The sequence below is a fragment of the Flavobacterium nackdongense genome, from assembly GCF_004355225.1.
In the GTDB taxonomy this organism is placed as follows: domain Bacteria; phylum Bacteroidota; class Bacteroidia; order Flavobacteriales; family Flavobacteriaceae; genus Flavobacterium; species Flavobacterium nackdongense.
Genome location: NZ_CP037933.1, coordinates 3,458,019 through 3,573,361, shown reverse-complemented (window position 1 = coordinate 3,573,361; position 115,343 = coordinate 3,458,019). Strand labels below are relative to the sequence as shown.

General features: G+C 36.3%; 94 protein-coding genes (2 of these 94 cut by a window edge). 51 read left to right on the top strand and 43 right to left on the bottom strand.

Annotated elements, in window-relative coordinates:
* Window positions 1-423, top strand: partial view of a glutamine synthetase beta-grasp domain-containing protein gene (locus E1750_RS15340; protein WP_133277616.1) — the 3' end only. It extends 591 nt beyond the left edge of the window; 423 of the gene's 1,014 nt are visible here — the last part of the coding sequence; its start codon lies off the left edge, out of view; it ends in the stop codon at window positions 421-423.
* A 128-nt stretch (window positions 424-551) separates the two neighbouring features.
* Window positions 552-1,517, top strand: a complete 966-nt coding sequence (locus E1750_RS15335) for a TerC family protein (protein ID WP_133277615.1) — start codon at window positions 552-554, stop codon at window positions 1,515-1,517.
* Between the two features lie 53 nt (window positions 1,518-1,570).
* Here the strand turns inward: E1750_RS15335 and E1750_RS15330 are convergent, their stop codons facing one another.
* On the bottom strand, window positions 1,571-2,083 hold the full coding sequence (locus tag E1750_RS15330; protein ID WP_133277614.1) for a hypothetical protein: 513 nt from the start codon (window positions 2,081-2,083) through the stop codon (window positions 1,571-1,573).
* Window positions 2,084-2,187: 104 nt separating this feature from the next.
* Here E1750_RS15330 and E1750_RS15325 point away from each other — a divergent pair, with 104 nt between their 5' ends.
* Complete coding sequence (locus E1750_RS15325; RefSeq protein WP_133277613.1) at window positions 2,188-2,757, top strand: DUF1543 domain-containing protein; 570 nt, start codon at window positions 2,188-2,190, stop codon at window positions 2,755-2,757.
* Window positions 2,758-2,948: 191 nt separating this feature from the next.
* On the opposite strand, the gene E1750_RS15320 is transcribed toward E1750_RS15325, so the two are convergent.
* Window positions 2,949-6,419 carry a methylmalonyl-CoA mutase family protein gene (locus tag E1750_RS15320; protein ID WP_133277612.1) on the bottom strand — a complete coding sequence of 1,157 codons (3,471 nt, stop codon included), beginning with the start codon at window positions 6,417-6,419 and terminating at the stop codon, window positions 2,949-2,951.
* A gap of 307 nt (window positions 6,420-6,726) precedes the next feature.
* Between E1750_RS15320 and purU the strand changes: the two genes are divergently transcribed.
* Window positions 6,727-7,581, top strand: a complete 855-nt coding sequence (gene purU, locus E1750_RS15315; protein ID WP_133277611.1) for a formyltetrahydrofolate deformylase — start codon at window positions 6,727-6,729, stop codon at window positions 7,579-7,581.
* A 431-nt stretch (window positions 7,582-8,012) separates the two neighbouring features.
* On the opposite strand, the gene E1750_RS15310 is transcribed toward purU, so the two are convergent.
* From E1750_RS15310 to prfA, 3 genes are all read right to left on the bottom strand, one after another.
* A complete protein-coding gene (locus E1750_RS15310; RefSeq protein ID WP_133277610.1) occupies window positions 8,013-8,798 on the bottom strand; it encodes an alpha/beta fold hydrolase in 786 nt (261 codons plus the stop codon).
* Between the two features lie 123 nt (window positions 8,799-8,921).
* A complete protein-coding gene (gene pyrF / locus E1750_RS15305; RefSeq protein WP_133277609.1) occupies window positions 8,922-9,734 on the bottom strand; it encodes an orotidine-5'-phosphate decarboxylase in 813 nt (270 codons plus the stop codon).
* Between the two features lie 297 nt (window positions 9,735-10,031).
* Window positions 10,032-11,108, bottom strand: a complete 1,077-nt coding sequence (gene prfA / locus E1750_RS15300; protein WP_133277608.1) for a peptide chain release factor 1 — start codon at window positions 11,106-11,108, stop codon at window positions 10,032-10,034.
* 598 nt (window positions 11,109-11,706) lie between these two features.
* On the opposite strand from prfA, the gene E1750_RS15295 reads away from it, so the two are divergent.
* The 3 genes from E1750_RS15295 (at window position 11,707) to E1750_RS15285 (ending at window position 14,057) form a co-directional block, all read left to right on the top strand.
* Window positions 11,707-12,921 carry a TlpA family protein disulfide reductase gene (locus tag E1750_RS15295; protein ID WP_133277607.1) on the top strand — a complete coding sequence of 405 codons (1,215 nt, stop codon included), beginning with the start codon at window positions 11,707-11,709 and terminating at the stop codon, window positions 12,919-12,921.
* Window positions 12,922-13,008: 87 nt separating this feature from the next.
* Complete coding sequence (locus E1750_RS15290) at window positions 13,009-13,545, top strand: hypothetical protein (protein WP_133277606.1); 537 nt, start codon at window positions 13,009-13,011, stop codon at window positions 13,543-13,545.
* An 83-nt stretch (window positions 13,546-13,628) separates the two neighbouring features.
* Window positions 13,629-14,057 carry a hypothetical protein gene (locus E1750_RS15285; RefSeq protein WP_133277605.1) on the top strand — a complete coding sequence of 143 codons (429 nt, stop codon included), beginning with the start codon at window positions 13,629-13,631 and terminating at the stop codon, window positions 14,055-14,057.
* A gap of 189 nt (window positions 14,058-14,246) precedes the next feature.
* Here E1750_RS15285 and E1750_RS15280 read toward each other — a convergent pair whose 3' ends face one another.
* Window positions 14,247-14,963, bottom strand: a complete 717-nt coding sequence (locus tag E1750_RS15280; RefSeq protein WP_133277604.1) for a DsbA family oxidoreductase — start codon at window positions 14,961-14,963, stop codon at window positions 14,247-14,249.
* 298 nt (window positions 14,964-15,261) lie between these two features.
* Between E1750_RS15280 and E1750_RS15275 the strand changes: the two genes are divergently transcribed.
* Window positions 15,262-15,585 carry a hypothetical protein gene (locus E1750_RS15275; protein WP_133277603.1) on the top strand — a complete coding sequence of 108 codons (324 nt, stop codon included), beginning with the start codon at window positions 15,262-15,264 and terminating at the stop codon, window positions 15,583-15,585.
* A 173-nt stretch (window positions 15,586-15,758) separates the two neighbouring features.
* Here E1750_RS15275 and E1750_RS15270 read toward each other — a convergent pair whose 3' ends face one another.
* On the bottom strand, window positions 15,759-16,949 hold the full coding sequence (locus tag E1750_RS15270) for an ATP-binding protein (RefSeq protein WP_133277602.1): 1,191 nt from the start codon (window positions 16,947-16,949) through the stop codon (window positions 15,759-15,761).
* 388 nt (window positions 16,950-17,337) lie between these two features.
* Between E1750_RS15270 and E1750_RS15265 the strand changes: the two genes are divergently transcribed.
* From E1750_RS15265 to E1750_RS15235, 7 genes are all read left to right on the top strand, one after another.
* Window positions 17,338-19,629, top strand: a complete 2,292-nt coding sequence (locus tag E1750_RS15265) for a type IA DNA topoisomerase (RefSeq protein ID WP_133277601.1) — start codon at window positions 17,338-17,340, stop codon at window positions 19,627-19,629.
* A gap of 135 nt (window positions 19,630-19,764) precedes the next feature.
* Window positions 19,765-20,238, top strand: a complete 474-nt coding sequence (locus E1750_RS15260; RefSeq protein ID WP_133277600.1) for a DUF6265 family protein — start codon at window positions 19,765-19,767, stop codon at window positions 20,236-20,238.
* 398 nt (window positions 20,239-20,636) lie between these two features.
* Window positions 20,637-22,157 (top strand): ankyrin repeat domain-containing protein, encoded by a 1,521-nt coding sequence (locus E1750_RS15255; RefSeq protein ID WP_133277599.1) that lies wholly within the window; start codon window positions 20,637-20,639, stop codon window positions 22,155-22,157.
* 4 nt (window positions 22,158-22,161) lie between these two features.
* On the top strand, window positions 22,162-22,644 hold the full coding sequence (locus E1750_RS15250; protein WP_133277598.1) for a DUF2271 domain-containing protein: 483 nt from the start codon (window positions 22,162-22,164) through the stop codon (window positions 22,642-22,644).
* Between the two features lie 136 nt (window positions 22,645-22,780).
* Complete coding sequence (locus E1750_RS15245) at window positions 22,781-24,958, top strand: PepSY domain-containing protein (protein ID WP_133277597.1); 2,178 nt, start codon at window positions 22,781-22,783, stop codon at window positions 24,956-24,958.
* A 99-nt stretch (window positions 24,959-25,057) separates the two neighbouring features.
* The gene (locus E1750_RS15240) at window positions 25,058-26,053 is read left to right on the top strand and encodes an FAD:protein FMN transferase (protein WP_133277596.1); all 996 of its coding nucleotides are present in this window, start codon (window positions 25,058-25,060) and stop codon (window positions 26,051-26,053) included.
* Between the two features lie 369 nt (window positions 26,054-26,422).
* Window positions 26,423-28,690 (top strand): TonB-dependent siderophore receptor, encoded by a 2,268-nt coding sequence (locus E1750_RS15235; protein ID WP_133277595.1) that lies wholly within the window; start codon window positions 26,423-26,425, stop codon window positions 28,688-28,690.
* Window positions 28,691-29,574: 884 nt separating this feature from the next.
* Here the strand turns inward: E1750_RS15235 and E1750_RS15230 are convergent.
* From E1750_RS15230 to E1750_RS15220, 3 genes are all read right to left on the bottom strand, one after another.
* Window positions 29,575-29,808 carry a hypothetical protein gene (locus E1750_RS15230; protein WP_133277594.1) on the bottom strand — a complete coding sequence of 78 codons (234 nt, stop codon included), beginning with the start codon at window positions 29,806-29,808 and terminating at the stop codon, window positions 29,575-29,577.
* A gap of 20 nt (window positions 29,809-29,828) precedes the next feature.
* Window positions 29,829-32,117 (bottom strand): T9SS sorting signal type C domain-containing protein, encoded by a 2,289-nt coding sequence (locus E1750_RS15225; RefSeq protein WP_133277593.1) that lies wholly within the window; start codon window positions 32,115-32,117, stop codon window positions 29,829-29,831.
* A gap of 438 nt (window positions 32,118-32,555) precedes the next feature.
* The gene (locus E1750_RS15220) at window positions 32,556-35,189 is read right to left on the bottom strand and encodes a valine--tRNA ligase (RefSeq protein ID WP_133277592.1); all 2,634 of its coding nucleotides are present in this window, start codon (window positions 35,187-35,189) and stop codon (window positions 32,556-32,558) included.
* Window positions 35,190-35,351: 162 nt separating this feature from the next.
* On the opposite strand from E1750_RS15220, the gene E1750_RS15215 reads away from it, so the two are divergent.
* Both E1750_RS15215 and E1750_RS15210 read left to right on the top strand, forming a co-directional pair.
* Complete coding sequence (locus tag E1750_RS15215) at window positions 35,352-35,741, top strand: DUF1573 domain-containing protein (RefSeq protein ID WP_133277591.1); 390 nt, start codon at window positions 35,352-35,354, stop codon at window positions 35,739-35,741.
* Between the two features lie 29 nt (window positions 35,742-35,770).
* Window positions 35,771-36,085, top strand: a complete 315-nt coding sequence (locus E1750_RS15210) for a hypothetical protein (RefSeq protein WP_133277590.1) — start codon at window positions 35,771-35,773, stop codon at window positions 36,083-36,085.
* 65 nt (window positions 36,086-36,150) lie between these two features.
* On the opposite strand, the gene E1750_RS15205 is transcribed toward E1750_RS15210, so the two are convergent.
* On the bottom strand, window positions 36,151-37,482 hold the full coding sequence (locus E1750_RS15205) for an aspartyl protease family protein (protein ID WP_133277589.1): 1,332 nt from the start codon (window positions 37,480-37,482) through the stop codon (window positions 36,151-36,153).
* 123 nt (window positions 37,483-37,605) lie between these two features.
* Between E1750_RS15205 and E1750_RS15200 the strand changes: the two genes are divergently transcribed.
* From E1750_RS15200 to lgt, 5 genes are all read left to right on the top strand, one after another.
* The gene (locus tag E1750_RS15200) at window positions 37,606-38,802 is read left to right on the top strand and encodes a pyridoxal phosphate-dependent aminotransferase (RefSeq protein ID WP_133277588.1); all 1,197 of its coding nucleotides are present in this window, start codon (window positions 37,606-37,608) and stop codon (window positions 38,800-38,802) included.
* 132 nt (window positions 38,803-38,934) lie between these two features.
* Window positions 38,935-39,606, top strand: a complete 672-nt coding sequence (gene folE, locus E1750_RS15195) for a GTP cyclohydrolase I FolE (RefSeq protein ID WP_133277587.1) — start codon at window positions 38,935-38,937, stop codon at window positions 39,604-39,606.
* Between the two features lie 110 nt (window positions 39,607-39,716).
* Window positions 39,717-41,201, top strand: coding sequence for a cysteine--tRNA ligase (gene cysS, locus E1750_RS15190; RefSeq protein ID WP_133277586.1), 1,485 nt, complete (start codon window positions 39,717-39,719; stop codon window positions 41,199-41,201).
* 101 nt (window positions 41,202-41,302) lie between these two features.
* Window positions 41,303-41,560, top strand: a complete 258-nt coding sequence (gene yidD / locus E1750_RS15185) for a membrane protein insertion efficiency factor YidD (RefSeq protein WP_133277585.1) — start codon at window positions 41,303-41,305, stop codon at window positions 41,558-41,560.
* 44 nt (window positions 41,561-41,604) lie between these two features.
* Window positions 41,605-42,558 carry a prolipoprotein diacylglyceryl transferase gene (gene lgt / locus E1750_RS15180; protein WP_133277584.1) on the top strand — a complete coding sequence of 318 codons (954 nt, stop codon included), beginning with the start codon at window positions 41,605-41,607 and terminating at the stop codon, window positions 42,556-42,558.
* 59 nt (window positions 42,559-42,617) lie between these two features.
* Here the strand turns inward: lgt and E1750_RS15175 are convergent, their stop codons facing one another.
* The 10 genes from E1750_RS15175 to E1750_RS15130 all read right to left on the bottom strand — a co-directional run bounded on the left by E1750_RS15175 (window position 42,618) and on the right by E1750_RS15130 (window position 61,598).
* The gene (locus E1750_RS15175; RefSeq protein WP_133277583.1) at window positions 42,618-44,201 is read right to left on the bottom strand and encodes a T9SS type B sorting domain-containing protein; all 1,584 of its coding nucleotides are present in this window, start codon (window positions 44,199-44,201) and stop codon (window positions 42,618-42,620) included.
* 191 nt (window positions 44,202-44,392) lie between these two features.
* A complete protein-coding gene (gene secDF, locus E1750_RS15170; RefSeq protein WP_133277582.1) occupies window positions 44,393-47,356 on the bottom strand; it encodes a protein translocase subunit SecDF in 2,964 nt (987 codons plus the stop codon).
* Window positions 47,357-47,578: 222 nt separating this feature from the next.
* Window positions 47,579-48,514, bottom strand: a complete 936-nt coding sequence (gene mdh, locus E1750_RS15165) for a malate dehydrogenase (RefSeq protein WP_133277581.1) — start codon at window positions 48,512-48,514, stop codon at window positions 47,579-47,581.
* A gap of 112 nt (window positions 48,515-48,626) precedes the next feature.
* Window positions 48,627-50,570 (bottom strand): DNA topoisomerase (ATP-hydrolyzing) subunit B, encoded by a 1,944-nt coding sequence (gene gyrB / locus E1750_RS15160; protein WP_133277580.1) that lies wholly within the window; start codon window positions 50,568-50,570, stop codon window positions 48,627-48,629.
* 359 nt (window positions 50,571-50,929) lie between these two features.
* A complete protein-coding gene (gene gatB/aspS, locus E1750_RS15155) occupies window positions 50,930-54,262 on the bottom strand; it encodes a bifunctional amidotransferase subunit GatB/aspartate--tRNA ligase AspS (protein WP_133277579.1) in 3,333 nt (1,110 codons plus the stop codon).
* Window positions 54,262-55,659 (bottom strand): amidase, encoded by a 1,398-nt coding sequence (locus E1750_RS15150; RefSeq protein WP_133277578.1) that lies wholly within the window; start codon window positions 55,657-55,659, stop codon window positions 54,262-54,264. Before E1750_RS15150 ends, gatB/aspS begins: the two co-directional genes overlap by 1 nt.
* 2 nt (window positions 55,660-55,661) lie before the next feature.
* Complete coding sequence (locus E1750_RS15145; protein WP_176582358.1) at window positions 55,662-55,931, bottom strand: Asp-tRNA(Asn)/Glu-tRNA(Gln) amidotransferase subunit GatC; 270 nt, start codon at window positions 55,929-55,931, stop codon at window positions 55,662-55,664.
* 175 nt (window positions 55,932-56,106) lie between these two features.
* Entirely contained in the window at window positions 56,107-56,556 is a 450-nt protein-coding gene (locus tag E1750_RS15140; protein ID WP_133277577.1) for a hypothetical protein, read from the bottom strand.
* Window positions 56,557-56,663: 107 nt separating this feature from the next.
* The gene (locus E1750_RS15135) at window positions 56,664-58,493 is read right to left on the bottom strand and encodes a porin family protein (RefSeq protein ID WP_227873905.1); all 1,830 of its coding nucleotides are present in this window, start codon (window positions 58,491-58,493) and stop codon (window positions 56,664-56,666) included.
* Between the two features lie 90 nt (window positions 58,494-58,583).
* Window positions 58,584-61,598, bottom strand: a complete 3,015-nt coding sequence (locus E1750_RS15130; protein ID WP_133277576.1) for a tetratricopeptide repeat protein — start codon at window positions 61,596-61,598, stop codon at window positions 58,584-58,586.
* A 205-nt stretch (window positions 61,599-61,803) separates the two neighbouring features.
* Between E1750_RS15130 and E1750_RS15125 the strand changes: the two genes are divergently transcribed.
* The 3 genes from E1750_RS15125 to E1750_RS15115 are packed head-to-tail and all read left to right on the top strand — an operon-like array spanning window position 61,804 to window position 64,297.
* Complete coding sequence (locus E1750_RS15125; protein WP_133277575.1) at window positions 61,804-62,487, top strand: cell division ATP-binding protein FtsE; 684 nt, start codon at window positions 61,804-61,806, stop codon at window positions 62,485-62,487.
* Window positions 62,487-63,365 (top strand): glycosyltransferase family 2 protein, encoded by an 879-nt coding sequence (locus E1750_RS15120; RefSeq protein WP_133277574.1) that lies wholly within the window; start codon window positions 62,487-62,489, stop codon window positions 63,363-63,365. The genes E1750_RS15125 and E1750_RS15120 overlap by 1 nt, the downstream gene beginning before the upstream one ends.
* A 5-nt stretch (window positions 63,366-63,370) precedes the next feature.
* Entirely contained in the window at window positions 63,371-64,297 is a 927-nt protein-coding gene (locus E1750_RS15115; RefSeq protein WP_133277573.1) for a glycosyltransferase family 2 protein, read from the top strand.
* Here the strand turns inward: E1750_RS15115 and E1750_RS15110 are convergent.
* Together E1750_RS15110 and E1750_RS15105 are read right to left on the bottom strand one after the other, a co-directional pair.
* Window positions 64,268-64,687, bottom strand: coding sequence for a sugar 3,4-ketoisomerase (locus E1750_RS15110; protein WP_133277572.1), 420 nt, complete (start codon window positions 64,685-64,687; stop codon window positions 64,268-64,270). The two genes, E1750_RS15115 and E1750_RS15110, sit on opposite strands and share 30 nt — an antisense overlap.
* On the bottom strand, window positions 64,680-65,546 hold the full coding sequence (locus E1750_RS15105; RefSeq protein WP_133277571.1) for a glycosyltransferase family 2 protein: 867 nt from the start codon (window positions 65,544-65,546) through the stop codon (window positions 64,680-64,682). Before E1750_RS15105 ends, E1750_RS15110 begins: the two co-directional genes overlap by 8 nt.
* 23 nt (window positions 65,547-65,569) lie before the next feature.
* On the opposite strand from E1750_RS15105, the gene E1750_RS15100 reads away from it, so the two are divergent.
* The gene (locus E1750_RS15100) at window positions 65,570-66,724 is read left to right on the top strand and encodes a glycosyltransferase family protein (RefSeq protein WP_133277570.1); all 1,155 of its coding nucleotides are present in this window, start codon (window positions 65,570-65,572) and stop codon (window positions 66,722-66,724) included.
* On the opposite strand, the gene E1750_RS15095 is transcribed toward E1750_RS15100, so the two are convergent.
* The 4 genes from E1750_RS15095 to E1750_RS15080 are packed head-to-tail and all read right to left on the bottom strand — an operon-like array spanning window position 66,721 to window position 70,730.
* Window positions 66,721-67,995: an O-antigen translocase gene (locus E1750_RS15095; RefSeq protein WP_133277569.1), complete on the bottom strand. Its 1,275-nt coding sequence runs from the start codon at window positions 67,993-67,995 to the stop codon at window positions 66,721-66,723. The genes E1750_RS15100 and E1750_RS15095 overlap by 4 nt on opposite strands.
* A 1-nt stretch (window position 67,996) precedes the next feature.
* A complete protein-coding gene (locus tag E1750_RS15090) occupies window positions 67,997-69,118 on the bottom strand; it encodes a DegT/DnrJ/EryC1/StrS family aminotransferase (protein ID WP_133277568.1) in 1,122 nt (373 codons plus the stop codon).
* Window positions 69,115-70,092 carry a GNAT family N-acetyltransferase gene (locus E1750_RS15085; RefSeq protein ID WP_133277567.1) on the bottom strand — a complete coding sequence of 326 codons (978 nt, stop codon included), beginning with the start codon at window positions 70,090-70,092 and terminating at the stop codon, window positions 69,115-69,117. Before E1750_RS15085 ends, E1750_RS15090 begins: the two co-directional genes overlap by 4 nt.
* A 35-nt stretch (window positions 70,093-70,127) precedes the next feature.
* On the bottom strand, window positions 70,128-70,730 hold the full coding sequence (locus E1750_RS15080) for a trimeric intracellular cation channel family protein (RefSeq protein WP_133278161.1): 603 nt from the start codon (window positions 70,728-70,730) through the stop codon (window positions 70,128-70,130).
* A 167-nt stretch (window positions 70,731-70,897) separates the two neighbouring features.
* Between E1750_RS15080 and E1750_RS15075 the strand changes: the two genes are divergently transcribed.
* The 7 genes from E1750_RS15075 (at window position 70,898) to meaB (ending at window position 79,302) form a co-directional block, all read left to right on the top strand.
* Window positions 70,898-71,683 (top strand): TrmH family RNA methyltransferase, encoded by a 786-nt coding sequence (locus E1750_RS15075; RefSeq protein WP_133277566.1) that lies wholly within the window; start codon window positions 70,898-70,900, stop codon window positions 71,681-71,683.
* Between the two features lie 72 nt (window positions 71,684-71,755).
* On the top strand, window positions 71,756-73,306 hold the full coding sequence (locus tag E1750_RS15070) for a serine hydrolase (RefSeq protein ID WP_133277565.1): 1,551 nt from the start codon (window positions 71,756-71,758) through the stop codon (window positions 73,304-73,306).
* 79 nt (window positions 73,307-73,385) lie between these two features.
* Window positions 73,386-75,605: a RelA/SpoT family protein gene (locus E1750_RS15065; protein ID WP_133277564.1), complete on the top strand. Its 2,220-nt coding sequence runs from the start codon at window positions 73,386-73,388 to the stop codon at window positions 75,603-75,605.
* A gap of 96 nt (window positions 75,606-75,701) precedes the next feature.
* Window positions 75,702-76,157, top strand: coding sequence for a Fur family transcriptional regulator (locus E1750_RS15060; protein ID WP_133277563.1), 456 nt, complete (start codon window positions 75,702-75,704; stop codon window positions 76,155-76,157).
* A gap of 32 nt (window positions 76,158-76,189) precedes the next feature.
* Window positions 76,190-77,461: an adenylosuccinate synthase gene (locus E1750_RS15055; RefSeq protein ID WP_133277562.1), complete on the top strand. Its 1,272-nt coding sequence runs from the start codon at window positions 76,190-76,192 to the stop codon at window positions 77,459-77,461.
* Window positions 77,462-77,511: 50 nt separating this feature from the next.
* Window positions 77,512-78,093, top strand: a complete 582-nt coding sequence (nudK, locus tag E1750_RS15050; protein ID WP_133277561.1) for a GDP-mannose pyrophosphatase NudK — start codon at window positions 77,512-77,514, stop codon at window positions 78,091-78,093.
* A 108-nt stretch (window positions 78,094-78,201) separates the two neighbouring features.
* Complete coding sequence (gene meaB / locus E1750_RS15045; protein WP_133277560.1) at window positions 78,202-79,302, top strand: methylmalonyl Co-A mutase-associated GTPase MeaB; 1,101 nt, start codon at window positions 78,202-78,204, stop codon at window positions 79,300-79,302.
* On the opposite strand, the gene E1750_RS15040 is transcribed toward meaB, so the two are convergent.
* Complete coding sequence (locus E1750_RS15040) at window positions 79,284-80,225, bottom strand: NAD-dependent epimerase/dehydratase family protein (protein ID WP_133277559.1); 942 nt, start codon at window positions 80,223-80,225, stop codon at window positions 79,284-79,286. The genes meaB and E1750_RS15040 overlap by 19 nt on opposite strands.
* A 130-nt stretch (window positions 80,226-80,355) precedes the next feature.
* On the opposite strand from E1750_RS15040, the gene E1750_RS15035 reads away from it, so the two are divergent.
* The 3 genes from E1750_RS15035 to E1750_RS15025 are packed head-to-tail and all read left to right on the top strand — an operon-like array spanning window position 80,356 to window position 83,316.
* Complete coding sequence (locus E1750_RS15035; protein WP_133277558.1) at window positions 80,356-81,069, top strand: glycosyltransferase family 2 protein; 714 nt, start codon at window positions 80,356-80,358, stop codon at window positions 81,067-81,069.
* Entirely contained in the window at window positions 81,069-81,701 is a 633-nt protein-coding gene (locus E1750_RS15030; RefSeq protein ID WP_133277557.1) for a lipid-A-disaccharide synthase N-terminal domain-containing protein, read from the top strand. Before E1750_RS15035 ends, E1750_RS15030 begins: the two co-directional genes overlap by 1 nt.
* Window positions 81,682-83,316 carry an ArnT family glycosyltransferase gene (locus tag E1750_RS15025; protein ID WP_133277556.1) on the top strand — a complete coding sequence of 545 codons (1,635 nt, stop codon included), beginning with the start codon at window positions 81,682-81,684 and terminating at the stop codon, window positions 83,314-83,316. The genes E1750_RS15030 and E1750_RS15025 overlap by 20 nt, the downstream gene beginning before the upstream one ends.
* On the opposite strand, the gene E1750_RS15020 is transcribed toward E1750_RS15025, so the two are convergent.
* The 3 genes from E1750_RS15020 to E1750_RS15010 all read right to left on the bottom strand — a co-directional run bounded on the left by E1750_RS15020 (window position 83,317) and on the right by E1750_RS15010 (window position 85,994).
* Complete coding sequence (locus E1750_RS15020; RefSeq protein ID WP_073370084.1) at window positions 83,317-83,547, bottom strand: hypothetical protein; 231 nt, start codon at window positions 83,545-83,547, stop codon at window positions 83,317-83,319. It abuts the gene before it with no gap.
* Between the two features lie 80 nt (window positions 83,548-83,627).
* Window positions 83,628-84,536: a prohibitin family protein gene (locus E1750_RS15015; RefSeq protein ID WP_133277555.1), complete on the bottom strand. Its 909-nt coding sequence runs from the start codon at window positions 84,534-84,536 to the stop codon at window positions 83,628-83,630.
* Window positions 84,537-84,611: 75 nt separating this feature from the next.
* On the bottom strand, window positions 84,612-85,994 hold the full coding sequence (locus E1750_RS15010; RefSeq protein ID WP_133277554.1) for an MATE family efflux transporter: 1,383 nt from the start codon (window positions 85,992-85,994) through the stop codon (window positions 84,612-84,614).
* 124 nt (window positions 85,995-86,118) lie between these two features.
* Here E1750_RS15010 and E1750_RS15005 point away from each other — a divergent pair, with 124 nt between their 5' ends.
* Entirely contained in the window at window positions 86,119-86,943 is an 825-nt protein-coding gene (locus E1750_RS15005) for a DUF6929 family protein (protein ID WP_133277553.1), read from the top strand.
* Window positions 86,944-87,024: 81 nt separating this feature from the next.
* On the opposite strand, the gene mtaB is transcribed toward E1750_RS15005, so the two are convergent.
* From mtaB to E1750_RS14990, 3 genes are all read right to left on the bottom strand, one after another.
* Window positions 87,025-88,344 (bottom strand): tRNA (N(6)-L-threonylcarbamoyladenosine(37)-C(2))-methylthiotransferase MtaB, encoded by a 1,320-nt coding sequence (gene mtaB / locus E1750_RS15000; RefSeq protein WP_133277552.1) that lies wholly within the window; start codon window positions 88,342-88,344, stop codon window positions 87,025-87,027.
* Between the two features lie 169 nt (window positions 88,345-88,513).
* Window positions 88,514-89,689: a GlmU family protein gene (locus tag E1750_RS14995; protein ID WP_133277551.1), complete on the bottom strand. Its 1,176-nt coding sequence runs from the start codon at window positions 89,687-89,689 to the stop codon at window positions 88,514-88,516.
* Between the two features lie 159 nt (window positions 89,690-89,848).
* Window positions 89,849-90,100, bottom strand: coding sequence for a type B 50S ribosomal protein L31 (locus tag E1750_RS14990; RefSeq protein ID WP_133277550.1), 252 nt, complete (start codon window positions 90,098-90,100; stop codon window positions 89,849-89,851).
* A gap of 246 nt (window positions 90,101-90,346) precedes the next feature.
* Between E1750_RS14990 and E1750_RS14985 the strand changes: the two genes are divergently transcribed.
* The 6 genes from E1750_RS14985 (at window position 90,347) to E1750_RS14960 (ending at window position 97,243) form a co-directional block, all read left to right on the top strand.
* Window positions 90,347-90,874, top strand: coding sequence for a DUF4199 domain-containing protein (locus tag E1750_RS14985; protein WP_133277549.1), 528 nt, complete (start codon window positions 90,347-90,349; stop codon window positions 90,872-90,874).
* Between the two features lie 8 nt (window positions 90,875-90,882).
* Window positions 90,883-91,836, top strand: coding sequence for a glycosyltransferase family 2 protein (locus E1750_RS14980; RefSeq protein ID WP_133277548.1), 954 nt, complete (start codon window positions 90,883-90,885; stop codon window positions 91,834-91,836).
* Window positions 91,837-91,910: 74 nt separating this feature from the next.
* Window positions 91,911-93,638 carry a phospho-sugar mutase gene (locus E1750_RS14975; protein WP_133277547.1) on the top strand — a complete coding sequence of 576 codons (1,728 nt, stop codon included), beginning with the start codon at window positions 91,911-91,913 and terminating at the stop codon, window positions 93,636-93,638.
* Window positions 93,638-94,672 carry a PDDEXK nuclease domain-containing protein gene (locus E1750_RS14970; RefSeq protein ID WP_133277546.1) on the top strand — a complete coding sequence of 345 codons (1,035 nt, stop codon included), beginning with the start codon at window positions 93,638-93,640 and terminating at the stop codon, window positions 94,670-94,672. Before E1750_RS14975 ends, E1750_RS14970 begins: the two co-directional genes overlap by 1 nt.
* On the top strand, window positions 94,673-96,502 hold the full coding sequence (locus E1750_RS14965) for an ABC transporter ATP-binding protein (protein ID WP_133277545.1): 1,830 nt from the start codon (window positions 94,673-94,675) through the stop codon (window positions 96,500-96,502).
* 39 nt (window positions 96,503-96,541) lie between these two features.
* The gene (locus tag E1750_RS14960; protein ID WP_133277544.1) at window positions 96,542-97,243 is read left to right on the top strand and encodes a hypothetical protein; all 702 of its coding nucleotides are present in this window, start codon (window positions 96,542-96,544) and stop codon (window positions 97,241-97,243) included.
* A gap of 2 nt (window positions 97,244-97,245) precedes the next feature.
* Here E1750_RS14960 and E1750_RS14955 read toward each other — a convergent pair whose 3' ends face one another.
* Both E1750_RS14955 and E1750_RS14950 read right to left on the bottom strand, forming a co-directional pair.
* Window positions 97,246-99,711: a TonB-dependent receptor gene (locus E1750_RS14955; RefSeq protein ID WP_133277543.1), complete on the bottom strand. Its 2,466-nt coding sequence runs from the start codon at window positions 99,709-99,711 to the stop codon at window positions 97,246-97,248.
* 11 nt (window positions 99,712-99,722) lie between these two features.
* The gene (locus E1750_RS14950; RefSeq protein ID WP_133277542.1) at window positions 99,723-101,417 is read right to left on the bottom strand and encodes a M23 family metallopeptidase; all 1,695 of its coding nucleotides are present in this window, start codon (window positions 101,415-101,417) and stop codon (window positions 99,723-99,725) included.
* Window positions 101,418-101,597: 180 nt separating this feature from the next.
* Here E1750_RS14950 and E1750_RS14945 point away from each other — a divergent pair, with 180 nt between their 5' ends.
* The 3 genes from E1750_RS14945 to rny all read left to right on the top strand — a co-directional run bounded on the left by E1750_RS14945 (window position 101,598) and on the right by rny (window position 103,963).
* Window positions 101,598-101,888: a hypothetical protein gene (locus E1750_RS14945; RefSeq protein ID WP_133277541.1), complete on the top strand. Its 291-nt coding sequence runs from the start codon at window positions 101,598-101,600 to the stop codon at window positions 101,886-101,888.
* 8 nt (window positions 101,889-101,896) lie between these two features.
* A complete protein-coding gene (locus E1750_RS14940; RefSeq protein ID WP_133277540.1) occupies window positions 101,897-102,190 on the top strand; it encodes a cell division protein ZapA in 294 nt (97 codons plus the stop codon).
* Window positions 102,191-102,400: 210 nt separating this feature from the next.
* Window positions 102,401-103,963: a ribonuclease Y gene (rny, locus tag E1750_RS14930; RefSeq protein WP_133277539.1), complete on the top strand. Its 1,563-nt coding sequence runs from the start codon at window positions 102,401-102,403 to the stop codon at window positions 103,961-103,963.
* 80 nt (window positions 103,964-104,043) lie between these two features.
* Here the strand turns inward: rny and xerD are convergent, their stop codons facing one another.
* The 3 genes from xerD to E1750_RS14915 form a co-directional block, all read right to left on the bottom strand.
* On the bottom strand, window positions 104,044-104,940 hold the full coding sequence (gene xerD, locus E1750_RS14925; protein ID WP_133277538.1) for a site-specific tyrosine recombinase XerD: 897 nt from the start codon (window positions 104,938-104,940) through the stop codon (window positions 104,044-104,046).
* 72 nt (window positions 104,941-105,012) lie between these two features.
* The gene (locus E1750_RS14920; protein WP_165698063.1) at window positions 105,013-105,624 is read right to left on the bottom strand and encodes a hypothetical protein; all 612 of its coding nucleotides are present in this window, start codon (window positions 105,622-105,624) and stop codon (window positions 105,013-105,015) included.
* Window positions 105,625-105,770: 146 nt separating this feature from the next.
* Window positions 105,771-106,361 (bottom strand): outer membrane beta-barrel protein, encoded by a 591-nt coding sequence (locus tag E1750_RS14915; protein ID WP_133277536.1) that lies wholly within the window; start codon window positions 106,359-106,361, stop codon window positions 105,771-105,773.
* 259 nt (window positions 106,362-106,620) lie between these two features.
* Here E1750_RS14915 and E1750_RS14910 point away from each other — a divergent pair, with 259 nt between their 5' ends.
* The 3 genes from E1750_RS14910 (at window position 106,621) to E1750_RS14900 (ending at window position 110,237) form a co-directional block, all read left to right on the top strand.
* Entirely contained in the window at window positions 106,621-107,163 is a 543-nt protein-coding gene (locus tag E1750_RS14910) for a porin family protein (protein ID WP_133277535.1), read from the top strand.
* Between the two features lie 73 nt (window positions 107,164-107,236).
* The gene (gene aroQ / locus E1750_RS14905) at window positions 107,237-107,650 is read left to right on the top strand and encodes a type II 3-dehydroquinate dehydratase (protein WP_133277534.1); all 414 of its coding nucleotides are present in this window, start codon (window positions 107,237-107,239) and stop codon (window positions 107,648-107,650) included.
* Between the two features lie 100 nt (window positions 107,651-107,750).
* A complete protein-coding gene (locus tag E1750_RS14900) occupies window positions 107,751-110,237 on the top strand; it encodes a DUF5686 and carboxypeptidase regulatory-like domain-containing protein (RefSeq protein WP_133277533.1) in 2,487 nt (828 codons plus the stop codon).
* Between the two features lie 14 nt (window positions 110,238-110,251).
* On the opposite strand, the gene E1750_RS14895 is transcribed toward E1750_RS14900, so the two are convergent.
* The 4 genes from E1750_RS14895 to E1750_RS14880 form a co-directional block, all read right to left on the bottom strand.
* A complete protein-coding gene (locus E1750_RS14895; RefSeq protein ID WP_133277532.1) occupies window positions 110,252-111,124 on the bottom strand; it encodes a cation diffusion facilitator family transporter in 873 nt (290 codons plus the stop codon).
* Window positions 111,125-111,194: 70 nt separating this feature from the next.
* Window positions 111,195-112,505, bottom strand: a complete 1,311-nt coding sequence (gene murA / locus E1750_RS14890; protein WP_133277531.1) for a UDP-N-acetylglucosamine 1-carboxyvinyltransferase — start codon at window positions 112,503-112,505, stop codon at window positions 111,195-111,197.
* 86 nt (window positions 112,506-112,591) lie between these two features.
* Window positions 112,592-113,317: a DUF4290 domain-containing protein gene (locus E1750_RS14885; protein ID WP_133277530.1), complete on the bottom strand. Its 726-nt coding sequence runs from the start codon at window positions 113,315-113,317 to the stop codon at window positions 112,592-112,594.
* Window positions 113,318-113,319: 2 nt separating this feature from the next.
* A complete protein-coding gene (locus E1750_RS14880; RefSeq protein ID WP_133277529.1) occupies window positions 113,320-113,616 on the bottom strand; it encodes a DUF493 family protein in 297 nt (98 codons plus the stop codon).
* Between the two features lie 214 nt (window positions 113,617-113,830).
* On the opposite strand from E1750_RS14880, the gene E1750_RS14875 reads away from it, so the two are divergent.
* Window positions 113,831-114,364, top strand: coding sequence for an AAA family ATPase (locus E1750_RS14875; protein ID WP_133277528.1), 534 nt, complete (start codon window positions 113,831-113,833; stop codon window positions 114,362-114,364).
* 82 nt (window positions 114,365-114,446) lie between these two features.
* A protein-coding gene (locus E1750_RS14870; RefSeq protein WP_133277527.1) for a RecQ family ATP-dependent DNA helicase crosses the window boundary here: on the top strand, window positions 114,447-115,343 show its start. The gene runs 996 nt beyond the window's last position; the window shows 897 of its 1,893 coding nt (coding positions 1-897); the start codon lies at window positions 114,447-114,449; the stop codon falls past the right edge of the window.

Genomic DNA, 115,343 nt, shown 5'->3' with positions numbered 1-115,343 from the left:
CGTTATATGTTGGATCGTTTGACTGAAAAATATGGTTACTATATCGAATACCACCCAAAACCACTTGGTGACACCGATTGGAATGGTTCAGGTATGCACGCCAACTTCTCCAACGAGGTTTTAAGAACTTGTGGTGACAAAGCGGTATATGACAAAATTTGTGAAGCTTTCCGTCCAGTAACTGAAGAACACATTGCAGTTTATGGAGCTTACAACGAACAACGTTTGACTGGTAAACACGAAACAGCATCAATCCACGATTTCTCTTATGGAGTTTCTGATAGAGGATGTTCTATTCGTATTCCTTTATACACTGTTAAAAATGGTTGGAAAGGATATTTAGAAGACAGAAGACCGGCATCGAATGGTGATCCATACAAAATTGCCGCAAGAATCATCAAAACTGTAAAATCAGCTTTGTAATTCTAATTTAATAAGAACATCAAAAGTGCTTTCAGAAATGAAGGCACTTTTTTTATGCATTAAAAATTAAAAATCCTATTTTTATATCATCTTCAAAAGTTATATTTGTACTCTAAACATAACCGTATATGATAGTTTGGATTTTATTTATAAGCGCAATCTTAGTATTTCTGGCGCTGGATTTGGGCGTTTTCAATAAAACACCTCACATCATTAATACCAAAGAAGCAAGCAAATGGACTGCTATTTGGGTAACTATCTCCTTTTTATTTTCTGGTGTGGTTTATTGGCTTTACGCCAACAATTATGTCGCCAATCCCGATGCACTGAAACCAACAGTAGCTTCGATGAAATTCATCACAGGTTATTTGATTGAGTTATCGCTAAGTGTAGACAACATTTTTGTGATAGCCATTATTTTCTCATCGTTCAGAATTCCGCAAAAATACCAACATCGCGTATTGTTTTGGGGAATATTAGGTGCGATTGTTTTCAGAGGATTGATGATATTCTTTGGAGTGATGCTCATCAATAAATTCACTTGGACCACCTATCTTTTCGGACTATTTTTGATTTACACCGCGATCAAAATGTTGTTCGCCAAGGACGATGATAAATTTGAACCTAAAAAATCACTGATTTATAAAACATTACGCAAAGTGATTCCGGTATCTGCTCATATCGATGGTGAACATTTTTTTGTAAAAAAAAGACATCTTACTGCCGCAACGCCCTTATTTGTCGCGTTAATTATTATCGAAGTGATGGACGTCTTGTTTGCCGTAGATAGTGTTCCAGCGATTTTGGCAATCACTTCCGATCCGTTTTTAGTGTTCAGTTCCAATATTTTCGCCATTTTAGGCTTGCGTTCTATGTATTTCTTTTTGGCTAATATGCTCGAAAGATTTAGCTATTTGGAATACAGTTTGATTGCTATTTTATCCTTTGTTGGATTAAAAATGCTATTTCATGACTTCATCGAAGTCCCCGAATGGGCTTCATTAGGTTTCATCGCGCTATCACTTGCTATAGGTATAGTTGTGTCCTTGAGATTGAGTGAGGAAACAACTTCAGTTTCTAAAAAAAATACTTAAAACACGAAAAGGAAATCTTGCGATTTCCTTTTCGTGTTTTAAAACCAATTCATCTAGAAATTAATCTTCTGAATATCGTTTTCTTTAAAATTCAAAGCCGACATTACTTCAGCATAATTACTAACATTCAAGGTCGAAGAAAAACTTCCAGGCAGGATAACAATTCTAAAAGTTTGATTGTTCAAATACTGTGGAGTTAATGATAAATTATAGGTTCCTCCGGCAAAAATGGTAAAATCTTCTTTACTGAAATCGAAATCATAATCCAATTCTCCTTGAGGAACATACAATGTCCTAGGAATCAGTTGCCAAATAGGCGTACTCGAATTGATTGTTCCAGACAATCTATAAATTAAAATCACATCGGAATCATAAATAGCTGGAGTTAGCTTTTGGTATATATTATACCCATCTGTCGCATTGTATGAGAAATTGATATTTTTAAGTTCAAATACTTCGGCTATTAAACCATCTTGACCTGGAGGACCTGGAGGACCTTCTGGCCCTGTACATCCTTGAAAAGCAAACATTCCGATAACGGCTAAAAGTGTAATTAATTTTTTCATGATTTCTTGTTTTTAATGGGTTCGTTGTGATTATTCCAAAAATCAAACCAAAATACATTTTTTTATTTAAATTTAATGAAAATATATTGAATTATATTTGTAGTATGAGCAAGGAACTTAAATTATACATGGTCATTTTGGGCTGCAAACCCGAAGGGCGATATACAGAACAGCACGATGTTTTTTTTGGAATTGGCAAAAACTTAAAAGATTTGGTACCACAAATTAAAGCGTTTTGGCCGGAAGCCAAGGGGAAAATCCACATTGATGCTTGGCGCGAAGTGAAGATCGTGGATAATTATTCGATTGAAATTGTTTCTAAAAAACTTGTGATAGAACCCGTATTAGAAAATTTATTTTTTATTAATCTTGGCGGATACAAAGAAAATGAATTTGAAGAATACCACTATAAAATTTTAACTGTGGCAAAAAATTTAAGCGTTGCCTCCAAAAATGCTAAAGCAACCACTTTCTATAAACATTGCGGTTTCAAAGGGGCCACATCACACATTGACGATAAATATGGAATCGATGTGGATGATATTTATAATGTGTCTGATATTTTATCAAAACAATACAAAGAATTGTACTCTTTGAAACTATCGCCGATTGAATCAACAGAAGCGGATGTATTGCACATTGGATACTTAAAACTAGATAAAATCCATTTTTAAATCTTGTAAAATCAGATTTTTTTTAAAATAAGTAATTCGCCAATTTTCTATTATGCAAAAAGTAGTTCCTATCAATTTTGAACCAAAAATAGACCCCGATTTTCATCGGGATGAATTGTTCCCTAAGCTCCCGCTAAAAAGCGGGATAAACGATTCACACCGTTTTTGCTACGCAAAAAGGGGTTCTCTGCTTACATATTTCTTCGATACTGACCACCAACTTCAAATAGTGCAGTAGTGATTTGCCCTAACGAACAAACCTTGGTGGCTTCCATTAAATGTTCAAATATATTTTCGTTTTGAATGGCAGCTTCTTTCAGTTTTTTCAAATTCAAATCGACAGCTTCTCGATGGGTTTTATGCAAATTATCCAACATGGTAATTTGATATTTTTTCTCCATTTCGGTGGCACGAATCACTTCGGCCGGAATAATCGTCGGAGAACCCTTAGAACTCAAGAACGTATTCACTCCAATTATGGGGAACTCGCCGGTGTGTTTCAGCGTTTCATAATACAAACTCTCTTCTTGGATTTTGCTTCTTTGGTACATGGTCTCCATCGCACCCAAAACGCCACCCCGTTCGGTAATTCGGTCAAATTCCAGCAAAACGGCCTCTTCTACCAAGTCGGTCAACTCTTCTATAATAAAGGAACCTTGAATTGGATTTTCGTTTTTGGTCAGTCCTAATTCCTTATTAATAATCAACTGAATCGCCATCGCACGACGCACACTTTCCTCTGTTGGAGTAGTAATAGCCTCGTCATAGGCATTGGTGTGCAAGGAATTGCAGTTATCATAAATAGCATACAAAGCCTGCAAAGTAGTTCGAATATCATTAAAATCGATTTCCTGAGCATGCAGCGAGCGACCCGAAGTCTGAATGTGGTATTTCAACATTTGGGCTCTTTCGTTGGCTCCATATTTGTATTTCAAAGCTTTCGCCCAAATTTTACGGGCTACACGACCAATTACCGCATATTCTGGATCAATTCCGTTGGAGAAAAAGAACGATAAATTGGGCCCAAAATCATTGATGTTCATTCCACGACTCAAATAATATTCTACATATGTAAAACCATTAGAAAGTGTGAATGCCAATTGCGAAATTGGGTTGGCGCCTGCTTCGGCAATATGATAACCCGAAATGGAAACCGAATAAAAGTTTTGCACCTTTTTCGAAATGAAATATTCCTGCACGTCGCCCATCAATCGCAAAGCAAATTCTGTCGAAAATATGCAAGTGTTTTGTGCTTGATCTTCTTTGAGAATATCCGCCTGAACTGTTCCTCGAACATTCGAAAGGGTTTTGGCTTTGATCTCATTATAAATAGCCAAAGGCAAAACTTGGTCTCCCGTCACGCCCAAAAGCAACAACCCTAGAGCCTCCCCAACCCCTCCGAAGGAGGGGCTTTTAGGAATTTCTCCTTGGTATTTTGGTCGTCTTAAGCCTTTAGATTCATATATCTCAGTTAATTTTGAATCAACTAAATGCTCTAACTTATTTTCGATAATGTATTTTTCGCATTGTTGATCGATAGCTGCATTCATAAAAAAGCCCAAAAGCATCGGTGCCGGTCCATTGATAGTCATACTCACCGAAGTCATGGCATCGACTAAATCGAAACCAGAATACAACTTTTTTGCATCGTCCAAACAACATATAGAAACTCCGGCATTGCCAATTTTCCCGTAAATATCAGGGCGAATGTGAGGGTCATTTCCGTATAAAGTGACGCTATCAAAAGCCGTGGAAAGGCGTTTGGCAGGTAAACCGGCACTCACATAATGAAAGCGTTTATTAGTTCTTTCGGGACCTCCTTCTCCAGCAAACATACGTGACGGATCTTCTCCTTCTCTTTTAAAAGGATACAAACCAGCTGTATAAGGAAATTCTCCCGGTACGTTTTCCTGTAAATTCCAACGTAAAATATCACCCCAAGCTTGGTACTTTGGCAAAGCAATTTTCGGAATTTGGGTATGCGAAAGCGATTGGGTGTGCGTTTCAATTTTAATTTCTTTGTTTCGAACCTTAAAAGTATAAAATGGTTCTTTGTACGATTTGATTTTCTCGTTCCAAGTCAGGATGATTTCCCAATTATAGGAATCCAAATCCATTTTCAACTTGTCGAATTGATTGAGTAATAAATTGATAAAAATTTTATTTTCGGTAGCACCGGCTTTCTCCAATTCCAAAACTGTTGGTAAAACTGAATCTTCATTAATTCCCGCTTTGTTCAATTCAGGGGTTTTTCCCGAAACAGATTCGATCGTTTTGAAAATACCATATAATTTCTGAGCTACTTCCACTTGTGTCAATGCCGTAGCATCATATTTTCGATTATTCTCAGCAATTTCAGATAAATAACGGGTTCGGTGTGGCGGAATCACGAATATTTTCTCGCTCATTTCATTCGAAATCACAAAAGAAGATTTCAAATCGGAATCTGTTTTCTCTTGAATTATGTTCATTACCGCCTTGTACAAGGTATTCATCCCAGGATCATTGAATTGCGAAGCGATGGTTCCGAAAACAGGTAAGGTATCTAAATCTGCATCCCACATATTATGGTTGCGTTGGTATTGTTTTTTCACATCGCGTAAAGCATCGAGTGAACCTCGTTTGTCGAATTTATTGATAGCAACCAGATCAGCAAAATCGAGCATATCGATTTTTTCCAATTGGGTTGCGGCACCAAATTCTGGCGTCATCACATAAAGAGAAACATCGGAATGCTCTGTGATTTCGGTATCGGATTGTCCAATACCGGAAGTTTCAAGAATGATAAGATCGTATTTTGCTGCTTTGATGACCTGAATCGCATCGGCAACGTATTTGGACAAAGCCAAATTCGATTGTCGAGTGGCCAAAGAACGCATATAAACTCTGGGATTATTGATGGCATTCATCCGAATTCTATCGCCAAGTAATGCACCTCCTGTTTTCCTTTTGGAGGGATCTACTGAAATGATTCCAATGGTTTTTTCAGGGAAGTCCATCAGAAAACGACGCACTAATTCATCGACCAAAGAAGATTTTCCTGCGCCACCGGTTCCGGTAATTCCTAGAACAGCCCCCCCCGCCCCCGAAGGGGGAGCAGCGAATAACTGGTGAAATTGTTCTTGATTATTTTCGGCCAAAGAAATTAATCTTGCAATTGTATTAACTTCTCTATTTCGTAATCGAATTTCAATATCAGGAACTCCCCCTTCGGGGCTTTGGGGGCAAAAATCGGATTGCTTTACCAAATCATCGATCATTCCCTGCAAACCCATTGCTCGACCATCGTCTGGCGAATAAATTCTGGTAATTCCGTAGGCATGTAAGGCTTCGATTTCAGATTGCAGAATGACTCCACCTCCGCCACCAAAAATTTTGATATGAGAGGCTCCTTTTTCGCACAGTAAATCACGCATGTATTTGAAATATTCATTGTGACCGCCTTGATAGGAAGTCAAAGCAATAGCATTGGCATCTTCCTGAATAGCAGTATTTACCACTTCCTGTACACTGCGGTCGTGACCTAAATGTATGACCTCGACTCCTGTTGACTGTATAATTCTTCGCATAATATTGATCGCCGCATCGTGGCCATCGAACAACGAGGCAGCAGTTACAATTCGAACTTTATTTTCAGGAATATACCGTTTTAAACTTTCCATTATTATGAATATGATAATTTATCGTTGCAATTTACGGAATTTTTTAAGCAATATGCATTGAAAATTAGAATAACTATAAAATGCAAAAACTTACTATTAATTCTAAAAAAATAAGTTTAGTTTTGATGAAAAATAGTGTAAAACGGATTGCCTAGCCCTGATGGAAATGGAAAGCCCGGAACGATAAAAACTTGATTTTCTTGGCCTAAAAAAGAGACCGCAGGAAGCTCTTTTTAGGCCTTAGAAAAACAGTTTTTATAGTGAGGACTTGCAATGGACAGCAGGATGAGCTTCAAAATAAAATAGTATGCAAAAAATTACCATTCTCATTCATTGCAAAGACCAAAAAGGGATTATTGCCGCAGTGACTGATTTTATTGTGCGCGTGGAGGGAAACATCACTTATATTGATCAACATGTTGATTTTGAGCAAAATGTGTTTTTTATGCGTTTGGAATGCGAATTGACCAACCCCAACTCGAATTTGACTGCCATAAAAAACGTTTTTGAACAAACTATTGCAACAGATTTCAATATGGCTTGGGAGATTCATCCGAAAGAACAAAAATTGAAAATGGCCTTGTTTGTGTCGAAATACGACCATTGTTTGTTTGATATTTTGGGGCGTTATAGTGCGGGTGAATTCAATGTTGAAATCCCGCTAATCATCAGCAATCATTGGGACTTAAGGTCGGTTGCTAATCGGTTTGACATTCCGTTTTATTGCGTACCCTTTACCAAAGACAATAAGGAAGAAGGCGAAAAACAACACTTGGAATTGCTCAAAAAATATGCAATAGATTTTATTGTTTTGGCGCGCTATATGCAAATTATCACTCCAAAATTGATTTCGATTTACGAACATAAAATCATCAATATTCATCACTCTTTTTTACCGGCTTTTCCTGGGGCGAAACCCTATCATTCGGCCTTTAATAGGGGCGTAAAAATTATTGGCGCCACGAGCCATTATGTGACCGAAGAATTGGATGAAGGTCCTATTATTGAGCAGGACATTACCCGGGTTTCGCACATCAATTCGGTCGAGGATTTTATTATGAAAGGACGAGATTTGGAACGCATTGTTTTGGCCAGAGCGATAAAACTGCACGCAGAGCGAAAAACGATGGTTTTTGACAATAAAACGGTTGTTTTCTCGTGAGCGTTAAAAAGTTAACGAAACTGCAACAAAGTAATAACAGAGTTTTAACAGCACAAAATCGAAAACTGTCGCATCTTTGCAGAGTAATAAACTGGTTATTTATTATTTTGGTTTTTGGTTAGTTAAAGATTGCCTCACATTTTGTGGGGCATTTTTTTTTTGAAGTAAAAGCAAGTACATAACTTACAGTAACCAAATTTCAAAAAATCACACTCTATTCGCAACAAATCACTAATTACCAACATTATACTTGTCTCTTTTTCGGAAATGTTAAATAAAATTCAAAAAATTAACGTAACTCCAACAAACAAATAACATTCGTTTAACAGCAAAAAATCGGAAACTGTCGCATCTTTGCAGAGTAATAAACTGGTTATTTATTATTTTGGTTTTGGTTAGTTAAAGAATGTCTCGCTAGCGCGGGACATTTTTTATTGGGCTAAATTGATAAAAGATAGGCTTGCATTGTTGAAAATGGCCGGCTGCTCTACATTCACCACGTGGCCGCACTGCTGAATCACGAATAATTTCGAAGATTTATAATGCTTTTCGACCACTTGTCGAACCGAAGGTAAAAACATATAATCTTCTTCGCCCATTACATAAAGCGTAGGTATATTCAATTCTACTTGACGAAAACACTTCAACACGGGATTGATTTCGGCGGTAAGTTTGAACCATTTGATAAATTCTTTTTGGTACAACTTCTTGGCTTCATTGATGAAAAGCAAACGCGACTGTTTGTGGCTCTTTCGAGGCATAATCACAAAGGCAAAAAACTTATACAACACTAAATAAGGTAATACATACTTGAACGTATTGCCCACTTTCATAAGGATTTGAGAGCGAAAATTCATTTTCAAGATAGCTCCTCCCAGAATCATACTTTGCACACGTTCGGGATGCATTTCGGCCAATTGTCGAATGAGAATCGTACCTAGAGAAATCCCCACAAAATGTGATTTTTCGATTTTGAGATGGTCGATAACCTCCAGAACATCATTGGCGATAGCTTCGAAAGTGTATTTTTGTTTAAAAGCTTTCTTTATTTGGGAATTCGAATTACCGTGGCCTCTTAAATCCAATAACAACACATTATACTGACTCTTGAAATCCCGAATTTGCTTGAACCATATAGACGAACTACCGCCAGCTCCGTGGACAAAAGTCACCCACTGATCGCTGTTTTGGTTTGTATATGTGATGTAGTTTATCATACGATTTTTGAATGATGATTAACGATTTTTGATTTTAGATTTTTGTGATAATTAATATGAGTATGTCCTTTTTTTAGGATTTTACCTATCAGAAATCAAAAATCGTTAATCGAAAATCAGCAATCATTTTAAAATTTCTTCCATCTCTTCCTGCATTTTCAAAGCTTCTTCCCTAGCCTTTTCGGCAAAATCAGTTCCTTTGGAAGCGTAAATAATCGCTCTCGACGAGTTGATTAGTAAACCAACATTAGCATTCATTCCATATTTGCACACTTCCGAAAGGCTTCCTCCTTGGGCGCCAACACCGGGAACCAACAAGAAACTATCGGGAACAATTTTTCGGATTTCAGTAAAATATTCCGCTTTAGTGGCTCCAACAACATACATTAAGTTTTCTGAATTCTTCCAAGTTTTTGAGGTTTCCAAAACCTGTTTGTACAATTCTTTCCCATCCACAGTCAAGGTCTGAAAATCAAAAGCGCCTTCATTAGAAGTCAAAGCCAACATAATCGTGTGCTTGTTTTCGAAAGCTAGAAAAGGTTCCACCGAATCTTTCCCCATATAAGGAGCAACAGTCACGCTGTCAAAATTCAAATCTTCGAAGAAAGCCTTGGCATACATCGAAGAAGTATTCCCAATATCACCCCGTTTCGCATCGGCAATCGTGAAGATTTCAGGATAGTTTTCGTTGATATAATGAATGGTTTTTTGCAAAGATTGCCAACCCTTAATCCCATAAGCCTCATAAAAAGCGGTATTGGGTTTATACGAAACCGCCAAATCGTGTGTGGCATCAATAATCGCTTTGTTGAATTCGAAAATTGGGTCTTCGAGTTCCAATAAATGCTGCGGAATTTTATTCAAATCAACGTCCAATCCAACGCAAAGGAAGGATTTTTTGATTTTGATTTGGTCTGTAAGTTGTTGCGTTGTCAAAACGGTGTGTTGTTTGTGGTTTATTGTTGGGCAAAGTTAGTTTAAAGTTTTTGAACCACAAAGCCACGACGAATGCACTAAGTACACAAATAAAAAATGCCAACCTTACAAGATTGACATTTCTTGATACATTCACTTTGAATGCAACTAAATTTTTATTTTTAAACGCATAGAAACATAGTTTTTATACAATTTAAAAAAGGCATTTCACTTAAATATAGTAAATCATAGCTATGATAACCCAAGAATTGGGCTATCCCTTTCTTTTTTTCTATGTTTCTATGCGTTTAATTTATTTTAAAAAACTTCACTCGCTTCTTTCAGTTTTTCCATATTGTTCACCAATTGCAATTCGTCAACAATTTTCTGGATATCACCATTCATAATATTTCCTAAATCGTACAATGTCAATCCCACTCTGTGATCGGTTACACGACCTTGAGCGTAATTATACGTTCTAATTTTAGCCGAACGGTCACCTGAACTCACTTGCGAAGTACGTTTGGTCGCATCTTCCGCTTGTTTTTTGGCCAATTCCATTTCGTATAAACGAGAACGCAAAACGATTAAAGCTTTATCTTTATTCTTATGTTGCGATTTCTGATCCTGACATTGCGCCACCAATCCAGTTGGAATGTGCGTCAAACGAACCGCCGATTTCGTAGTATTTACCGATTGTCCACCAGGTCCTGACGAACAGAAGAAATCCACACGAACATCGTTCATATCAATTTGCACATCAAATTCCTCCGCTTCCGGAAGCACCATAACCGTTGCTGCCGAGGTGTGAACACGTCCCTGAGTTTCCGTTTGTGGTACCCGTTGCACACGGTGAACACCCGCTTCAAACTTCAAAGTACCGTAAACATCTTCGCCAGTCACTTCAAAAATTATCTCTTTGAAACCGCCCGAAGTGCCTTCGTTCATATCCACAACCGAAGTTCTCCAACCCATTCCTTCGCAATATTTGGTGTACATACGGAACAAATCTCCTGCAAAAATACTCGCTTCATCCCCACCCGTTCCGGCACGAATTTCGACCATTACGTTTTTGGCATCTTCAGGGTCTTTCGGAATCAACATAAATTTGATTTCGTCCTCTAGTTCTGGCAAACGTTCTTTGGCTTCTTCGAGTTGCATCTTGGCCATTTCGGTCATATCAGGATCACTACCATCCGCAATGATTTCGTTGGCTTCATCGATATTGGCCAAAACCAAAATGTATTCTTCTCTTTTCTCCACCAAAGCTTTGATGCTTTTATACTCTTGGTTCAGTAGCACATAACGCTTTTGATCGGCAATCACATCGGGTTGAATAATCAAATCCGAAATCTCGTCGAAACGCTGCTTTACATATTGAAGTCTATCTAACATATTCTTGTCCCTTTATTTTGGAGTGCAAATTTAGTGAAAAGATTGCAGATTGCAGATTTTAGATTTCAGATTTTTTTCAGGAGCTTAATCCTGCTGTCCGCTATATCTTTTTCTGGCAGAAAAAGCCAGAAAAAGGATGCCGCTACCATCAGGGCTAGGGGCAGTCGTTGAACAATTCGCTATTTCTTTCCATCGAAATAACTCTTTCCCTTTCTCCGTCACTTCGAGTGTTTTTTAATAGTAATGCGACAGCTTTACTATTCAAAATTGTATCGAGAAGCCTAAAAGAACTTGCATTCCCTCTGAAACTAAAAAAAAATAACAAAAAAAACACTCTTTTACGGTTTTCCGTAAAATTACTGATTCAAAAGGAGTTAGTTTTGGAAAAGATTTAAAAAATTAATAGCAATTAGTCAGTATTTTCGTTTAAAATCTTTATATTTGAAAGACAAAAAACGTAATAAAGTTTAGCCAATCAACGCATTTCGGATACATTTATGAAGATTTACTACTTAAATATACTAGTTAGTGGCTATGCTTATGGACAGTGCTAACTTTGCACATTATACAAAAAACAATAGATAAAAATAAAACGACAATGAAAAATAATTTGCTCACCATAGGACTACTTTTGTTGTGTATTGCTTCTTTCGGACAAGATGCAAAAGTGATTTTGAAACAATCATACGAAAAATGCCAATCTGTTCAGAACGGCTACTACGAAATGACAACTTACAGGAAGCGCATAAGTGAAAAGGATACCACAAAGAGTTCCTTTAACTTATCCTTCAAAAAGTTGAAGAACGATTCTCTTTGCTCTTCTGCTTTTCATTGTAAATCATTTTCGGATGACGCTACATTAAATGAAGCGATGTATACAGGTGATGATTTTGTACAAACAACTTCTAAGGACAGCACAGCAACAATAATGTCAAAATCTTTGTGGGCAAATGAATTTAAATCATTTGCTGATAATTACTTATTAGATTCACCGCTGTCAAGCAAAAAAAGTTATCCGTTACAACATGACTCCGACTTTATTGACAACAAACATGTTTTTAAATTTATTGGTGAAGAAAACTTGAACGGTGCTTTATGTTATCACATTCAAGTAAATAAGATTCCTGAAAACGACAGTACAGTGGCAATGAAAACTTTGCGACAGGAGTACCACTATTGGATTAAGAAAGACGATTTGATTCCTATTCAACATTCTATTGCTTATGACTTAAAAATGGAAAACGATACTATGTATCAATATGAAAAAGATGTTCTAAACAAATACGAAATAAACAACTTGAAAGACGAAAATATTCTGACACTAAATTCTATTCCGACTTTTTACAAGTTGAAAAATTATGTTCCAATCAAAAAACCTGTCCATTTTCTTTTGCCAACAGATACAATTGCACCGAACTGGGAATTACTTTCTTTAACTGATGAAAAAGTAAGTTTGAAAAGTTTAAAAGGACAACTTGTGTTGATTGACTTCTTCTTCAAAGCATGTTACCCTTGTATGCTAGCACTTCCAGGTTTGCAAGCATTAAGCGAAAAATATAAGAGCAAGGGACTTCGAGTTATCGGCATTGACCCAATCGATAAAAAGAAAGATGAAGTTGAAGTATTTCTTTCTAAACGAAGAATTAAATATACAGTTTTTTTAAGTGGAGAAGATACAGCAAAAGATTATCAAGTTTCGAGTTATCCAGCAATGTATTTAATTGACAAGGCAGGAAAATTAATTTTCACTCAAGATGGTTACGAAAAAGGGTTTGAGGACACACTTGAGGAAATCATAAAAAAGAATCTATGAATAAACTGACCTCAAACTTCGCCACAACTGGCGCCAACTGGCGCTCGTTTGCAACGAGTGCCTGCTAACACTTTAAAGTAATTTCATATGAAGAAAATTTTATTTATTCTTATCCTTATTATGGCATTAAGTTGCAATAATGATGAAACGGAAACCCAAACGAATAAGACAGCCTTGAGTTTAGTAACTGGAGTTAATTTCAGAGAAACAGGAGACCCAAATGAAATACCACGACAACTTGGAAACCCAAACGTTTTAGTAAATAACAAGTTATTCCTTTATCCTGATCCGGCCATAGAAACAGTCTACATCTCAGCACAAGAAAATGTTACAGATGTATGGTTAGTGCCCGCAAATCCGGAAAAAATTCATCAAGAAGTAAATTTTAACTCTATTCTGAATACAAATTTGTACAGCGAACAATCAATTATCTCATCCTCAAATTTATCTCTAAGCGGACAATCTTCTAAGAGTATTGGTATAAATATTGGAAACCTTCCAAAAGGATATTATAAAGTATTCGTGAAAATAGGTGGCGAAATTTATTGGGATAATTTATATAAATATGAAAATCAAGGAAATAACGAAGAGCAGTTCAACGCCATATCTAATTTTTGGAAATAAAATAGTTCCCCCCCGCTAGCGCGAGCGTCCCGCTCGTGAACACTAACTAGATTAAAGCATAAATCCATTAAACAACATAACTCATGAAACTAAAATCTACTCTTTTTTGTATTTTAACGATTTCACTTGGCTTTTACAATTGTTCAAGTACTCATCCAAAAACCACAGCAGTAGCAACAATGGGACAACCCGAGTTTGCAGACAACGGAAAAACGATTGACAGCATAAAAAAAGCATATCATTGCGAAAGTATCAATTATGAAAATTGGGACAACAAAAAAGAAACCGACTCCTGCTTGACTGTTTGCCTAATAAACAGCACTAAAGTACCAGTAATGACAAATCCAGACAGCCGAGAATTAATAGAAATCGCTGCATCAATAAAAAAAGCATTGGCAAAACCACAAAATTACAAATCGTATTATATCATTTTTATCAAAAAAAACGTGTTTATGGGCGAAGAATCTAAAGCTCATACTCTAGGGCAGGAAATACGAACTAAAGATTTATAATCTCGATTGCTCGGATATCCACAATCGCTAGCGCAGAATTACTTCGTCAGTTCGCAAAAGCTCGGGTGCATTCTGGGCCCACAAACGAGAGCAGACATAACCTACCGCTGCAACACAAAATAACACGAACGCAGCGACTGATGAAGTAAATTCGACTAAGTCAATCATTTCGTTTGGTTGCCTATTTACTCAATCACACCCATTGATATCACAACTGTTATCGGTGGAGGTGTTCAATAGCGTCACTTTTGTGTCAAATTGTCCTTCTTGCCACACTTTTTCCAAAGTTTGTAAAAAAGCCGTTGTGGGTTGTGCACCGGAAATGGCGTATTTATTGTCGAAAACAAAAAAAGGAACGCCCCGAACGCCAATTGCATTTGCTTCTTGAATGTCTTGTTTTACGTCTTCGCTGTAGGTGTTGGAATGCAAAACTTGGGCTACAGCATCAGCTTCGAGCCCTACCGCAATTCCCAATTCACTCAAAGTAGTCAAACTATTTAAATCTTTGCCGTCTGTTAGATAGGACTTGAACAGCAATTCTTCCAATTCGTTGGCGAGATCATTTTTTTTGGCTAAATGCAACAATCGGTGGGCGTTGTGGGAATTAGCCAAAACAGCTTTCTCAAAATGAAAATCCAGCCCAACTCCCTTCGCATTCTGTGCCATATTATCTACCATAGTTTGCGCCCAATCCGTATCTTTTTGATACTTTTCGGCTAAGTGTTCAATTAAATTATCATCCGCAGATGGAATGAAACTAGCATCCAACTCAAAGCTTTTCCATTCAATAGCAACAGCTTCTTTATGTTCGAACTGGCTTAATGCTTCTTCAATCCTTCTTTTTCCTATATAACAAAACGGACACATAATGTCCGACCAAATCTGTATTTTCAATTTATTTCCCATCTTGCGATTCCTTTTTTGGCATTACCACTTAATTTTGTGCTGCAAAAGTAATCAAATTGGTTTTGGGCTGTTTTTATTTTAGTTTTTTATTGGGAAACTCGATCGCTCGTATATCCACAATCGCTAGCGCAGAATTACTTCGTCAGTTCGCAAAAGCTCGGGTGCATTCTGTGCCCACAAACTAGGGCAGACATAACATAACACAATGGCTATAGAAAATATTTTTTGTAGCTATTGTGCATTTATAAACATAAATTATCAATCTTTGTAAGCATTCCATCCAACACAACCAAACCATATGATCCTTTCCGTCACTAAAATCGAGTTAGATTCTTATTCAAAGCTGATTGCTTTTTTTAAGTTTAATAGTCAAATCATAAAAGAACTACAGCAATCCAATTGCAAAAAACACAAGGTAACAGGCAGTTGGAATTTGAAAGTTTGGTACACCATGACTTTGTGGGAAAACGAGAATGAAATTGACGCGTTTTATCGCAACGGCACCCATTTGGAAGCGATGAAACAATCCAAAAAATTTTCATCTAAAATCCAATCCCAACGAATTCAAAAGGAAGATGTATTGCCTTGGAAAGAAGCTAAAAAAATGTTTGGGAACTACTAATCTCCAACGGTGCAGTAAAGCCAGCCCCACAAATTCTCTCGACTTTGAGGTAGTGAATTTAGGTTTTCAACCGATTTGTTTTTAAATCCTTTTATGTCAGTCTTAGACTGATACACACATCCTCAAAGTCAGAGACTTTGCGGAGCGAAGGTGGTAAAACAAATCATTCCAGACTAATACATAAACCCAAACAGCCAAACTGGAATAATAGTCCCATAGCCTATTTCTATCATATCCTTGGCAATGTATGAATCAGGTATGTCGATAATTTGTTTTCTGGTTTTGTTTTTGCCTCCTATTTCGAAGGTATATTTTTTATTGACCAAAAAATCGGCTTGAAGAGACAAATTAATTTCGTGTAAATCTTTGAATTGGTTTAGGAAAAACGTTTCCCTTACATTCCCAATATTGATATTCTCTTTTGCCAAAGCATACATCAAATTGGTATTGTTCAAAAACAATTTTTCGGGTTTTGTCAAAACGCCAATTCCTGAGGTGTCTTTGTATAATTCGTTTACTAATCCCGCACGGTCTAGAATTTTTATAGCCTGAATCAAGGTGTTTCTAGAAACGCCCACTTTTTCGCTCAGCTTGGTAATGTTGGGCGTAAATGGGGCACTCGTTGCAACAGTTATCAATAATTTTTTCAATTTGACCAAGGTTTCGTAATTCAAATCTTCGACCGCATTAATATCTATTTCGATGATTAAATTTATAGTGTTGCGTAATTTTTGAGGATAATCATTCTCACTTTCTTTGAAATACGGGTATGCTCCCATTTGCAAATATCTTGCAAAAAGCGGCAAGGGCTTCATCTCTTCCAGCATTTTTGAAGCTATTTCGTTGTGATTATTCAAAATTTCTTCTAAAGAAAAAACGGGAAATTTTTTATTGGTATCTAACTCAATAAACTCCCTAAAAGACAACTCTTTTAAGGTATAAGAAACCGCTCTTCGACTCAAATCCGATTCGGCTTTGTAAATTTCGAGCATTGAAGAAGAAGTAAAAACAATGTTTAAAGTGGGGAAATTGTCATAAATTAATTTGATCTCTCTGGACCAATTGGGGTATTTATGCACTTCGTCCAACAATAAATGAGTGCCACCAAATTTCACAAACAGCTTTGCCAAATCATATAATTTATTTTCAAAAAAATAAATATGATCCAAACTTACATAAAGCGTACTTTTTAGCGGTAATTTTCTTTTTGCAATTTGCAACAACAAAGTGGTTTTTCCTGAACCTCTAGCTCCTTTTACGGCAATCAATCGATTATTCAAATCCATTTTATCAATCAAATACCGTTGAAATTTCAAGGATACAAAAGTTATTTTTTCTTGAAATTCTAAAATAAGATCTTCCATAATGTTGTTTTTAAACAGCAAATATACTTAAAATTGTTAAACATAAACAACAATTTTATATATTTTTTGTTGTGTTTGAACAACACTTATTTAAATTATCTAAAAATTTAGCAGTCAATGAGAATAGACAAAGTAATATACGGCATTTTCTCTTTCGTTATTATGAAAACAAAACGTAATCTTTAGCCCTGATGGAAGCGGCATCCTTTTGTGGCGGGGTTCGACACAAAAGATACAGCGTACAGCAGGACGATTAGTTCTTGAAAAAACCAATGATTCTGCTCCTGAAAAAACTTCGAATTGCCAAGCCGTTCATAACTCCGCTACATTTCATTTCGATACCAATTTCTAAATTACTACTTTGCAGCTTTAAAATGAGTAGTAAAAAATGAAGGTCTGTATTGCCGAAAAACCAAGTGTCGCCCGCGAAATCGCATCCGTTTTGGGTGCCAATACCAAGCACGATGGCTATTTTGAAGGCAATGGCTATCAGGTAACTTACACTTTTGGGCATTTGTGCACCTTGAAAGAACCCAACGATTACAAACCCCATTGGAAAAGTTGGGACCTCAACAACCTACCGATGCTTCCTGAGAAATTCGAAACCAAGGTGGTCGATAATTCGGGTGTTCAGAAGCAGTTCAAAATCATAAAAAGCTTGTTCGACAAAGCCGATTTGGTCATCAACTGCGGGGATGCGGGGCAAGAAGGAGAACTCATTCAGCGCTGGGTGATGAACGAGGCCCAATACAAAGGCGAAGTTAAACGCTTGTGGATTTCGTCCCTAACCACCGAAGCTATCAAGGAAGGTTTTCAGAATTTGAAACCGGCTGCCAACTACGATAATTTATTCTACGCTGGATTTTCTAGAGCCATTGGCGACTGGTTATTGGGTATGAATGCCACCCGATTGTACACCGTAAAACACGGCGGATACAAACAAGTTTTGTCTATCGGACGCGTGCAAACACCAACATTGGCAATGGTTGTGGATCGCTTTAAAGAAATCGAAAACTTCAAACCGCAACCCTATTGGGAATTGCAAACCTTGTATCGAGAAACGCTTTTCAGCTATGAAGAAGGACGCTTTTTGAATAAGGAAGACGGCGAAGTTTTGGCCAACAAAGTCAAGGAAAGTGAATTCGAAATTGTTTCGATTGACAAAAAGAACGGCAATGAGTTTGCTCCAAAACTCTTCGATTTAACGGGTTTGCAAGTCTATTGCAATACCAAATTTGGTTTTACAGCAGATGAAACCTTAAAGATTGTCCAAACTTTGTACGAACAAAAAGTAGTGACGTATCCTAGAGTGGACACTACTTTCTTACCGAATGATATTTATCCAAAAGTGCCAGGAATTCTGAAAAACTTGACGAATTATGCTGGGTTGACGCAACCGCTTTTGGAAAAAAAGATAAAAAAATCACCTAAGGTTTTCAACGATAAAAAAGTAACCGATCACCACGCGATTATTCCAACAGGCGTTCAAAGCAATTTGCAATACAATCAGCAGCAAGTCTATGATATTATTACACGCCGTTTTATTGCCGTGTTTTATGACGATTGTTTGGTTGCCAATACAACCGTAATGGGGAAAGCTGCCGAAGTCCTATTCAAAACCACCGGCAAAGAAATCTTAAAAAAAGGCTTTCGCGTTGTTTTTGAAGACCCGAATGCCAAAGAAAAAGAAGCTGATGTTTTGCCGAGTTTTGTAGTTGGCGAAAAAGGCCCACACCAGCCTTCATTCTTGGAAAAAGAAACCAAACCGCCCAATCAGTTTACGGAAGCAACGTTGCTACGCGCTATGGAAACCGCAGGAAAACAAATCGATGACGAGGACCTCCGTGAATTGATGAAAGAAAACGGAATTGGACGACCATCAACTCGGGCGAATATTATTGAAACGCTTTTTAGACGCCAATATATTGTTCGAAACAAAAAACAGGTTTTGCCCACACCAACAGGAATTCAGTTGATTGATACGATTCAGAATGAATTAGTGAAATCGGCAGAATTGACGGGTTCTTGGGAAAAGCAGTTAAAAGATATTGAAAAAGGAACGTTTACCGCAGGTGCTTTCATCAAGAATATGAAACTGATGGTCGAGGAGTTGGTCTATGAAGTGCGAAGAGAAACAAGAGGTGCCAATATTTCGCACGCAGGAAGTGTTCAAAAACAAGAGGACGTAGTCGAGAAAAATAAAGCAGCAGGAATTCTGGCCGAAGTCTGTCCGAAATGTAAAAAAGCAACGCTTATCAAAGGAAAATCGGCTTACGGCTGCGGCGATTACAAAGCCGGTTGTCGATTTGTATTACCCTACACTTTTGCCGACAAAAAAATATCCGAGAACCAATACTTGCGCTTACTCCAAAAAGGCTCGACCGTAAACTTAAAAGACTTCAAAACCGAAGCTGGAACTGTGGAAGGTTTGCTTCGGTTTGACGAAAATTTCGAACTCCAACTGGAAGCGAAAAAAACAGCCGTGAAACCAAAGCCAGATACATTGGCTTGCCCAAAATGCAAGAAAGGAACAATCCTCAAAGGAAACACCGCTTATCGTTGCAGCGACTACAAATTGGGTTGCGATTTTAAAGTCCCGTTTGATGTGGTTCGCGCTAAACTAAAAGATCAAAAAGCAACGAAAGAATTGGTTTATGCTATTTTGAAGGACGGTATTTAAAAAAGCAAACACGAATTACACGAATTTGCACAAATTTATTTGATTTCAAAATTTGCCTCGTCAATTCGATCTCGCACGGGTCACGGTTTTTTTTCCTATTTTTGAAAACTCATTAACTCCTAATAAATTCTAATTATGAAAAATGTAATACTTGCTCTCCTTGTAATCTTAACGTTCGCTTCTTGCCAAAAATCAAAGGAAGTTTCTAAAATTGTAGGCAACGATTGGTTGTTAGGAAAATGGGAAAACAAATCGGACAATGGCAATTTATTAGAAACTTGGAAAAAACTAAACGACAGCGTCTTCATTGGCGAAAGCTACTATATAAGAGAGAAAGACACCTTGCATTCCGAAAAAATGGAGTTGCAACAAAAAGGCGAAAACCTTATTTACATTTCGACGATAAAAGGTCAAAACAATGACCAAGCTATAACTTTCAAACGCAATATCGAAATCGAAAAGCAATTGGTTTTTGAGAATCCGAAACAGGATTATCCACGAAAAATTGTTTACAAACCCATTGCCAAAGACCGACTATTCATTGAGGTTTCCGGAATTCAACAAGACAAACCAAGTTCCGTTCGTTATTCGATGAAGAAAACGGAATAACTATATTTTTTTTGTACTAAATGGTTTCTTTTCTTTAAACCTTGTTTGCTTTATTTCATCTAAAAACAAGTTTTTCAAAAGTATTAATACAAATCTAAATCGAATGCATTAAAAAAAGATAGCAGCATCCACCCAAGGCAAACGACAGCCTAGAGTCTCAAAACAAGGACTATTTCAGAATTAATTACTTAAATCAAAACTGAAAAAAGGCAAGAAATCAAGCTTTATGAAGGTAAATTATGGAGTCGTTCCAATAAAGAATTCAAAAAAAAATTAATACCTAAACAGCGATTTTACGCCACTTATTATTGCTCATTTATAAAATAGTTTTACATTTGCATTATTTTTATTTAATCTAAATAAGCATTATTAAACTTTATCCTTTTCAATTGTACCCTATGAAAAAAAATATTTCAATCTACTTTGCTTTAGTCGCGACTCTATTGGCCAGTGCACAGCAAAAAAACAGTCTTTTGGAACAGTCTTTTTGGAAAACTTCTCCAGATGTAACGGCTGTTCAAGCTGAAATAGCAAAAGGCAACAATCCATCCGCATCGACCGCCAATGCCTTTGATGCTGTAGTGATGGCGATCAACAGCGATGCGCCTGCAGCCACCATAAAATTCTTGATCGAACAACCCGGCAATGAAGTTTCAAAATCGACACACGACAACCGAATATATTTACACTGGGCTTCCAATAAAGGAAATGTGGAAATCGTGGAATACTTGATTGCCAAAGGTTCCGATCTTAATTTAGAAGACAGCAAAGGCGAAACACCATTGACATTTGCAGCCGTTGGCGGTCAAAATAATACAGCACTTTACGAGGCTTTCTTCAAAGCGGGAATCGATCCCAAAAAAAAATACCGAGACGGCCAAACTCTTTTGCTTATGGCAATTCCTTTCGACAAAACATTGACACTTTCGAGCTATTTCGTTTCCAAGGGAATGTCGCTAAAAGAGGTTGATACTGATGGAAATACAGCCTTAAATTATGCTGCCAAATCAGGTAACATTTCACTTTTGAAATCATTATTGGATAAAGGAGTAAAATTTACAGACCAAGCACTCCTATTTGCAGCTCAAGGTTCTCGAAGAGAGTCAACCAGCCTTGAAACGTACCAATACTTGGTAGAAGATTTAAAAATCAAACCAACCGCCACGAGCAAATCGGGTGAAACTGTCCTTCATTTGCTGGCAAGCAAGCCCAAGCAAACCGAAATCATTAATTACTTTTTGGCGAAAGATGTAGCAGTAAACAAAGTCGATAATGAGGGAAATACAGTTTTGATGGTTGCCGCTTCGGCTCGAGATAATGAGGCCTTAGAACTGCTGTTGCCCATCGTCAAAAACGTCAATATTCAAAACAACAAAGGAGAATCGGCATTGACAATGGCTATCAAATCAGGAACTCCAGAAGCGGCAAGCGTTCTTTTGAACAAAGGTGCCGATCCGAAGGTTTTGGATAAAGAAGGAAACAATTTAGGTTATTATTTGGTACAATCTTATCGTCCGCAGACGGGCGGAATGGGTGGTCGAAATCCAGAATCGTCTAATGCGCCAAAACAAGATCCTTTTGCTGCAAAAACAATATTGCTTCAAGACAAAGGCTTCAATTTAACAGCGCCACAAAAGGACGGCAATACTTTATATCATTTTGCTGTAATCAAAAATGATATGACTTTATTGACCAAATTAGCGGATTTAAACATCGATATCAATGCCAAAAATAAAGACGGATTGACCGCTTTGCACAAAGCCGCGATGATTTCTAAAGATGATCTTATCTTGAAATACCTTATTTCCATCGGTGCCAAAAAAGAAATCAAAACCGATTTTGACGAAAGTCCTTATGCCCTGGCAAAAGAGAATGAAACTTTAACCAAAAAGAAAACCGATTTAGAATTTTTAAAATAATAAAATGAATTCAATATTTAAAATAGCGCTAACAACATCAATAATCTGCTTACTATCTTTTCAAGCCAAGGCGCAAAGCAGTAAATACAAATGTATGCTCCAAATGTCGAACTATGTTGGCGAAGGCGCCTATGTGGCCGTTTCGCTGCTTAATGCAAAAGGCGAATACGAAAAAACCCTTTACGTGATGGGCGAAGACAAAAAATGGTACAAAACCATCAAAGAATGGCACAAATTTCAATCTAAAAAGCAAGAAAATATCAGTGCCAAGACAGGAGCCTCGGTTACTGGCGGAGACCGCAGCATCACCACCATTGAAATTGAAGATGCCAAAATCAACAAAGGATATAAATTGCGTTTTGAATCCTCGGTCGAAGATCAAAAATATTATGCAAATGATATCGAAATCCCCTTGACAACAGAGGGTCTTGCGGCAAAAACCGAAGGTAAAGGCTATATTCGTTACGTAAGATTGAATAAAATCTAAATACTAAATCTTCTGACGCAGATTTCCACAGATTACAGATAATTGCTTTCGGTTTTACCCCTAGAATTACAAAAAAAATCTGTGTCAATCTGTGTCAACATTTTAAGCAAACCTATTATTAAAACACAATTCATCGATGACTCTCTCTTTTTGGCGGTACGCTCATTTGACTTTGGCCCTTTTTTCTGCTGTATTTTTGATATTGGCATCTGTAACGGGCGTCATTCTAGCCGTCGATGCCATTCAGGAAAAAATGCCTTCCTATCGAGTAGAAAATTTCGACTCCATCACACTTGAAAAAACCCTGCCAATACTTCGTAAAACCTATCCAGAAATAACTGAATTGAGCATCGATCACAACCAATTTGTACGCTTGCAAGGGATAGATCAAGAAGACAATGATATCAATGCCTACATCGACCCAAGAACAGGGAAAGTATTGGGAGAACCCATCAAAAAAAGCGAGTTTATACAATGGACTACCGCACTGCATCGCTCCTTATTCCTCAAAGAAACGGGACGTTTTATGGTGGGTTTTATTTCCTTTTTGTTGGCACTGATTTCCATTTCTGGTTTTGCGCTAGTACTGCAAAGACAACGAAGCATTCGCAGTTTGTTTGCAAAAATTGTAAAAGAAAATTTCGCACAATATTACCATATTTTCTTGGGTAGAGTATCACTGATTCCGATTCTAATTATTGCTCTTTCGGGAACTTATTTGACTTTGGAAAAATTCAATTTTTTCCTCGAAAAAACCGAAGTTGTGGAAAAAACCACAATTTCAAAAAAAGAAGAAGTATCCTTTTTTAAAAACACCCTTTTGGCAGATGTCCAGAAAATTGAATTTCCTTTTTCGGATGATGCCGAAGATTATTACATCATCAAACTGAAAGACCGAGAAATTGAAGTCAACCAAATTAGCGGTGCTGTAATTAGTGAAGCTCCAACTGCAATGACTGCGCAATTATCGGATTTGAGTTTGGATTTGCACACCGGTCGAACCAGTATTTTATGGGCGATCAATTTAGTAATAGCGAGTTTAAATAGTCTGTTTTTTATCTATTCGGGCTTTGCAATGACCTTGAAACGAAGAGCGAGTCGCATCAAAAACAAGTACAAAGCCGAGGAAAGCCAATTCATCTTATTGGTTGGTTCCGAAAATGGAAGTTCCTTGCGATTTGCGAATGCGATTCACAAACAATTATTGGCTCAGGGCCAAAAAGTTTTCTTTGCAGAATTGAATAAATATTCGGTTTACCCAAAAGCGGAACACCTCATCATTTTCACTTCCACCCACGGATTGGGAGATTCTCCATCAAATGCCACCGAATTTGTTTCGCTGCTCAATCAAACCCAACAAAAGCAAAAAATCAAAGTTTCGGTCGTTGGTTTTGGTTCAAAATCCTACCCAGATTTTTGTGGTTTTGCTTATGAAATTGATGCTGAACTAGCCAAACAAAATTGGGCAGAACGTTTAGTGGAAATACATACCATCAATGACAAATCGGCGCAGGAATTTGTAGATTGGGCAAAAATATGGAGCGCCAAAACGGGCATTCCGCTTTCCACAACTCCATCGGTTTACAATCACATTCCAAAAGGGCTGACAAAATTGGTGGTTTTGAAGAAAACTGCCGTTTCCGATACGGAACAGACCTTTTTGCTAACACTTCGGGCTGGGCTGAATGCCAAATGTAGTTCGGGTGATTTATTGGCCATTTATCCCGCAAACGACAATCGCGAACGCCTCTACTCCATCGGAAATTATTCTGGCAACATTCAACTTGTTGTAAAATTGCATCCTCACGGATTGGGTTCCGGCTATTTGAATTCACTTAAAGTTGGTGCGATAATCAAGGCACAAATCATAAAAAATCCAGCTTTTCATTTTCCGAAAAAGGCATCGAAAGTAGCGCTAATTTCAAATGGAACTGGAATTGCACCCTTTCTTGGAATGTTGGAACAAAATAAGAAAAAAACGGAAACACATTTGTATTGTGGCTTTCGAAATGAAACCGAAAGGGTTGTTGGCTATAAAAAATTTGCCAACGAAATGATAGAAAAGCAACAACTGCAATGTTTTCATTTGGCTTTGTCCCGTGAGGCAAACCCAATTCACGTAATGGATTTGATCCAACGAGATGCCGATTTTTTTGAAGATTTACTAAAACAAGGTGGCGTTGTGATGATTTGCGGTTCATTGGCAATGCAAAAGGACGTGGAATCTGTACTGGAGCAACTGTGCCTTGGCAGAACAACTTTCACTATTTCAGATTACAAAGCCAACGGGCAAATATTGACGGATTGTTATTAAATCCTTAGTGCAGGAGATGAAGCCGAAACAGGATTAAAGAATATCTTTTTATTGTCGATTTTCCTGAAAAGTCTATTTCAAGCCTTATAAAAAAATGTTATGTCAGCGAAACAACTGTTCCTTCTTTTAATCCTTTGCTACTTCAGCAGTCATAGCCAAGTCTTGCGCAAAAGAACTACTTTATTGATGGGCGGTCGTTTCGACATTAGTATCGTAGCCAAAGATTCACTTTCTGCTGAACAGAATATAGCTGTGGTCATTGCCGAAATTAGTCGAATCGAAAACTTAATTTCCGACTGGAAACCCAGTTCACAAATATCGGAAGTGAACCAAAATGCAGGCATTCGTCCTGTGAAAGTGGATCGGGAAGTTTTTGTATTAACACAAAGAGCCATTCGTTTTTCTGAAATTACCAATGGTGCTTTTGACATCAGCTTTGCTGCAATGGACAAAATCTGGAAATTCGACGGCTCGATGACCGAAATGCCTTCGGCGGAAGCCATTACAAAATCAGTAGAAAAAGTGGGGTATAAAAACATTGTTTTGGACAGCCTGCAATCGACCATTTTCCTAAAATTAAAAGGAATGAAAATTGGGTTCGGTGCATTAGGCGAAGGTTATGCCACCGACAAATGCCGAGCAATGATGATGGACAAAGGCATCCAAGCCGGAATTATAAACGGTTCGGGCGATATGAGCACTTGGGGCGAACAACCCGATGGAAAACCTTGGAAGATTGGCATCACCAATCCATTTGATACCGAAAAAATCGTTGCCGTTGTTCCTATAAATAAAGGAGCTGTAACCACTTCCGGAAGCTATGAAAAATTCGTGGTTTTCGATGGCAAACGCTATTCGCACATTATCAATCCGGCAACAGGTATGCCAGCAACTGGACTTTGTAGCGTTACGGTTATTGGTCCCAATGCTGAAACTGCAAACGGTTTGAGTACGTCTATAATGGTTTTAGGAAAAACGGCAGGATTGCTTTTACTCGATCAATTCGTTGATTATAGTTGCATTCTGATTACCGATGATGGGAAAACCGTGAAATCGAAAAACTTTCGAAACAAAAAATTTAAGACCAAACTTTAGTTCCCAATTCCTTTTCTATTAGCTAGGAAACAATCCACTATTTTCTTGTAAACCATTGCAAAATGTTCCTAGTTTTTCAAATTCAAGTTCAGCAGCCACATCACCCATAGAAAAATCACACCTCTTACAAAAATAAACACAATTTTTTTTTAAATCTTGCTTGCCAAAAGGTCATTAAAAACGGTGCAAGTCTAGAAAAGAGAAGAAATAAAACATCAAACCAACCCATTTTCTGCTGTAAAAAACTAACAAACAAATAGTTAAAAAAATATTAAAATATTATTCATAATTAGTCTAAATAAACTTTGTAGAACCAAAAATGGTTTTTATATTTGCATTATTATTTTTAATAAGTCTAAATAAAGAATCATGAAACGTTTAATACCCGCTAGTTTACTGTTACTAATTTGCAGTGCTACGTATTCCCAAAACACGCCATCGATGGCAGAATCTGCAGAGGCTGACAAGGCTATTTTCGAAAGCTTTGACACCATAAAAAACAAAAAAGGGGAGATTTTGAAAGAAGTAGTTGTAACTCAAAACAAACTCCCAAAACCTGTTACTGCATTACGTTCTGGATTAAAACCAATGGATGTTCCGCAAAGTATTCAAGTAATTGGTGCCGAGATCATCGAACAACAACAAGCCATTCGATTGAGTGAAGTTGTAAAAAACACCAACGGAGTTTATGTAAGTTCGGCACGAGGTGGAGCGACTGAATCTTTTTTTTCAAGAGGGTATGATCTTTCTGCCAATAATATGTTTAAAAATGGTTTCCGCTATAATTCTGGATCCATTCCCGAAGTTACTGGACTAGAAAAAGTGGAATTTCTAAAAGGAGGATCCGCTTTATTATTTGGTAATGTGGCGCCCGGAGGTATTCTAAATTTAGTAACTAAAACACCATCTTTCAAACAAGGAGGTGAAGTAACAATGCAAGTGGGAAGTTATGCTTATTATAAACCAACCCTAGATTTTTATGGCCCTTTGAATAAATTCATCGCCTATAGAATCAATGGATCATACGAAAATTCAGAAAGCTTTAGAGATGTTGTCAAAAACGAACGCATCTATTTTAATCCTTCATTGCTATTGAATGCCACAAAAAAGACACAAATAACCCTGCAAGGAGATTATTTAAAAGCCGATTGGACACCTGATTTTGGTACTGGTTCCATTGGTAAAGAAATTGCAGATGTCCCAAGAAACAGCTATTTTGGTGCCCTTTGGTCTACCGGACAAACAATTTCCACCAGTGCATCGGCCTTAGTCAATCACGACTTCAACAAAAAATGGAAGTTAAACTTCAATGCTTCTTATCAGACTTATAATCGAGAATCTTTCGGCACAGAACGCATTCAACCCAATGACGAAAAAAACGAAACCGTTTATGGGGACACGAATAGACCTTTAGGGAAAAATAAAAATTTAGAGCAAATTGCAGGCAATCAATTGAGCTTACAAGGCTGTTTTAAAACAGGAACTATCAAACATCAAGTATTTACAGGACTAGACTGGGAAAATTCATTCGCAACAGCTTACACCTTTACTTTTGCAGAAAAAGCCATTTCAATAAATAATGATGGAAAATATGCAAGCAATTATTATGATAAAATAAACCTCTTTTCTTTTGATCCTACAAATCAAAGAAATGATATCCCAAAAAACATAACAAACACCCAAATTGTTTATACCAACACAAATCGTTTTGGAGTTTTTGCACAAGATTTAATCTCATTCACAGAGAAAATAAAACTTTTAGCCGGACTACGTTGGTCTTGGCAAGAATCACAGGCCGACACTGAAAATTTAGTAAAAAACACGATCACTGAAGGGGCAAAACGATTGGATAATGCATTTTCACCCAAAGTTGGACTGGTGTATCAGCCTGCAAAAGATATGTCGTTATTTGCTAGTTATTCGAATTCATTTACGCCAAACACGGGAACTACAGTGGACTTACAACCCATCAAACCTTCGATTATTGACCAATACGAAGCGGGAATCAAAAAAGATTTTTGGAGAGGAATATTGAGTACTAATATCACCGTGTATCAAATTACCAACAGCAATTTAGCTCAAACAGCTGAATTCAGAGCGGATGGTTCGGTCAACACCGATACAACGATTAAAACATTGAGCGGTGAAACCAAAAGTAAAGGAGTCGAAGTAGATGTAACCGCCAATCCTATCGAGGGCCTAAATATTATTGCAGGATATAGCTATAACGATATGCGATTTACCCAAACCACAGGAGCGAAAGGAAGTTTTATTGAAGGAGACCGCTTGGTAAGAACCCCAGCGCATACCGCCAACTTGAGCTTTTTCTATACCATCCCTTCCGGTCCATTGAAAGGCGTATCGATCGGGTCGATCGGGAATTATATAGGAGACCGATTAGGGGGCTGGAACAACCAATACGATCCAACTAAACCCAATGGCATTTGGGATCGCGAAATTCCTTTGGAAGGTTATACTACAATAGACGCCTCTCTTGGGTACACTTGGCACGACATTTCTATACTTTGCAAAGTATCTAATATTACTAATGAACTGAACTATACGGTACACGAAAATTACAGCATAAATCCTATTGCACCTCGTCAGGTAATGACTAGTTTACGATACAAATTTTAATAAAAGATTTAATGGTATGGAGTATGCAAATCCATAAATAGCGTTCATCCGTAGTAATACCCATTATAATCCCAATCCTGATATTTTCAGTATTGGGATTATACTTTTACTGATAACACTCATTGCACCAACCTTGAAAAATTCAGAGCTAGCCGACTTTGATATGCTTAATTTATAAATTGTAAAAACAAAAGTAGTAATAACATATTTTTTTGTTCCTAGTAGGATTTAAAATAGAGGCAAATTTAAAACAAAGTACATCGAAATAAATTTTGTTTGAAAAATTAGTGGAGCAAATACTTATTCTAATAGTTTTTATTTAATTGCAAAAGTGAAGCTTCCTAAATTAAAATTTCTACATAAAAACCAGTCAATCCAAAAACCTATGCCATGACACGACAACCAATAGTTAACTAGTGGTCAAATGTTTACGTTATCAAAAAGCCATCGTTAATCCAAGGTTTTAAGAAGAAATCTCTTTTAAACATAATCAACCCCGATTCTTCGGTAATCTTCCTCGCTTAACTTTAGTAATCATAAAAAAAGAGCTTTAGGAGGATTTTTTTGTACTATTTTACTTTTGCATTGTGAATATATGAATAGCGAGATGAAGCGTAGAACATCTTGAAGTCCAACAAAAAACAGCAATGCCAAAAGTACTTGATTTTGAACAAGACGGCTGACGGTAACTTTGATAAATAACGATAAATACAAACGCTAAATGAATGCAACTGCAATGGATTTCTATGGCAGTATCTGATTTTAAAATTCGTTGGCTGCAATACAAGCATACACAATGCAGAGAGATAAATAAAAAAAAACGAATAAAAAACCCTGTCCGAAACGAACAGGGTTTATGACCTAATTATAGTTTTCGATTTATATTAGATAGCCTTTTCTTCTTTTTGATTGGTTTTTACTTTGTACAATACATAAGACAAACCCACTAAAGTCAAAATTCCAACATAATCGTCAATTGGTGTTGCCGGCGTGCTGTCTGCACCACCATTATCATCGATACCATTGTTGTCGGAACCTGTACCAGGTTGAGCAAAAGCAATAGTCGTGGAACCTATAAAAAAAAGTGCTATACAATATTTTAAAAATTTATTTTTCATCTTAATTGGATTTTAAAGTTTTAATTCATTACTTTTTTAGTGACTTCGCTATTATCCTCACCGGCAACACGAACAATCAATACTTGATTATTGACTTTCAAAGTATTTAAAGTCGCAGTAGTAGCTTTCACGTTCTTTTGTTCCAAAATAAGTCTTCCTTGAACGTCGTATACTTTGATGCTGTTGATTACTTTCGCTCCAGCATTCACATATAAAATTCCTTTATTTTTGTATACCTGAACTGTGTTATCGTTTAGCATTGCCGCATCGACTTTTAATGTTTTTTGGTATTTTAAAGAGAATCTACTGTTATCCACTCCTGCAACTGCAGAAAAACTATAAGATCCTTCCTTCAAGTTAGTTTCTGCTCCGGTTTGGTTGTCCAAAAGATATATATCCTGACCCGTGGCGAATAAACCATCCACGTGATCAATCGCTATGGTATAATCGCCCGATACAGTAGTTTTGAAATTTAAAGCTACCACATCAGTTGCATCAAAAGCGGGACGCCCTTGAATGGTGTATTCTTCGTTATTGATCAAGGAGGTCAATGCAATCGGGCTATCATTGATGTATTTACCATCAATCCCTCTATCGATACCTTCTGTAGCACCATCCATATAACCAATTAAAGCTTGACTGAAAACACCTGTTGCATTGGTTAAGTTCAACCAAACACGAGATTTATCTGCCAATTTTTTGGTTTTGAAGAACTTTGCAGTTGTGCTTGCTGTTCTCATTGTATTGGTAAAAATTAAATCTGAATCGTTCGTTTTTACAATAAATCCTTGCCCTACAGCAATCGTGCCATCTGGCGCCACGTTATTTGGCGCATTTGAACTACCAGCTGTTCCTGTACCTCCTAAAAGAGTCCAAGTTGCATAAGCAGAAGTTGTATTCGCAACCGCATTTGTTTTTCTCCAGAAGTATAATGTAGGATCTATTGATGTATTATTAGATAAAAACAAATCAGCACCGATAGTGGACGGATAAGGATTTCCTACGGCGACATACGTACCAGGGGTTAAACCTGTAATATTAATAGTTCCATTATTTGGAGTCCCTGTAAACACACCAGGATATGCCAGAGTTTCAGCACCAACATTGTAATTAGCCGAACCTTCATTAGGCATACGAATTAAATAACCAGTTCCCACGGAAAAAGCTGTCGCAGCAGGGCTTGCAATAAAGTTATAAGCCCCAGTTCCTGAATTATAAGTATAAAAACGATTAAGAGAAGTTAAAGGCGAAAAATTAGCCAAGGTTTGTGCTCCTGAAACTGGGGATGACCATAAAGTAAAATCTAAGCGGAAAAGAGGATTGCTCTCGCGGTTTACATTGATTGCACCTGAATTGGTTGAGTTGACATTATCTTGAAGCAGATTGGAGTTGTTGCTTAAGGTGAATGTACTTCCTGACTCAACAGTTAGAGCTCCAACTAAATTAACATTAAAACCCGAAGGAATTGTAACCGTTGCATTATTCTTAACGGTCAACGAGCAAGCGTTGATATCGGCTGCCGCGCTATAATTATCCTCTATTACGGCTGCATTGCCTGTCGTAGGTGCTGCAGGAGTCCAAACTCCACCGCTGTAGGTAGTCAAGCTGCAATAGGTGGCCCAAGGGTCTTTTACCCAATTACTTCCTCCTGGCTGAACATAGTCAACAAGAATACAACTTAATTTAGGGTTATTATCAGCAGCAAACACACTGCTTAAATTAGTTCCTCTGATATCTAAGCTACTTAGTAACGGATTTTCTTGGATAAAAAAATCAGCTAAACCAGGAGCCATACTTACATCGAGACTAACCAAGGAGGATTTACTAATACCCAAAGCTGTTAAATTCACCAATGCACTTATATTCAAGGAAGTAAGTGAGGTAATATAAAGATCAAGATAGGTTAGATTTACATTGGTATTTACGTTAACAGTAGCCAAATTAACATTATTCTGAGCAACAAGAGAAGTTAAATTTAATAATCCTGAAACGTCCAAAGTAGTCAAATTGTTACCCTCACAATCTAAAGTTTGCAAAGCAGTAAAATCTTTAATACCGGTCAGGTCCGAAATGTTTTTGTTTTTGAGATCTAAACTGGTAACAGTATTAATATTGGCAGTAGGTACCACATTATCTAATGGCCCACTATCATAGCCTAATGCTATCAAAGCAGCTTCGAAATTATCGTCTGGCACACTAGTGTTTTGCGCAATGGCAAAGTTGCTAAACATAGCGAATAATACCGGGAAGAGTAGAATTCGAATTTGATACCGTAAAGAAGGTTTCAGATGGTGTAAAATTTGTTTCATTAGTATTCTTTTTAAATTATTAATGGGGATGTTAAAATATCTGTAGCAAATTTAACATAAAAAACTATTCGATAGATACAAAATTGTTAAATAAGTGGCTGTAATTCATCGAATAAGTTGAAAAAAATCCAATTTTAAGCAAAAATCGGGAAGAAATGGACCTTTCGTGCTCATAATCTGGATACAAAGCAGAAATAGAACAAAAAATTAACACACTTTTTCATTCTTTTTTTAAAATAAAATACCCGCATATCACCTTGTATGCAAGTACTACTCGCCTTCAATATGACATCCGGGTATTATTTTAACTTAGTTTCCTAATTTACCTTTAAAAAAAGCCGAAAAATTAACGAAAAACTACGGTAGGATTCGCAACCAGGCATAACAAGCAGCTGCTAGCCAACAAAAAAATAAAAAATCTAAAAAAGATTGTTAGGATTACTTCAACCCAGCTAAACTTTGTTCCAATGTGGCAATTGTAGCCAATGCATCGGCTTCTTTTTGCCTTTCGTTTGCCAAAACTTTCTCTGGAGCACCGTTTACAAATTTCTCGTTAGACAATTTATTTTGAACTGATTTAAGGAATCCTTGGGTGTATACTAACTCAGCTGTCAGTTTTTCAATTTCGGCTGCAACATCAATATTTCCAGTAATCGGAATGAAATATTCATTCGATTTGATACGGAAAGACAATGCGCCATCCACTTTATCCGAAACATATTCTAAGGACGTTAAGTTTCCTAATTTGGTCACCACTGCATCAAAATAAGTGGAAAATTTATCGTTGTTCACTACTTTCAATTCAATCGTATCCTTGAACGGAATGTTCTTGTCTTTACGAATCGTTCTAATTCCTGAAATCACTTCAATCGTATTTTCGAAATCCGAAATTAATTGCGCATTAAATGGCATTATTTCTGGCCAAGTCGAAACAATCAAAGCTTCTTCTGCTGTTCTTTCTGCCAATAATTGCCAAATTTCTTCGGTCAAGAATGGCATAAAAGGATGCAACAATTTCATATTGTTTTCAAGCATTTCAATGGCTTTCGCTAAAGTTACACTATCAATTGGCTTTTGGTAAGCCGGTTTAATCATTTCAAGGAACCAAGAACAGAAATCGTCCCAAACCAATTTATAAATTGCCATTAAAGCATCGGATATTCTGTATTTTTCGAAATTGTCTTCGATTTCCAAAAGTGTTTGTTGCAATTTGGCTTCATACCATTCAATTGCCACTTTCGAAGATTCTGGTTGCGGAATCGAATCCGAAACTTCCCAACCTTTTATCAATTTGAAGGCATTCCAGATTTTATTGGTAAAGCCTTTTCCTTGGTTGCACAATTCTTCGTCGAACATAATATCATTTCCTGCAGAAGCGCTCAAAAGCAAACCTACACGAACGCCATCGGCACCAAATTTTTCGATTAATTCTAATGGTTCAGGCGAATTTCCTAAAGATTTCGACATTTTACGTCTTTGCTTGTCACGTACCAAACCAGTCAAATACACATTCGTAAATGGTTTTTTGCCTGTATATTCATATCCCGCAATTATCATTCGAGCCACCCAGAAAAACAAAATATCTGGACCTGTCACTAAATCATTGGTTGGATAATAATAGTTAAAATCTTCGTTTTCAGGATCCATAATTCCTCCAAAAACCGACATTGGCCAAAGCCAGGACGAAAACCAAGTATCGAGTGCATCGGCATCTTGTTTTAAGTCGTTTATGGTTAATTGTTTATTGTTTGTGGTTTGTTGTGCTAAAACTAAAGCCTCTTCAATATTCTCTGCAACTACAAAATCTTCTTTTCCATCGCCGTAGAAATAGGCCGGAATTTGTTGTCCCCACCACAATTGACGGGAAATATTCCAATCGCGAATGTTATTTAGCCAATGTGCGTAGGTATTATCAAAACGTTTAGGATGCAATTTGATATCCCCATCAACTAAAACCGACTGAATAGCGGGTTTCACCAAATCCTCCATTTTCAAAAACCATTGGTCGGATAAACGAGGTTCGATTACCGCTTTGGTTCTTTCGGAAGTGCCCACTTTATTCAAATGCGTTTCTGTTTTTGCTAAATCACCATTTTCCTCTAATTCTTTAGCAATTTCGGCACGTACTACGAAACGGTCTTTGCCTTGATAATGCAATCCAAAACTATTTAGTGTAGCATCTTCATTGAAAATATCGATAATTTCTAAATTGTGCTTTTCGCCCAATGCCTTATCATTCAGGTCGTGAGCAGGAGTCACTTTCAAACAACCTGTTCCAAACTCTACATCTACATATTCGTCTTCGATAATTGGAATTACTCTGCCACAAATGGGCACAATCGCTTTTTTGCCTTTCAAATGTGCAAAACGCTCGTCATTCGGGTTGGTACAAATGGCAGTATCTCCAAAAATAGTTTCCGGACGAGTTGTGGCAACCGTTAAGAAATCTTCTGAACCTTCGATTTTATATTTTAGGAAAAATAATTTTCCTTGTTGTTCTTCGTAAATCACTTCTTCATCAGACAAAGTCGTTTTGGCTTCCGGATCCCAGTTTACCATTCGATAGCCGCGGTAAATTAATCCTTTATTGTATAAATCGACAAATGATTTAATTACAGAAGCCGACATATCTGGATCCATCGTGAACTTGGTTCTGTCCCAATCGCAAGAACAACCCAATTGTTTCAATTGTTCCAGGATAGTTCCTCCGTATTTGTCAGTCCAATCGTAAGCGTGTTTCAAAAATTCCTCACGACTCAAATCCGATTTATTGATTCCCTCTGATTTTAGTTTGGCAACCACTTTAGCTTCTGTAGCAATGGATGCGTGGTCTGTACCGGGAACCCAACAAGCGTTGAAGCCTTTGAGACGGGCTCTACGAATCAAAACATCTTGAATAGTATTGTTCAGCATATGCCCCATATGTAAGACTCCTGTCACGTTTGGCGGAGGAATAACAATCGTATAGGGTGTTCTATGGTCGGGCTCCGAATGGAAATATTTGTTTTTCATCCAGTAGTCATACCACTTATTTTCAATAGTTTTAGCGTCGAATTGTGCAGGAATTGTCATAAAAAGCAACTGTTACAACCAAAATTTAGCTTTGGTCTGATTTTTGTAATTCTAATAGTGTGCAAAAGTAAATAATTATGTACAGTATAAAAAGCGAAATAAATAATTGTCCACTTAATTAAAATAAAGTATTTTTACTCAACAGAATTTAAAATGATCCTAATGAAAAATCGAATCACTTTTATAGCAATTGTAATGACTAGCCTTTTTGGTTATGCTCAAAATGGCCCTAAAATTGAATTCAGAGCCAAAGACAACACTATCGATTATGGAACTGTTTCCAAAAAAGCCGACACCGGCATTAGAACCATAGAATTTACAAATACTGGCGATGCTCCATTGATTATCAGCAATGTACTTTCAACGCCCGGTTTTTCTATACCTTCAAAACCGAACGGCGCCATTAATCCCGGGGAAACGGGCACAATTCAGGTAAAATACAGCATGATTCCAGGTCCCATTCGAAAAACCATCACGGTCGAATCGAATGCGGTAAATTATCCCGGCGGCAGAATCCCTTTGAAAATAAAGGGTGATGTAATTGCAGATTAATTCAAATGAAAAAGTCACACTTTTTAAATATGAAAACAATTTTTAAATTAAGTATCCCATTATTTTTCATAATTATTGCGAGTTGCACAAATGATCAAACCATAACAGATCAAACCTATGTTTTTACAAAACCTTATTGTGCAACTGTAACGGTTGGTGGTGTTGTAGGACTGGCTGAAAAATGTTTTAAAATTGGAGACATTGTTTCGGGAAAAGAAATCAATGCAGGGAAAATAACCATTAGAATAGCTGAACATTCATCATTGAACGATGGTCCACCTAGCAGTGCAAGTTACCAAGAATTTTTAGACGTCCCTTTAAATTATTTAGAGCTTAAAAAATAAACCTTTTTACTCCTTTCCACATATAAAAAAACGCTTCTTGTCCAAAATTCAAGTAGCGTTTTCATTTACAACACGTTTTGCAATTGAAATTTAAATTTCAGAATTTGGCTTTCCCGTTCCACTTCAAAGCTAATCCAATCCTCTTCTTCCGACTTCAATAAAGCATTGATTTTTTCTAAACTATAATCATACCCTGGCCTACTATTGATACTGACGATTACATCTCCTTTTTGAAGTCCGCTAAGCGCTGCGGGGGAATTTTTCCTGACTTGAGCAATAATATAAATTGGTTTCAAAGCAAATTTATATTTAAAATAATTTCCTGACATTTGTCGGCGTACCTCTGCAGCATCGGTACTTATCAAAGGAACCGTTTCCAAATGAACCGTTTCCTGAACCCATTGCAGCCCATAATGCTGAATTTCGACACCGCTTTTATTGTACTTGAAAACTGAATTAAAACTGCCATTCTTCTTTACAAAAAGTTGCTTATTCGAATAATCAAAAACTAAATTAAATCTGCGTAAAATTTCTGCGCCAACAGAACCTGCTCGATCTTGCACCATTTTTACATTTCGAGTAGAGGAAGAATCTGGGAAAGCCACTATTGGGTTTTTGAAATCAAATTTGGAAAAACTAAATTTCGAAATCTGCGCTCTTTTTCCTTCGACATCGCCACTAAATCCTTTTCCTAAATAGTCTTCGAAATTTTTTGTTGGAATAGTGATTCCTCTTTCTTTGTTTTCGAAAAGCCAAATAGCATCACTGTTGCCGATATCGAGTAATAACTTAGTAGGAATTTCAGCCGAATTAATAGTAACATTTCCAACAAGATAGGGCTTAGACCTCTCGATCGATATAGGAACAGCTTGGAATTTTTTACCGATTTTCTCTCTGTTTTTGTCGGTATCATCATATACAACGATGCGCTTTTTTGTGTAGTTCACTTCCACTAAATTATTTCTAAAAAAATTATAGCCAATAATACCGTTTACAGGAATTCCAACATGCGACGAAAGATTAAAACTTTGATCCAACACGATATAAAGCAGATGATTTGAAGATTTTAAACCTTTAATTTCCAATGTGTTATTGGTAGATTTCAACCCTTCGATAGAAGTCTCACTCCCCAAACCTCGTAACGAAATTTTTTCAACATTGTAAAAATTCACTTCTTTTTTATCTTCCATACTAAAGAGAATCGTCTCCTCGACCCCAGTATCTAGCAGAAAATTTAATTCAACACCATTGACATTTATGGGAATAAAAATCAAATTATTGATGTTTTTGAAAGGTACAGCCACTCTATCGACACCTTTATCAAAGCGAAATCCATCTTGTCCCGAAATTGGCAAAGCAAAAACAATCAAAAAACACAAAAAGAGGAGTTGTTTCATTTGAAATATTTTGATAAAGTTAGTGAAATAATGAAGAATTATCTCCTTTTATTAACAAATTAAGAAATTTGAAGCGATTTTTTTCGAAAAAAAAGTCGCAAATTTGCAGCAAATTTTCAAAACATGCCTAGTATTTCTATTAGAGGTCGTAAAATGCCCGAATCGCCAATTCGAAAGTTGGCTCCTTATGCTGATATGGCTAAATTAAAAGGCCATAAAGTATACCATTTAAACATAGGTCAACCTGATATAAAAAGTCCCGAAATAGCGATTGAAGCTATCAAAAATATGGACTTAGACATCATAGAATATGGTCCTTCGGCGGGTTATGAAAGTTATAGGAAAAAATTGGCCCAATTTTATACCAGACAAGATGTAAACGTTTCGTTTGAAGACATAATGATTACCACCGGTGGTTCTGAAGCGCTTTTGTTCGCCTTAGGCAGCATTATGGATCCCGAGGACGAAGTTATTATTCCAGAACCCTTTTATGCCAATTACAGTGCCTTTTCAGCTGAATCAAGCGCTAGAGTGGTGCCCGTTATTTCAACTATAGAAAGCGGTTTTACACTACCAACAATTGAAGAATTTGAAAAAGCAATTACTCCCAAAACCAAGGCAATCTTAATCTGTAATCCCAATAATCCGACGGGCTATTTGTATTCAGAATCTGAAATTAATCAATTGGGAGAATTGGTTCGAAAACACGATTTATTTTTAATCGCAGATGAAGTGTATCGCGAATTTATTTACGACGAGAGAGACAGACACTTTTCGGTGATGAACCTAAAAGGAATTGAGCAAAACGTCATAATGATTGATTCTGTTTCCAAAAGATACAGTATGTGTGGCGCACGAATTGGCTGTATGGTTACCAAAAACAGAGAAGTAATCGCTGCTTCGATGAAATTTGCACAAGCGCGCTTATGTCCACCAACCATAGAACAAATCGCTTGTGAAGCTGCCATTGATACTCCACAAAGCTATTTTGACGAAGTGATTTCAGAATACAAAGAGAGAAGAGATGCGCTAATAGCCGAATTGAATACAATTGAAGGTGTAATAGTTACTACTCCAAAAGCTGCTTTTTACTGCATTGCTCAACTCCCCGTTGACAATACCGATGACTTTGCCCAATGGTTGCTCGAAAACTACAATTTAAACGGCGAAACTGTAATGGTTGCGCCAGCTGGCGGTTTTTATTCGACTCCGGGAGTTGGATTGAATCAAGTTCGCATTGCTTATGTATTGAAAAAGGAAGATTTGGTTCGCGCTGTTCAAATCCTAAAGAAAGCCATTGAAGTTTACAATTTGAGATAGAAAAATTCATTTATTTTCATTTTTTCAAATACAATTTATTCGAATTAATTATCAAAAGCTTTAGAAATTCTTTGGCTTTAATTAATTATCTTTACCCCCTAAATTTTATTTACACCATAATTGTAACTTTTAATGATCAACAACGAAGAATTTCAGGACGAAATAGGAAACAATCATATCAGTTCATCAGCAAAAAACCCAGTAAGACCAGATGCTTTTGCTATTTCTGACGATGAAAAAATTGAAAGAATTAAGAAAGATGTAGAAAACATGCTGCTTACCCTAGGTATGGATTTGACAGACGATAGCTTGAAAGGAACGCCGAATCGCGTAGCGAAAATGTTTGTAAAAGAAATTTTTGGCGGATTAAATCCCAACAAGAAACCGAATGCTTCCACTTTCGAAAACAGTTATAAATATGGAGAGATGTTGGTGGAAAAAAACATTACTGTTTATTCTACTTGCGAGCACCACTTATTGCCCATCATCGGAAGGGCACACGTAGCTTATATTTCGAACGGTCGTGTGGTAGGACTGTCTAAAATAAATCGAATTGTTGAATTTTACGCCAAAAGACCTCAAGTACAAGAACGATTAACCATGCAAATTGTGCAAGAACTTCAAATGGCACTTGGGACAGAAGACGTGGCTTGTATCATTGATGCCAAACATTTATGCGTCAACTCCCGCGGTATAAAAGATATCGAAAGTAGTACCGTCACCTCGGAATTTGGTGGGAAATTCAAAAATGAACAGACTCGCAGAGAACTTTTAGAATATATAAAATTAGATACTAAGTTTTAAAAAGTTTAGGGTGTATGGTTTGCTGTTTTTAGTTTTTCTATTTATAAACTAACAAAAAACAAACCACAAACAATGAACCACAAACAATAAACCACAAACAGCAGACAAGAATGCCTCAATTCAAATCCCAAACCTTAAAAATATACAATACACTTTCGGGTGAAAAGGAAGTTTTCAAGCCCATTCACGACGGCAACGTTGGAATGTACGTTTGTGGGCCAACAGTTTACAGCAATGTCCATTTAGGAAATGTGAGAACTTTTATGTCATTCGATGTCATCTTTAGGTATTTTTTGCACTTGGGTTACAAAACCCGTTATGTTCGCAATATTACCGATGCAGGGCATTTGACCGATGATGGCAATGTAGAAAACGACCGCTTTGTAAAACAATCACGACTGGAAAAATTAGAACCTATGGAAGTGGTTCAAAAATATACCGTCGATTTTCATCAAGTTTTAGATAAGTTTAATTTTTTGGCTCCCACCATTGAGCCTACCGCAACGGGACATATTATTGAACAAATAGAATTGATTCAAAAATTGATTACTGATGGTTTTGCCTATGAAACAGAGGGCTCTGTCTATTTCGATGTCTTTGAATACAACAAAAAAGGGTTGAATTATGGTGAACTAAGCAACCGAAATATTGATGAATTATTTGCTAACACCCGAGATTTAGACGGTCAAAACGAAAAGAAAAATCCGCAAGATTTTGCCTTATGGAAAAATGCTTCTCCGGCTCACATTATGCGTTGGAATTCTCCTTGGGGCGAAGGTTTTCCGGGTTGGCATTTAGAATGTACCGCTATGAGTACCAAATATTTAGGAGAACATTTTGACATTCACGGAGGTGGGATGGATTTAAAATTCCCACATCACGAATGTGAAGTAGCTCAAGGCAAAGCGTGCAACGGCACTACCCCAGTCAATATCTGGATGCATACCAATATGCTGACTATGAATGGTTTACGAATGAGTAAATCGACAGGAAATTATATTTTACCAATGGAATTACTTTCGGGTGAAAACACTTTTTTCGAAAAGAAATTCCAACCGAATGTCGTCCGTTTTTGCTTCTTGCAAGCCCATTACCGAAGCGTTTTAGACATTTCGAACGAGGCGATGATTGCCAGCGAAAAAGGGCTGAATCGATTGTTGGAAGGGGTAAAACTATTACATAACATCCAGCCAAAATCCAGCTCCTCTTTTTCAGTAAACGACTGGATAACGAGCTGCTACGAAGCAATGAACGATGATTTCAACACCCCAATTCTTATTGCCAATTTATTTGAAGGCGTTCGTTACATCAATTTATTGAATGACAATGTGGCAACACTCAATGCCGAGGATTTAAAGTCGTTTAGTCAATCCGTAAATCAATTTCTTTTTGAGGTCTTGGGACTTAAAGACGAGAAATCAATAGAAAACAATAACGAAAAACTCGAGGGTGTAGTCAACCTGCTTATCCAGATGCGAAATGAGGCTCGTGCCAATAAAGATTTTGCCTTGTCAGACCAGATACGAAATCAATTGATTACGTTAGGAATTCAGTTGAAAGACGGAAAAGAAGGGACTACTTTTAGTGTTCAGTAGTCCGTAATTAGTACGCAGTTATTAAGTCGAAGCCAAGATAGCTTTCAGAAGAAGGTTACGCATAGTAACTGAACACTAAAGACCGAACACTTATTTAAAATATGCTCAACAAAATCCTCATATATCCTTTTGTACTGCTTGTTCGGTTTTATCAAGGTGCAATTTCGCCTTTTACTCCGTCGTCCTGCCGATTTGAGCCCACCTGCTCTAGCTATATGATTGAAGCGCTACAAAAACACGGTTTGTTGTATGGTGGTTATTTAGGGTTAAAAAGAATTTTGAGTTGTCATCCTTGGGGCAAAACGGGCTATGATCCTGTTCCATCAAAAGAATGCAATGATAAGCACGGAGAAAATTAGTGAACAAAAACAAAAAAATGTATTTTTACATAAATAAATAAAATATGACACCATCTTCAAATTTAATTTGGAATCCATCAGAAGGAATTGATTTAGGATTTTTCGTAATTCGCTATTACAGTTTAATGTTTGTAATTGCTTTTGGACTCGGTTGGTACATTATGAAAAACATTTTCGAACGAGAAAACGAGCCCGTAGAAAAATTAGATACACTTTTTATTTGGACCGTTTTAGCCACCTTGGTTGGCGCTCGTTTAGGGCATGTATTCTTTTACGATTGGGAATATTACAGCAATCATTTTATTGAAATTTTGCTGCCAATAAGAGAAAATCCAGAGGGAACGCTTTTTCATTTTATTAGTGGATGGGAATTTACCGGCTATACTGGTTTGGCAAGCCACGGAGCAGCAATTTCAATAATAATAACCATGTACTTTTATAGTAAAAACATACTTAAAAGATCACAAATGTGGATTTTAGACAGAATAGTAATACCTGTGGCAAGTGGGGCAATCTTTGTTCGTTTTGGCAATTTTTTCAATTCTGAAATAGTCGGAAACGTGACAACCTCTCCATTAGGGGTTCGATTTGTTCGAGATCAATTTAGTGCACGTGAAGCGGTAAACGCAACGCAATTGGCTTCGCCAAAAGAGGCTTATCATGCTATTGCAACCAATCCACAATTTTCAGATCTTTTGCAACAAGTCCCTGCCAAACACCCAGCCCAATTATACGAAGCTGGTTGCTATATTTTTGTATTTGCCATTCTTTTCTTTTTATATTGGAAAACAGATGTTAGAGAAAAATCAGGCTATTTATTTGGTCTTTTTCTGGTGCTTTTGTGGTCGGTACGATTCGTAGTGGAATATGTAAAAGAAAGTCAAGGTGGTTTCGAAAGTGCTTTAGGATTATTTTCAACTGGACAATGGCTCAGTATTCCTTTTATATTAATTGGATTGTATTTTGTTTTCACTGCCGAAAAACCAGTGCATTTATAAACAACTAAACCTACACCAAAAAATACAAAAGCCTCGCAAAATTGTGAGGCTTTTGTATTTTATCGCTTTAAAGAAAAATGCGATTTGTATTTTTTGACACTATTTTGTTCCGAATATTCCACCGTAAACCAATAGTCATCTGCAGGCATTGGCCTGCCCAAGTAGGTTCCATCCCAGCCAGAACCACCCGGACTAATATCTTTCAATAATTTTCCGTAACGATCGAAAATATAAATCCTAGAATTTGGAGACAAATCACTTAGGGTATTGATATTCCAAGAATCGTTATACGTATCCCCATTTGGTGTGAAATATTTTGAATAACCAATAATTAGGACATTGTTATTTGTCAATGCACTGCAACCATTTACATCTTTAACAGTGATAGAATGAAGTCCAGGGGAGACCTTTTCAAAAATGGTACTTGTTTGCAGTGGGCCATCATCCATTTGGTATACAAAATTAGCCCCTAATGGGTCCGTAACGGTCACTATTTGAATTTTAGTAAAATCATCGGTTGTCGTCCAATTCAACGTATTGATTGTATTGGACGGATTGACTGTTACGTTAATGATTTTAACGGATGGCGTACAGGCCTGTCCTGGATCTGGAGTAAAAACATAAGCGCCGTCAGCCAAATTATCCACTGTTGCTGGATTCCAGGATCCCGTTATTCCATTTGGGGAAACTGAACTTAAAACTGGTGCTACATCACCTGAACAAATAGAAAAATCGCTAAAATCAGGCTCAATAGGTTCGACAGAAATACTTAGCGTGGTTTTCAGCGCACAAGGAAATACTATTGGATCTGGCGTAAAAGTGTAGGTTATGGTCCCCATAGACGAAGTGTCGACACTTGAGGGGCTCCAAGCACCGGTTATTCCATTCGTTGAAGTTGTAGGCAACACTACCACATCATTCAAACAGTAGGTAGTGGGTGTTGAAGTAAAGGTAGGAGTTGTTGTAGATGACCCGCAGGGAACGCTACATTTCATAGTTTGTGATGGTACGCAAGGATGTGAAGCTGATGTCAATATCAAAGTAGCTGATTGCCCTGGCAACATATTAGGCACTAACCAATGGGAGGTACCTGTTGTTCCTATCACTGGCGCCCCTCCTTGAATAGTATATGAAAAATTATAGGAATTAGAAATTAATGAATTGTTTCCCCAATCAAAAAAGACAGAATTATTAATTGTAGCTGGAGGCGTGTAGCCAGAAGAATAATTTGGAATTTGTGACGCATCACACCTCAATCCTAGAATAGCAGCACCATTATCAACTGCTACATTTACAACAATCGGAACACGAATACTCTCCACACCAGCAATAGTCTGACTCACATAATATGTTGCTATTGCTGTGCCAATTATAGTCGTGTTAGGAATCGGAGCAACAGCAGTTGGAATTTCTGTTGGTGCATTTGTGAGATACCAATTCAATGTTGCTCCTACTGAGGGAATAGCTACTAAAGGAGTAGTACAATTTTGCCAATAGGTTACTGGCGAATATACCGTTGGTGGAGATGTTATAAGAGTTTTGCTGACAGAACTATTGACACTAATTTTAGCAAAAACAGACGCTTTTGATAAAGAACTGATCAAAAGTAGAAAGACAAACGACTTGATTACAATTTTCATCATGAATAGGTTTTAGGTCGCTTAGAATTTGGGAATTAAAGCAATATTTTGTAAATATATAAAATTTGACTCTTCAATAAAATATAATTCAGAAATTATGTATAAATGAACGATTTCGAAATCTAAAAAACAGTCATAAAAAAAAAGACCCGAATCAAATTCGAGTCTTTTAAATACTATACAATCAAACCAATTTATGCATTGTGTTCTTGTTCGATTTTTTTATGTTCTTCTTCAGACATTGTATCACACAAAACTGGTGTTGCGATAAACAATGACGAATATGTTCCCACAATAATACCGATTAACATCGCAAAAATAAATCCACGAATCGACTCACCACCAAATACGAACATAATCAATAATACTAAAATCATCGTCAATGAAGTATTAATTGTTCTTGACATGGTACTGTTAATCGATTGATTGACGATACTGTTGAAGTTTCCTTTGGCTTTCTTACTACCCAAATATTCACGTACTCTGTCAAATACAATTACGGTATCATTCATAGAGTACCCGATAACAGTAAGAATCGCAGCGATAAAGTGCTGGTCAATTTCCATACCGAAAGGCATGAATTTATAACACAAGGAGTAAATACCCAAAACAAATATTACGTCGTGTACCACCGCAGCAATCGCACCTAAACTGTATTGCCATTTTCTAAAACTGATTATCAAATACAATCCTACGATAAGCATGGCTCCAAGAACAGCCCAGTACGCATTGGTTTTGATATCCTCAGCTACTGTTGGTCCTACTTTAGAAGCTTGTAAAATCCCTAATTTTTTCCCATCATAAGCATTTACAAACTTATCATAAGTCAATCCAGCAGAATAATGTTTTTTCAAATTATCAAACAATAATTTGTTCACTTCTTCATCGGCCTGAATTCCGTGATCTTTCACTTTATATTTTGTAGTAATCTTCAACTGATTGTCGTTACCAAAAACTTTTGCTTCGGCGCTACCAAATACTTTTGTTAAATCTTCTTTTATTTCTTCGGCTACAACTGGTTTTTCAAAACGAATTTGAAACGTTCTTCCTCCAACAAAATCAACCCCTTGATCCAGTCCATTAGTAGCTAATGAATACACACTCACAATAGTAACGATGGCTGAAAAAGCATACGTCCATTTTTTGATGCTCAAGAAATCGAAGTGGAAATTAGTAAAGAAGTTTTTAGAAAAATTAGTTACAAATGATAATTTTCCGCCTTGTTGAATTCTTCTATCAATAAATATTCTTGCAATAAATATTGAGGTAAATAACGAAGTTACAATACCAATTAATAAAGTGGTAGCAAATCCTTTGATTGGTCCTGAACCAAAAATAAACAATACACCACCTGTTAAAATATGAGTTACGTTTGCATCTACAATAGAACGCATAGCACCTTTCCAACTGTACGAAGCTACAACAGCCTCTTCCAATGTTTTGCCAGAACGCAATTCTTCTTTAGCTCTTTCATAAATAATGATGTTCGCATCAACTGCAGTACCCATTGTCAAAACGATACCGGCAATTCCAGGCAAAGTAAGTACCGCACCTAAACTCGCCAAAATTCCGAATAAGAATAATAAATTGACTGCTAAGGCAATATTAGCATACCAACCTGAACGACCGTAATACACCATCATCCAAAGTGACACTAATAACAAACCTAAAAGTGCTGAATTTGTTCCGTTATCAATAGCTTCCTGACCTAAGGATGGTCCTACTACTTCTGATTGAATGATATCGGCTGCTGCAGGAAGTTTACCTGCACGTAGTACATTGGCTAAATCTTTAGTTTCTGCAATTTCAAAATTTCCTGAAATTTCAGATCTTCCACCCGAAATTGGGCCACTAGAAACACCCGGAGCAGAATAAACCACATTATCCAAAACAATAGCGATATTGCTTTTTTGAGCATAAGCTCTGCCTGTCAATTCTTCCCAAGCTTTTGCCCCTTGCCCATTCATTTGCATAGAAACTGCAGGTTTTCCCAATTGATCGAATGTATCATTTGCATCAGTAACAACTCCGCCACCCATTGAAGCAGCATTGTCTCTGTTCCCTTTTAATGCATATAATTCTACTGCATCAACTTCTTTTCCTTTAGCATCTGTCAATGTGGTTGGTTTTCCCCAAACAAATTTGGCATAATGCTGGTCTGGAGCTAATAAAACTCTAATATCTGCTCTTCTCAAATACCCTCCAACTACAGCGGTATCTTTCGGAGAGAACATTCCCAAAACCGGCCCACCTCCTTGTTGAATTATCTTGTCTAGTATAGGATTATTTCCTTTTTTTGCATCGACTGAATCAGTTTTATCCGTCAATAAAGCACTTAAAGTATCTTTTGCAACAGCTTTAACTTCTGGAGTTTTGATTTCGGTTTTTTTCAATGCCTCGTTAGCAGCCATTAAGAAATTACCTATTTCATCAATTTTATACGTTTCCCAGAACTCTAATTGAGCGGTACTTTGTAATAATTTTTTAATTCTATCTACATCTTTCGCACCTGGAAGTTCTACAAGAATTCTTCCAGATTCACCTAATTTTTGAATGTTAGGTTGTGTAACTCCGAATTTATCGATACGTTTTCTTAATACTCCAAAAGCACTATCCACTGATTCATCCACTTTTTTGCGAATCACTTTTTGGGCTTCTTTATCCGTCATTTTAAAATCAATTTCCCCTTGCAATGTTCTATTTGCAAAAATATCAGGAGAAGCTAATTTTACGGTTCCTTTTGAATTGGCTTCAAAAGCTTCGAAAAATGCATCGATATAAGTTTGATTTCCTTTTTGGTTAGCCGTAGCATCAGCCAAAGATTTATTGAAAACCGGATTTTTAGAATTATTAGTCAATCCTTTTAAAACATCCTTTACAGAAATTTGCAATATCACATTGATACCACCTTCTAAGTCAAGACCTTTATTGATTTGTTTGTCTTTTACTTCGTTGTAAGTGAATTTTGTAAAGCCAAGATTGAAAACATTTTCTTTTCCAATGGAGTCAAGATATTTAAATTCTGCTTCCGGATTACCCTTGGCAAAAGATTTAGCATCGTTTTTTACTTTATTTGAAACGAAAGTGAAAGAAAGTTGGTAAATGCTTACCAGTGCAAATAAAATTGCGAAAAATTTAATAAGTCCTTTATTCTGCATTATTACTAAAAATTAATTATTTATTGTATTTATTTATTTAAACAATTATAAAAGAAGCAGTTATAACCATTTTGCAATAAAATCAAAACAGTGGCAACTACAGCGTTTTCTATAAACCGAGCAAATATATAATTAACGTTAAGATTAACCAATTAATTTATTGATTAATGTCAAAAAAAAGACTGCAAAAGTGCAGTCTTTTCATTTTTTACCCAAATATTCCTATCCTAAAATAGAACTTAAGTCGCCATTCATATTTCTAACCGCATCGGCGCTTTTGGCAAAAGCCTCTTTTTCTGAATCGCTTAAATTAATATCCAGTATTTGCTCCACACCATTTTTTCCAATGATACAAGGAACACCAATACAAATATCATCTTGTCCGTACTCGCCATCAAGCATAACAGAACAAGCTATCATTTTCTTTTGGTCATTCAAAATACTATCTACCAAATACGCCACTGAAGCTCCTGGCGCATACCAAGCTGAAGTTCCTAACAAACCTGTAAGAGTAGCACCACCAACCATTGTTGCCGAAGCTACTTTAGCCAATTCTTCTTCTGATAAAAATTGAGATACTGGAATACCATTATAAGACGCTAATCTTGTCAATGGAATCATTGTGGTATCACCGTGACCACCAATAACCATCGCCGAAACATCATTTGAAGGCTTGTCTAAAGCTTTTGACAAATAGTATCTAAAACGAGAACTATCTAAAGCTCCACCCATACCGATTACTCTGTTTTTTGGCAAACCTGTAGCTTTCAATGTCAAATACGTCATCGTATCCATTGGATTTGAAACCACCACGATGATTGCGTTTGGAGAATGTGTTAATACGTTATCAGCAACCGATTTCACGATTCCTGCGTTGATTCCTATTAATTCTTCTCTTGTCATTCCTGGTTTTCTTGGAATTCCTGATGTAATAACCACTACATCACTATTGGCTGTTTTTGCATAATCGTTGGTAACACCAGTGATTACGGTATTAAAACCTGTATTTGTTGCGCATTGCATCAAATCCATAGCTTTACCTTCTGCAAAACCTTCTCTAATATCTAATAATACTACTTCACTTGCAATTCCTCTATAAGAAATCACATCTGCGCAAGATGCTCCTACATTTCCCGCTCCTACTACTGTAACTTTCATTTTTTTTAATTTAATTATTATTTGTTGTTTGTTGTTTATCGTTTGTGGTTTATGGTTTGTGGTTTATGGTTTTAGCGAACTACAAACTATAAACAACAAACACGAAACTTTTTTACGCATCAATATTAGCGTAAACAGCATTTTTCTCGATAAAATCTCTTCGTGGCGGAACCTCATCGCCCATCAACATCGAGAAAACGCGATCTGCCTCGACAAGGCTATCAATATTTACTTGGCGCAAAGTTCTAAATTCAGGGTTCATTGTAGTTTCCCACAATTGCTCTGCATTCATCTCTCCAAGACCTTTATAACGCTGAATCGCCGCGCTTCCGCCCATTCTAGCGTTGGCTTGATCTCGTTGATCTTCTGTCCAAGCATACTCTTTTTTATTTCCTTTCTTCACTAAATATAAAGGAGGAGCTGCGATATACACATGTCCTTCTTCGATCAATTCTTTCATAAAACGGAAGAAGAATGTCAAAATCAAAGTAGAAATGTGACTTCCATCGACATCGGCATCACACATAATGATTACTTTATGGTAACGCAATTTTGAAATATTCAAGGCTTTAGAATCTTCTTCTGTGCCAACGGTTACGCCGAGTGCTGTAAATATATTTCGGATTTCTTCGTTTTCGAAAACTTTGTGATGCATTGCTTTTTCAACATTCAAAATCTTACCTCTCAAAGGCAAAATAGCTTGAAAAGCACGATCACGACCTTGCTTGGCCGTTCCACCTGCCGAATCTCCCTCGACAAGATATACTTCACATTTTTCAGGATCTTGTTCAGAACAATCCGAAAGCTTTCCTGGCAATCCTCCGCCACCCATTACGGTTTTGCGTTGTACCATTTCACGTGCTTTTTTAGCAGCGTGGCGGGCTTGAGCGGCCAAAATTACTTTTTGTACAATGATTCGAGCATCATTTGGATTTTCTTCCAAATAATTTTCAATCATTTCACTCACCGCTTGACTTACCGGTGATACTACTTCTCTATTTCCTAATTTAGTTTTGGTTTGTCCTTCAAATTGAGGCTCGGCAACTTTCACCGAAATAATAGCCGTAAGACCTTCACGGAAATCATCCCCAGAAATATCAAACTTTAGCTTGTCCAACATTCCTGAAGAATCGGCATATTTCTTCAACGAACGAGTTAAACCTGTCCTAAAACCTTGTAGATGTGTTCCACCTTCGTGGGTATTGATATTATTTACATAAGAAAAAATATTCTCTGAATAACTGGTATTATAAATCAAAGCCACCTCAACAGGAATCTCCCCTTTTTCGTGATCCATAGAAATCACATGGGCAATAATCGGCTCTCTGTTTCCATCTAAGTACCGAATGTATTCTTTTAACCCTTCGGTAGAATGGAATATTTCGGAAACAAAATTTCCGTCTTTATCAAGTTCTCTTTTATCGGTGAATGTTATGGTAATTCCTTTATTTAAAAAGGACAATTCACGCATACGAGCGGAAAGCGTATCGTATGAATATTCAGTTGTTTGGGTGAATATAATTGGGTCTGGATAAAAAGTTACAATCGTACCTCTTTTGGTTGTTTCACCAATTTGTTTAACTGGGTACAATGCTTTTCCTCTTTCGTATTCCTGCTCGTACACTTTCCCGTCACTACTGTGAACGGTTGCTCTAAGATGAGCAGACAAAGCATTTACACACGAAACTCCAACACCGTGCAATCCCCCTGAAACTTTATATGAATCTTTATCAAATTTACCTCCAGCACCAATTTTAGTCATTACAACTTCTAGCGCAGAAACCCCTTCTTTCTTGTGAATCCCTACTGGAATACCACGTCCATTATCCTCAACTGTAATAGAACCATCTTCATTTATAGCCACGCCGATAGTGTCACAGTGACCGCCCATCGCTTCATCGATAGAGTTATCGACTACCTCATAAACCAAATGATGCAGTCCTCGAACTCCTACATCTCCAATGTACATTGATGGACGCATTCTTACGTGCTCCATTCCTTCTAATGCCTGAATACTATCTGCTGAATAATTGTTCTTGTTAATTTCTTCGCTCATATAAATTTACTCTAAAAATGTATTTTTTTTATCACTCGCAAATATATGAAAACGCAAGAGAATTTAAGGACAATATTGAGCGTTAAGTCGTTAAGTTATTAACAAAAACGTGTGAATTTTAATAGCAATTTCATTGATAAAAGTCAATTTCAATGCCAATGGCAAAAATCAATTTCAATAGCAATGATAATGTCAATGACAATATCAATTTCTAACGAAGATAAATTAAACTAAAAACAAAAATTTCCAAAACAAACACCGAAATGCCCACTTTGGAAATTTAAAAACTGAAATAATTTCGATTATTCTCTCAGAGCTCATTACACTTGATATTATAATTGAAATTGATATTGAAAAACTTATTTTCTCATTATCCTCACATTCATTTCTTCTACCTTTTTATCTGACAAATGAGACGGTGCGCCAAATAATAAATCTTCGCTTGAACCAGTCTTAGGAAATGCCATTACTTCACGAATAGATGCTTTTTTCTCCAAAATCATCATCAACCGATCGATTCCCCAAGCAATTCCTCCGTGAGGCGGTGCGCCGTATTGAAATGCTTTGTACATCGTTCCTACGCTTTTTATCATCTCTTCTTTGTTGTAACCCATATTTCTATACGTCGCTTCCAGAATCTCCGATTTATGTGCCCGAACCGATCCTCCGCCTATTTCGTAACCGTTTAAGATGATGTCGTATTGTTGCGCAATGATAGTTCCGATTTCATTATCATCGCCCTTCATATGCTTTTCTAAGTCGTAAACCGCAGGCATTGAGAATGGATTGTGTGTAAATGTCCATCTTCCTTCGTCAGTTCTTTCGAACATTGGAAAATCAACTACCCAAGCCGGACATAATTCCTTCGGATTGATTAAGTGCAATATTCTGCCCAATTCCTGACGAACCGCATCCAAAGCTTTATTGGCAGTGGCGTAATCCGCCGCTGAAAAGAATACAATATCACCCACTTGCGCATTGGTAGCCTTGATAATTCCTGCCGCAATATCTTCGCCTAAAAATTTAATAATTGGCGATTGCAATTCGTCTTCATTGACAATAATATAAGCCAATCCTCCCAATCCGTGCTGTTGCGCAATCGCGGTAAGGTTCTCGATTTGGCCTTTAGACATTCGCTTGTTTCCTTGCTCTTTGGCCGATACCTTGATGCATTTTACAATTCCACCCTCTTCAATTGGTTTAGAGAAAACTTGGAACGTAGTCTCTTTTACAATATCGGTAATGTCTTGCATTTTCAAGCCGTAACGCAAATCAGGTCGGTCGCAACCGTAGAAATCCATTGCATCTTTATATGTAATCACTTCAAAGGGACGTAAAATCCATTTGTTGCCATATACTTTTTTGACTACTTCATTAAACAATTTGGTGTTCAAATCGATAATTTGCTGCATACTAGCGTAAGCCATTTCCATATCCAATTGCGTAAACTCGGGCTGACGGTCTCCACGAGAATCTTCATCTCTAAAGCAACGTGCCACTTGGAAATACTTTTCATAACCACTCACCATCAACATCTGCTTGAACTGCTGTGGCGCTTGTGGCAAGGTATAAAAGAAACCGGCTTGTTTGCGTGTTGGAACTATAAATTCTCTTGCTCCTTCATCGGTTCCTGCACTAAGAATTGGGGTTTCAATTTCTAAAAATTCTTCTTCATCCAAAATGTCACGCAACAATTTAATGACTTTATGACGGTTGACAATTGCTCTTCGTACTTCCTCATTTCTATGATCTAAGAACTTGTATTGAAAACGCATAGCTTCGTTCGTTTTCGCTGCTCTCTTGATTTCAAAAGGCAAGGTTTTCGATAAGTTTAAAATCTCCAAAACCGAAGTTTCCAATTCTATCTGACCGGTCCTCAAACCTGCATTAAAATCATCTTCATTTCGACCAACAACGATCCCTTTTACCGAAATCACTGATTCTGGTTTCAATTTCACCAACTCATCAATATTAGGAAATGATTCCCTGCTAATTCGCACTTGAAAAATCTCATAACTGGAATCACGCAAATCGATAAACATCAATTCGCCGTGATCACGAACACTCGCAACCCAACCCGACAAAACCACTTCTTCTTGGATGCTTTCTTCTGATAATTGTGAAATTTTATGTGTTCTGTAGGTGTCTTTTATGATAATTGGAATTTCAGGAAGGGATTCTTCTTGCGTCTCTTTATCCTCGACCACTGCTTCGGTTGCAGTTTTTTCAAATGAATTCTTTTTATCTGAAATAGCTGCAGCGCCTAAAGCATCAATAATCGTTTGACGGATTACTTTTCCATTGGCTCCTTTTCCGATAATAGCTAAAACTTTACCCACTAAAATACCTGCTTTCCCTTGATCACCGGCTTTGATATCATTGGCAACCGCCTCATTTTCTGAAAGCACTTTAGCAATAACTTCTTGTATTGTATCTTCTGAAATGGTATTTTCTTCAAAATACTTGTTGTAGTCAAAAGTTCGATCTTTCAAATAGCCTGTAATTGCATTTTGAACTAAAACCGCCGTGATTTTCTCTGCTTTAAAAAGTTTAAAAATATCAGTTAATTGACCAATACTATTTATTTTGGCGTAATCTTCAGCCTTTATATTGTTTGCCAAAGTTTTTGCAACAAATGAAGGATCTTTGATTTCGTTATTGATTTCCACAAAGGTTTGCGAACGCAATTTATCGGCCGTAAAAAATTTAGCATCTTGCGGCAAAACACCACCGTTAATCAAAATAGATTCGACAGCATAAGGCAAAGCACTTGTATCGACTTTGATGGCTTCAATCTCCGCTTTGATATTTACAAATGGCAAATCCGGTTCCGAAATAAAACGGTAATCCGCTTCGAATTCCTTTTTACGCATTGTTTTGGTCTGCTTCAAATCGGCATCCCATAAAACTGTCGTTTGATCTGGTCTAAAAGCAGCATTTTCAACAAAATAATTGAATTGCTTCTCCACTTCTTCTTTCAAAGCCTCCACCATAAACTTAAACGAGTTCAAGTTTTTGATTTCGGTTCTTGGATTCAATTCGTAAGAATGTTTTTTGCGCAAAGACACCGAAACATCCGATTTGAATTCTCCTTTTTCCAAATTCGCTTCCGAGATTCCCAAGTTTTGAACAATACGCTGAATGTATTGCGCATAAGTTGAAGCATCTTCGATATTTCTGATGCAAGGCTCCGTAACAATTTCAATCAACGGAACACCTGCTTTGTTAAAATCGACTAGCGAAATTTTCTTTTCGTGCATCAATTTCGCAGCATCTTCCTCGATATGAACCTGAGTTAAATTCACGGTAAACTGCGTACCGTCATTTCGGTAACAAGACACGTGTCCGTCTGGAATTATCGGATTGTGAAATTGCGTGATTTGAATATTTTTCGGGTTATCCGGGTATTCGTAATGCTTTCTATCCCAAGAGATAATTTCATTACTGAAAGACGAATCCACCGCTTTTCCAAAATAAATTGCTTTTGTGATTGCTTCTTTATTCAAGGCAAGCAAAACGCCCATTTGTCCCGTACAAACGGAACATATATTTTCGTTAGGTGTTTCTATTTCTTGGTTGGGACAAGAACAAAACAACTTGGTTTTGGTATTCAATCGAACGTGTGTTTCCAGTCCAATTACCAATTCTAAATCGTGGGCTTTTAAGGCCGCAGTTAATTGCTCCAATTCCATTATATTGTATCTTTTAAAAAGTTTGCGAATTGCAACACTAATTCATCATTATTTTTTGCTGCCGTAATTTGCAATCCGGTGCTCGTTCCTTGTGGCACGGTCAAAGTGGGTAATTGCCCTAAACTAAAACCAACCGTATAAGCATCCGACAAATACATCGCCAAAGGATCTTTTAAACTGTCTCCAATTTTAGGTGGAGTACTTGGCGTAACTGGCGATAAAACAATATCGACTTCCTTGAAATCTTTACTGAAATTTTCAGAAATCTGATCTCTAACAGCCAATCCTTTTAAATATATTTCATCGGAGAAACCTTGCGACAATACTTGGTTTCCACCCACAATTCTGCGTTTTGTTTCTTCTGAAAAGTTTTCAGAACGAGTCACCGCATAGGTTTCTATTAAATTTTCCGCTTCAATTCGGTTTCCGTAATTGGTTCCGTCTAGACGAGATAAATTCGAAGCCGTTTCCGCCATTGCTAGCGTATAGTAAGTTGAAACTAAAATGTCCGATTTAAAGAAATCCAATTCTTTTACAGCAATGCCTTTGGCTTTTATCTTTTCGATACTGGCCAAGAAATCAGCTTTTACTTGAGTATCTATCGCCTCGCTTTCGATAAAATTCTTGAAATAACCAACAGTTTTTACTATGGAAGTTGCAATTGCTTCTTCACTGATTTGTGATGAAGCGATGGAGGTTTGATCTTTTGGATCTTTTCCACTCATTACATTTAACACAATTCGAATATCTTCGATAGATTTTGCCAATGGTCCAACACAATCAGTAGAAGACGCATAAGCCATCAATCCATATCGAGAAATTCTACCGTAAGTTGGTTTAAAACCATAAATATGATTGTACCCAGCAGGCTGACGAATCGAACCTCCCGTATCTCCACCAATAGAAAACACGGTGTAGTCTTTAGCAACATTAACAGCCGATCCACCGCTTGATCCTCCCGCTACTAAGTCAGGATTTATCGCATTTTTTACAGCGCCAAAAATGGTGTTTTCACTGGATGACCCGTGACCAAAACTATCGCAGTTTTCTTTAACCAAGGGGATGGCACCTGCATCCAACAATTTTTGAATGGCAGTGGCGGTGTAAGGTGATCTATAATTTTTCAATAAATCAGAACTTGCCGTAGTGTAAGTTCCCTGCACCATATAGACATCTTTAATCCCAAAAGGAATCCCTTCTAACAAACCTATCGTTTCTCCATTTGCAATTTTCGCATCGACTTTAGCCGCTAATTCTAACGCCAAAGTGTCTAACAAAGAGTTTACAGAGTTAAAGGTATTTTGTTTTAGCAAGTCTAACTTTTCTTGTATCAAAGTGGTACAAGTAATTTGTTTTGACACCAATTGTTGGTGTATTTTTTTTATTTGAGATTCCATTTTTATCCTTCTATCACTTTTGCAACGACTAAAAAACCATTTTTCTTGTTCGGGAAGTTTTCGATGATGAGTTGACGCTCAATTGCTGAGCTTTCCACCACCACATCTTCTCTTAAATCATTTACAGACACACAATTGGAATTGACAGCATTGGCAGTAGTAGCATTTGATGGAATTGCATTTTTAATCACCTCAAATAATTGGTTCACGCTCTCAGAGGGCTGTGCTCCTTTAATACTCGACAAGATGTCGACTGTCATTGTTTTGCTCATAATTTCGTTTCGTTTTAAAGTCAAACTTTTAAGGTCGCGAATTTACGAAAGTTTTATTAGGGAATGGTGTTTTATTTTAATGAATTCAATAGTTTTTTGTGAAAGAAGATGTCGAATTAACAGAAGAGCACACAGATGAAACGGATGCAAGCATAACAGATAAAAAACGGATTTTTTACTCTATACTCTCAATCAAATATTTCGTTCCATTAATCTCAAACGAAAAACCAACTTCATTTCCCATCAGTTTATTTCCCAAGGGGGATTGCGGAGAAAGGGCAATAACATTGATTCCTTCAATAGCAATTTTAGGAAGCGCTGCGCTCAAATAAAGATAAATTCCATTGGCTTTGACTAAACTGCCGACAATAATAGTTTTGGCAATTGTAGTGGAATCAATTTTGTCTAAAATGGCTTTTTGTGCCAAGACTTCCTTCAATTTATGATTGAGTTTTTCTTGCTCGATGTGCATCATCGACAAAGCGGTTTCGTGTTTGTCGCCAGCCGAACCTTTGGCATCGTTCTTAGAATCTTCGGTCAAAGCGGCAATCATATCTCGAAAAGCATCTTCCCGGTCCTGAACCAGTTGCTGATAATATTGGTGTGTTTTTTGTTTGAAAGTCATATTTTTATTGCCACAAAGGCGCTAAGTCACAAAGAAAAAGAAAATAATATTCGTTTTATCACAAAAGAACAAATAAAACTTTGCGCCTTAGCGTCTTCGTGGCAATATTAAAAATCAAATTTATAATTCGCTCCCAAAACTACTTGAAATCCTTGAACGGGATAATTCATCCATTTTTGATAGGCTTGGTTTGCAATATTATTGGCTCTTAAAAATGCTGAAAATTGATCGTTGTATTGGTATCCCAAATGGGCATTGATATCAAAATAACTATCTAAAGTCGTAGGTACTAAATCCGGAACCACAATATAAACAATATCCATATTTATTTTTTGATCTTTTCGTTCTCCCACAAAGAACACATTAGCTCCCGCATACCATTTTTCAGTAATATTGAAATCGACTTTGGCGTTCAATTTTATGGCTGGTAAATTCCAAGCTTCCCTTTGAAAATCGGTAGTATAACTACTAAAAGTTCCGTCGATGCCAAAAGCCACATCCTCAGAAATATCGGCTTTTAATTCGCCGTAAAAACTAATGGTTTTTACATCATCGTAAACCACTTTTAAAGAATTCCCAAAAGCATAATCTTCATTGGAATTATTTACCGTATAATCATTGCTTTTGAACAAGGCTTTATCTTTTTCGGCTACATAAGAAGCGCGAAGATTATAACTTATGGTATTAGTCAACTTCCCTTTCAAACCTGCAAAAGCATCAAATTGTTTATCTGTTGGCTTGATGTCTAATGTTGGTGACAAATAAGGATTTGCATTTACAAAATCTGAATAGGTGTTTTGCTCCAAATTCCCTTCGGCTCCAGCGTAGAAAATCATCAAATCGCCAACGACTTTCAACGAGGCATTGACTTGCGGATAAACATAAATAGTATTGCTGCTGTTTTTAGTACCCAAACTATAAAATAAGGCCGCGCCAATATTTATAGTCCAATCGTCTTCATTCATCACAAAACTTGGCGCAATTCCAAAATTGGTAAAACCATATTTTATTGCGTTGGTGTTCGAATAATCTTTCTCGAAACTTCCTCCTAAATAATCGACAATCACATTTGTTTTTATGGCTTTGTCACTGATATTGAATTCGAAAGAAGGCTTCACATAAAATCGGTTTTCTGAAGAACCATAATTATCCGAAAAATGATTGAATTTGGCACTCGCTTCTTTAATAAAACTTCCTTCAAGTTCTATTTTGCTACCTAAATACAAGTTGTTGTAACTGTGGTTTGGATTGATTCCATCTATCAAAATAGCTCTGTCGCTTGGCGCTAAAGCACTACCAAAATCGGCTGGTAAACCATACCAATTATAGATTTGATTTTGGAGACCCAAATCGACATTCCAAGACAAATCCTTCTCGCGAACTCCATAAGTCAAATCAATAGAAGTATCATAAAAGGAATCATTCAATTCTACCTCTTTAATGCCTCCTTGCGACGAAAGATGGCGAAACATTCCACCCACATAATCATTGTTATTGAGTTCTTGATTGACGAATAATTCGGCATTCAAAGTGGTGTAATTTCCAACCCCAAAGGTGGCGTAATTGTTGAACAAATGGGTTGATTTTTCTTTCTCAACTCCTTCAGCTTTCCCTTTGGAAGGTGTAAAAGTCGAAGCTACCGGAAAAGAGAAAATATTATATTTAATAATTTCTTTTTTGGTGTTTTCAGCATCATCAAGCACAGGAGTCTCGCTGACTTTAAAAGCATCCGAAATAGTTGGCGTGTATGGTTTCACGACATTCACAACTTCTGTTCCAATGTTTTCGTCCTTTTTAGAATCTTTTTTTTGGGCAAATGAAACCTGGACTAGTAAAAGTAAAAGCCAAAAGCCCCCCAGCCCCCGAAGGGGGAGCAAAAAAGATATTGCGGGTAACTTGGTACTCATATGTAAATCAAATATGTTCTTTAAATTCATTTTATAATTTTTTATTCCTGCCTAAAAAAGTTTTTGAAGGCTTAGAAATTAGTATTTATACATTATTATTTTAGGTTCCCCCTTCGGGGGTTAGGGGGCTACTGATGAATTTGTTTTGGCCTCTTCACTTTTGATGGCATTCAATTCTGTTTGGGCTTCCGAAACTACATCAGGGAAATCGGTGAAGTTTTTTATGACACTATCTAAAATATAAGTCGCTTGAAAGCTATCTTTCAAACCATAAAAATTCTTTGCCATCAAGATTAGACCTTTGGCTCCAAAATATTTGTAACCAGAATAATTCTTGGCTAGTTTTTGAACAACTTCATTCGAAGCTTCAAATTTTCCATCTTTATTTTTGAAATAGGCATCATAAAATAAGGCTTCGGCGGCCAATTCTCCTTTGGCAATAGTTTGTAATTTGGCGTAAGCGGAACGTGCTTTAGTCTCATCTCCTGTTTGAATTGCCGCACGAGCAATAATAATTTGTGCATCACTTTTCACATTATCATCGGTTTTTGGATTTGCCAAAACCTTCTCGGCATACACCACCGAATTGGGATAATCCTTGTTGTCATAATAGGATTTCATCAAATTGGATTGGGCGAAAGTTTTGTTTTGTGGAAAATCGGCTTCGTTTTCTAATCGCGTCAATACAGGAATCGCTTTCGAAATTTCTTCATTTTTCAAGAAAATTTGTGCTAATCGAGCCAAAGATTGTTCCGTAAATTCGCTACGTGGCTGTGCGATAACATACTCAAAATTAGGAATGGATTTACTTTCTTGTCCATCCGAAAAATATAGTTGTGCCAAATAAAAATTAGCCTTTAAAGAGTGAATTCCGTTTGGAAATTTAGAAACATAACCGCTAAATCCCGAAATGGCTTGCTTGGTATTGTTTTGCAAATATTGTTTTTCAGCCGCTTCGTAAGTGTCGTTATCCAACTCGGCATCGGTTACGGCAACAAAATCCAAAGTGCGAACCCAAGTGGCGTATTCATCTACTTTTCCGTTATCGACATAAATCAATCTAGCTGTAGAAACTGCTTCGAGAGCCTCGGGAGTTTTAGGAAAATCGGCGGCCACTTTCTTGAATTTTACCAAGGCTTGCTCATCTTTGTCGGCATTATAATAGACTAAACCTTGGCGCAAAATCGCCTTGGAAGTGAACGAACCGTTTTTGAATTCAGCATTCAATTTATCGTAGGTTTTTATGGCAAGGTCTTGTTTGTTCTCGGCAACATAGGTATTTCCAAGTTCAAAAAAGGCGTCGTCTCTGTATTCCGATTTGGGATACAATTGCAAGAAAGCATTAAGTTCCTGAATTTTTTTATCGTTTTTGGAATTAAATCCATAGCACAAGGCTTTTTGAAAATAGGCATAATCGGCATCGACGCTTTTCAATTCGATTACCTTGTTGTATGCTTCGAGAGCCGCCGTATATTTTGAAGTCACGAATCGACAATCCGCCAAACGCAAGTAGGAATCATTCAAACGTACTTTGTCGTCTTTTAAATTATCAATTTGGTTTTGGAAATAATTGCCCGCTTGATCGTATTCTTTCAACTTGAAATACGAATAAGCAACATTATAATTAACATTTTTGTATTCTGGCGTTTCCTTGGCAGCAGCCAAACCTTGAAATTGTTTATAACTCAACAAAGCATTTTTGAAATCGCCCAAAACATATTGGATTTCGCCTTTCCAGAACGTGGCACGAGCCGTGAATTTGGCATCTTTTTGTTGGTCTAACGAATTTTCGAACTGGGTTGCCGCTTCCTGATATTTCCCGTCAGTATATAATTCCAATCCACGATAAAAAGTTACTTTTTGGTAGGCCAATTTATTTTCGGGAGATTTATTTTTCTCTAATAAAATCAAGGCTTCCTTGTAGTTTCTTGATGAGATATAGGAATCAATCAACAATCTTTCAATCTCCGAATTGTTGGCGTTGTTTGGATATTTTTTAATAAAAGCCATCAAAACAGCTGGTGTACTTTGGTAAGAATTCCCAATTTCGTAACTCAATTTGGCATAATTCAAGCTTGCATCTTCCTGAATGGCGGCATCAAATTCCATTTCAGAAGCATTCTTGAAAGCGTTCAAGGCTTGTTGTTTTTTGTCCAAGTTCAGGTAACTTTCGCCCAAATGATAATAGGCATTTTGGGCTACGAAATCTTTACCGTTGATGATCTTATTGAATTGTGAAATAGCGTTTTCATAATCCTTTTGCATAAAATAAGCATAACCCAATTGGTAGAAATCGGTGTTGTTCCATTTTCCTTTTTTGCCTTTATATAAAGCCAAATACGGAATGGATTTGGCGTATTGTTTCAAATTGAAATAGCTTTCGCCAATGATTTTGTTCAATTCCGATTGTTCTATGGCATTCGATTTGGGCATTGCTTTTAATCCTAAATCAATCGCTTTTTGGAAATTCCCAAGCTTGAAATTCATATCGGCTTGGTAATAGGACAATTTTTCCTTGTATTTTTCTTCGCCCGAAACTTCGTCGAAATACTTTGTAGCTTGCTTGTAATCGTCGCCTTCATAGGCCATAAAACCGAGATAATACTTGGCTTGCGAACCGTATTCTGGGGAATTGGCTACTTTATTGAAATAGGTTGTGGCTTCCTTTTTGTTTTTGGAACTAAAAAAACTGTAGCCTTTTTGAAAATTGAATTTGTCTTGTTCACTATAACTCAAATAGGATTCATCTACTTTTTCGAACCATTTCAAAGCCTGAGGATAACTGCCTTGTTTGAAATAATAATGAGCCACTTCGATATAAGCCTGATTTTGTTTTCGGCTCGTAGGATAATCGGTCACAAAACGTTCCATCAAAACGTCGGCATTGGGTTGATTGGTGCGAATGGCGCAGTTGGCAACATAATACGAACAGTCGGATTTGAGTTCTTCATTGGCTGCAGCCGACTTAACTTTTTCGAAAATAAGCTGTGCAGAGGCATATTGATGTTCGTTATATAACGAAAGTGCTTTGTCAAAATCTTTGGATTCCTGAGTATAAATTGCTGATTTTTGGGCTGAAATTGTGGAAAGACTTATAAAAAAAAGTATAAATAAGAGTCTTGAAATTTTTTGCATTTTTTTTCTATTAAAGTAGTCAAATGTATTGTATTCTGTAGGGTATAACGAAATGCTTTTGGGTTTTATTATAAACATCTTTTTAACATTACAAAGAGTATAAGACTGAAATTAAGATTTTGGAATTTATTTATTGGTTTTGGAATTTGGAATTTAAATTTTGGAATTTATTTCCTTACTTTTACCAAATAAAATAAATTGCCTTATGTCACAATCTGTATTGTCTTTAAAAAATGTAACCATAGTTCAAGGAGGAAGAACCATTTTATCCAACGTAAATCTTGAAGTAAAACAAGGAGAATTTATCTATATCATCGGAAAAACGGGAACTGGAAAAAGTAGTTTTATGAAGACACTTTATGCCGATTTGCCGCTGTCTGAAGGCGAAGGCAACATTATGGATTTTGATTTAGTGACATTAAAAGAGGATGATATTCCGTTTTTGAGACGAAAAATAGGCTTTGTTTTCCAAGATTTTCAATTATTGCCCGATCGCAATGTAAAAGACAATTTGCATTTTGTACTCAAAGCAACGGGATGGACAGACGAAACCGAGATTCAAAACAAAATTGACGAGGTTTTAGAAAAAGTAGGCGTAAAAGAATATGCTAATAAAATGCCGCATCAACTCTCTGGAGGTGAGCAACAACGTGTTGCAATCGCACGTGCTTTGCTCAATAATCCGGAAATAATTCTTGCCGATGAACCTACTGGAAATTTGGATCCACAAACTAGTGTTGAAGTACTTGAAGTTTTGAAAAAAATAAACGCAGCTGGTAAAACGGTTATTATGGCTACTCACGATTATGCTTTATTGATGAAATTCCCTTCAAAAACTTTGAAATGTGAGGATTCGAGCCTTTTTGAAGTGGTTCAAAAAACAGTGTAATGCTTTCTATTCTCATTCCGACTTATAATTATAATGTAGTTCCATTGGTTTTGGAATTGCGGAAGCAATGTTTGGAATGTGAAATTGAGTTCGAAATTCTGGTTCTCGACGATGCCTCTACCGATTGCTTAAAAGAAAATCAAATTATAAATAATTGGGAAAATTGCCACTTTAATACAGAATCTAAAAATTCAGGACGCACTTATACCAGAAATAAGTTGGCTCATCAGGCTCGCTTCGAATGGCTTTTGTTTTTAGATGCAGATGTGATTCCAGTAAATTCAAGTTTTATTCTTAGTTATTTAGAAAGTATAAAACCTGAGAATCAAGTTATTTTAGGGGGTTATTGTTATGAAAATAGCAAACACAATAGTCCAAATATTTTGAGATACAAATACGGCAAAGAGCGAGAAGAGAAAACAGCTTCAGAAAGAAATCAAAACCCATATCAATATGTATTTTCAGGGAATATATTAATCCAAAAAAAGACTTTTTTAACTACTAATTATGCCAATGAAAATTCCTTTTATGGAATGGACATCTTCTTTGCATACCAGCTTTTCACCCATAAAATAGATGTTTTTCATATAGAAAATCCTATTTACCATTTAGGCCTTGATACGAACGAAATATTCTTTGCTAAAAGTCTTAAAGCGGTCGAAAGCAGAAAATATTTTCTGATTGAGGGTGAAAAAATTGAACTCATAAGTCCTTTAATAAAACAGTATAAAACACTAAAAAAATACGGGTTATTGTCACTAACGAAGCATATTTTCAGCATTTCAGAACCTATTTTAAAGAAATTGATTCTAAATAAAAATCCAAATTTAATCTGTTTTGATCTTTACCGACTAGGTTATTTTTGTACATTAAAATAATACTTATGTCCTACTTTTCGATAATCATCCCTTTGTACAATAAAGAAAAATTTATTCAAAAGACATTGAAAAGTGTTCTTTCGCAGACTTTTACTGATTTTGAAATTATAATTGTCAATGATGGATCAACCGACAAAAGCGAAGAAAAAGTGCTTCAAAACAAAGAGGCAAGAATACAATATTATTACAAAGAAAATGGAGGCGTTTCCTCGGCAAGAAATTTTGGAATTAAAAAAGCTAATTCCGAATATCTAGCCTTTATTGATGCTGACGATTATTGGTATCCCACTTTTTTAGAGGAAATGTTTCAAAATATCAAACTCCATACTAAACTAAACGTATTTTCATCGGCAATAGAAATTGAAACTTCAAAAAAAATTATTCCAGCGACATATTCTATCCAAAAAACAGCCAGTTTTGAGATCGTAAATTACTTTTCAGCTAGTAAAAAAAGAACCGTACTTTGCTCTTCTTCAGCCGTTTTTCACAAAAGTGTTTTTGAACACATAGGCCACTTTGACCTCCGTTTAAAAAGCGGTGAAGATACTGATATGTGGATTAGAATTGGATTGGTTTACCCCATTTTGTTTTCTTGGAAAATACTAGCACGCTATGTTTATGACGACAAAAGTCTTTCTAAAAATCATAAAATCAGTATTGAGTCACTGGATTTTTCTAAATATGATTTATTAGAAAAATCGAATCTGGGTTTGAAAAAATTTCTGGATTTAAATCGGTTTTCGTTGGCTATAAAATCAAAAATAATTGGCGACAAAGATTCATTTCAGCAATTTTACAAAGCTATTGATTTCGAAAATTTGACTTTAAAAAAAAGATTATTACTCCAATTACCAACTTCAATGTTAAAACTGCTTATTGCATTTCAGCTATTTTGGGCTAATTTAGGTTTTGGAAATTCCTTTTTTAAATAATTCAAAATCTTCAAAATCACGGATATAATCTTCCTCAGCAAAAACGTCCGATGCCAGGACTAAGCAAACCGAACCAGAAGAAAAATTTTGCAATTCTCTCCAAATTCCAATGGGAATCAAAAGCCCTATATTAGGTTTATTGAGTGTAATAATTGTTTCGGAAGTGCCGTTCTTTAATACCACATCAAAACTGCCACTTAGCGCAATAAGAAATTCCAATTGTTCGATATGGGCATGTCCGCCGCGTTCACTTCCACTAGGAACGTCATATAAATAATACACCCTTTTTATTTCGAAAGGTATTGTGTCACCTTCAATAACCGAGAGATTTCCACGGGTATCGTGAATTTTTGGAAGATGGATAAGCTCATAAAAAGCTGCTTTATTCATAAGATGAATCTAATTTTTTATTCAAAATTACTTTATAATCGTTAATACCCGCTAATCCAATACTAAATTTATTTTTAATTTCCTTAGCAGGAAAATCATATTTTCTAAACACAAAAAATATATACTTCAGTAGTAATACATAAGCAATCCAACTATATCGTTTGTAAAATCCCGCCATTCGCGCATAAATTACTCGATCAGAACTCGCATCATCACTGGATGAAAAAGGCTTGTGGACCACAATACTTTTTGGTGCAAATACAACTTTCAATCCCTTATGCTTGATATTTCGGAGAAAAAAAAACGTTTCAGAATCTTGAAATTGGGCTCCCAAACCAAAAAACTCATTAAATCTGCAATTTTTCATATTTAAATTTCCAACCCTACACGTCACTTCTATCGACAATACCTTTCTTAAATTGGTAAAACTTAATTCCTTTGCAGATTTAGGATATTTACTATACAAAAAACCTTCATTAGTAATTGTTTGAAAACAAATAGCGGCAACACTAGGATTTTGTTTGTATTCCTCCAAAATATTTTGTTGAAAGTCCGGCAAAAAAACCACATCATCATCAGCAATTAAAACAATTTTTCCGATTGTATTTTCTAGTGCCAAATTTCTACTTTTAGACAATCCCTTTTCAAAAGAATTGATCACTCGAACCGAATCAAATTCTGAAACCAGCAAATTAGATGCTTGCGTTTGATTGACAACCAAAATAGAGTATTCCGAAAAATGACAAAAAGGAAACATCGGAATCAAAAAATCTAGCGAGTTCCGATTCAAGGTTGCAACCAGTATTTCTAAATCAGGGTTTTTAAAATCGGTAATCAATTTGTTAGTATATTTACACAAATATAGCAATTTATGCCTGAGAAATGAAAATACTTTTGATAGGAGAATACAGTCGATTACACAACTCACTAAAAGAAGGCTTACAAGCTTTAGGACACGAAGTCCTTCTTGTTGCTTCTGGCGACAATTTTAAAAAATATGATGTAGATTACTCCCTACATTCGGCTTTTGTTTCCGATTTTTGGTTCATTCAAAGAGTGAAAAATGGTATTTTTAAAATAACAACAATTGATTTAGAAAAAATTGAACGAGCTATTCGTTTTTACAGTTTTATTCTAAAACAAAAAGAGTTTGATCACGTTCAGTTCATCAATTCTGATGCTATTGAATCCTACCCCTTTTTGTCCAGAATTCTGTATAAAAAACTATTTAAAACTATCAAAAGTCGTAGCTTACTAATTTGTGGTGACGAGACCCCAGTTGTAGATTATCTACTGCAACAAAAAATGAAATACTCGATTCTAAGTCCGTACTTCGAGGAAAAGTCGTTAGAAAAACAATTGCAATTTACGCTTAAATACAGAACAAAAAGCTATCGAAAAACTTTTGACAGTTTGTACAAAAACTGCACTTCTTTTATCACCTCAGACTTAGATTATAAAATCCCGATGGAAGCAATGGGGTACCATTCGCATTTCATTCCAAATCCTATAAATACAGACACTATTGAATATAAACCGTTGGTTATTGAAGATAAAATTATCATTTTTCTGGGGATTAACAACCGTAGTGCGGTTAAAAAAGGAAGCCATTTTTTTGAAAAAGCTGTAGAAATAATTACAGAAAAATATCCCAATCAAGTTGAAATCATTGTTACCCGAAGCATACCTTATAAACAATATATCGGGGCGTACAACAAAGCCCATATTTTACTAGATCAAGTATATAGTTACGACCAAGGTTACAATGCGCTTGAAGCGATGGCGAAAGGGAAAGTGGTTTTTACAGGAGCAGAAAATGAATTTATGAAACAATACTATTTGACCGAAAAAGTAGCTATCAATGCTTTACCAAATGTAAAATCTTTAGTCGAAGAACTGTCTTTTTTGATAGAAAATCCCGAAGAACTTAAAGCCATTAGCAAACGAGCGAGAGCATTTGTTGAGCAGGAACATAACTATAGTAAAATAGCCGAGAAATACTTGGAGGTTTGGTCTCAAATATCAAACAAAAATTAAAATAAACTTTTCCTGAAATAGATTGCTAAAACCAATAAATAAGTAAAATTATCTAAAGCTTGTGCCATTACTATTCCTTGAATTCCAAAAAATTTAATTAGAAAAATGCTCGAAAAATACAAAACACCAAGAGAAGCTAATTCCGATAAAATAAAGGCTAGAGTCATTTTTTTGGCGAAAAATTGATAGCCTAAAATCAAGGAAGCCACTTTTAAAACATCGCCCGATAATTGCCAAAAAAACAAGTTCGTTACTGGAAGAAACTCTTTGGTAAAAAGTAATTTTATGAGTAAAGTCCGTGAGAAATAAATAAAAATCAAACCGATAATAAAAAGGGGTAAAATATTTTTGTAAAAACTCCAAAAGACTTTTTTGGTTTCGAAATTATCTTTGGCAACAGCCAATTTTGGCAAAAAATAAACGGTCAATATTGTAGAAATGAACAGCATATAATAGGTCGAAATTCGAGTCATTGTTTCCCAAAATCCAGCCTGTTCAATACCAACTACAAAAATTACATTTTTTCGAATGGCTAAATAAACCAACGGTCCCAAAACAGAAGATACCAGAGCCATTAGTGAGTAAGAAGATAAATTCCTTATCACATGAAAATCAAATGATTGATATTGAACAAGTTTTGAAAATTGAAACTCTTTGGCAATAAAATAATAGGTCACCAAAAACAATAATGCTGGCGTAATTACGATAGAAAGCAATGCTCCCAGAGTTTTGTATTGCAAAATCATACTCATTGAAACCAATAATCCTATCAGATTTCCGATAATGTTAACATAAATAACTGACTTGAATTTCCCTAAACCATTGATTATTGAAAGAAAAAAAACAGCAATAGCAAACCACGGCAAAGCCAAGGCCATGGCTTTAATAACAATTTCATATTCGAAATGAGTTCCGAAAATTTGCTGGTTCCAAAATGCTGCAAAAAAATACAGAATTCCACTCAAAAGAATGGCTACTACTAACAAACTGATACAAACAGTGGAAATTAACTTCTGAAATTGTGGTCTGTCGTCCTTAGTTTCAGCCACATATTTTACGATTCCGTTTTGAAATCCTAGAGTTGCGATACTTTCTAATGAATTTGAAAAATTTCTTAGATTCCCGACCAAAGCCATTCCGCTTGGTCCTACAAAAATTGCCAATAATTTTGAAGTCACCAAACCAATTCCAATTTTAATCAGAACGCTTACACTATTTAAAGAAGTGATTTTAAATAGGTTGGTTCGCACTATTTCTTTTATAAATTCCAAATTAATACTGATTTAAAATTGAAACAACAAAATCAACTTCCTCCTTTGTCAATACCGGACTTATGGGCAAACTCAAAACTTCATTGTGGATTTTTTCGGTTATTGGAAAAGACAAATGATTCCATCCCGAAGTCTCGGGACTAAAAGCTTTTTGCTTATGCGGTGGAATGGGATAATGAATCATTGTTTGAATTCCGTTGTCTAATAAATACTGTTGCAATTGCTCTCGGTTTTCGGTTCGAATGACAAACAAATGAAAAACGTGAGATTGCTTCGTGCCGCGCAATGACGGAGCTGGCAAAGTAATTTTATCATTTTTTATTTCGGACAAATAGCGTGTAGCGATTGCTTTTCGAATCGCATTTTCTGCGTCTAAATGAGGTAGTTTCACATTTAGGAAAGCCGCTTGAATTTCGTCTAATCTTGAATTGAGACCAATAAATTCATTCTGATATTTGGCTTCAGAACCGTAATTTCTTAGCGATTGAATCACTTTTGCCAATTCCGAATCATTGGTAACAACCGCGCCACCATCACCCAAAGCACCGAGATTTTTTCCTGGGTAAAAACTATACGCTGCGCTTGATTGCAGATTTTTGATTTCTGATTTTTGATTTCTAATTGTACCATGCGCCTGAGCGGCATCTTCCACAACAATCAAATTATTTTGTATCGCAATTTCGTTTATTCGATCCATTTCGGCTAATTGTCCATATAGATGAACCACAAGAATTGCTTTGGTTTTGGACGTGATTTTTTCTAAAATTAAATTGGGATTGAGGTTATAGGTTTCCAACTTTGGCTCAACTAAAACTGGCACCAAATCCGCCTCTAAAATTGCCAAAATACTGGCAATATACGTATTCGCAGGAACAATCACTTCATCCCCTTTTTGCAGTTTCCCGAGCTGAATATATCCTTTAAAAATCAGAACCAAGGCATCAAATCCATTGCCAACTCCAATACAATTTTTTGCACCGCAATAATGGGCAAAATTGTTTTCGAATGTTTTGACTTCATTGCCCAAAATATACCAACCGTTTTCTAAAACCGATTTCAATTTCTCTTGAAATGCCGTTTCATAGGGAGCGTTTATTTTTTTTAAGTCGAGGAATTGTATCATAGCAAAACGGTGTCTAGTAAACCATAATTTGAAGTTTCCACCTCATAAAAATCCTGAACAATCGTACTCGCTCCAAAGCTTTCTTTCCAATACGACAAACCATTATTTAACTTTCGCCCTTGATTTTCGTTGGAAATTCCAAAATCAAAGAAACACTTGTTTTTGAAAGTTTCTGAAATCAATTGTTGAAATAAATAATCCAATCCACCCAATTCATTTTTGTCTTCTTTGCCAGAAATATATTGACAATGAGCAACGGTTGAAGTTCCGAAAATGGTGGTTCCAGCAACAATAATTCCATTTTCATAGACATTAAATTGTCGGATATTTTTTGGAAACAAGGCTTTCAATTTTATAATTTCTTCCAAACTGTGAACAGGTTTGGCTTGGTGTTTTTGAGCTAAATTCGGAATTAATATTTCGTTCCAAAAATCTTCAAAATCATCCACTTCTCTTATCGTAAAATCATTCGAAATTCCTCTTTGAATGCTCCTTTTTCTGAGTTTTGACAAATTATTTTCTTGAGACAAATCCAAAACAGCCAATGTATCTCTTCGTATTAATTGGGCTCCCACTAAAAACAGAGCATAATTCAATTCTTCGGCTGGTTTTTGATGATAAATGGAAGGCATTAATTTTACTTGCAATTTTTCGATTGAATTGTCATTCAAAAAAGATAAAACACTTTTGAAAATTGCAATAACCGAAGCTAATTTATGTTTTTCGTTATAAATCAATCCGCCATAAGTCAATCCCTGATGTGAGAAAATTTCATTGCCAACTCTATTTGCTGGAAGCACGGCAACCCATTTTTCGCCATCCAAAACAATCAAAGAGTAATCCTCGAAACGGTCTTGGTGGTATTCCATAAAATCACGATGAAACAGAAAAGTGGCATTTTTGGCTTGGCCAATAAAGGAATTCCAATCGGAATAATCGATTTTTTGATATTGTTTTACGTAATAATTCTTCACTATTTGAATTTATAATTTGTGAAATTAAGCATTTTTTATTTATTTTCTACGGTTGGCAAATACCATTTAAACTTTACCGCCATTAAACGAAATGAAATAATAAATACAGAAGTTACCAAATACAATATATCATTATCAAATTGTAAATGTCGGAGCAGAAAAAAAACAATTCCGCCAAAAATACAGAGGGTCGCATAAATTTCTTTTCTGAAAATTACAGGAATTTCACCACACAAAATATCACGAATCACCCCACCAAAACAGGCAGTAATTGTCCCCAAAGCAACACAGATTATCGGATTAAGACCCACTAATATTCCTTTTTCAAGTCCTATTATAGTAAATACTCCGAGCCCAACGGCATCAAATAATAACAAAGAAGTTCGCAATTGGTCTAATTTCTTTCTGAAAAGAATCGCTAAAATAAATCCAATTACGATGATGTAAACGTAATTCAATTCAAGCATCCATCCTACTGGAGTTCGTCCAATCATAATATCGCGCAAAGTTCCCCCTCCCACAGCGGTAACAAAGGCGATAATAAAAACACCAAAAGGATCTAGTTTCTTATTCATCGCGGTTAATGCTCCGGACATAGCGAATGCCATTGTACCGATAATCTCTAATAGATAAAACATTTTCATTTGAAGATTTTGACAAAAATAAAGAAAAATACTGGAGCATCCGAATGCTATAAAATAGCGTTGAACAAATCCATTTCGATTAAATATTCGAATTCAAATACAAAAAACTGCCATTTCTCTGTGTATCTTTGTTACCAAATATAACTAAATTGCTGTTAGCCTTGAAACAAATCACTTCATCCCAAAATCCATTCATAAAATCTTTAGTACTATTGCAGGAAAAAGCAAAAGCCCGCAAACAATCCGGTACTTTTATGATTGAAGGCAAAAGAGAAATCGAAATTGCAACGAAAGGCGGTTACGAAATGGAAACGATTTTGTTTTTACCCGAATTAATTTCGGAAACGGAAGCTCACCACCTTTCCAAAAGCACTGAATTAATCGAAATTTCGAAAGAAATCTATCAAAAACTAGCGTATCGTGACACTACCGAAGGCGTTTTGGCCATTGCCAAATCCAAATCATTACATTTATCCGATTTAAAATTATCCGAAAACCCTTTGATTTTAGTTGCAGAAGCGCCTGAAAAACCCGGAAACATTGGTGCATTATTGCGTACTGCCGATGCTGCGAATCTCGATGCCGTGATTATTGCCAACCCAAAAAGTGATTTGTACAATCCGAATATCGTTCGCTCGAGCGTGGGCTGCTTGTTTACCAACCAAATCGCCACAGGAACCACAACGGAAATTATTGCGTTTTTGACAGAGCAAAATATTACTATTTATTGTGCCACTTTGCAAAATTCAACTTCCTATCACACCCAAAATTACACCAATCCAACGGCTTTGGTGGTAGGAACGGAAGCTACAGGATTGACCCAAGAATGGCGTGATGCAGCCTCACAAAACATAATCATCCCGATGCAAGGCGAAATCGACAGTATGAATGTTTCGGTTGCTGCGGCCATATTGATATTCGAAGCCAAAAGACAGAGAGGATTTTAGATTGTAAATTGTAGATTTTAGATTTTAGATTTTAGAATAAAGAAAATAGAATAAAGAAAATAGATTATGATTATGAGAAAATTAATTGCCTTATCGATATTGCTAATAACTTGTATCTCATTCGCCCAAATAAGCGAAAAACAAGTTGATGAATTAGTAGAAAACACCTTGAAAAGTTTTGACGTTCCTGGAATTGCCGTAGCTATTGTCAAAGACGGAAAAGTGATTCTTTCCAAAGGTTACGGACTAAAATCGATTCTAACTAAAGAGAAAGTAGATGCCAATACTTTGTTCGGAATTGCTTCGAACAGCAAGGCTTTTACCACTGCCGCTTTGGCGATGTTGGTCGATGAAAAAAAAGTAAACTGGGACGATAAAGTGATTCAATATCTTCCTGATTTCAAAATGTACAATGAGTATGTAACGAATGAATTTACCATTCGGGATTTAGTGACACACCGCAGCGGATTGGGACTTGGCGCCGGCGATTTGATGATTTGGCCAGACGGAAGCGACTTCAAACCGAATGATATTGTCCATAATTTACAGTATCTGAAACCTGTTTCGGCTTTTAGAACCAAATACGATTACGACAATTTATTGTACATCGTGGCAGGAGAAGTCATCGCGAAAGTAAGTGGTAAAACCTGGTGCGATTTCATCGAGGAACGCATTATGAAACCATTGGAAATGAATCATAGTGCTTCATCCTTTTTAAGACTGAAAGACACCACTAATATTATTGCGCCACACGTTCCAACAGACGGGAAACTCAAAATAATTTCACGTTACAAAAATCAAACCTTCGATGCTGCGGCCGGAATTTATTCGAGTGTAAACGATTTAAGCAAATGGATGATTTTGCAATTGCAAAACGGAAAATACGGTCCTGAGCAACAGTATCAATTGTTTTCGAAAAAAGAACAGAACGAAATGTGGAGCCTTCAAACCATCATTCCTGCCAATACAAGACCTCCGTATAATACCCATTTTAGTGGATATGGATTGGGTTGGTTTTTGAGTGATGTGAAAGGCTACAAACAAGTGACCCACACGGGCGGTCTAGAAGGAATTGTGACGCAAACCACCTTATTTCCAGAACTAAATTTAGGAATTGTTGTATTGACCAATCAGCAATCTGGAGCTGCTTTTACAGCTATTACAAACACCATCAAAGACAGTTATCTAAATATTCCGTACACGAATTATGTAGAAATTTACAGCAAACGGGAAAAAGACAATATTGCCGAAGCCGATAAAACAACTGCTGAAGTTTGGGCTACTGTTGCCAATAACCTAAAAGAAACAAAGAAAATTGACCTAAAAAATTATACAGGGATTTATATTGACAATTGGTTTGGAAAAATTGAACTTTCAGAAAAAAAAGGAAAATTATTTTTTAAATCCATTCGTTCGCCACAGCTAGCTGGCGAAGTTTTCTTTTACAAAGACAATACTTTCACCGTAAAATGGAAAACTCGTAGTTTCAATGCCGATGCGTTTTTGTTTTTTGCAATGGACGAAAAAGGAAAATCTGTTGGAATAAAAATGAAACCTATATCTGATTTGACAGACTTTAGTTATGATTTTCAGGATTTGGATTTTGTTAGAGTTAGAGAATAGATTACATTGCTATAAAATTCAGTCCTAGTTTGCAAATTTCATTTGTTATACCTATTTTTAAAAAATCAACAATTCGGTTATGCTAGAAATAGATTTTGAAAAAGAAAATAAAGCCATTTTACAAGAATACAAAGAGTTACTTCGCATCAGTTACCAAACCTTAACTGCCGAAGATAAAAAACTCATACGTAAAGCTTTTGATGTCGCTATGGATGCGCACAAAGATCAGCGTAGAAAATCGGGTGAGGCTTACTTTTTTCATCCTATTGCTGTGGCCAAAATTGTGGCTTCGGAAATAGGCTTAGGTGCTACTGCTATTGCTGCGGCCTTACTACACGATGTGGTTGAAGATACTCCAATAACAATTGAAGATATCGAAAAAATGTTTGGCGCAAAAGTTGCTCAACTTGTCGAAGGATTGACTAAAATCTCGAAAGTTCAAAAAGAAATGAATGTTTCGATGCAAGCCGAAAACTTTCGAAAAATGCTGTTCACACTCAATGATGATGTGCGTGTAATTCTGATAAAAATTGCCGACAGATTGCATAATATGCAAACTTTAGACAATATGGAGGATTACAAACAGATCAAAATTGCCTCCGAAACTTTATATATTTATGCTCCTCTCGCCCATCGCTTGGGACTTTATAAAATTAAAAACAAACTCGAAGATTTAGGACTAAAATATACCGAACCTGTTATTTATGATGACATTGTCAGTAAAATAAAAGAAACCAAAGAAGAGCAAGACGCATATATTAAAGACGTGTCTGATGTCTTAAAAAAATCTTTAGATAAGGAAAACCTTGAATACATCATCAAAGGACGTCCAAAATCTATTTTTTCTATTTACAGGAAAATGAAAGCGCAAGGAGTTGGCTTTGATGAAGTTTACGACAAATTTGCCATTCGCATTGTGTACAAATCATCGCCTCAAGAAGAAAAATTCTTGGCTTGGAAAATATATTCTATCGTTACGGATCATTATCGTCCGAGTCCGAGTCGCCTACGCGATTGGATTTCCTCACCCAAAACTACGGGCTACGAAGCCTTACACATTACCGTTATGGGCCCCAAAGGTCGTTGGGTCGAGGTGCAGGTTCGAAGCGAACGTATGGACGAAATTGCCGAAAAAGGGTATGCTGCTCATTACAAATACAAACAAGGTGGAAGTGAAGAAAGCGGTCTTGACATTTGGCTCAACCTCCTCAAAGAAGCTTTGGAAAATCCTGAAACCAATGCAGTAGATTTCGTAGAGGATTTCAAAATGAATCTCTATTCGAAAGAAATTTTTGTTTTTACACCAAAAGGCGAAATAAAATCCTTGCCCAAGGGAGCCACTTCACTCGATTTTGCCTTCAGCATCCACTCCGAAGTGGGGATTCGCACCAGAGGAACAAGAGTTAATGGAAAATTAGTCCCTTTGAACCACGAATTGAAAAGTGGAGACCAAATAGAGATTATTACGTCTCAATATCAAAAACCAACCATCAACTGGTTGGATTATGTCACTACGTCGAGAGCGAAAAATAAAATAAAAAACGTTCTTAACGAGAATACCAAGAAAATTGCCGAAGAAGGAAAAGAAATACTGAGTCGAAAACTGAAACACTTAAAAATCACTTTGAGTGAATCGGTGGTCAATGAATTAGTCAATTTTTTCAAATTAAAAACCAGTTTAGATTTATTTTATCGCGTGGGAGTTGGCGCCATCGAAAACCAACAATTGAAAGATTATGCTGCGCAAAAAAGCAATACTTTTATCAATTTCTTCAAAAATAAAATCAAACGCTCGGCCAGTACCGCCAACGAAGATATTCACAAACAAGTTCTGAACAGCAATTACGATATGCTAGTTTTTGGTGCAGACCAAGACAAATTGGATTATAAATTATCTACCTGCTGTAATCCGATTCCGGGCGACGAAGTTTTTGGATTTGTCACAATTAATGAAGGAATTAAAGTGCACAAAAGGGATTGCCCAAACTCTATTAGCCTACAATCGAATTATGCCTATCGCATTATGCAAGCCAAATGGATTGATTCTTCTCAACAGGAATTCAAGGCTATTTTACATATTACCGGCATGGACACTATTGGGCTTACTAACAAATTGACCAAAGTAATTTCAGATAATATGAATGTAAATATTCAAAGCATTTCACTTAGCGGAGAGGCGGGAATTTTCAATGGAAAAATCGCTGTCATCGTTCAGAATAATAATATTTTGAAAAAATTAATTGACAATATCAAACAAATTGATGGCGTCGATAAAGTAACACGCGAATACAGTAATTAAGAATTGGTTGGTCTTTTTGAAGCGTAAGAGTTCTTGTTAAATTTTTAAACTTTTAAACTTCTAAACTAGAAAATAATAATTTATCTTTGCAAGATTATGACACAGATATCGGTTGATAATAGTACCAATCAAGAAATTGTAAAAAATGTTTTTACAAAATATCTTGAAAATAAAGGGCATCGCAAAACGCCAGAGCGTTATGCCATACTCCAGGAAATATATGAAAGTGAGGAACATTTTGATATAGAAACACTCTACATCAAGATGAAAAACAAAAATTATCGCGTAAGCAGGGCCACACTTTACAATACTATTGAACTCTTGTTAGAATCGGGTTTGGTGCGCAAACATCAATTTGGTCAAAATCAAGCGCATTACGAAAAGTCGTACTTCGACAAACAACATGATCACATCATTATGACGGATACTGGCGAAGTAATCGAATTTTGTGATCCAAGAATTCAAACCATCAAAAAAACTTTTGAAGAAATTTTTGATATCGATATTACAAATCATTCCCTTTATTTTTACGGGACAAAACGAAATAAATAATTACACACACTAACTACAAACTATAAAACAGAATGGCCGCAGATTTATTATTAGGATTGCAATGGGGAGATGAAGGGAAAGGAAAAATTGTTGATGTACTTACGTCTAAATACGACATTATAGCACGCTTTCAAGGTGGCCCAAATGCTGGTCATACGCTAGAATTTGATGGAATAAAACACGTTTTACGAACCATTCCCTCAGGAATTTTTCATAAAACAGCAGTAAATATTATAGGCAATGGTGTAGTTATCGACCCAGTTGTTTTTCAAAGAGAAATAGAAGGATTAGAAAAGTTCGAACTAGACATCAAAAGTAAACTGCTAATTTCAAGAAAAGCACATTTAATTTTGCCTACACACCGCCTGCTAGATGCAGCTTCGGAAGCATCAAAAGGAAAAGCAAAAATAGGATCGACATTGAAGGGTATTGGGCCAACTTATATGGACAAAACAGGCAGAAATGGAATTCGTGTCGGTGATATCGAATTAGAAGACTTCGAAGAAAGATACCGCGCCTTGGCCAACAAGCACGAAGAAATGATTAAATTCTACGATGTAAACATTCAATACAATTTAGAAGAAATGGAAAAAGAATTCTTCGAATCTATTGAAGAATTAAAAAAAATAACATTTATCGACAGCGAAGAATACATCAATCAAGCACAAAAAGAAGGTAAACTTATTTTATGTGAAGGTGCACAAGGATCCTTACTCGACGTTGATTTTGGGACATATCCTTTTGTGACCTCATCTAATACTACCGCTGCTGGCGCTTGTACCGGACTTGGAATTGCACCCAACAAAATCAAAGAAGTATACGGCATTTTCAAAGCTTATGTCACTCGAGTAGGAAGTGGTCCTTTTCCAACAGAGCTTTATGACGAAGACGGTGAAACTATGGCTAGAGTTGGTAATGAATACGGCTCTGTTACGGGTAGAAAACGTCGTTGCGGATGGTTGGATTTAGTTGCTTTGAAATATGCAGTGCAAATCAATGGCGTTACACAACTGATGATGATGAAAGGTGATATTCTTTCTGGATTCCCCACTTTGAAAGTGTGTACACAATACAATTATAATGGCAAAGCGATTTCACATTTCCCTTACAATATCGAAAGTGAAAATGTAACGCCAATTTATACTGAATTAAAAGGTTGGGCTCAAGATTTAACAGGAATGACCACTTACGATCAATTGCCAAAAGAACTGAAAGAATATATCGAATTCATCGAAAACTACATCGAAGTGCCAATCAAAATTGTTTCTGTTGGACCAGATAGAAAGCAAACCATTTTGAAATAACAATCTCAACGTCTCGATATTCGGGACGTTTTTTTTAACATACCTATCAAATGAACAACCCAAACATAAAAATCCAACAAACCGAATTGCTTTCAGACAATTGGTATTTATTAAACAAAGTCACCTTCGATTTTCTGAGAAAAGACGGCGTTTGGATTACCCAAAAAAGAGAAGTGTATGACAGAGGCAACGGTGCGGGAATCCTACTCTACAATAGACAACAAAAAACAATTATTCTCACCCGACAATTTAGACTTCCCTCCTACCTCAACGGCAACAAAACTGGAATGATGGTCGAAGTTTGCGCAGGACTTCTAGACCAAGACCATCCTGAACAATGCATCATTCGGGAAACCGAAGAAGAAACTGGCTATCGTATCAAATCGGTTCAAAAAATACTTGAAACCTTTATGTCTCCGGGGGCTGTAACCGAAATTTTACATTTATTCGTTGGCGAATACGATACTTCGATGAAGGTCCACGATGGCGGCGGATTAGAACACGAACAAGAAGAAATAGAAGTGATCGAAATGCCTTTTGAGGAAGCCTATGCCATGATTGCTACTGGTGAAATAAAAGATGCCAAAACCATTATTTTATTGCAATATGCTAAAATAAATAAACTTGTTTAATACATTTAAATCAAAAGATTAGTCAAAATTTTACTAATTTTACTTCAATTCTAAGTTAGATTTCCATTTTTAAACAATAATTTAGTTTAGGTTTTTACGATTTACATTTTGAAAAACGACAAAATAAAAAACTCGGCACTACACGAAAAAGAGGGAATTTCTCCACCAGAAATTGTCAGTTCGAATGCTGTGGAAACCATTAAAAATTTCAGAAAAAAACAACCTAGTTCGCAAGAATTGATTGAAGGCATTTTAAACGGAAACATTTCCGCTTTAAGTCGCGCTATTACATTGGTCGAAAGCACGAATGCAAGCCATTTGGCGAAAGCCAATGAAGTAATCAACGCTTGTTTGCCTTATGCCAATAACTCGGTTCGAATAGGCATCACAGGTGTTCCCGGCGTGGGCAAAAGTACTTTTATTGAAGCTTTTGGAAAACAATTGACTTCCTTAGGGAAAAAAGTGGCTGTTCTCGCAGTTGACCCCTCCAGCACAATATCACACGGAAGCATTTTAGGCGATAAAACCCGAATGGAAGAATTAGTCAAAGACCACAATGCCTACATAAGACCATCGGCATCGGGTGAAACACTAGGCGGAGTGGCTCGAAAAACAAGAGAAACCATCACCCTTTGCGAAGCCGCCGGATTCGATACGATTCTGATAGAAACTGTGGGCGTGGGCCAAAGTGAAACTGCCGTTCACAGTATGGTCGATTTCTTTCTATTGCTCAAAATTTCGGGCGCTGGCGACGAATTGCAAGGCATAAAACGCGGTATTATGGAAATGGCCGATGCCATTGTCATCAACAAAGCGGATGGCGATAATATCAAAAAAGCCAATTTGGCAAAACTAGAATTCAATCGCGCCTTGCACTTATTTCCGACTAAAAAATCGGGCTGGACGCCAACAACTTCAACTTGCAGTTCCTTAACCAAAGAGGGAATTAAGGGAGTTTGGGAAATAATAGAGAAATTTCTAAAACTCACCAAAACCAATAATTATTACTTTGAAAAACGGGCTGAACAAAATCAATATTGGATGCTGGAAACCATTAATGAACAATTGAAAACCAATTTTTACAATCATCCAGAAATTCAAAAACTTTTAGAATCAACAAAAAAAGCAGTTTCAACTGATGAAATTTCACCATTTGTAGCTGCTCAAGAATTATTGAATGTGTACCAAAATTATAAGAAATTATCCTGATACCATTTGACTTGTTCTTCTAAACCTTGCTTCAAACTAGTTTGCGGATTATAGTTTAATAATTTTCTGGCTTTATCAATTACCGCATTAGTCCTCATTTGATCGCCAGCCCTTGCATCGACAACTTGAATACCGATTTTTTTATTTAGAATCTGTTCTACAATTTCAATGCCTTGGAGCGTCGTATTCTCAATTTCAGTACCCAAATTAATGATTTCATTGTTAACCAAATCCTCTTTACCAATTACACTTACCACACCATCGACAATATCCTGAACATAAGTAAAACTTCGTAAATGCTTCTCACTTCCTTTAAATAAAGGGAAGGGAATGTTGTGAAAAGCATTAGCAATCAATTTTGTATATAATTTCTCCGTTCTTTCGCGCGGACCATAAACCGAATACAATCTCAAGGAACAAGCTTTGATTTTGCCTGCTCGACTGCTAGCCAAAATTAATTGTTCGGCAGCCAATTTTGTTACACCATAAAAAGAAGCGGGACTTGGAACAACCGACTCATCAAAAGTAGCGTGAATACCATAAATAGAAGAGGTCGCTATATTTACAAAAAGTTTTAAATTTTGATTTTTTAGCGCAAAATCCAATAAGTGTTTTGTGCTAATTACATTATTTTCTAAATAATCCTCAAAACTAGAAGTGGCAGAAATACCGGGTTGAGCAGCAAAATGAAAGATATAGTCAAAATCCGTGGGCAAAGCGTGTAGTTGATCAGGAAACCTAAGATCTAATTTTTCTACTTTAATTCCTTTCTTGTGTAAGACACTAGCATTCATTTCTTTTAAGGAAACATCGTAGTAATTCGAAAAATTATCCAACCCTACAACTTCATTACCGCTAGATTGCAAACGTTCCGCCACGTGTGAACCAATGTATCCGGCTGCCCCAGTTATTAGTATTTTCATAAGTAAATTATATTACAGTTCAAAAGTAGAAATAAATATTCCGTTTTCTGTTGGTCACTAGCAAATTTTAATACGTTCTTAAGTTATTTCTTCTCAAAATAAAATACTTTTGCATAAACAGATATGTATCATGAACTTTGAATTAACAATTATAATTCCTGTATATAACGAAGAAGGCAATCTTGAACGTGTACACGATGAAATGAATATTTTTCTAAAGATTGCCAAGAAAAAAACCAAAATTTTATTTGTAAACGATGGGTCGAAAGACAACAGCCAATCTTTGATTGAAAAAATCAGTACAAACAACGAAGAATTTACCTATATATCCTTCGAAAAAAACTGTGGATTAAGTGCTGCCGTCAAAGCAGGATTTGATTATGCCGATACCCCTTGGGTGGGCTACATCGATGCCGATTTGCAAACTGCTCCCGAAGATTTCAATATTTTAATCGATTTAACTCCCGAATATGACTTGGTCACTGGAGTACGTTCGAACAGAAAAGATTCGTTTATAAAAAATATGTCCTCGACTATTGCCAATGGTATTCGTAGAGCTTTTACCGATGACGGAATGGACGATACAGGTTGTCCATTGAAAATCATTCGTACCGATATGGCGAAGAAAATCCCTATGTTCAATGGTCTACACCGATTCTTACCTGCGATGATTTTATTGCAAAATGGTAAAATAAAGCAAACTCCAGTAAGACATTTTCCTAGGGTCGCCGGAGAATCAAAATTCAATCTTTGGAATAGACTTTTGGGACCATTACAAGATTGCTTTGCCTATTTGTGGATGAAGAAAAAGTACATTAATTATCGTGTAGCAAAACAGGGATAATGAACCAATACTTACTATATTCTATAGGATTTCTTGCTCAAATATTGTTTTCGAGCCGAATGATTTTGCAATGGATAATATCCGAAAAAAACAAAAAAGTTTTGACTCCAGTTTTGTTTTGGGAAATCAGTTTGTTTGCCTCCTTTTTGCTCTTTGTTTATGGTTATTTAAGGCACGATTTTTCGATAATGCTGGGGCAATCACTAACATATTACATCTATATCAGAAACATTCAACTACAAAACGATTGGACTAAAATTCCAAAAGTATTGCGCTGGTTTATATTAATTTTCCCTGCATTTATAGTTTGGTACGGTTACAATAATAACATCATCGATGTAGATCATTTATTCAAGAACGAACACATTCCGCAATGGCTTCTGTTTTTAGGTATTTTTGGTCAAATTCTTTTTACACTTCGTTTTATTTATCAATGGATTTATTCCGAAAAATGCAAAAGTTCGGTTTTGCCGATGGGTTTTTGGATTATCAGTTTGGGTGGTTCGGCACTCATTTTCAATTATGCGATAATTAGAAAAGATCCTGTTTTATTGGTAGGTCATGCAATGGGTTTAATCATTTATTCTAGAAATATCATAATTTTAAAAAACGATGTCAAAATTAATCCATAATCACAAATTCTGGCTTTTAGTGATTTCTTGCTTGGTGCTTATACCGCATTTAAGTGTAATTGAAGTGAACATTATGGAAGCCCGAAACTTTATTACTGCGCGAGAAATGGTAGGTAATAACAACTGGATATTGACCACTATCAATGATTTGCCGCGTTACGAAAAACCACCTTTACCAACTTGGCTGACTGCCGTTTCAGGAATGATTTTTGGCTTCGGGAATGTTTTTGGATTGCGATTACCTGTGGTTTTTATCACACTACTATTGGTTTTCAGTACGTATAAATTATCCGAAAAATTAGGGTTACCCAAACAACAGAATTTTCACAACGGACTCATTTTAATTACTTCTTTTTATATCTATTTTGCAGGGAGAGACAATCAATGGGATATGTACACACATAGTTTTATGATGGTTTGCATTGTCTTTTTGTGGAAATTTCTAAACGACAAAAAGCATTCATTTCTCAATGCTTGTTTGGCTGGGCTATTTTTTGGATTTTCCTTTTTAAGTAAAGGCCCAATTTCAGTATATGCCTTATTATTACCGTTTTTGATCGCGTATGGAATCATTTTTAAATTTGACTTAAGAGGCAAGAAATTTTATGTTTTCTTACTTTTAATCATCGGATTTTGCATCGGACTTTCTTGGCCTTTATATGTTCGCTATGTCGATCCGGAAACAGTTGCTAGAGTCACCAAACTGGAAAGCAGCCGATGGGGAAGTTATAATATTCGCCCGTTTTACTACTACTGGAGCTTTTTTACCCAAAGCGGAATTTGGACAGTTCCCGCATTGATTGCGCTCTTTTATCCCTATTTAAAAACTAGAGTCAGCAATTTGAAAGCCTATCAATTCACATTAATTTGGACACTAGCTTCATTAATGCTACTTTCAATAATTCCTGAAAAAAAATCAAGATACCTTTTGCCTGTTCTTATTCCGATGGCATTAAATACTGGTTTTTATATTGAGTATTTGATTCGTAATTTCAAAAACATCAATCTAAAAATAGAAAAAAGTGTACTCTATTTTGCCTTCGGATTAATTATACTTATTTGCTTGATCATTCCAATTGGATTATTTATTAAAATAAAAAACGAGTTCGCAGGATTTGAATTATGGCTAATTGGATTAACTATTTCACTGTTTAGTTTAGGTTTTATTGCCTTCCAAAATCTTAGAAAAAAAGACTTTTTGAATGTGTTTTATGCCGTTATTGGTGTACAAGTTGCCGTAATTATTTTTGGAATACCATTAACCAATGCCGTATTAATAAATCCAGATTATCACAGCGCAAAAGAATTGAAAGAAAAGGAAAAAGAATTGGGAATCAAGTCCTATGAAATGAGTTCTTTTACCCCAGAAATTGTATGGGATTACGGGCATAGCATTCCTGTTGTTCTAAATGAAAAAACCAATATGATAAATTTACCTAAAGAAAGAAAATTTGGCATATTGGCTTCTAAAAAAGATAGTATTTTATCTAAAAAGAAATTGGAAAACTACAACTTAAAAAAAATATCAACGGTAGATTTGAATCGTGTTCCTAAGGAATCTAAGAAACACAACGACCGATTGTTTAGAATTTATTATTTAGCTACAAAAAAATAATTACTCTTTCTCGTAACGCTCCATTTCGCGGTCATAAAAGGCATTGGCTTGTTCAATCAAACCTTCCATTTCGGCATTCAGTTCGCCCTCATCAAGATCTTCAGCTTCTTCCATAAATTCGACTTCATCGTCTTTGAGATTGATAATGAATCGAGGATAGTCAAGATGAATTATGAAAATATCTTCCGGAAAATCGGTATTATCGCCTAGTAAAAATTTTGGTAATTCCATTTTATGTTTGTGGTTTATGGTTTATGGTTTATGGTTTGCAGTTCAACCCGAAACTACAAACCAGAAACTACGAACCGTTATTATTTATCAGACAAAATTACTGGCGCACTTCCTTTTCCCATAAAAATGATTTTCGTGTTGGGTGAAGTAGCGATTTCTTTCTGTGCTTTTATTTGTTCGTATTGCAATTGTTTGTCGGTCAATCCCAACGAAATAATTCTTTGATAATCGGCGATACCTTGCGCTTCGACTCTTTTTCTTTCGGCTTCTTGTTTTTCTTTTTGAAGTACAAAAGTCATTTTTTGCGCTTCTTGCTCGGCATTGATCTTGCTTTCAATAGTCGCTTTGACCGATGCCGGAAGATTAATATTCCGAATTAATAATTGTTCTAAAATTAAACCTCTGGATTTAAAATCTTCTTCAATACTTTTGAAAATTCGTTGCTGAAATTCGTTTCTTTTGGTCGAATACAAGGCCACAGCATCATAATAAACCGCGTTGTCGCGAATGCGGGTTCTAGTGACTGGACGCACAATTTTATCGGTATAATTTACCCCAATTTGCTTGAAAATTTTAGGTGCATCAGTAGGAGTAATTTTGTACAAAACTGTCAAATCGATAATCACTTCGAGTCCATCATTGGACAAAACTCGAATCGCGTCATCGCCTTCCTGAGCGCCTTCGTTATGAATGGCCGACATGGTGTAATTTTGGGTTTGAATATCAAAATCAGTCACCTCAAGAAGTGGATTTATTAAATGCAAACCACTTTCCAAAACATCCGACTGTACACTTCCGTACAGCGACTTTACCCCAACTTTTCCAGCATCAATTTGTTTGAACATCGACGAGAAAACACCCAATACAATAACTAGAAGTCCAGCAATCCTAAGTGGTCCTGAAAATTTAAAAAATGGATTACCAGCATTGCTTTTTAAAGCAAAACTCACAATCAGTAAAATAACCCCAATAATAATTAATAGTATCATTTTTTTGAAAATTAATTTGTTCGATGATTATACGATAAATCCGATTGGAAGTTACAATTATTTTAAGAAAAAACTTTAAAAGTTATCATTTTCCAAAACCAACTTTTTAGTCAATCTTGTAAACCGAATATACAAAAATAAAGCGGCCGATGTTAAGCCTGCCAAAAGTCCGATCCAAATCCCAGTGGCACCTAATTCAGTGTGTTTTCCAAGAAAATACGAAATAGGAAATCCTACAATCCAATATGCCACAAAAGTGATGTACATTGGGATTTTCACGTCTTGTAATCCACGCAAAGCACCCAAAACTACCACTTGCATTCCATCTGATATTTGAAAAACAGCTGCCACCAAAAGCAATTTAGATGCTATCAGTATTATTTCTGTATTGTCCAACTGTTGAGTACTATCGGTCATATTCAAAAATAAATGAGGTAAAAAATTATGAGAAATCACAAAAAGAGTTCCGAAGAAAAGCTCGACCATAATGGTGATTAAAAATATGGATTTTGCCACAACAATCAATTCTTTGTAGTCCTTTAACCCTCTGTAATTACTCACTCGAATCATCGCTGTTACGCTGAACCCAATAGCTACCATAAATGTGGAAGAAGCCAGCGTCAAGGCAATTTGATTTGCGGCTTGGCTATTCTTACCCAAGGAACCCGAAAGCCAAATTGCTGCGGTGAATAAAGCTACTTCAAACAACATCTGCATTGCGGAAGGAAAACCCAGATTGATAATTTTTTTCAAAATGGATTTTTTGATTTCTTCGAAAGTAAAATTTTTGAAATATCGCTTAAAGGTAACGTTATGTTTCATTATATAATGCATAAAAACCACCATCATTATCCTCGAAATAACTGTTCCCAATGCAGCTCCAATAATGCCCAATTTAGGAAAACCCCAAACACCATAAATCAACACATAATTGAAGAAAACGTGAACGACATTGGCCAAATAAATGGCGTACATCGAATATTTGGTCTGCGACAATCCATCGGCAAATTGCTTGTATCCCTGAAAAATTACCACAGGAATCAGCGAGAATGCAACCCAATCGATATAAGGCGAAGCCAATCGGACTACAGCCTCAGGTTGGTTCATCAAACCCATTATAGGTTTAGCCAAAACAATTAATAGAAAAATAGCAAGGCCCAATATGGTACACAATAATAGTCCGTGATGAAAAGTAGTACGGATTTTTTCATCATTTTTTTCAGCATCGGCTTCGGCAATAAATGGCGTAATCGCCGTTGAAAATCCAATTCCCAAAGACATACCGATAAAGATAAAACTATTACCCAAAGAAACCGCAGCTAACTCCGTTGAACCCAAATTTCCTACCATAAAATTATCGACTATGCCTATCAAAGTATGACCCAGCATTCCCAAAATAACAGGATAAGCCAATTGCAGATTATAAGAAAACTCTTTTGTATATTGGGATAAATTCACTTCAAATAATTTAGGTTGGCAAAGATATAGTAAAAAGCCCTCACAAATTCGATTGATTTTACTAATTTCGAAAAGTTTAGAAATACTGTTGTAGAATTATACATCAACCCCTTGAATCTTATTTATGCAAAATATCAAACTCGAACACTTCCTGAAAATTAAGGGTATTGGCTCAGCATCAGGGCTTATTTATCTGAACAATTCCTTGTTTGTCATATCCGACAACAGTTCCTTTTTATACGAATATCAAATTGCTGAAAACCAACTTTCGAAAATAAAGCTAGTAGAAAACGCCGAAGAAAATATCCCAAAAAAAGACAAAATCGATTTTGAATCGATTGCATTGAAAGGAAATGAGCTCCATCTTTTGGGTTCGGGTTCCACCGCTAAAAGAGAAAAAAGAATAGTTTACCAGCTCGAAAACAAGTCAATAATCGAAACCGATTTGTCTGCTTTATACCAAAACCTAAGACAGACTTGCTCCATTTCGGATGATGAACTAAATATCGAGGGTGCTATTTTCTGCAAGGAAAATTGGCTATTATTTCAAAGAGGAAACGGTCTTCATTCGAAAAACGGCATTTTTACTCTTAATTCTTTAGAAAATGAGTCGACTGCGGTGTTTACGAAAGTGTCATTACCCAAAATCAAGCAGATCGAAACCTCGTTTACCGATGCAATTTTAGTAGATGACAAAATTTATTTTTTGGCCACAGCCGAAAATACTACTTCTACTTATGATGACGGCGAAATTTTTGGAACTATTATAGGAAGAATGAATAGTAAAACATTGGAAATTGAATTCACCCAAAAAATCTCAGATAGACACAAATTTGAAGGATTGACACTTTTTTACAAATCTGAAAGCCAAATCCAATTGCTGATTTGCGAAGACAATGACACCGACCTTTTGGAAACTGAAATTTTTAAACTTGTTATAAAAAACTAAAGCTTCCAACCTTTGAAAGACTGGAAGCTTTAATAAATACTAAAATTTTAGTATTTAGTTTAAAATTCCCCGTTCGGGGGTTTAGGGGGCGAATTCAATTCGTACACTTCCATCCTCATCAATTTTTGTCAAATTGATTTCTTGCAAAGTGTTTGCCAATGCCGGATTCCAAGGAGTTTTCACTCGAACGTAGTTTTCGGTAAAACCGTGAATGTATCCTTCTTTATTGTCCGCTTCAAAAAGCACAGTCCTATTAGTTCCAATTTGACTTTCGTAAAAAGCGCGACGTTTTTTTACAGATAATCCACGCAACATTTTGCTCCGTTTCGCCCGTACATTGGCAGGAACAATGCCTTCCATTTCGGCAGCTTCGGTATTGTCACGTTCTGAATACGTAAAAACGTGCAAATATGAAATATCTAAATCATTCAAAAAATGATAAGTTTCTAGAAAATGCTCATCGGTTTCTCCGGGAAAACCAACAATTACGTCCACACCAATGCAAGCATCGGGCATCACTTCCCGAATTTTATCAACTCGTTCGGTGTACACTTCTCGAAGATAACGGCGTTTCATCAACTTCAAGATTTCATTGCTTCCTGATTGCAAAGGAATATGAAAATGCGGCACAAAAGTGCGACTTTTAGCAACGAATTCAATGGTTTCGTTTTTCAGTAAATTGGGTTCTATAGACGAAATTCGCAATCTTTCGATTCCTTCGACTTGGTCCAACGATTGAACCAGTTCTAAGAAAGTGTGTTCGTGCTTTTTATTGCCAAATTCCCCTTTTCCATAATCGCCAATGTTTACACCGGTCAAGACAATCTCTTTAATTCCTTGTTCAGAGATTTCTTTAGCATTTTTAAGTACATTTTGCAGTTCATCACTTCGAGAAATCCCTCTCGCCAATGGAATCGTGCAATAGGTACATTTATAATCGCAACCGTCTTGCACTTTCAAGAAAGCACGAGTTCTGTCGCCAATAGAATAACTGCCTACATAGAAATCGGCCTCCTCAATCTCACAAGAATGCACTTCGCCAAAATCATTTTTGGATAAATCGTTGATGTAATCGGTGATTTTAAACTTTTCGGTGGCTCCCAAAACCAAGTCGACTCCATCGACATTGGCTAATTCTTCAGGTTTGAGTTGGGCATAACAACCGATGGCGGCAACAAAAGCTTTGTCATTGAGTTTCATCGCTTTTCGCACAACTTGTTTGAATTGTTTGTCGGCGTTCTCAGTAACTGAACACGTGTTGATCACATACATATCAGCCACTTCTTCAAAATCGACGCGGTCAAAACCCTCGTCTTGAAAACTCCTAGCAATAGTTGAAGTTTCCGAAAAATTCAACTTACAACCTAGCGTGTAGAACGCTACTTTTTTTCTATTTTCCATAAAATAACTCAATTAATGAAATCGTTGTCAAAAAATTGAGCTTGCAAAATTACAAATAAAAAACTTTATCACGAAATCAATAGTTTTGATAGAAAATAGACAAATAAAAAACCACAACTGCTTTCGCAATCATGGTCATTTAAAAATTTTCAAATTAATTATTTTCAAGTTACTCCTTTCTCCACTTTTTAGTTTCCTCAAAAACGTGTTCTAAAATCGCTGCTTCTTTTTCGTCAAAGTGAATATTTCTGCGACTCATTACTAATCGAGCCGTTTCGAAGGCTTTCTTGGTTAGATAGGTTGTAAATCCAGCAGCTCCGCCCCAAGAAAAACTCGGAACAAAATTGCGGGGAAATCCAGCACCAAAAATATTGGCACTTACCCCAACCACAGTTCCAGTATTGAACATGGTGTTGATACCGCATTTGCTGTGGTCTCCCATCATTAAACCACAAAATTGCAGTCCAGTTTTGGCAAAACCTTCGGTTTCATAACTCCACAGTTTTACTTCGTCATAATTATTTTTCAGATTTGAAGTATTGGTATCTGCTCCGATATTACACCATTCGCCTAGCACAGAATCGCCCAAAAATCCTTCGTGCCCTTTATTAGAATAGGAAAAAATTACTGCATTTTTTACCTCACCGCCAATTCTAGAATACGAACCAACCGTTGTAGCACCATAGATTTTAGAACCCATTTTCACAGAAGCGTTTTCGCATAAAGCAAATGGACCACGAATAACAGAACCTTCCATTATTTCGGTATTTTTTCCAATATAAATAGGACCTGATGATGCATTTAGAGTCACAAATTCGAGTTTTGCTCCTTCTTCGATAAAAATATTTTCTTTATCAATCACATTAACACTTTTGGGAATACTTTGTGATTTTCTACCTTCAGTCAAAAGCTCAAAATCTTCTCGAATAGCCGCATCATTGTTCGAAAAAATATCCCAAGTACGTTCTATTCTCAAAACTTCTCCTTCAAATTCAATGATTTGATAAGTATCGAAATCAACCTCTTCCTGATTCTCACTAGTGTAAAAAGCAATGACATCCTCTCCTTTAAAAATAGCTTGATTTGAACTTAGGTTTACAACCATTTCAGCCAAAACCGAATTGGGCAAAAAGGATGCGTTGATCATCACATTCTCCTCCATTTCTATCATTGGAAATTTTTCGGACAAATATTCCTCGGTCAATGTAGTTGTGGTCGATCCCAAACGTTTTTCCCATTTCTGGCGAATGGTCAAAATACCGATTAGAATGTCGGCAACAGGACGCGTGAAAGTAAAAGGCAGCAAAGCATTTCTGGCAGGTCCATCGAAAAGGATATAATTCATGGTTTTATTTTTAATTTATTAGAGACTTTGCAATGCAACATCGGAACTGCAAGGTCTGTACTTTAAAAATCCAAAGTTACAAAGTTTTGGATAGTGATAAAAATAAAAAAACTCCCCAAAAAGGAGAGTTTGTGATATTTCTTTAAACCGAATAAAATATTATTTAACGTGTTTAGCGTATTTAGTTTTGAATTTATCGATACGTCCTGCAGTATCAATAAGTTTAGATTTACCTGTATAAAAAGGGTGAGAAGTTCTAGAGATCTCCATTTTTACAACTGGATATTCAACACCGTCAACAGTGATTGTTTCTCTTGTTTCTGCAGTAGATTTAGTGATAAAAACGTCCTCGTTAGACATATCTTTAAAAGCAACTAATCTGTAATTTTCTGGGTGAATTCCTTTTTTCATCTTTATTTTTTTTATTTTTTTGAGCGTTTTAATTTTGAAGCTTTCTCGACTTTCGAAAAAGGTGTAAATGCAACGACTCTTTTTGTTTACAATTCTTTTCTCAATTTGAGGATGCAAATGTACACAAAATTTTCAATAAACAAACCTTTGAAATACTTTTTTTATCTATTCGCAAAAACCGATTTTTGTCTGTGAATAAATTGGGAATTGCTATATTTGTAGATTATTAAACTAAAACTTTCAAATATGAACGAGATTATCAAGAAAAATGGGGTTTCTTTCGGTGTAATGACCGGTATTTTAAGTGCTTTAATTACGGCTTCAATTTATGCAATAGATTTAAATCTTTTTGTAAAATGGTGGCTTGGAATAGTTATTATAGTGGTTTACCTCATCATTGGTATCGTTTTATTAACCAAAACAAAAAAAGAATTAAAAGGTATGTTTACTTTTAAAGAAGCTTTTACCACTTATTTTATCTCTGCAGTAATTGGAATAGCAATATCTGTCGGCTTTAACATTCTCTTGTTTAACGTGATTGATCCATCGGCTAAAGATTCCATAAACGAAATAGTTATTAAATATACTGCCGAAACGATGCAAAAATTTGGAGCTCCGTCTGCTGCGGTTAACGAAGCCATTAAAAAAATGCAAGAAAACAATCCGTATTCGACTATAGAATTATTAAAAGGTTCCGCGTTTAGCATTGCAGGAAGTGCTCTTTTTGGATTATTATTAGCTTTAATCTTTAAAAGCAAACCATCACAAGAATAAAAAAATAAATGAATTTATCCCTACTAATTCCTCTTCTCAACGAAGACGAATCGCTGAAAGAACTGTACACTTGGATTATTTCGGTAATGAAATCCAACAATTATTCGTACGAAATTATTTTTATTGATGATGGAAGTACAGATAATTCTTGGCCAATCATTGAAGATCTAGCCTCTGAAAATGCGAATGTAAAAGGCATTCGCTTTATGAAAAACTTTGGAAAATCACAGGCTTTGCATGCAGGTTTTGCCAAAGCCCAAGGCGATGTGATCATCACAATGGATGCGGATTTGCAAGACAGTCCAGAAGAAATTCCAGGTTTGTATGAAATGATAACAGAACAAAATTACGACTTGGTCTCGGGTTGGAAAAAGAAACGCTATGATTCTGTAGTAGCCAAAAATCTTCCTTCTAAATTATTCAATTGGGCTGCCAGAAAAACATCTGGAGTGCAACTCAACGATTTTAATTGTGGTTTGAAAGCCTACAAAAATGTAGTGGTAAAAAACGTCGAGGTTTCTGGCGAAATGCACCGTTACATCCCAGTTTTGGCAAAAAATGCCGGTTTTAGTAAAATTGGCGAAAAAGTAGTGCAGCACCAAGCCCGAAAATATGGCGAAACCAAATTTGGTATGGATCGTTTTGTCAACGGATTTTTGGATTTAATCACGATTTGGTTCCTTTCTAAATTCGGAAAAAGACCGATGCATTTGTTTGGAGCTATGGGCTCAGTGATGTTTATCATTGGTTTTCTGGCGGCGGGATTCATTGGTTTTATGAAGTTATACAACCTTTATAATGACTTGCCCTATCATTTAATAACAGATAATCCGTGGTTTTACATTTCATTGACGACGATGGTATTGGGAACGCAATTATTTTTGGCTGGTTTTCTTGGCGAAATTATTTTAAGGACCAAGAATAATGAGGAACGATATAAGGTTTGGAAGGAACTGAATTAAAAACTTGAGGACACAATTTGTGACCTCAAAAGATTATAAATAAAGACATACAAATTTTTTAAAATTCAAATAAAATGGAAATCAAACAACACATTTTAGACGCGGTAAACGAATGGTTAACGCCAACATTTGACAAAACAACACAAGAGGCAGTGATCGAAATGATGACTTCTTCGCCCAAGGATTTGGAAGAGAGTTTTTATAAAAATCTAGAATTCGGAACTGGCGGAATGCGCGGTGTGATGGGCGTTGGAAACAATCGCATCAATAAATACACTTTAGGAAAAAGTACCCAAGGACTTTCGGATTATTTGAAAATCGCTTTTCCAGACCAACCATTGAAAGCCGTAATCGCTTTTGACTGTCGTCATAATAGTAAGACATTAGCCAAAACAGTTGCCGATGTTTTCTCTGCCAATGGAATTCAAGTGTATTTATTTTCGGATTTACGCCCTACCCCTGAATTGTCTTTTGCTCTAAAATATTTAGGTTGCCAATGTGGAATTGTATTGACCGCTTCGCACAATCCGCCAGAATACAACGGTTACAAAGTGTACTGGCAAGATGGCGGACAAATCGTACCTCCGCAAGATGGCGCGATTATCGAAACTATTGAAAAACTAAATTATAGCCAAATCAAATTTGACGCCGACGAAAATCTGATACAATACATTGATGCTGAAATTGACCAAGCGTTCATCAAATCGACTATCGAAAATGCTAGCTTTGGAACATCGCAAGAAGCCAAAGACAATTTGAATATTGTATTTACATCCTTACACGGAACCTCGATTACTGCTATTCCCGAAACTTTTGCCCAAGCGGGATACAAAAATGTAAATATCGTTGAAGAGCAAAGAGTTCCAAATGGCGATTTTCCAACAGTTAAATCTCCAAATCCTGAAGAGCCAGAAGCTTTGACATTGGCATTGGCATTGGCAGATAAAACAAACGCCGATATTGTTGTGGGAACTGACCCTGACTGCGACCGTTTGGGTGTTGCAGTTCGAAATAACGAAGGCCAAATGATCTTACTGAACGGAAACCAAACGATGATTCTGATGACTGCATTTCTATTAAAAGAATGGAAAAAAGCAGGGAAAATCAACGGAAAACAATTCGTGGGCTCGACTATTGTTTCTACTCCGATGATTATGGAATTGGCTACAGCTTATGGTGTGGAATGCAAAGTCGGCTTGACTGGCTTCAAATGGATTGCCAAAATGATCAAGGATTTCCCAGAATTGGAATTCATCGGCGGTGGGGAAGAAAGCTTTGGATTTATGGTAGGCGACGCTGTTCGCGATAAGGACGCAGTTGCAGCTACTTTATTGATTTGCGAATTGGCGGCTCAAGTGAAAGCCAATGGTAGCAGTGTTTACAAAGAATTGCAACAATCGTATGTAGAGCACGGTTTTTACAAAGAACATTTGATTTCGTTAACCAAAAAAGGAATGGATGGTTTAGCCGAAATCAACCAAATGATGGTCGATATGCGTAATAATCCAGTAAAAGAAATCAACGGGCAACGTGTGGTGATGCTAGAAGATTATAAATCTTCGATTGCCAAAAATTTATTGACTGGTGAGGAAGAAACGATGGATATGCCAAAATCGGACGTTTTGATTTATTATACGGAAGACGGTTCGAAAATTTGTGCTAGACCAAGTGGAACCGAACCAAAAATCAAATTCTACATCAGCGTAAACACCGAATTAGACAGTGTAGAAAATTTCACGGAAGTGGAAGCGGTATTAAATGAAAAAATCAAAAACATCATTACTGCCATGCAGTTGAGCTAATGAACAAATTGGACACAAATGATGAACCAAAACTATTAAATTCGATTATCGGTTTAATAGATCAAACACGTCATATTGTTGCCAAAACAGTCAACCAAGAACTGACTTTATTGTATTGGAATATTGGAAAAACCATCAATGATGATATTCTAAAAAATGACCGCGCGGACTATGGAAAGAAATTGATTCCAACGTTGAGCTTAGCACTTACGAACAAATATGGAGTAGGTTTTAATAAAAGAAATCTGCAAAGTTTTGTTAAACTGAACACTGTTATAGAAGATATTACAATTTTGCACACAGTGTGTGCAAAATTGAGTTGGTCCCATATCAGAAATCTTATTTACATAGAAAACCCTATAAAAAGGGAATTTTATATCCAAATGACAATTCACGAAAGATGGAGTGTCCGAACATTGCAGGAGCGAATAGATGGTATGCTTTTTGAAAGAACCGCCATTAGCAAAAAACCGGAACAAACAATCGTCAATGAATTAAAAACATTAGAAAAGGAAAAGAAAATAAGTCCTGATTTAGCTTTTCGAGATCCCTATTTTTTAGATTTTTTAGGTTTACACGATAGTTACTCTGAGAAAGATTTAGAAAGCTCTATATTGGCACAACTTCAATATTTTATTACCGAAATGGGTAGCGAGTTCGCTTTTTTAGCCCGCCAAAAAAGGATAATTATAGACAATGAAGATTTTTACATCGATTTACTTTTTTATCATCGAGGTCTTAAAAGTTTGGTTGCCATAGATTTGAAATTGGGGAAATTTAAAGCCAAATACAAAGGACAAATGGAACTGTATCTTCGTTGGTTAGAGAAAAACGAACAAAAAGAAGGAGAAAACAAACCCATTGGCTTAATCCTTTGTAGCGAAAAATCTCCGGAGCAAATCAATTATTTGATGCTTGATACTGATGAACAAATTAAGGTTGCAGAATACCTCACGCAATTACCAGAAAAAAAATTATTGCTAGAAAAATTAGAAAAAGCCATAGCAATAGCAGAAAACAACAATAGAAAATAAATGGATAAAAACTTAATTAAACTCTTTCCGTACACAAAACCCTATAAGTCACATATCATTTGGAATGTGACTTACAATGTTTTGTATGCTTTATTTAGCACCATTTCGATGTTGACTTTATTACCAATGCTCGAAGTGCTTTTTGGCAAAAATAAAGTTATCGAAAACGCCCCTGTCTATGAAGGAATTGGAGGTATAATGCGGTTCGGAAAAGAGTATTTGTATTATCAAATATCGGAATTATCAAAAGGAAGTGGGCCGCAATTTGCTCTTTTATTGGTGGTAACCTTAGTAATTACCACTTTTTTACTAAAAAATTTATTCAATTATCTGGCTTCTTATCACATTATGCACTTGAAAAATGGTGTATTACGTGATTTGAGAAAAACGATGTACGACAAAATAATCGAATTGCCTATTTCCTATTATTCTGAAAAAAGAAAAGGTGATGTTATGGCAAGAATGCTTGGCGATGTGGGCGAAGTTCAAAATTCATTTTTTTCAATATTAGAACTCGTCATCAAAGAACCTTTAACCATTGTTTTTGCACTAATCACTATGTTTGTCATTAGCGCAAAACTAACTATGTTTGTTTTGATATTCATTCCCATTTCGGGATTTATCATTTCAAAAATTGGAAAAAGCCTCAAAGCAAAATCGTTGAAAGCTCAAAACGAAGGAGGTTATCTTATTTCGATTGTGGAAGAAAGTCTTAGCGGTTTGAAAGTGGTCAAAAGTTACAATGCCGAAACCACTTTCAAAAACAGATTCAACGAATCGATTACAAGATTATTAAAATTATCAAATAGTATTGGAAATAAAAACAATTTAGCGTCGCCTTTGAGCGAATTTATGGGAATCACCACTATTGCTACTTTGCTTTGGTACGGCGGGAATTTAGTTTTAGTAGACAAAACCCTAGATGGTTCGGCTTTCATTGTTTACCTTACCTTGGCCTACAATATTCTCACGCCAGCAAAAGCCATTTCGAAAGCTTCGTATTCCGTAAAAAACGGATTAGCTGCTGCCCAAAGAGTTTTTGAAGTATTGGAGGTTGAGAATGAAATCACATCCAAAGTAAATGCAGTCGAAAAAGACACATTCGAAACGGCAATTTCATTACAAAACGTCAACTTCAAATATGAAGAAGAAGCAGTTTTAAAAGATTTTTCTCTTGAAGTAAAAAAGGGACAGACTGTTGCTCTTGTTGGTCAATCCGGAAGTGGAAAAAGTACGATTGCGAATTTATTGACCCGTTTTTATGATGTAAATGAAGGGTCGATTGTGATTGATGGTGTCAATATTAAAGATATGAATTTACATTCGCTTCGCAGTTTGATGGGTTTGGTGACACAAGATAGCATCTTGTTCAACGATACTATAAAAGCGAACATTGCTTTAGGGAAAATTGACGCAACCGACGAAGAAATCATCGAAGCTTTGAAAATTGCCAACGCTTATGAGTTTGTCCAAGATTTGCCAATGGGAATCGACACCAACATTGGCGACAGCGGCAATAAACTTTCTGGCGGTCAAAAACAACGATTGTCGATTGCTCGTGCGGTTTTAAAGAATCCGCCGATTATGATTTTAGACGAAGCCACATCCGCATTGGATACTGAAAGCGAAAAATTTGTGCAAGTGGCTTTAGAAAATATGATGCAAAACAGAACATCTATTGTCATTGCTCACCGCCTTTCGACCATTCAAAAAGCAGATAAAATTGTGGTTATGAAAAAAGGAAAAATCGTAGAACAAGGTACACACGAGGAACTCATCGCGCTGAATGGAAACTATAACAAATTGGTAACCATGCAGTCTTTTGAATAATGATTAAAATTTCAGATTTTTGACGGATATCTATTTTAAATGTACCTGAACAACCCCAACATCAAACTTCCCGAAGATCCTGACACAGTTGTTTGGAAATACTTAGACCTATCCAAATTTCTTGATTTATTGCTTTCGAAGAAATTGTTTATGTCGCGTTCGGATAAATTTGAAGACCAATATGAAGGTACTTTTAGTGAACCAACCTACGAAGAGATAAAAAAAATTGCCGTCAATAATCCTGAATTTTTACAACATTACAAATCGCATCGCGAAAAAGTAGCCGTTAGTAGCTGGCACATCAACGAATACGAATCGTTTGCTATGTGGCAAATTTTCACCCAAAACAGTGAAGGATTAGCCATTCAATCCACTATTGGTAGATTGCAAAACGCCGTAATTCCTGAAAAAAATCACAAACAATACATTGGCGAAGTCAACTATATTGATTATAAGAAAGAATACATTCCATTTGATGATATGTTTTTTCCGTTTTTGTTCAAACGAAAAAGTTTCCAGTACGAAAGGGAAGTTCGCATCATATCGGATGTTACTGAAAGCAATATAAAATTGAATGATGGTCTAAAAATAAATGTAGACATCAACCAATTAATCGAAAAAATCTACATTCATCCTAAATCCGAAAACTGGTATAAAAACCTGGTTATCGAATTGGTTTCGAAATTAGGATTTGACTTTAAGATTGAAAAATCGGATTTGGAGAGTGATATTTTGATATAACATCAAAACCTCATATTGACCTTCACATTAAAAACTCGTGTGGTCATATAATTCGGAATCGCGTATTGATTTTTAGAATACACATCACGAACCCAAGTATTGGTAATCGCATTTTGATTGTCGAAAAGGTTGAAAATTTCTAATCCAATAGCTAATTCTTTGAAAGGTTGAAGCCATTTCCTATCCGATGGATTCTGCTCATCAATCAAAACTTTGAAGAAGCCCACATCCGCACGTCGGTAATCATTCAATCGACTTTGATACAAATAAGGATCAGAATATGACGGAGAGCCTCCTGGCAAACCCGTATTATAAACCAAATTCAGATACAATTTTATGCTTGGAATCTTGGGCATATAATCTTGGAACAAAAGCGCAAATTTCAATCTTTGGTCGGTTGGTCTCGAAATATATCCTCTGTTATCGCTGTTTTCTTCGGTTTTTAGATATCCAAAACTAAACCAGGATTCGGTTCCGGGGACAAATTCACCATTCAATCTAAAGTCAAAACCTTGGGCATAGGCTTTCGCATTATTATTGGCAACATACCGAATTCGAACATTATCCAGAGTATAGGTATTAACGTCTGACAAGGTTTTATAATACACCTCCGAAACCATTTTGAAAGGACGATTCCATATTTTGAAACTGTAATCATTACTTAAAACAATATGAATCGATTGTTGGGCTTTGACATCGGGTTGTACCACACCATTGGCATCTCTTAATTCTCGATACGATGGCGGTTGATGATACAATCCTCCCGAAAGACGGAAAAACATATCCATATCCCAATTGGGTTTTAAGGAAAATTGTGCTCGTGGGCTAAAGGTAATTTGAGTTGAACTCGTTATATTATCTCCAGAAACAGTCCAATTTTGGGAACGAACACCTGCATTCATCCAAATTTCGTTATTGCCAATATAGCCTTTCCGACTCCATTGCAGATAACCTGAAAATCGGTTGATGTCGACAAAATTTGTCGCTCTCACATTCTGATACGGAACCAATGGCCCTGTGTACGGGGAATACGGCTGATCGTTTTTAGGTAAAAATTTAATCGGCGGATTGATGGAAAAACCAGCAGAATCGATAACTTCCCATTCAATCACTCGATCACGAATCGATTCGCGAGTAAATTTTGCTCCCCATTCAAATTGGTTTTTTTTCCAATTGTGAATACCTTTTAATTCGGTATTGATAATTAAGGCGTCTAAATCATTTCTTGCGTGATTGAGTTGCGAACCAATCCCGCGGGTGAAAGCGACGTCACCAAAATTTTCCGAACCAAAATTAGAATCTACTTCGCCCAATCGGTATTGCGCCAAAATGTCAAAATATTCTTGTTCTTGAGTATGATAAGCCGAGGCGATCAATTTATAAGTAGCATTTTTTGAAGCAGTATAAGTCGATTTGACCGCACCAAAAACGGTAGTATATTTATCTTTTTCTTGTCCTTCATAATAAATCAACAAGGCCATCGGGTCATCGATAGTTCCAAAATTGGTTTGTCGAGTCAGAGGCTGGTATTTGTAATCATTGGAAGAAAGATTTCCCAAAAAACTAAATTCCCATTTGTCCGAAGGTTTGAAATTGACGTTGGTCTGAAAATCGGCAAAAACGGGAGTATAATTCGTTTGTGTTTCCTGACTATCTACTAAAAGGGAATTGTTACGATACCGAATCCCATTGACCGTGGACCATTTTCCGTTTTCAGAAACGGCATCAACAGCGACACTAGCTCCCAGAAAACTCGCTTCAGCTACAGCTCCAAATTGGGTTGGATTTCGATACGTAATATCTAAAACCGAAGATAATTTATCGCCATATTTCGACTGAAAACCTCCAGCAGAAAAATCGACATTTTGAACCAAATCGGTGTTGGTAAAACTCAATCCTTCTTGTTGACCGGAGCGTATTAAAAACGGACGATAGACTTCAATTTCATTAACATAAACCAAATTTTCGTCATAATTCCCACCGCGAACCGCATATTGAGTACTCAATTCATTATTAGAATTGACGCCCGGCAAGGACTTCAAAATATTTTCGACACCAGCGTTGGCTCCGGGTATTTTACGAATTAATTCTGGTTCAATTACAGTAACACCTTGAACTCGTTTTTTGTTATTTACGGTAATAACGACCTCGCCCATTTGCTCGTCTTTATCATTCATCACCAAATTGAATTCATAATCTTCGTCTGGTTTTAAAGTAACTGAAATCGTAGATTTTTTTAATGAAATATGTGAAAAAACAACTGTTAGCTTCTGATTTGCCGGAACCGTCAATGCATAAAATCCGTTGGCGTTCGATTGTGTGCCTTTGCCTTGGCAAGTCACATTCACATTGGCAACCGCTTGATTATTCACATCCAGAATAACTCCTTTAATGCGAGCAGATTGCCCTGACGCTATCAATCCAAAAAAGAAAACTAGGAAAACGAGTAATATTTTATTTTGACCCAAGGATATTATTTTTATTGTTTTTGACTTCGAAAAAACCGAGTTTCAAAGATAGTAGAATTTCCTAAATTATCCACTACTATAATTTTTAATTCATTGGCTCCTTCAGCCACAATACCATCACTAAAATTATGCGTAATTTTCTTGGTTTTATTATCGTATTCGAATAAAATCCATTTGCCATTCAGAAAGCCATTATAGGATTTAATACCTGACAATTCATCACTAATGGTGAATTGAATGGACTTCTTATCGGTTAACCATTTGCCTTCTATGGGTTTCGCAATAGTAATTTTTGGGGGAATTGTATCTAAAACCAAAGCATATTTGCCCAAGGTTTTTACATTGGTTTTAAATATATTATCTTTTCGGAAAGTGTAATTGTAACTCAACTTTTTGGCACCAATTGAAGCGATAAATAATTTTTCTCTCTGAGTTTCGGTAAATTTATGATCTTCTATTTCAATAGTAAAATTGGAATTCACAGGAACAGAATCATCATGAAGATACAAAGTATCGTTTTTTACATCAAAATTCAAATTAAAATCCTCGTAAAAAGTATTAGATGGAAAAAAAACAGATATATTTCCTTTTGAAAAATTAGATTCATTTTTTGCTTTTACAAAATATTTCGAAACAGGCTCCTTGGCTATGATTGCCGGTAAAATTTCATCCACAATCGGAATAGCAACTGTAGTCAAATTACCATAATAGTCCGAAACTTCTATTCGATACTGCCCCGATAAATTAGGTACAACGTTTATGATTCCATTACTGCCATCGGTCTTGATAATACTTAAATTGTATGGGCTTTTCATAAACAACTTTTGCACTCTTTGCTGTGTTTTTTTATACATTGAATAGTCTATTAGCGCATTTACATAACGCATTTCATCAAAAGAATAGGTGTCAAATTGATAGCCAAAATTAGGATTCCCGTTATAAAAAGTCTGCACTTTATATATCCCATTCCTATTGAAAGAAACGTCATCATAATCGAAAGTATTGATACCAAAACCAATTTTACCGTTGGCCACCACTTTATCTGCCAAATAAGTACCATCCTTTTGCAAAGAAAGATTAAGCAACAGAGGTCTTTTGGATTGATTGACGATAGATTCATTATCTAAAGGATAAGCATAAATATTGAAAATAATAGGTTTCTTGGTGTCCTTCATAAATTTATCGAACCCAAAAAGCATCGGATTTATAATATTCTCCGTGATATTATCCCGAAATTCGAAATGCAAATGAGGTCCTTCAGAAGCTCCCGTATTTCCGGATAATCCGATAAGTTGGCCTTTTTTGACAACCATCTCTCCGGGCTTCAAATATCGTTCAATTTCAAAAGATTGTTCTTCATAATGTATTTTTTTGACGAAATCTTCAATTGGCCCTGCGGCCCGCTGCAAATGTCCATAAACTGAAGTGTAGCCATTAGAATGAGTGATATAAATCGTCTTTCCGTTTCCAAAAGTGGATATTTTAATTCGCGACACATAACCATCGGCTACGGAGTACACTTCAAGACCTTCTTTTTGCAAAGTTTTAAAATCGAAGCCCGCATGAAAATGATTGGGACGTAACTCCCCAAAATTTCCTGATAACTGCATCGGAATAGCCAATGGCGGACTAAAATAATCTTTCGGATAATTGATTTGAGCAAAAATAGGAATACAGAAAAGGAAAAATAACAGACTAGGTCTCATAAAATACATTTTTGCTAAGATAAAAAAATCTAGTTTACAAAATAACACAAAATCAATCACGCTCTTAATCCGCTGTTATACTGACAATTGATTTTTTTTAGGATAAAAAAGCAAATAAAGTATTGTAAAAATAAAAAGGAATACTAACTTTGTAAGATTAAGTAATACTTAGGACGCATTATGAGTGTAATTGCAGAAATAATTGATACTCTTGAAAATAAGATCGAAAAACTATTTGCAAAAATAAATAGTTTGGAGAAAAAATCACAAGAATTGAAAATTGAATTAACCAATGCTGCAACTGTCATACAAACTCAAGCTCAAGAGATTGAAGCCTTAAAAAAACAGTATGAAACACTCAAATTGGCCAACGCATTACTGGGCAGTGAAGAGAATAAAAGAGATACAAAGCTTAAAATAAATTCATTAATTCGTGAAATTGATTACTGTATAGCACAGCTATCAGATTAATAAAAAATATGGACGAAAAGCTTAAAATTAAGATATCGATTGCGGACAGAGTTTATCCATTAACCGTGGAACTCTCTCAGGAAGAAGGACTTCGTAGTGCTTCAAAAAAAATCGATACGATGATTAAGCAATTTGAAGAAAATTATGCCGTTCGTGACAAGCAAGACGTATTAGCGATGTGCGCTTTACAATTTGCAGCACAAACTGAACAAAAACAAATTGATAATGCCATAGATGGTGTAGCGACTATCGAAAGGATTAAAAAAATCAATGCGCTATTAGATCAATATCTCCTAGATTAAAACACGTTCTTTACAGAAACTAAAGCACTGCCTACATTAGTTCACATTTGGTAAACTCAACACTAACAATTTAGAATGAGCAAATCATCGTTACTATAGCAAGCCAATTCAGTTTGGAAGCTTGAACAGCGAGTTAGCTCAAAACTTGTATTTCAGAGTTTATACAAGCAATCTAATGTAGGCTTTTTTTATATATAAATTTTAACAACTATGGACATCATTACAATAATTATTTTAGGAGTTGCGGGTATTGCTGGAGGTTTTGGTCTAGCCAAAATCATCGAAAAAAGTAATATTTCTAATTTGATTAAAAACGCAAAAAAAGAAGCCGCATCGATCTTAAAAGACGCCAATCTTGAAGCAGAAAACATCAAAAAAGATAAAATCCTTCAAGCAAAAGAAAAATTTATCGAATTGAAAGCAGAACACGAGCAGGTCATTCTTTCTCGTGACCAAAAAATGGCTGAAGTCGAAAAAAGAATTCGAGATAAAGAATCACAAGTTTCGAACGAGTTATCCAAAGCCAAAAGAGTTAATGACGAATACGAGTCGAAAACTTTAGAATTCAATACCAAAATAGATGTTCTAGACAAAAAACAAGCAGAAGTTGACAGACTTCACAAAAGCCAATTGCAACATCTTGAAGTGATTTCGGGTCTCTCGGCTGAAGAAGCAAAAAGCCAACTGATCGAAGGATTGAAGGCTGAGGCCAAAACCGAAGCGATGTCGCACATTCAAGATACAATCGAGGAAGCGAAACTGACTGCTCAACAAGAAGCTAAAAAAATCATCATCAACACCATTCAAAGAGTGGGAACAGAAGAAGCGGTAGAGAATTGCGTTTCTGTTTTCAACATCGAATCGGATGATGTAAAAGGTAGGATTATTGGTCGCGAAGGACGAAATATTAGAGCAATTGAAGCCGCAACAGGCGTCGAAATCATTGTTGACGACACGCCAGAAGCGATTATTCTTTCTTGTTTTGACCCTGTTCGTAGAGAAATTGCACGTTTGTCATTGCACAAATTAGTGACTGACGGTCGTATCCACCCGGCAAGAATTGAAGAAGTGGTCGCTAAAACGACCAAGCAAATTGACGACGAAATTATTGAAGTGGGTAAACGTACCGTAATTGACTTAGGCATTCACGGTTTGCATCCTGAGCTGATAAAAGTAGTTGGACGAATGAAATACCGTTCCTCTTACGGGCAAAATTTATTGCAACACTCGCGCGAAGTTTCCAAACTTTGTGGAATTATGGCTGCCGAATTAGGATTGAACGTAAAATTGGCTAAAAGAGCTGGTTTATTGCACGATATCGGTAAAGTTCCTGATACCGAAAGCGATTTGCCTCACGCTTTATTAGGAATGCAATGGGCGGAGAAATATGGTGAAAAAGAAGAAGTTTGCAACGCGATTGGAGCACACCACGACGAAATCGAAATGAAATCATTACTATCGCCAATTATTCAGGTTTGTGATGCTATTTCAGGCGCCAGACCAGGTGCCAGAAGACAAGTTTTGGATTCGTACATTCAGCGTTTGAAAGACTTAGAAGAAGTAGCTTACGGATTTGGAGGTGTGAAAAATGCCTACGCAATTCAAGCGGGTAGAGAACTCCGTGTTATTGTAGAAAGTGAAAAAGTATCCGATGAAAATGCAGCTACTTTATCTTTCGAAATTTCACAGAAAATCCAAACCGAAATGACCTATCCCGGACAAGTGAAAGTAACTGTGATTAGAGAAACTAGAGCGGTGAATATAGCAAAGTAAAATCTTAAATTAATTTTAAAAATTCCAAATTCCAATACTTTATAATTGGGATTTGGAATTTTTTTATTGGAATTTAATCATCATTTCCTCGGATGAAAAGCATTCATCACCTCGGTTAAAAATCGTCTATCCAGATGCACATAAATTTCCGTAGTCGTAATCGATTCGTGGCCTAACATCAATTGAATCGAACGCAAATCGGCGCCGTTTTCCAATAAATGTGTTGCAAAGGAATGCCGAAAAGTATGTGGACTAATGCTTTTTTTCAATTCTATTTTCGCAGCCAAATCTTTGATTATCGTGAAAATCATTGCTCTTGTCAACTGACTTCCTCTCCTATTCAAAAACAAAGTATCTTCCTGACCTTTCTTGATATTCAAATCCGTTCTTTTATAATTTTGATACAACACGATGTACTTTTGAGTCAACTCGCTAACGGGTACAAAACGTTGTTTACTGCCTTTTCCTGTGATTTTGATAAAACCTTCATCAAAAAACAAATCCGATATTTTCAACGAAACCAATTCCGAAACCCGAAGCCCGCAACCATAAAGAGTTTCCAACATAGCCCGATTCCGTTCTCCTTCATTAGAACTCAAATCTATGGCAGCAATTAGAGCGTCGATCTCTTCAACGGATAAAGTGTCGGGAAGTTTCCGACCTGTTTTAGGAGTTTCTATCAATTCCATCGGATTGTCTTGTCGATAATCTTCAAAAATTAAATAGCTGAAAAAACTTTTTAACCCTGAAATAATTCTGGCCTGTGAGTGCGGATTTACTTCTTTTGAAACACTATAAATGAATTGCTGAATCGTTTCCTCACTGATTTTTATCGGCGAAACTTCAATGGCATTTTGTTCTAAAAAAAGGCACAATCGCTCGATATCGAAAGAATAATTATCGATTGTATTTTTCGACAAACCCCTCTCAATTTTGAGATAGGATTGGTAATTTTTGATTTGAGCGTTCCAATTCATTGTGCAAAGAAAAGCTAATTTTAGACATAAAAAAACCACGCCGTTGACGTGGTTTTAAAACTTTTAATAAAATCAAGGAGCTTTTGCACCCCATTTTCCACCACCAACAAAAAAGCCAATACTCACCCCAAAATAGGCGTTGTTTGCTGTTCCCACTTTATTCCCATCAAAATCTTCCAAATCACTACTGGGAAGAAAATTATATTCTAACCCAAATCTAAATCCGGTCCATTCGAAACCACCTCGAATTAAACCACCAAAAACGCTAGAAACGGAGGGATTCAATACGCCGCTGTCAACTTCAGAATCATCCACTTCTACATTTGCTAGAGAATAGTACCCAAGACCCGCACCTACATAAGGTGCAAAAGAACTTCCTGATCCTGATTTGTGAAAGTAATAATCATAAGTACCAACAAAAGAACTAATTCCGGCAACCTTAGCAGTATAGCTATCACCAACATTGGATTCTAAATCTCGAATTACAGCAGCTCCGCCAAATCGCAAGCCAACATTCATATTTTCCGTAATATTGTATTTAGGTTCGATTGTCAATAGACCACCACCTCCGCCACCTGCAGGCACATACCCCACATCTAGTCCAACTCTAAAAGCACCTTTTTTTTGTGAATAACCATTGGTAATTACCAAAGCCAAAAGAACCAATAAAATAATTTTTTTCATGATTTAAAATATTTAAATTAATGCTCAAAATCCCTATTAAATGTACAGAATAATAACCTTAAATCTCTTAATTAAATCCTAATATTTAATAACCATAAAAAAAACCACCCTGTGGGATGGTTTTTTAAAGTAAAATCGATTTCAAATTACCATTTGTACAATAATCCGAATTGAGGCGTTGCAAAAATATTGTTGAACAAGTTCACATTTACGTTCAAATCACTAGAATTTGATCCCTGCTCAGGATTTACATTATTATAGCTCAAGATGTTTGCCAATTCAAATGTAGCTGCCCAGTGTTTAGTGAAAAAGTAATTCATTCCTAAATCAATATTTGCATTTATTGAACTATTAGTATTTTTACCATTATTATTTATTTCTGTGGTAACAGCCGAATAACCTAAACCAACTTCTCCATACGCTTGAAAACTTTTACTTGCACCTAAGGATAAGAAATAGTAACGAGCAAATCCACCGAGTCCAAAAGTTCCCGTTTCTTTACTGCCATTATCTTGACCAGCAAGAGCTAAAAAACCTCCAACTGCCCATTTATCGTCAAGCATATATCCCATTTTAGGAGTGAATGACCAACTATCTTCCACATCACCTGAACGAAAGCTAAAAGCTCCTTCAACAAATTTATCTCCTTTAGAGAAACCGACACCTGATGGTACATCTTGAGCGTTTGCAAGTACAAATGCAAAAACCGCCACTACTGATAAAATAATTTTTTTCATTTTTGTTTTATTTAAAGTTAATTAAACAAATTTAACTTATAAATTTTTTGAGTTATAAACATTTTTATATCGTTATTAACATAGTTATCAACAGGTTTTTTAACAATTAACCAAAAACAGCTCGTCTAAATTATCACATTCTTCATTTGGCCCAGAAATGAGCAATGACAAAAACGATACTATTATGCCGACCTAAGACAATAAAAGGAGTCTAAAAGAGTTTTTAGAATAGTCCACTACATCTTTAAAAACCATAATTATGAAAAAACAATTTTTCCTTTCGGCTTTGCTAGCCCTTGCAGCCTTCAGTAGCCAAGCTCAATTACTAAAAATTGGCGTGAAAGCAGGATTAAATTACGCTAACTTTTCGGGAACAAGCATCCAAACAGATGCTATCACAAGCTATCACGCCGGTCTAGTCTCTGAAATCAAGCTACTTGAAAAATTTGCCATTCAACCTGAGTTGTTGTACAGTACGCAAGGGGCTACCTATAAAACAATCGCAGGCGATATCGAAAACGAATTGGGTTATATCGCTATGCCAGTTATGGCAAAAATCTATTTCAGCAAAGCCTTTAGTTTAGAATTGGGACCGCAAGCTTCATTTTTATTGAGCGAAAAAAACAAACTTGATGTGTCCAATTCGAATACTTTTGATTTTGCTATTGATGCAGGCTTAAGCTTTAAAATCACAAAAAGTCTATTCGTACAAGGCAGATACGTATTAGGTTTGACAGAGATTTCTCCTAATGCCGAATCCAAAAACTCCGTGCTACAGCTATCGGCAGGGATACTATTTTAAGAAAATTAAATCATTAGTGAATCAAAACCGTTTTTATTGAAACGGTTTTTTTATTTTTACAAAAACATTATCAATGAAAATTGCCATCGTCAACGGACCCAACCTCAACTTATTAGGAAAACGCGAACCAGAAATATATGGCTCACAAACCTTTGAAGACTATCTTGCCATCCTAAAAACTAAATTTCCACAAATAGAATTTTCTTATTTTCAAAGCAATATCGAAGGCGAATTGATTGGCAAAATTCAGGAATTCGGATTTTCGTACGATGGAATTATTCTTAATGCCGGAGCCTACACCCACACCTCCATTGGCATTGGCGATGCTATAAAAAGCATTACAACTCCCGTAATCGAAGTGCATATTTCGAACACTTTTTCTCGCGAGAGTTTTCGCCATCAGTCCTATATTTCTGGCAATGCCAAAGGTGTTATCCTTGGTTTTGGCATGAAAAGCTACGAACTAGCAATACTGTCTTTACTATAGATTGTCATCAAATAAAATATTCCCAGATTCAAGATATTATAACAAAATTTTAGGAATCTAATTTGTTCCTACTTGTATATTTGTAAGAAAAAATTACTTGATGAAAAATTTTTACTTGCTACTCGCTTTTCTGGTTTCATTATTTTCCTATTCACAAATTAGAGGCACCATTACTGATAGCAATGGAACTCCACTTTCGCTTGTTACTGTTTTAGAAGCGAATACCTATAACGGTACCTCCTCGAACGACAAAGGCAATTACGAACTAAACCTCAAAAAAACCGGGAAACACACCATTGTTTATCAATATTTGGGATACAAAACCCAAAAAATCACCCTGACAATAGACCAATTCCCGTTCGTGCAAAACATCCAATTGGTTGAAGAAAATCTTTCGCTGTCGGAAGTAGTCATAAACACCAAAGACAATCCTGCGAATGCCGTTATTAGAAATGCTATTAAAAGTAAAAAAGAGAACTCGGAGAAAACAGCCCGTTTCAAAGCCGATTTTTATTCCCGTGGCATTTTTAAAGTGAAAGATTTGCCTAAAAAAATATTAGGCCAAAAAGTTGGTGATTTAGACGGCGCTGTCGATTCAACAGGAACTGGTATCATTTATTTATCGGAAACGGTTTCGAAAATAATTTTTGAAAAACCTGACAATTTAAAAGAAAGAATCATCGCTTCAAAAATAAGCGGCGACAATAAAGGCTTCAGCTATAATACGGCCCGAGCTACTATTTATGATTTTTACGACAATACTTTAGATTTCAATAGCAAAATGATTTCCCCGATTGCCGACAATGCTTTCAGCTATTATAAATACAAATTAGAAGGCACTTTTCAAGACGAGAACAATTTGATGATCAACAAAATAAAAGTCATTGCCAAACGAGATGCCGAACCTATTTTTGAAGGCTACATTTATATTGTAGAAGATTCTTGGGCTATTTACGCCGTAGATTTAGACATCAAAGGCTACAGAATGCATCAAGAATTTGTCGATGTGATGAAGTTGAAACAAAATTTCAGCTTTAACAAAAACAATAAAATTTGGGCCAAGAACACCCAAAGCCTTGAGTTTTCCGCTGGTATTTTTGGCATAAAATTCAACGGAAAATTTTCCTACGTTTACAGTAATTATGAATTCGAAAAATCGTTTGCCAAAAAAACGTTTACCAACGAAATTGTAAGTTTCGAAAACAATTCGAATAAAAAGGACAGTCTTTTTTGGAATCAAATCAGGACTATTCCGTTGACTATCGAAGAGAACACGGATTACATCAAAAAAGACAGTGTACGTGCAGTGCGAACCTCAAAAAAATATTTAGATTCGATTGACAAAAAAGAAAACAAATTCAAATTTTACAGTCCAATCACAGGGTATAATTGGAAAAACAGCAGTAAGAAAATTTCTTTTGGCTATGATGGCGTATTGAATTTGTCGTCCTTAAATTTCAACACCGTTCAGGGTTGGAATTTAGACTCTGGATTTTCATTCAGGAATTGGGCCGCAGAAGAAGAAAAAGGAAAAACTACGTCAATCACCACCAAATTTAATTATGGATTTTCTGACGATAGACTGCGTGTCACTGCCAATTATTACCATCGCTTCAACCATCAAAATTACGCAACACTGACTGTTTTTGGCGGAACCAAAGTAAATCAATTCAATCCTGAAGAGCCCATTTCAAAATTCATTAATACGGTTAGCTCCCTATTTTTTGTAGACAATTATATGAAATTATACAATAAAGAATTTGCTGGCGCAACCTATGGACAAGATGTTGGCAATAATTTTTACTTGAGAGGAACTTTGGAATACCAGCAACGAAAACCGCTATTTAATACCACAACCCAAACATTTATAAAAAGTGACGATGTTTACAGTTCTAATAATCCCTTGCTGCCGGAAGATAATTTGACTCCTGCGATAGAAAAACATCATCTTACGAAAGCGTCGGTATTAGCGAGAATCAATTTCGGAAACAAATACATTTCGAGACCTGACGGAAAAATTAATATTCGAAACAATGACTATCCGACACTCTATTTCGGATATGAAAACGCTTTTGCATCGAATGAAAAAAAATACGAATACCAATTGCTTACGGGACAAATCAGATATGATTTTAAGGCCGGAAACAAAGGGACTTTAGGAATAAATCTGAAAGCGGGCACCTTTATCAACGGAGACAACATCTCTTTTGTAGATTACAAACATTTCAACGGAAACCGAACTCACGTAGGCACGAGCGACCGCTATTTGAACGTTTTCAATCTGATGCCGTACTATTCGAACAGCACCAATAAGGAGTTTTTTGAAGCACATTTAGAACACAACGACAATGGCTACATTATGAATAAAATACCCTTATTGAACAAATTAAACGCTACTTTGGTTTTAGGTTTTCATGCGCTCGCCACTCCTGACATAAAACCATATTCCGAATTTACAGTGGGTTTGGATAACCTAGGATTTGGAAAATTGAAAGTATTTCGTTTGGATTATGTGCATTCCTATCAAAACGGAATTCAGGAAAATGGTGTTGTTTTTGGATTGAAAATCTTGAATGTTTTGGAGTAGGATAAAGACTTTTATTAAGAATACGAAGGTTCAATATGGATCAAAACGTGTCCTAATTCTGGAATTTCTGCACGTAAAGTATCTTTTAACAAATGCGATATATCGTGACCTTCTCTCACTGTGATATTGGCATTGACAATAGCGTGTAAATCGACGTGGTATTTCATTCCAGCTTTTCGAATAAAACATTTTTCGGTGCTTTCGACACCTTGTACTTGCAGTGAAACTTTTCGTATTTCGACCACCAAATCATCATACAAATGTTCGTCCATGATTTCTCCTAAGGCAGGTCTGAAAATTTTATAACTGTTATAAAAAATAAATCCCGATGCAAAAAGCGCTGCTAAATCATCGGCTGATTCATAGCCTTTTCCTAAAAAAAGTGCAATTGAAATTCCTGTAAAAGCGGCAACCGAAGTGATGGCATCACTACGATGATGCCAAGCATCCGCTTTCAAAGAGGAACTATTCGCTTCTTTGCTTCGTTTCATTACCAATCGAAATGAATATTCTTTCCACAAAATAATAGTCCCAAGAATTATCAGCGTCCAAGAAGCAGGCAATTCGTGGGGAGTATTAATATTGCCAATGCTTTCATAGGCTATGATTGTTGCTGAAGTAATCAAAAATCCAACCACCAAGAAAGTCACCAAAGGTTCTGCACGACCGTGTCCATAGGGATGATTATCATCAGCCGGTTTGTTCGAATATTTAATCCCAAACAAAACCAACAAGGACGAAAAAATATCCGTCGTCGACTCGATTGCATCTGCGGTCAAAGCATAGGAATTGCCAAAAAACCCAGCCAATCCTTTAATTAAAGCTAGTAATGCATTGCTTGCTATACTAAAATAAGTGGCTTTTATTGCAGTTTGTTCTTTGGTCATTTTGTCTCTTATAAAGCCTCAAAGTTTTTTTCAAACCTTTGAGGTTCAGTTTTTTTTATTGAAATAGAAATTATGCCCTTACGATTTTAGCACCGATGGCTCTCAATCGCTCGTCTATTCGTTCGTAACCTCTATCGATTTGTTCAATATTTTGAATGGTACTCGTTCCTTTGGCAGAAAGTGCAGCTATCAATAAGGAAATTCCCGCACGAATATCGGGTGAAGACATTGTTGTTGCTTTGAGCTGCGATTTGAAATCATGACCGATTACTACCGCTCTGTGTGGGTCACACAAGATGATTTTGGCTCCCATATCTATCAATTTATCCACAAAAAACAAACGGCTTTCGAACATTTTCTGGTGAATAAGGACATCCCCTTTGCATTGGGTTGCCACAACCAAAACGATACTCAATAAATCGGGCGTGAATCCTGGCCAAGGCGCATCGGAAACGGTCAGAATAGAACCATCGATATCGGTTTTTACTTGATAACCATCTTTATGAGCAGGAATGTAAATATCGTCGCCTCTTTTTTCTAAAGTAATACCCAATTTTCTAAAAACATTTGGAATCAGACCGAGGTTTTCCCAACTTACATCTTTAATGGTAATTTCGCTTCTGGTCATTGCAGCAAGTCCTATCCAGCTTCCAATTTCAATCATATCAGGAAGGATTCCGTGCACACAACCTCCAAGTTTTTCTACTCCTTCAATTGTCAATAAATTCGAACCGATGCCGGACACTTTAGCACCCATTGCATTCATCATTTTGCACAATTGTTGCAAATAAGGTTCGCAAGCAGCATTGTAAATGGTCGTTGTTCCTTTGGCTAAAACAGCAGCCATCACAATATTGGCAGTTCCAGTAACCGATGCTTCATCAAGTAACATATCGGCACCCACCAATCCATCAGGTGCCTCCACTCCATAAAAATGGTCTTCACGATTGTAACGAAATTTCGCCCCAAGATTGATAAATCCTTCAAAATGGGTATCTAATCTTCTGCGACCAATTTTATCTCCACCGGGTTTAGGAATATATCCCTTGCCGAATCGAGCCAAAAGCGGACCAACAATCATAATCGAACCTCTCAGGGAGCCTCCTTCTTTTTTGAAAGCTTCTGTTTCAAGATATTTCACATTGACTTCATCGGCCTTGAAGGTATAAGAACCCGGTCCGTTTTTTTGGATTTTCACCCCTAAATTCCCCAATAGGGTAATTAATTTATTGATATCGATAATGTCTGGAATATTATTGATAGTTACCTTTTCGTCGGTCAATAATATGGCACACAATATTTGCAAAGCTTCATTTTTAGCTCCTTGTGGAGTGATTTCGCCCTTAAGAGCAACACCACCTTCTATTTTGAATATTCCCATTTTTTTTAAGTTAGAAGTTAGAAGTTAGAAGTTAGAAGTTAGAAGTTGCCGACTGACAAAATCATAACTCATAACAAACAACAGTTTTACAACGATTTTCTATTTTGATTTTTATGGCCTGAATTAGATTTTCCCGCCTTACTATTTTTGTTGCTTTGAATTTTTGGTTGACCTGCCGGGCTAATTTTATTGGAAACTCTTTTGTTGGTTCGCAACAAATCGGTGGTTGTCAAAAGTTCTTCTGTACTTTGCAGCAAGTCTAATTTTCCTCCAGACAATTCATATAAATGTTCAAAAATTACGTCATCTTTCACGGTATCCTTATTCCAACTCAAATAGGACTTTTTCATATGATTGGCAATCACTTTCACCAATGCACTTTTCATTTCGCCCTCTTCCCATTTATTAGCCACATCAATCATATACTTGATATTGTTGCCGTAAAATCGGTATTTTGGGAAATTTTGTGGATACTGCAAAACATCAGGTTTCAATTGCAAAACCTCACGAGTAGGAACAGGATAGGGCGATTCGACATCCAATTTGAAGTCGGACATTATAAAAATCTGATCCCATAATTTGTGTTGAAAATCAGGGACATCACGTAAATGAGGATTCAAACTTCCCATTACTTGAATAATGTATTTGGCCGCTTTATTTCGTTCTTCACGATCTTCGATAAGAGTAGCTTGATCAATTAATTTTTGCAAATGACGACCGTATTCTGGAATGATTAAATGGGGTCGCTCGCCGTTGTATTCCAAATTAAAAACAATATCGTTTGCCACTTCTTTTATATATTTTGCACTCATAATTATAGGGAAATAATGCCTTCAATAGTCGAAAGCTCTATGTATTTATCAATTACTTCTTGAGAATCTTTCATCATCACATCAACTGAAACGCTTGTGAATTTTCCTGTTTTAGACTTTGTGGTTTTTATAACCGCTCCCAAGCAATCGAAAGCATCTTGGACTCGACGAATAGTTTCTGTATCTGTAGGTACAATGAATTTAAACAAATACAAAGAGGGCCAAGCGGTGCTCAAATCCAATTCCTTTTTCAATCTTTCATAAAACTCTCGGGTTTCCTTTTCTTTTTCTGTATCCATTCTAAACTAAAATAAAAGCAAATATACAGTTTTGATTTTAGATTGCAGATTTTAGTCCCGAAATTTCGGGAGCAGATTTTAGATTGAAACGTTCAGAAAATCAATTTTTGAAATCCGAAGGCAATTTTTTTAAATTGAAAAGAAAAGCTAATGACTAAAATAATCTTTCAAAAACCGAATAACTTTAGGTAAATTTGCGACTTATTTGAATCAAGTGAGCAAAGAAATCATAGTCATTGTAGGCGGACCAGGCACTGGCAAAAGTACTATCATCGATGGATTGGTAGCCAAAGGTTTTTGTTGTTATCCTGAAATTTCAAGGCAAGTCACTTTAGAAGCAAAAAAACAAGGCATCGAACAATTGTTCCTTGAAAACCCTTTGCTTTTCAGCGAATTATTGTTAGAAGGCAGAAAAAAGCAGTTTCTTAGTGCTTTGGAAGAAAAGCAGACAATTGTTTTTATCGACCGCGGAATTCCTGATGTGCTAGCCTATATGCACTATATTGGTGACAGCTATCCTGCTCATTTTGACTTGGCTTGCCGGGAAAATGTATACACAAAAATATTTATTCTTCCGCCTTGGGAAGAAATATATGTGAGTGATGAAGCGCGCTATGAAAATTTTGAACAAGCCAAACTCATTCACAACCACCTAGTTGAAACCTACGAAAGTTACGGCTACGAACTCATAGAAGTACCTAAAGATACGCTTGATAACAGAATTTTATTTATCTTAGACCAAATTTAGTAAATTGTTTAAAGTTTAAGGTTTAAGGTTATTAAACTTTATTTCGAACTCAAACTTTAAACTTTAAACTTTAAACTCAAAGATGCAAGAAGCATTAGCAATCCTTCAAAAATATTGGAAGCACGACGCTTTTAGGTGGCCACAAGACGAAATTATCCAATCGGTTTTGGATGGTAAAGACACTTTTGGACTGATGCCGACTGGGGGAGGAAAATCAATCTGTTTTCAGGTTCCCGCGCTGATGAAAGACGGAATATGTTTGGTTATTTCGCCATTGGTTGCCTTAATGAAAGACCAAGTACAGCGTTTGCAAAAATTAGGAATTAAAGCCATTGCTTTAACTGGCGGAATCCAATCAGACGAAATCATTACGCTTTTAGACAATTGTGAATTTGGCAATTATAAATTCTTGTATTTATCGCCCGAACGCTTGCAATCCGACTGGATATTAGAACGCATCAAAAACTTACCTATCAATCTGATTGCCATCGATGAGGCACATTGTGTGTCGCAATGGGGTCACGATTTTCGACCGGCTTATTTGAAAATTAACAACCTTAAAACTCACTTTCCCAAAGTTCCCTTTCTAGCCCTTACCGCTTCGGCAACTAAAACAGTACTTGACGATGTCATTCTGCAATTAGGTCTTGATAAACCAGCGATTTTCACCAAATCATTTGTCCGAAAAAACATTGCTTATATGGTTTTTGAGGTAGAAGATAAACTGTATCGGATGGAGCAAATCTTGAAAAAAAATCCACAACCTTCTATACTATATGTGCGAAATAGAAAATCCTGTTCCGACACCGCTTCGCAATTGCAATCTCTCGGATTCAAAGCTACTTTTTACCACGGTGGATTATCCATAAAGGAGAAGGAGAAAAATATGAACCTTTGGATGAACGAAGAAGCTCAGATTATGGTTGCCACCAACGCTTTTGGAATGGGAATTGACAAATCGAACGTAAAAACAGTCATT

What these genes read in the sequence shown, in the direction of transcription:
- E1750_RS15335 (WP_133277615.1), top strand. Translation starts at nt 552, where the DNA reads ATGATAGTTTGGATTTTATTTATAAGCGCAATCTTAGTATTTCTGGCG.
- E1750_RS15330 (WP_133277614.1), bottom strand. Translation starts at nt 2,083, where the DNA reads ATGAAAAAATTAATTACACTTTTAGCCGTTATCGGAATGTTTGCTTTT.
- E1750_RS15325 (WP_133277613.1), top strand. Translation starts at nt 2,188, where the DNA reads ATGAGCAAGGAACTTAAATTATACATGGTCATTTTGGGCTGCAAACCC.
- E1750_RS15320 (WP_133277612.1), bottom strand. Translation starts at nt 6,419, where the DNA reads ATGGAAAGTTTAAAACGGTATATTCCTGAAAATAAAGTTCGAATTGTA.
- purU (WP_133277611.1), top strand. Translation starts at nt 6,727, where the DNA reads ATGCAAAAAATTACCATTCTCATTCATTGCAAAGACCAAAAAGGGATT.
- E1750_RS15310 (WP_133277610.1), bottom strand. Translation starts at nt 8,798, where the DNA reads ATGATAAACTACATCACATATACAAACCAAAACAGCGATCAGTGGGTG.
- prfA (WP_133277608.1), bottom strand. Translation starts at nt 11,108, where the DNA reads ATGTTAGATAGACTTCAATATGTAAAGCAGCGTTTCGACGAGATTTCG.
- E1750_RS15295 (WP_133277607.1), top strand. Translation starts at nt 11,707, where the DNA reads ATGAAAAATAATTTGCTCACCATAGGACTACTTTTGTTGTGTATTGCT.
- E1750_RS15290 (WP_133277606.1), top strand. Translation starts at nt 13,009, where the DNA reads ATGAAGAAAATTTTATTTATTCTTATCCTTATTATGGCATTAAGTTGC.
- E1750_RS15285 (WP_133277605.1), top strand. Translation starts at nt 13,629, where the DNA reads ATGAAACTAAAATCTACTCTTTTTTGTATTTTAACGATTTCACTTGGC.
- E1750_RS15280 (WP_133277604.1), bottom strand. Translation starts at nt 14,963, where the DNA reads ATGGGAAATAAATTGAAAATACAGATTTGGTCGGACATTATGTGTCCG.
- E1750_RS15275 (WP_133277603.1), top strand. Translation starts at nt 15,262, where the DNA reads ATGATCCTTTCCGTCACTAAAATCGAGTTAGATTCTTATTCAAAGCTG.
- E1750_RS15270 (WP_133277602.1), bottom strand. Translation starts at nt 16,949, where the DNA reads ATGGAAGATCTTATTTTAGAATTTCAAGAAAAAATAACTTTTGTATCC.
- E1750_RS15265 (WP_133277601.1), top strand. Translation starts at nt 17,338, where the DNA reads ATGAAGGTCTGTATTGCCGAAAAACCAAGTGTCGCCCGCGAAATCGCA.
- E1750_RS15260 (WP_133277600.1), top strand. Translation starts at nt 19,765, where the DNA reads ATGAAAAATGTAATACTTGCTCTCCTTGTAATCTTAACGTTCGCTTCT.
- E1750_RS15255 (WP_133277599.1), top strand. Translation starts at nt 20,637, where the DNA reads ATGAAAAAAAATATTTCAATCTACTTTGCTTTAGTCGCGACTCTATTG.
- E1750_RS15250 (WP_133277598.1), top strand. Translation starts at nt 22,162, where the DNA reads ATGAATTCAATATTTAAAATAGCGCTAACAACATCAATAATCTGCTTA.
- E1750_RS15245 (WP_133277597.1), top strand. Translation starts at nt 22,781, where the DNA reads ATGACTCTCTCTTTTTGGCGGTACGCTCATTTGACTTTGGCCCTTTTT.
- E1750_RS15240 (WP_133277596.1), top strand. Translation starts at nt 25,058, where the DNA reads ATGTCAGCGAAACAACTGTTCCTTCTTTTAATCCTTTGCTACTTCAGC.
- E1750_RS15235 (WP_133277595.1), top strand. Translation starts at nt 26,423, where the DNA reads ATGAAACGTTTAATACCCGCTAGTTTACTGTTACTAATTTGCAGTGCT.
- E1750_RS15230 (WP_133277594.1), bottom strand. Translation starts at nt 29,808, where the DNA reads ATGAAAAATAAATTTTTAAAATATTGTATAGCACTTTTTTTTATAGGT.
- E1750_RS15225 (WP_133277593.1), bottom strand. Translation starts at nt 32,117, where the DNA reads ATGAAACAAATTTTACACCATCTGAAACCTTCTTTACGGTATCAAATT.
- E1750_RS15220 (WP_133277592.1), bottom strand. Translation starts at nt 35,189, where the DNA reads ATGACAATTCCTGCACAATTCGACGCTAAAACTATTGAAAATAAGTGG.
- E1750_RS15215 (WP_133277591.1), top strand. Translation starts at nt 35,352, where the DNA reads ATGAAAAATCGAATCACTTTTATAGCAATTGTAATGACTAGCCTTTTT.
- E1750_RS15210 (WP_133277590.1), top strand. Translation starts at nt 35,771, where the DNA reads ATGAAAACAATTTTTAAATTAAGTATCCCATTATTTTTCATAATTATT.
- E1750_RS15205 (WP_133277589.1), bottom strand. Translation starts at nt 37,482, where the DNA reads ATGAAACAACTCCTCTTTTTGTGTTTTTTGATTGTTTTTGCTTTGCCA.
- E1750_RS15200 (WP_133277588.1), top strand. Translation starts at nt 37,606, where the DNA reads ATGCCTAGTATTTCTATTAGAGGTCGTAAAATGCCCGAATCGCCAATT.
- folE (WP_133277587.1), top strand. Translation starts at nt 38,935, where the DNA reads ATGATCAACAACGAAGAATTTCAGGACGAAATAGGAAACAATCATATC.
- cysS (WP_133277586.1), top strand. Translation starts at nt 39,717, where the DNA reads ATGCCTCAATTCAAATCCCAAACCTTAAAAATATACAATACACTTTCG.
- yidD (WP_133277585.1), top strand. Translation starts at nt 41,303, where the DNA reads ATGCTCAACAAAATCCTCATATATCCTTTTGTACTGCTTGTTCGGTTT.
- lgt (WP_133277584.1), top strand. Translation starts at nt 41,605, where the DNA reads ATGACACCATCTTCAAATTTAATTTGGAATCCATCAGAAGGAATTGAT.
- E1750_RS15175 (WP_133277583.1), bottom strand. Translation starts at nt 44,201, where the DNA reads ATGATGAAAATTGTAATCAAGTCGTTTGTCTTTCTACTTTTGATCAGT.
- secDF (WP_133277582.1), bottom strand. Translation starts at nt 47,356, where the DNA reads ATGCAGAATAAAGGACTTATTAAATTTTTCGCAATTTTATTTGCACTG.
- mdh (WP_133277581.1), bottom strand. Translation starts at nt 48,514, where the DNA reads ATGAAAGTTACAGTAGTAGGAGCGGGAAATGTAGGAGCATCTTGCGCA.
- gyrB (WP_133277580.1), bottom strand. Translation starts at nt 50,570, where the DNA reads ATGAGCGAAGAAATTAACAAGAACAATTATTCAGCAGATAGTATTCAG.
- gatB/aspS (WP_133277579.1), bottom strand. Translation starts at nt 54,262, where the DNA reads ATGGAATTGGAGCAATTAACTGCGGCCTTAAAAGCCCACGATTTAGAA.
- E1750_RS15150 (WP_133277578.1), bottom strand. Translation starts at nt 55,659, where the DNA reads ATGGAATCTCAAATAAAAAAAATACACCAACAATTGGTGTCAAAACAA.
- E1750_RS15145 (WP_176582358.1), bottom strand. Translation starts at nt 55,931, where the DNA reads ATGAGCAAAACAATGACAGTCGACATCTTGTCGAGTATTAAAGGAGCA.
- E1750_RS15140 (WP_133277577.1), bottom strand. Translation starts at nt 56,556, where the DNA reads ATGACTTTCAAACAAAAAACACACCAATATTATCAGCAACTGGTTCAG.
- E1750_RS15135 (WP_227873905.1), bottom strand. Translation starts at nt 58,493, where the DNA reads ATGAATTTAAAGAACATATTTGATTTACATATGAGTACCAAGTTACCC.
- E1750_RS15130 (WP_133277576.1), bottom strand. Translation starts at nt 61,598, where the DNA reads ATGCAAAAAATTTCAAGACTCTTATTTATACTTTTTTTTATAAGTCTT.
- E1750_RS15125 (WP_133277575.1), top strand. Translation starts at nt 61,804, where the DNA reads ATGTCACAATCTGTATTGTCTTTAAAAAATGTAACCATAGTTCAAGGA.
- E1750_RS15120 (WP_133277574.1), top strand. Translation starts at nt 62,487, where the DNA reads ATGCTTTCTATTCTCATTCCGACTTATAATTATAATGTAGTTCCATTG.
- E1750_RS15115 (WP_133277573.1), top strand. Translation starts at nt 63,371, where the DNA reads ATGTCCTACTTTTCGATAATCATCCCTTTGTACAATAAAGAAAAATTT.
- E1750_RS15110 (WP_133277572.1), bottom strand. Translation starts at nt 64,687, where the DNA reads ATGAATAAAGCAGCTTTTTATGAGCTTATCCATCTTCCAAAAATTCAC.
- E1750_RS15100 (WP_133277570.1), top strand. Translation starts at nt 65,570, where the DNA reads ATGAAAATACTTTTGATAGGAGAATACAGTCGATTACACAACTCACTA.
- E1750_RS15090 (WP_133277568.1), bottom strand. Translation starts at nt 69,118, where the DNA reads ATGATACAATTCCTCGACTTAAAAAAAATAAACGCTCCCTATGAAACG.
- E1750_RS15080 (WP_133278161.1), bottom strand. Translation starts at nt 70,730, where the DNA reads ATGTTTTATCTATTAGAGATTATCGGTACAATGGCATTCGCTATGTCC.
- E1750_RS15070 (WP_133277565.1), top strand. Translation starts at nt 71,756, where the DNA reads ATGAGAAAATTAATTGCCTTATCGATATTGCTAATAACTTGTATCTCA.
- E1750_RS15065 (WP_133277564.1), top strand. Translation starts at nt 73,386, where the DNA reads ATGCTAGAAATAGATTTTGAAAAAGAAAATAAAGCCATTTTACAAGAA.
- E1750_RS15060 (WP_133277563.1), top strand. Translation starts at nt 75,702, where the DNA reads ATGACACAGATATCGGTTGATAATAGTACCAATCAAGAAATTGTAAAA.
- E1750_RS15055 (WP_133277562.1), top strand. Translation starts at nt 76,190, where the DNA reads ATGGCCGCAGATTTATTATTAGGATTGCAATGGGGAGATGAAGGGAAA.
- nudK (WP_133277561.1), top strand. Translation starts at nt 77,512, where the DNA reads ATGAACAACCCAAACATAAAAATCCAACAAACCGAATTGCTTTCAGAC.
- E1750_RS15040 (WP_133277559.1), bottom strand. Translation starts at nt 80,225, where the DNA reads ATGAAAATACTAATAACTGGGGCAGCCGGATACATTGGTTCACACGTG.
- E1750_RS15035 (WP_133277558.1), top strand. Translation starts at nt 80,356, where the DNA reads ATGAACTTTGAATTAACAATTATAATTCCTGTATATAACGAAGAAGGC.
- E1750_RS15030 (WP_133277557.1), top strand. Translation starts at nt 81,069, where the DNA reads ATGAACCAATACTTACTATATTCTATAGGATTTCTTGCTCAAATATTG.
- E1750_RS15025 (WP_133277556.1), top strand. Translation starts at nt 81,682, where the DNA reads ATGTCAAAATTAATCCATAATCACAAATTCTGGCTTTTAGTGATTTCT.
- E1750_RS15020 (WP_073370084.1), bottom strand. Translation starts at nt 83,547, where the DNA reads ATGGAATTACCAAAATTTTTACTAGGCGATAATACCGATTTTCCGGAA.
- E1750_RS15015 (WP_133277555.1), bottom strand. Translation starts at nt 84,536, where the DNA reads ATGATACTATTAATTATTATTGGGGTTATTTTACTGATTGTGAGTTTT.
- E1750_RS15005 (WP_133277553.1), top strand. Translation starts at nt 86,119, where the DNA reads ATGCAAAATATCAAACTCGAACACTTCCTGAAAATTAAGGGTATTGGC.
- mtaB (WP_133277552.1), bottom strand. Translation starts at nt 88,344, where the DNA reads ATGGAAAATAGAAAAAAAGTAGCGTTCTACACGCTAGGTTGTAAGTTG.
- E1750_RS14995 (WP_133277551.1), bottom strand. Translation starts at nt 89,689, where the DNA reads ATGAATTATATCCTTTTCGATGGACCTGCCAGAAATGCTTTGCTGCCT.
- E1750_RS14990 (WP_133277550.1), bottom strand. Translation starts at nt 90,100, where the DNA reads ATGAAAAAAGGAATTCACCCAGAAAATTACAGATTAGTTGCTTTTAAA.
- E1750_RS14985 (WP_133277549.1), top strand. Translation starts at nt 90,347, where the DNA reads ATGAACGAGATTATCAAGAAAAATGGGGTTTCTTTCGGTGTAATGACC.
- E1750_RS14980 (WP_133277548.1), top strand. Translation starts at nt 90,883, where the DNA reads ATGAATTTATCCCTACTAATTCCTCTTCTCAACGAAGACGAATCGCTG.
- E1750_RS14975 (WP_133277547.1), top strand. Translation starts at nt 91,911, where the DNA reads ATGGAAATCAAACAACACATTTTAGACGCGGTAAACGAATGGTTAACG.
- E1750_RS14970 (WP_133277546.1), top strand. Translation starts at nt 93,638, where the DNA reads ATGAACAAATTGGACACAAATGATGAACCAAAACTATTAAATTCGATT.
- E1750_RS14965 (WP_133277545.1), top strand. Translation starts at nt 94,673, where the DNA reads ATGGATAAAAACTTAATTAAACTCTTTCCGTACACAAAACCCTATAAG.
- E1750_RS14960 (WP_133277544.1), top strand. Translation starts at nt 96,542, where the DNA reads ATGTACCTGAACAACCCCAACATCAAACTTCCCGAAGATCCTGACACA.
- E1750_RS14950 (WP_133277542.1), bottom strand. Translation starts at nt 101,417, where the DNA reads ATGAGACCTAGTCTGTTATTTTTCCTTTTCTGTATTCCTATTTTTGCT.
- E1750_RS14945 (WP_133277541.1), top strand. Translation starts at nt 101,598, where the DNA reads ATGAGTGTAATTGCAGAAATAATTGATACTCTTGAAAATAAGATCGAA.
- E1750_RS14940 (WP_133277540.1), top strand. Translation starts at nt 101,897, where the DNA reads ATGGACGAAAAGCTTAAAATTAAGATATCGATTGCGGACAGAGTTTAT.
- rny (WP_133277539.1), top strand. Translation starts at nt 102,401, where the DNA reads ATGGACATCATTACAATAATTATTTTAGGAGTTGCGGGTATTGCTGGA.
- xerD (WP_133277538.1), bottom strand. Translation starts at nt 104,940, where the DNA reads ATGAATTGGAACGCTCAAATCAAAAATTACCAATCCTATCTCAAAATT.
- E1750_RS14920 (WP_165698063.1), bottom strand. Translation starts at nt 105,624, where the DNA reads ATGAAAAAAATTATTTTATTGGTTCTTTTGGCTTTGGTAATTACCAAT.
- E1750_RS14915 (WP_133277536.1), bottom strand. Translation starts at nt 106,361, where the DNA reads ATGAAAAAAATTATTTTATCAGTAGTGGCGGTTTTTGCATTTGTACTT.
- E1750_RS14910 (WP_133277535.1), top strand. Translation starts at nt 106,621, where the DNA reads ATGAAAAAACAATTTTTCCTTTCGGCTTTGCTAGCCCTTGCAGCCTTC.
- aroQ (WP_133277534.1), top strand. Translation starts at nt 107,237, where the DNA reads ATGAAAATTGCCATCGTCAACGGACCCAACCTCAACTTATTAGGAAAA.
- E1750_RS14900 (WP_133277533.1), top strand. Translation starts at nt 107,751, where the DNA reads ATGAAAAATTTTTACTTGCTACTCGCTTTTCTGGTTTCATTATTTTCC.
- E1750_RS14895 (WP_133277532.1), bottom strand. Translation starts at nt 111,124, where the DNA reads ATGACCAAAGAACAAACTGCAATAAAAGCCACTTATTTTAGTATAGCA.
- murA (WP_133277531.1), bottom strand. Translation starts at nt 112,505, where the DNA reads ATGGGAATATTCAAAATAGAAGGTGGTGTTGCTCTTAAGGGCGAAATC.
- E1750_RS14885 (WP_133277530.1), bottom strand. Translation starts at nt 113,317, where the DNA reads ATGAGTGCAAAATATATAAAAGAAGTGGCAAACGATATTGTTTTTAAT.
- E1750_RS14880 (WP_133277529.1), bottom strand. Translation starts at nt 113,616, where the DNA reads ATGGATACAGAAAAAGAAAAGGAAACCCGAGAGTTTTATGAAAGATTG.